Origin of the sequence: Algibacter sp. Ld11 (genome assembly GCF_045066735.1) — a bacterium.
Taxonomy (GTDB): Bacteria; Bacteroidota; Bacteroidia; order Flavobacteriales; family Flavobacteriaceae; genus Algibacter.
Genome location: NZ_JBISHH010000024.1, coordinates 519,045 through 634,387, shown reverse-complemented (window position 1 = coordinate 634,387; position 115,343 = coordinate 519,045). Strand labels below are relative to the sequence as shown.

Annotated in this window: 96 protein-coding genes and 1 tRNA gene (2 of these 97 cut by a window edge); 49 read left to right on the top strand and 48 right to left on the bottom strand. The window is 33.6% G+C overall.

Going from position 1 to position 115,343, the window contains the following annotated elements:
- The 4 genes from ACJJV4_RS13040 to ACJJV4_RS13025 form a co-directional block, all read left to right on the top strand.
- Positions 1-1,172: the end of an RND family transporter gene (locus tag ACJJV4_RS13040; RefSeq protein ID WP_405295103.1), read on the top strand. It extends 1,237 nt beyond the left edge of the window; only the last 1,172 of its 2,409 coding nucleotides appear in the window; its start codon lies beyond the left edge, outside the window; its stop codon occupies positions 1,170-1,172.
- A gap of 114 nt (positions 1,173-1,286) precedes the next feature.
- Complete coding sequence (gene asnS / locus ACJJV4_RS13035) at positions 1,287-2,720, top strand: asparagine--tRNA ligase (RefSeq protein ID WP_405295101.1); 1,434 nt, start codon at positions 1,287-1,289, stop codon at positions 2,718-2,720.
- Between the two features lie 143 nt (positions 2,721-2,863).
- Positions 2,864-4,321 (top strand): RNA polymerase factor sigma-54, encoded by a 1,458-nt coding sequence (gene rpoN / locus ACJJV4_RS13030; RefSeq protein ID WP_405295099.1) that lies wholly within the window; start codon positions 2,864-2,866, stop codon positions 4,319-4,321.
- On the top strand, positions 4,321-4,926 hold the full coding sequence (locus tag ACJJV4_RS13025; protein WP_405295097.1) for a hypothetical protein: 606 nt from the start codon (positions 4,321-4,323) through the stop codon (positions 4,924-4,926). Before rpoN ends, ACJJV4_RS13025 begins: the two co-directional genes overlap by 1 nt.
- A gap of 60 nt (positions 4,927-4,986) precedes the next feature.
- Here the strand turns inward: ACJJV4_RS13025 and ACJJV4_RS13020 are convergent, their stop codons facing one another.
- From ACJJV4_RS13020 to ACJJV4_RS12985, 8 genes are all read right to left on the bottom strand, one after another.
- Positions 4,987-5,691, bottom strand: coding sequence for a porin family protein (locus ACJJV4_RS13020; RefSeq protein WP_405295095.1), 705 nt, complete (start codon positions 5,689-5,691; stop codon positions 4,987-4,989).
- A 110-nt stretch (positions 5,692-5,801) separates the two neighbouring features.
- On the bottom strand, positions 5,802-6,275 hold the full coding sequence (locus ACJJV4_RS13015; protein ID WP_405295093.1) for an ExbD/TolR family protein: 474 nt from the start codon (positions 6,273-6,275) through the stop codon (positions 5,802-5,804).
- 17 nt (positions 6,276-6,292) lie between these two features.
- Positions 6,293-6,883, bottom strand: a complete 591-nt coding sequence (locus tag ACJJV4_RS13010) for an ExbD/TolR family protein (RefSeq protein ID WP_405295091.1) — start codon at positions 6,881-6,883, stop codon at positions 6,293-6,295.
- A 3-nt stretch (positions 6,884-6,886) separates the two neighbouring features.
- A complete protein-coding gene (locus tag ACJJV4_RS13005; protein WP_405295089.1) occupies positions 6,887-7,306 on the bottom strand; it encodes a hypothetical protein in 420 nt (139 codons plus the stop codon).
- A 21-nt stretch (positions 7,307-7,327) separates the two neighbouring features.
- Complete coding sequence (locus ACJJV4_RS13000) at positions 7,328-8,101, bottom strand: MotA/TolQ/ExbB proton channel family protein (protein WP_042496544.1); 774 nt, start codon at positions 8,099-8,101, stop codon at positions 7,328-7,330.
- A 75-nt stretch (positions 8,102-8,176) separates the two neighbouring features.
- Positions 8,177-8,264, bottom strand: a tRNA-Ser gene (locus ACJJV4_RS12995).
- A 75-nt stretch (positions 8,265-8,339) separates the two neighbouring features.
- Entirely contained in the window at positions 8,340-9,362 is a 1,023-nt protein-coding gene (locus ACJJV4_RS12990) for an asparaginase (protein WP_405295087.1), read from the bottom strand.
- Positions 9,363-9,366: 4 nt separating this feature from the next.
- Positions 9,367-10,134, bottom strand: coding sequence for a TatD family hydrolase (locus ACJJV4_RS12985; RefSeq protein WP_405295085.1), 768 nt, complete (start codon positions 10,132-10,134; stop codon positions 9,367-9,369).
- A gap of 404 nt (positions 10,135-10,538) precedes the next feature.
- On the opposite strand from ACJJV4_RS12985, the gene ACJJV4_RS12980 reads away from it, so the two are divergent.
- Together ACJJV4_RS12980 and ACJJV4_RS12975 are read left to right on the top strand one after the other, a co-directional pair.
- On the top strand, positions 10,539-10,982 hold the full coding sequence (locus tag ACJJV4_RS12980) for a TIGR02281 family clan AA aspartic protease (protein WP_405295083.1): 444 nt from the start codon (positions 10,539-10,541) through the stop codon (positions 10,980-10,982).
- A 49-nt stretch (positions 10,983-11,031) separates the two neighbouring features.
- Complete coding sequence (locus tag ACJJV4_RS12975) at positions 11,032-11,661, top strand: response regulator (RefSeq protein WP_405295081.1); 630 nt, start codon at positions 11,032-11,034, stop codon at positions 11,659-11,661.
- A gap of 501 nt (positions 11,662-12,162) precedes the next feature.
- Here ACJJV4_RS12975 and odhB read toward each other — a convergent pair.
- Positions 12,163-13,368, bottom strand: coding sequence for a 2-oxoglutarate dehydrogenase complex dihydrolipoyllysine-residue succinyltransferase (odhB, locus tag ACJJV4_RS12970; RefSeq protein ID WP_405295079.1), 1,206 nt, complete (start codon positions 13,366-13,368; stop codon positions 12,163-12,165).
- Between the two features lie 41 nt (positions 13,369-13,409).
- Positions 13,410-16,148 (bottom strand): 2-oxoglutarate dehydrogenase E1 component, encoded by a 2,739-nt coding sequence (locus ACJJV4_RS12965; RefSeq protein WP_405295077.1) that lies wholly within the window; start codon positions 16,146-16,148, stop codon positions 13,410-13,412.
- Positions 16,149-16,305: 157 nt separating this feature from the next.
- Between ACJJV4_RS12965 and ACJJV4_RS12960 the strand changes: the two genes are divergently transcribed.
- The 4 genes from ACJJV4_RS12960 (at position 16,306) to ACJJV4_RS12945 (ending at position 19,939) form a co-directional block, all read left to right on the top strand.
- Positions 16,306-16,836 carry an alpha-ketoglutarate decarboxylase gene (locus ACJJV4_RS12960; RefSeq protein ID WP_405295075.1) on the top strand — a complete coding sequence of 177 codons (531 nt, stop codon included), beginning with the start codon at positions 16,306-16,308 and terminating at the stop codon, positions 16,834-16,836.
- 153 nt (positions 16,837-16,989) lie between these two features.
- Positions 16,990-18,438: a copper-containing nitrite reductase gene (nirK, locus tag ACJJV4_RS12955; protein ID WP_405295073.1), complete on the top strand. Its 1,449-nt coding sequence runs from the start codon at positions 16,990-16,992 to the stop codon at positions 18,436-18,438.
- A gap of 11 nt (positions 18,439-18,449) precedes the next feature.
- A complete protein-coding gene (locus tag ACJJV4_RS12950; protein WP_405295071.1) occupies positions 18,450-19,217 on the top strand; it encodes a formylglycine-generating enzyme family protein in 768 nt (255 codons plus the stop codon).
- Between the two features lie 5 nt (positions 19,218-19,222).
- Positions 19,223-19,939, top strand: a complete 717-nt coding sequence (locus ACJJV4_RS12945; RefSeq protein ID WP_405295069.1) for an SCO family protein — start codon at positions 19,223-19,225, stop codon at positions 19,937-19,939.
- A gap of 44 nt (positions 19,940-19,983) precedes the next feature.
- Here ACJJV4_RS12945 and ACJJV4_RS12940 read toward each other — a convergent pair whose 3' ends face one another.
- The 6 genes from ACJJV4_RS12940 to ACJJV4_RS12915 all read right to left on the bottom strand — a co-directional run bounded on the left by ACJJV4_RS12940 (position 19,984) and on the right by ACJJV4_RS12915 (position 24,896).
- Positions 19,984-21,189, bottom strand: a complete 1,206-nt coding sequence (locus ACJJV4_RS12940; protein WP_405295067.1) for a hypothetical protein — start codon at positions 21,187-21,189, stop codon at positions 19,984-19,986.
- Positions 21,190-21,230: 41 nt separating this feature from the next.
- On the bottom strand, positions 21,231-22,052 hold the full coding sequence (locus ACJJV4_RS12935) for a universal stress protein (RefSeq protein WP_405295065.1): 822 nt from the start codon (positions 22,050-22,052) through the stop codon (positions 21,231-21,233).
- Positions 22,053-22,251: 199 nt separating this feature from the next.
- Positions 22,252-22,983, bottom strand: a complete 732-nt coding sequence (gene ric / locus ACJJV4_RS12930; RefSeq protein WP_405295063.1) for an iron-sulfur cluster repair di-iron protein — start codon at positions 22,981-22,983, stop codon at positions 22,252-22,254.
- A 48-nt stretch (positions 22,984-23,031) separates the two neighbouring features.
- Positions 23,032-23,466 (bottom strand): RrF2 family transcriptional regulator, encoded by a 435-nt coding sequence (locus ACJJV4_RS12925; protein ID WP_405295061.1) that lies wholly within the window; start codon positions 23,464-23,466, stop codon positions 23,032-23,034.
- Between the two features lie 68 nt (positions 23,467-23,534).
- On the bottom strand, positions 23,535-23,885 hold the full coding sequence (locus tag ACJJV4_RS12920; RefSeq protein ID WP_405295059.1) for a hypothetical protein: 351 nt from the start codon (positions 23,883-23,885) through the stop codon (positions 23,535-23,537).
- 36 nt (positions 23,886-23,921) lie between these two features.
- Positions 23,922-24,896, bottom strand: a complete 975-nt coding sequence (locus tag ACJJV4_RS12915; protein WP_405295057.1) for a polyprenyl synthetase family protein — start codon at positions 24,894-24,896, stop codon at positions 23,922-23,924.
- Positions 24,897-25,021: 125 nt separating this feature from the next.
- Here ACJJV4_RS12915 and ACJJV4_RS12910 point away from each other — a divergent pair, with 125 nt between their 5' ends.
- Genes ACJJV4_RS12910 through ACJJV4_RS12895 form a run of 4 tightly spaced genes read left to right on the top strand, consistent with a single transcriptional unit; the run spans position 25,022 to position 31,760 of the window.
- Positions 25,022-25,627, top strand: a complete 606-nt coding sequence (locus tag ACJJV4_RS12910) for a TetR/AcrR family transcriptional regulator (RefSeq protein ID WP_405295055.1) — start codon at positions 25,022-25,024, stop codon at positions 25,625-25,627.
- Between the two features lies 1 nt (position 25,628).
- The gene (locus ACJJV4_RS12905) at positions 25,629-26,969 is read left to right on the top strand and encodes a TolC family protein (RefSeq protein ID WP_405295053.1); all 1,341 of its coding nucleotides are present in this window, start codon (positions 25,629-25,631) and stop codon (positions 26,967-26,969) included.
- Positions 26,970-27,009: 40 nt separating this feature from the next.
- Positions 27,010-28,179: an efflux RND transporter periplasmic adaptor subunit gene (locus tag ACJJV4_RS12900; RefSeq protein ID WP_405295051.1), complete on the top strand. Its 1,170-nt coding sequence runs from the start codon at positions 27,010-27,012 to the stop codon at positions 28,177-28,179.
- A 53-nt stretch (positions 28,180-28,232) separates the two neighbouring features.
- Positions 28,233-31,760 (top strand): efflux RND transporter permease subunit, encoded by a 3,528-nt coding sequence (locus tag ACJJV4_RS12895; RefSeq protein WP_405295049.1) that lies wholly within the window; start codon positions 28,233-28,235, stop codon positions 31,758-31,760.
- Positions 31,761-32,000: 240 nt separating this feature from the next.
- On the opposite strand, the gene ACJJV4_RS12890 is transcribed toward ACJJV4_RS12895, so the two are convergent.
- Complete coding sequence (locus tag ACJJV4_RS12890; RefSeq protein WP_405295047.1) at positions 32,001-34,940, bottom strand: TonB-dependent receptor domain-containing protein; 2,940 nt, start codon at positions 34,938-34,940, stop codon at positions 32,001-32,003.
- A gap of 374 nt (positions 34,941-35,314) precedes the next feature.
- Positions 35,315-37,993, bottom strand: coding sequence for a TonB-dependent receptor (locus tag ACJJV4_RS12885; RefSeq protein ID WP_405295045.1), 2,679 nt, complete (start codon positions 37,991-37,993; stop codon positions 35,315-35,317).
- A gap of 384 nt (positions 37,994-38,377) precedes the next feature.
- On the opposite strand from ACJJV4_RS12885, the gene ACJJV4_RS12880 reads away from it, so the two are divergent.
- A complete protein-coding gene (locus tag ACJJV4_RS12880; protein WP_405295043.1) occupies positions 38,378-39,766 on the top strand; it encodes a hypothetical protein in 1,389 nt (462 codons plus the stop codon).
- 298 nt (positions 39,767-40,064) lie between these two features.
- Here ACJJV4_RS12880 and ACJJV4_RS12875 read toward each other — a convergent pair whose 3' ends face one another.
- The gene (locus ACJJV4_RS12875; protein ID WP_405295041.1) at positions 40,065-41,798 is read right to left on the bottom strand and encodes a T9SS type A sorting domain-containing protein; all 1,734 of its coding nucleotides are present in this window, start codon (positions 41,796-41,798) and stop codon (positions 40,065-40,067) included.
- Positions 41,799-42,180: 382 nt separating this feature from the next.
- Between ACJJV4_RS12875 and aspS the strand changes: the two genes are divergently transcribed.
- The 7 genes from aspS to ACJJV4_RS12840 all read left to right on the top strand — a co-directional run bounded on the left by aspS (position 42,181) and on the right by ACJJV4_RS12840 (position 51,540).
- Complete coding sequence (gene aspS / locus ACJJV4_RS12870; RefSeq protein WP_405295039.1) at positions 42,181-43,935, top strand: aspartate--tRNA ligase; 1,755 nt, start codon at positions 42,181-42,183, stop codon at positions 43,933-43,935.
- 44 nt (positions 43,936-43,979) lie between these two features.
- Positions 43,980-44,696, top strand: coding sequence for a DUF6503 family protein (locus ACJJV4_RS12865; protein ID WP_405295037.1), 717 nt, complete (start codon positions 43,980-43,982; stop codon positions 44,694-44,696).
- A 1-nt stretch (position 44,697) separates the two neighbouring features.
- Positions 44,698-46,491, top strand: a complete 1,794-nt coding sequence (locus ACJJV4_RS12860) for a chloride channel protein (protein ID WP_405295035.1) — start codon at positions 44,698-44,700, stop codon at positions 46,489-46,491.
- Positions 46,492-46,637: 146 nt separating this feature from the next.
- Positions 46,638-48,425, top strand: a complete 1,788-nt coding sequence (locus tag ACJJV4_RS12855) for a chloride channel protein (RefSeq protein WP_405295033.1) — start codon at positions 46,638-46,640, stop codon at positions 48,423-48,425.
- Between the two features lie 28 nt (positions 48,426-48,453).
- The gene (locus ACJJV4_RS12850; RefSeq protein WP_405295031.1) at positions 48,454-48,690 is read left to right on the top strand and encodes a hypothetical protein; all 237 of its coding nucleotides are present in this window, start codon (positions 48,454-48,456) and stop codon (positions 48,688-48,690) included.
- 140 nt (positions 48,691-48,830) lie between these two features.
- Positions 48,831-49,868, top strand: coding sequence for an aldo/keto reductase (locus ACJJV4_RS12845; RefSeq protein WP_405295029.1), 1,038 nt, complete (start codon positions 48,831-48,833; stop codon positions 49,866-49,868).
- 1,075 nt (positions 49,869-50,943) lie between these two features.
- Positions 50,944-51,540 carry a DUF6515 family protein gene (locus ACJJV4_RS12840; protein WP_405295027.1) on the top strand — a complete coding sequence of 199 codons (597 nt, stop codon included), beginning with the start codon at positions 50,944-50,946 and terminating at the stop codon, positions 51,538-51,540.
- A 6-nt stretch (positions 51,541-51,546) separates the two neighbouring features.
- On the opposite strand, the gene ACJJV4_RS12835 is transcribed toward ACJJV4_RS12840, so the two are convergent.
- The 3 genes from ACJJV4_RS12835 to ACJJV4_RS12825 form a co-directional block, all read right to left on the bottom strand.
- Complete coding sequence (locus ACJJV4_RS12835) at positions 51,547-51,933, bottom strand: hypothetical protein (protein WP_405295025.1); 387 nt, start codon at positions 51,931-51,933, stop codon at positions 51,547-51,549.
- A gap of 282 nt (positions 51,934-52,215) precedes the next feature.
- Positions 52,216-53,763, bottom strand: a complete 1,548-nt coding sequence (locus tag ACJJV4_RS12830) for an Rne/Rng family ribonuclease (protein ID WP_405295023.1) — start codon at positions 53,761-53,763, stop codon at positions 52,216-52,218.
- A gap of 356 nt (positions 53,764-54,119) precedes the next feature.
- Positions 54,120-54,410, bottom strand: coding sequence for an HU family DNA-binding protein (locus ACJJV4_RS12825; protein ID WP_042496479.1), 291 nt, complete (start codon positions 54,408-54,410; stop codon positions 54,120-54,122).
- 138 nt (positions 54,411-54,548) lie between these two features.
- Between ACJJV4_RS12825 and mutY the strand changes: the two genes are divergently transcribed.
- The 4 genes from mutY (at position 54,549) to gldD (ending at position 58,138) form a co-directional block, all read left to right on the top strand.
- On the top strand, positions 54,549-55,589 hold the full coding sequence (gene mutY / locus ACJJV4_RS12820; protein WP_405295020.1) for an A/G-specific adenine glycosylase: 1,041 nt from the start codon (positions 54,549-54,551) through the stop codon (positions 55,587-55,589).
- 156 nt (positions 55,590-55,745) lie between these two features.
- Positions 55,746-56,195, top strand: a complete 450-nt coding sequence (locus ACJJV4_RS12815; RefSeq protein ID WP_405295018.1) for a single-stranded DNA-binding protein — start codon at positions 55,746-55,748, stop codon at positions 56,193-56,195.
- A gap of 53 nt (positions 56,196-56,248) precedes the next feature.
- Positions 56,249-57,553, top strand: a complete 1,305-nt coding sequence (locus ACJJV4_RS12810) for a gliding motility-associated protein GldE (RefSeq protein ID WP_405295016.1) — start codon at positions 56,249-56,251, stop codon at positions 57,551-57,553.
- 3 nt (positions 57,554-57,556) lie between these two features.
- Positions 57,557-58,138 carry a gliding motility lipoprotein GldD gene (gldD, locus tag ACJJV4_RS12805; protein ID WP_405295014.1) on the top strand — a complete coding sequence of 194 codons (582 nt, stop codon included), beginning with the start codon at positions 57,557-57,559 and terminating at the stop codon, positions 58,136-58,138.
- A 56-nt stretch (positions 58,139-58,194) separates the two neighbouring features.
- On the opposite strand, the gene ACJJV4_RS12800 is transcribed toward gldD, so the two are convergent.
- On the bottom strand, positions 58,195-58,701 hold the full coding sequence (locus ACJJV4_RS12800) for a heavy-metal-associated domain-containing protein (protein ID WP_405295012.1): 507 nt from the start codon (positions 58,699-58,701) through the stop codon (positions 58,195-58,197).
- A gap of 189 nt (positions 58,702-58,890) precedes the next feature.
- Between ACJJV4_RS12800 and ACJJV4_RS12795 the strand changes: the two genes are divergently transcribed.
- The 5 genes from ACJJV4_RS12795 to ACJJV4_RS12775 all read left to right on the top strand — a co-directional run bounded on the left by ACJJV4_RS12795 (position 58,891) and on the right by ACJJV4_RS12775 (position 64,458).
- On the top strand, positions 58,891-59,343 hold the full coding sequence (locus tag ACJJV4_RS12795; protein ID WP_405295010.1) for a DUF4199 domain-containing protein: 453 nt from the start codon (positions 58,891-58,893) through the stop codon (positions 59,341-59,343).
- Between the two features lie 98 nt (positions 59,344-59,441).
- On the top strand, positions 59,442-60,077 hold the full coding sequence (gene rplU / locus ACJJV4_RS12790; RefSeq protein WP_405295007.1) for a 50S ribosomal protein L21: 636 nt from the start codon (positions 59,442-59,444) through the stop codon (positions 60,075-60,077).
- 41 nt (positions 60,078-60,118) lie between these two features.
- The gene (rpmA, locus tag ACJJV4_RS12785) at positions 60,119-60,379 is read left to right on the top strand and encodes a 50S ribosomal protein L27 (RefSeq protein WP_158846950.1); all 261 of its coding nucleotides are present in this window, start codon (positions 60,119-60,121) and stop codon (positions 60,377-60,379) included.
- A 216-nt stretch (positions 60,380-60,595) separates the two neighbouring features.
- Complete coding sequence (locus ACJJV4_RS12780) at positions 60,596-63,439, top strand: TonB-dependent receptor (RefSeq protein ID WP_405295005.1); 2,844 nt, start codon at positions 60,596-60,598, stop codon at positions 63,437-63,439.
- Between the two features lie 2 nt (positions 63,440-63,441).
- Positions 63,442-64,458 carry a phytase gene (locus tag ACJJV4_RS12775; RefSeq protein ID WP_405295003.1) on the top strand — a complete coding sequence of 339 codons (1,017 nt, stop codon included), beginning with the start codon at positions 63,442-63,444 and terminating at the stop codon, positions 64,456-64,458.
- Positions 64,459-64,516: 58 nt separating this feature from the next.
- On the opposite strand, the gene ACJJV4_RS12770 is transcribed toward ACJJV4_RS12775, so the two are convergent.
- On the bottom strand, positions 64,517-64,978 hold the full coding sequence (locus tag ACJJV4_RS12770) for a DUF1569 domain-containing protein (protein WP_405295001.1): 462 nt from the start codon (positions 64,976-64,978) through the stop codon (positions 64,517-64,519).
- 33 nt (positions 64,979-65,011) lie between these two features.
- Between ACJJV4_RS12770 and ACJJV4_RS12765 the strand changes: the two genes are divergently transcribed.
- On the top strand, positions 65,012-65,350 hold the full coding sequence (locus ACJJV4_RS12765; protein WP_405294999.1) for a hypothetical protein: 339 nt from the start codon (positions 65,012-65,014) through the stop codon (positions 65,348-65,350).
- A gap of 338 nt (positions 65,351-65,688) precedes the next feature.
- The gene (locus tag ACJJV4_RS12760) at positions 65,689-66,690 is read left to right on the top strand and encodes an NAD-dependent epimerase/dehydratase family protein (protein ID WP_405294997.1); all 1,002 of its coding nucleotides are present in this window, start codon (positions 65,689-65,691) and stop codon (positions 66,688-66,690) included.
- Here ACJJV4_RS12760 and ACJJV4_RS12755 read toward each other — a convergent pair.
- Genes ACJJV4_RS12755 through ACJJV4_RS12745 form a run of 3 tightly spaced genes read right to left on the bottom strand, consistent with a single transcriptional unit; the run spans position 66,656 to position 69,386 of the window.
- On the bottom strand, positions 66,656-67,312 hold the full coding sequence (locus ACJJV4_RS12755) for a DUF4296 domain-containing protein (RefSeq protein ID WP_405294995.1): 657 nt from the start codon (positions 67,310-67,312) through the stop codon (positions 66,656-66,658). The two genes, ACJJV4_RS12760 and ACJJV4_RS12755, sit on opposite strands and share 35 nt — an antisense overlap.
- Positions 67,309-68,655 carry a dihydroorotase gene (locus ACJJV4_RS12750; protein WP_405294993.1) on the bottom strand — a complete coding sequence of 449 codons (1,347 nt, stop codon included), beginning with the start codon at positions 68,653-68,655 and terminating at the stop codon, positions 67,309-67,311. Before ACJJV4_RS12750 ends, ACJJV4_RS12755 begins: the two co-directional genes overlap by 4 nt.
- A gap of 8 nt (positions 68,656-68,663) precedes the next feature.
- Positions 68,664-69,386 carry a polyprenol monophosphomannose synthase gene (locus ACJJV4_RS12745; protein WP_405295419.1) on the bottom strand — a complete coding sequence of 241 codons (723 nt, stop codon included), beginning with the start codon at positions 69,384-69,386 and terminating at the stop codon, positions 68,664-68,666.
- A 118-nt stretch (positions 69,387-69,504) separates the two neighbouring features.
- On the opposite strand from ACJJV4_RS12745, the gene ACJJV4_RS12740 reads away from it, so the two are divergent.
- Both ACJJV4_RS12740 and ACJJV4_RS12735 read left to right on the top strand, forming a co-directional pair.
- A complete protein-coding gene (locus ACJJV4_RS12740) occupies positions 69,505-70,152 on the top strand; it encodes a DUF4271 domain-containing protein (protein ID WP_405294992.1) in 648 nt (215 codons plus the stop codon).
- A 22-nt stretch (positions 70,153-70,174) separates the two neighbouring features.
- Positions 70,175-70,924, top strand: a complete 750-nt coding sequence (locus ACJJV4_RS12735) for a uroporphyrinogen-III synthase (RefSeq protein ID WP_042496453.1) — start codon at positions 70,175-70,177, stop codon at positions 70,922-70,924.
- Between the two features lie 79 nt (positions 70,925-71,003).
- Here ACJJV4_RS12735 and ACJJV4_RS12730 read toward each other — a convergent pair whose 3' ends face one another.
- The 3 genes from ACJJV4_RS12730 to ACJJV4_RS12720 form a co-directional block, all read right to left on the bottom strand.
- Positions 71,004-72,608, bottom strand: coding sequence for a S41 family peptidase (locus ACJJV4_RS12730; protein ID WP_405294989.1), 1,605 nt, complete (start codon positions 72,606-72,608; stop codon positions 71,004-71,006).
- Positions 72,605-73,039, bottom strand: coding sequence for a deoxycytidylate deaminase (locus ACJJV4_RS12725; protein WP_405294987.1), 435 nt, complete (start codon positions 73,037-73,039; stop codon positions 72,605-72,607). The genes ACJJV4_RS12730 and ACJJV4_RS12725 overlap by 4 nt, the downstream gene beginning before the upstream one ends.
- 244 nt (positions 73,040-73,283) lie before the next feature.
- Complete coding sequence (locus ACJJV4_RS12720) at positions 73,284-73,874, bottom strand: HupE/UreJ family protein (RefSeq protein WP_405294985.1); 591 nt, start codon at positions 73,872-73,874, stop codon at positions 73,284-73,286.
- A gap of 246 nt (positions 73,875-74,120) precedes the next feature.
- On the opposite strand from ACJJV4_RS12720, the gene ACJJV4_RS12715 reads away from it, so the two are divergent.
- Both ACJJV4_RS12715 and ACJJV4_RS12710 read left to right on the top strand, forming a co-directional pair.
- On the top strand, positions 74,121-74,639 hold the full coding sequence (locus ACJJV4_RS12715) for a hypothetical protein (protein ID WP_405294983.1): 519 nt from the start codon (positions 74,121-74,123) through the stop codon (positions 74,637-74,639).
- 127 nt (positions 74,640-74,766) lie between these two features.
- Entirely contained in the window at positions 74,767-76,854 is a 2,088-nt protein-coding gene (locus ACJJV4_RS12710; RefSeq protein WP_405294981.1) for a M13 family metallopeptidase, read from the top strand.
- 76 nt (positions 76,855-76,930) lie between these two features.
- On the opposite strand, the gene ACJJV4_RS12705 is transcribed toward ACJJV4_RS12710, so the two are convergent.
- On the bottom strand, positions 76,931-77,644 hold the full coding sequence (locus ACJJV4_RS12705) for a hypothetical protein (RefSeq protein WP_405294980.1): 714 nt from the start codon (positions 77,642-77,644) through the stop codon (positions 76,931-76,933).
- Positions 77,645-77,719: 75 nt separating this feature from the next.
- Positions 77,720-80,020, bottom strand: coding sequence for a M28 family peptidase (locus ACJJV4_RS12700; protein WP_405294978.1), 2,301 nt, complete (start codon positions 80,018-80,020; stop codon positions 77,720-77,722).
- Positions 80,021-80,152: 132 nt separating this feature from the next.
- Here ACJJV4_RS12700 and ACJJV4_RS12695 point away from each other — a divergent pair, with 132 nt between their 5' ends.
- A complete protein-coding gene (locus ACJJV4_RS12695; protein ID WP_405294976.1) occupies positions 80,153-80,620 on the top strand; it encodes a CBS domain-containing protein in 468 nt (155 codons plus the stop codon).
- Positions 80,621-80,625: 5 nt separating this feature from the next.
- Here the strand turns inward: ACJJV4_RS12695 and ACJJV4_RS12690 are convergent, their stop codons facing one another.
- From ACJJV4_RS12690 to ACJJV4_RS12665, 6 genes are all read right to left on the bottom strand, one after another.
- Positions 80,626-81,336: a hypothetical protein gene (locus tag ACJJV4_RS12690; protein ID WP_405294974.1), complete on the bottom strand. Its 711-nt coding sequence runs from the start codon at positions 81,334-81,336 to the stop codon at positions 80,626-80,628.
- A gap of 7 nt (positions 81,337-81,343) precedes the next feature.
- Positions 81,344-81,694 (bottom strand): hypothetical protein, encoded by a 351-nt coding sequence (locus ACJJV4_RS12685; protein WP_159018569.1) that lies wholly within the window; start codon positions 81,692-81,694, stop codon positions 81,344-81,346.
- 63 nt (positions 81,695-81,757) lie between these two features.
- On the bottom strand, positions 81,758-82,252 hold the full coding sequence (locus ACJJV4_RS12680) for a hypothetical protein (RefSeq protein ID WP_405294972.1): 495 nt from the start codon (positions 82,250-82,252) through the stop codon (positions 81,758-81,760).
- Positions 82,253-82,288: 36 nt separating this feature from the next.
- The gene (locus ACJJV4_RS12675) at positions 82,289-82,735 is read right to left on the bottom strand and encodes a GNAT family N-acetyltransferase (protein WP_405294970.1); all 447 of its coding nucleotides are present in this window, start codon (positions 82,733-82,735) and stop codon (positions 82,289-82,291) included.
- A gap of 144 nt (positions 82,736-82,879) precedes the next feature.
- Entirely contained in the window at positions 82,880-83,803 is a 924-nt protein-coding gene (locus ACJJV4_RS12670) for a septum formation inhibitor Maf (RefSeq protein ID WP_405294968.1), read from the bottom strand.
- Positions 83,804-83,879: 76 nt separating this feature from the next.
- Positions 83,880-84,257: a VOC family protein gene (locus tag ACJJV4_RS12665; protein ID WP_405294966.1), complete on the bottom strand. Its 378-nt coding sequence runs from the start codon at positions 84,255-84,257 to the stop codon at positions 83,880-83,882.
- 402 nt (positions 84,258-84,659) lie between these two features.
- Here ACJJV4_RS12665 and ACJJV4_RS12660 point away from each other — a divergent pair, with 402 nt between their 5' ends.
- Together ACJJV4_RS12660 and ACJJV4_RS12655 are read left to right on the top strand one after the other, a co-directional pair.
- Positions 84,660-84,992 (top strand): single-stranded DNA-binding protein, encoded by a 333-nt coding sequence (locus tag ACJJV4_RS12660; protein WP_159018578.1) that lies wholly within the window; start codon positions 84,660-84,662, stop codon positions 84,990-84,992.
- A 291-nt stretch (positions 84,993-85,283) separates the two neighbouring features.
- Entirely contained in the window at positions 85,284-87,650 is a 2,367-nt protein-coding gene (locus tag ACJJV4_RS12655) for a 7TM diverse intracellular signaling domain-containing protein (protein ID WP_405294964.1), read from the top strand.
- Positions 87,651-87,664: 14 nt separating this feature from the next.
- On the opposite strand, the gene nadB is transcribed toward ACJJV4_RS12655, so the two are convergent.
- The 3 genes from nadB to ACJJV4_RS12640 all read right to left on the bottom strand — a co-directional run bounded on the left by nadB (position 87,665) and on the right by ACJJV4_RS12640 (position 92,146).
- Entirely contained in the window at positions 87,665-89,221 is a 1,557-nt protein-coding gene (gene nadB, locus ACJJV4_RS12650; RefSeq protein ID WP_405294962.1) for an L-aspartate oxidase, read from the bottom strand.
- A 1-nt stretch (position 89,222) separates the two neighbouring features.
- Positions 89,223-90,149: a quinolinate synthase NadA gene (gene nadA, locus ACJJV4_RS12645; protein WP_405294960.1), complete on the bottom strand. Its 927-nt coding sequence runs from the start codon at positions 90,147-90,149 to the stop codon at positions 89,223-89,225.
- 188 nt (positions 90,150-90,337) lie between these two features.
- Positions 90,338-92,146 carry a hypothetical protein gene (locus ACJJV4_RS12640; protein ID WP_405294958.1) on the bottom strand — a complete coding sequence of 603 codons (1,809 nt, stop codon included), beginning with the start codon at positions 92,144-92,146 and terminating at the stop codon, positions 90,338-90,340.
- Positions 92,147-92,432: 286 nt separating this feature from the next.
- Here ACJJV4_RS12640 and ACJJV4_RS12635 point away from each other — a divergent pair, with 286 nt between their 5' ends.
- Positions 92,433-95,021 (top strand): phosphoenolpyruvate carboxylase, encoded by a 2,589-nt coding sequence (locus tag ACJJV4_RS12635; RefSeq protein ID WP_405294956.1) that lies wholly within the window; start codon positions 92,433-92,435, stop codon positions 95,019-95,021.
- Positions 95,022-95,387: 366 nt separating this feature from the next.
- Here the strand turns inward: ACJJV4_RS12635 and ACJJV4_RS12630 are convergent, their stop codons facing one another.
- The 4 genes from ACJJV4_RS12630 to ACJJV4_RS12615 all read right to left on the bottom strand — a co-directional run bounded on the left by ACJJV4_RS12630 (position 95,388) and on the right by ACJJV4_RS12615 (position 99,503).
- Positions 95,388-96,620: an ammonium transporter gene (locus tag ACJJV4_RS12630; protein WP_405294954.1), complete on the bottom strand. Its 1,233-nt coding sequence runs from the start codon at positions 96,618-96,620 to the stop codon at positions 95,388-95,390.
- A gap of 21 nt (positions 96,621-96,641) precedes the next feature.
- Positions 96,642-96,980 (bottom strand): P-II family nitrogen regulator, encoded by a 339-nt coding sequence (locus ACJJV4_RS12625; protein WP_405294952.1) that lies wholly within the window; start codon positions 96,978-96,980, stop codon positions 96,642-96,644.
- Between the two features lie 155 nt (positions 96,981-97,135).
- Positions 97,136-98,425: an ammonium transporter gene (locus ACJJV4_RS12620; RefSeq protein ID WP_405295417.1), complete on the bottom strand. Its 1,290-nt coding sequence runs from the start codon at positions 98,423-98,425 to the stop codon at positions 97,136-97,138.
- 79 nt (positions 98,426-98,504) lie between these two features.
- On the bottom strand, positions 98,505-99,503 hold the full coding sequence (locus ACJJV4_RS12615) for an outer membrane beta-barrel protein (RefSeq protein ID WP_405294950.1): 999 nt from the start codon (positions 99,501-99,503) through the stop codon (positions 98,505-98,507).
- A gap of 453 nt (positions 99,504-99,956) precedes the next feature.
- Between ACJJV4_RS12615 and gltB the strand changes: the two genes are divergently transcribed.
- A complete protein-coding gene (gltB, locus tag ACJJV4_RS12610; RefSeq protein ID WP_405294948.1) occupies positions 99,957-104,471 on the top strand; it encodes a glutamate synthase large subunit in 4,515 nt (1,504 codons plus the stop codon).
- A 3-nt stretch (positions 104,472-104,474) separates the two neighbouring features.
- Positions 104,475-105,938 carry a glutamate synthase subunit beta gene (locus tag ACJJV4_RS12605; RefSeq protein WP_405294946.1) on the top strand — a complete coding sequence of 488 codons (1,464 nt, stop codon included), beginning with the start codon at positions 104,475-104,477 and terminating at the stop codon, positions 105,936-105,938.
- Between the two features lie 54 nt (positions 105,939-105,992).
- On the opposite strand, the gene ACJJV4_RS12600 is transcribed toward ACJJV4_RS12605, so the two are convergent.
- On the bottom strand, positions 105,993-106,742 hold the full coding sequence (locus tag ACJJV4_RS12600) for a LytR/AlgR family response regulator transcription factor (protein WP_405294944.1): 750 nt from the start codon (positions 106,740-106,742) through the stop codon (positions 105,993-105,995).
- A gap of 1 nt (position 106,743) precedes the next feature.
- A complete protein-coding gene (locus ACJJV4_RS12595; protein WP_405294942.1) occupies positions 106,744-108,789 on the bottom strand; it encodes a tetratricopeptide repeat protein in 2,046 nt (681 codons plus the stop codon).
- Positions 108,790-108,977: 188 nt separating this feature from the next.
- Here ACJJV4_RS12595 and ACJJV4_RS12590 point away from each other — a divergent pair, with 188 nt between their 5' ends.
- The 6 genes from ACJJV4_RS12590 to ACJJV4_RS12565 all read left to right on the top strand — a co-directional run bounded on the left by ACJJV4_RS12590 (position 108,978) and on the right by ACJJV4_RS12565 (position 115,062).
- Positions 108,978-110,279, top strand: coding sequence for a hypothetical protein (locus ACJJV4_RS12590; RefSeq protein ID WP_405294940.1), 1,302 nt, complete (start codon positions 108,978-108,980; stop codon positions 110,277-110,279).
- A gap of 24 nt (positions 110,280-110,303) precedes the next feature.
- Positions 110,304-110,825, top strand: coding sequence for a hypothetical protein (locus ACJJV4_RS12585; protein ID WP_405294938.1), 522 nt, complete (start codon positions 110,304-110,306; stop codon positions 110,823-110,825).
- A 10-nt stretch (positions 110,826-110,835) separates the two neighbouring features.
- On the top strand, positions 110,836-111,798 hold the full coding sequence (locus tag ACJJV4_RS12580; protein ID WP_405294936.1) for a DUF6175 family protein: 963 nt from the start codon (positions 110,836-110,838) through the stop codon (positions 111,796-111,798).
- A gap of 16 nt (positions 111,799-111,814) precedes the next feature.
- Positions 111,815-112,750 carry a hypothetical protein gene (locus ACJJV4_RS12575; protein WP_405294934.1) on the top strand — a complete coding sequence of 312 codons (936 nt, stop codon included), beginning with the start codon at positions 111,815-111,817 and terminating at the stop codon, positions 112,748-112,750.
- An 82-nt stretch (positions 112,751-112,832) separates the two neighbouring features.
- Positions 112,833-113,858 carry a hypothetical protein gene (locus ACJJV4_RS12570; protein ID WP_405294932.1) on the top strand — a complete coding sequence of 342 codons (1,026 nt, stop codon included), beginning with the start codon at positions 112,833-112,835 and terminating at the stop codon, positions 113,856-113,858.
- A 1-nt stretch (position 113,859) separates the two neighbouring features.
- Complete coding sequence (locus ACJJV4_RS12565; protein ID WP_405294930.1) at positions 113,860-115,062, top strand: T9SS type A sorting domain-containing protein; 1,203 nt, start codon at positions 113,860-113,862, stop codon at positions 115,060-115,062.
- A gap of 77 nt (positions 115,063-115,139) precedes the next feature.
- Here ACJJV4_RS12565 and fbp read toward each other — a convergent pair whose 3' ends face one another.
- On the bottom strand, positions 115,140-115,343 hold the 3' portion of the coding sequence (fbp, locus tag ACJJV4_RS12560) for a class 1 fructose-bisphosphatase (RefSeq protein WP_405294928.1). 804 nt of this gene lie beyond the right edge of the window; only the last 204 of its 1,008 coding nucleotides appear in the window; its start codon lies off the right edge, out of view — the gene reads right to left on this strand; the stop codon is at positions 115,140-115,142.

Sequence of the window (115,343 nt, the reverse complement as noted above, 5' to 3'; positions counted from 1 at the left end):
GTATTGCAATTTATATTACGTCAATTATACTTCTTGCTCTAAGTATTATAGGTATTTACCAAATAAAGATTTCGGGTAGTTTAATTGAAGATATGCCTCAAGAATCGGAATTTGTTAACGATATCCGTTTTTTTGAAAGTGAGTTCAATGGTATTATGCCATTAGAAATAATGATAGATACAAAACGTAAAAAAGGCGTAATGAAACTATCTACTCTAAAACGCATGAACGAGCTGGAGGAACTTATTATAGAAACTCCAGAACTATCAAAACCAATATCGGTTGTTGGTTTAGTTAAATACTCTAAACAAGCTTACTATAATGGAAACACGAAGTTTTACCAATTACCAACTTCACAAGAAAATAGTTTTATTTTAAGTTACGCTAAAAACTCAACCTCCAGCACAAACTTATTAAACAACTTTGTAGACAGTACAGGCCAATATGCCAGAATCACGACCTTTATTAAAGATGTGGGCACGGATAGAATGGAGCGTATTCAGGAAAATCTTCAAGATAAAATAGATAAAGTTTTTGATAAAGATCGCTATAATGTCACCATGACGGGGAAAGCTTTGGTTTTTCAAAAAGGAACAAAATATTTGGTTAAAAACTTAGCCATTTCGTTATCCTTAGCTATTTTTCTTATTGCCTTATTTATGGCATATATGTTCCGTTCGGGAAAAATGATAATTATTTCCTTGATACCAAACCTACTACCTTTATTGATAACAGCAGGTTTAATGGGCTATTTAGGTGTACCAATAAAACCATCGACCATATTAGTATTTAGTATTGCCTTTGGTATCTCTGTAGACGATACTATTCACTTCTTAGCAAAATACCGTCAAGAATTACAAGCCAATAACTGGAAAATTAAAACTTCGGTTTATGGCGCTTTACGCGAAACTGGAGTTAGTATGTTTTACACGTCTATTGTGCTCTTTTTTGGGTTTTCAGTATTTACAATTTCAAGTTTTGGTGGTACCGTAGCGCTCGGTGCTTTGGTTTCTGCCACGCTCTTATTTGCTATGCTTTCAAACCTACTATTGTTACCGTCCTTATTACTTTCTTTAGAGCGCAGTATTGCTAACAAACAAGTATTACGTGAACCATCGATAAACATTATCCCTGAAGAGGACGAAAACACCGATGAAAAACAAGCGTTTTAATTACACTTTAAAACAACTTTTACCAATTAAATCAAAATTTTCATAATTTTTAGAATTTATTATTTGAATTTTAAGTACTGAAACCATTATATTTACAGTTCAAAACTAGTTTCTATGCAATCACCTACAGTTTCAGAATTATTATCGCAAAACACGGCTTTACTTGAAGTGGAAATAAAAGGCTGGGTTAGAACCTTTAGAGCAAATCGCTTTATTGCCTTAAATGATGGTTCCACAATAAATAATATTCAGTGTGTTGTAGATTTTGAAAACTTTGATGAAGCCCTTTTAAAACGTGTAACTACAGGTGCTGCTATACACATAAAAGGAGAACTAGTAGAAAGCCAAGGTAAAGGCCAAAGTGTTGAAATTCAAGTAAAACATTTAGAGGTTTTAGGAGATTCCGATCCGGAAACGTACCCAATTCAACCTAAAAAACACTCATTCGAGTTTTTAAGAGAAAATGCTCATTTACGTACAAGAACAAATACATTCAGTGCGGTTATGCGTTTACGCTCAGCATTATCTTTCGCCATACATAAGTATTTCAACGAGAACGGATTTTACTACATGCATGCGCCTATTATTACAGGAAGTGATGCAGAAGGTGCTGGTGAAATGTTTAAAGTATCTAGTTTAGACAATAAGAATTTACCTTTAACTGAAGAAGGAAAAGTAGATTATACTAAAGATTTCTTCGGAAAGGAAACCAATTTAACCGTTTCTGGACAATTAGAGGCTGAAACCTACGCCATGTCGTTAGGTAAAGTATATACTTTTGGACCAACTTTTAGAGCTGAAAACTCTAACACATCGAGACATTTAGCTGAATTCTGGATGATAGAACCTGAAGTAGCTTTTATGGATTTAGCCGGAAATATGGACCTTGCTGAAGATTTTATGAAATCGGTAATAACCCATGTTTTAGAGCATAACCGTGAAGATTTAGAGTTTTTAGAAAAACGTCTATTGGACGAAGAAAAAACTAAACCACAGGCTGAACGCAGTGATATGAGCTTAATTGAAAAATTAAATTTTGTCACAGAAAATAACTTCAAGCGTGTAAGCTATACCGAAGCTATCGATATTTTGAGAAATTCTAAACCTAATAAGAAGAAGAAATTCAAATATTTAGTTGAAGAATGGGGAATGGATTTACAAAGTGAGCATGAACGTTTTTTAGTTGAAAAACACTTTAAATGCCCTGTTATTTTGTTCGATTACCCAGCAGATATTAAGGCATTTTATATGCGTTTAAATGACGATGGTAAAACTGTACGTGCTATGGACATTCTTTTTCCTGGTATTGGCGAAATTGTGGGAGGTGCGCAGCGCGAAGAGCGTTTAGACATTTTAAAACAAAGAATGGCAGCCATAGATATCCCAGAAGAAGATCTTTGGTGGTATTTAGATTTACGTAAATACGGAACAGCTGTACACTCCGGTTTTGGTTTAGGTTTTGAGCGTTTAGTGATGTTTGCAACCGGTATGGGTAATATTAGAGATGTTATTCCTTTCCCTAGAACGCCTCAAAACGCAGAGTTTTAGTAAAATTTAACTTGATAATTCTGCTTATACTTGGCGATTATTCATGCTTTTATTTATCTTTGATTAGGACTAACTAATCTAAACTTTGATTTGTTTATTACTTATCATTATATTTAGTTGCCCATTCAATCTTAATAAAAATCATGCTTAAGCAATATTTACAATTTAAACTCTCGCAAAAACTGTCGCCGCAGCAAATTCAGTTAATGAAACTGATACAACTGCCTACACAAGCTTTTGAACAACGTTTAAAACAAGAATTAGAAGAAAACCCAGCACTAGAAGGCGGAAAAGAAGAAAATGATAGTGATTACGATTCTGACTTAGATAACTCTGACGATATTAACGATAATGATTCTATAAACGCTGAAGACATTAATGTTGATGAATACTTAAGTGACGACGAAATTCCTGATTACCGCACTCAAGCCAATAATTACAGTGCCGATGATGAAGAAAAAACGATGCCTTATGCAGCCGGAACTTCATTTACACAGCATTTAGTTAATCAATTAAACACTTATAGATTATCTGAAGAAGAGCGTGATATTGCAGAGTTTCTAGTAGGTAGTGTAGATGAAAGCGGCTATATACGTCGTGAATTAAGCGATATCATGGACGATTTAGCTTTCACCCAAAATGTATATACTGAAGAAGAAAACATTCAAAAGGTTTTAAAAATTGTACACCAATTAGACCCAGCGGGCGTTGGTGCTAGAAACCTTCAAGAATGTTTAAGCATTCAATTACACCGAAAAGATAAAACAGCCGATACAGAATTAGCTATAAATATTATAGACTCTGCTTTCGATCAATTTACTAAAAAGCATTATAAAAAATTACTTCAGAAGTTCAATATTACCGAAGAGCAATTAAAAGATGCCATTAAAGAAATTGAACATTTAAACCCGAAACCTGGCGGTTCATACGCCGGAAACAATCGTATTGTTGAACACGTTGTTCCAGATTTTGCCATTAAAATTGTTGATGGTGAATTGGAGCTAACCCTAAACGGACGTAATGCTCCAGAACTTCATGTTTCTCGGGAATACAACAATATGCTCAAAGGGTATAAAGAATCTAAAGACAAATCAAAATCTCAAAAAGATGCTGTTGTTTTTATTAAACAGAAATTAGATGCTGCTAAATGGTTTATTGAAGCTATAAAACAGCGACAACAGACCTTATTTGTAACTATGAGTTCTATTATGCATTACCAAAGCGAGTACTTTTTAACTGGTGATGAACGTAATTTAAAACCCATGATTTTAAAAGATATTGCCGACGAAATTTCTATGGATGTTTCTACGGTCTCTCGGGTTGCAAACAGCAAATACGTTGATACGCCGTATGGCACAAAGCTCATCAAAGAATTCTTTTCCGAATCTATGAAGAACGATCAAGGAGAAGATGTTTCAACTAGAGAAATAAAGAAAATTTTAGAAACGGTAATTGAAGAAGAGAATAAGAAAAAACCTTTAACAGATGAAACTTTAGCTTCAATATTAAAAGAAAAAGGGTACCCAATTGCCCGAAGAACTGTTGCTAAATATAGAGAACAACTGGACATTCCTGTAGCGCGATTACGTAAAAAAATATAATGGATAAACTACTTAGGAGTATTTCATATGTTTTTCATCCACTACTCATGCCCATTATTGGTGTGGCATTCTATTATTATATCTCGCCAAGTTTTATAGCCGAACAGGTTCTGCATGCCAAGTTAATTTCACTATTAATACTAACCATTATATTACCTATTTTAATGTTTTTTTTACTTAGAACATTGGGTAAGGCACAAACTATTCATTTAAAAACTACGCGTGAACGTGTATATCCATTAGCTCTAAATTGTTTTATCACAATTTTGGTTATTAAGCGCGTAATAACAGCAACACAATCTCTAGAATTATACTATTTCTTCGTTGGTATTTTAATTTCAAATATGGCCTGTTTAACGCTCGCTATATTTAAATTTAAAGCAAGTATACACATGATTGGTATTTCGGGCTTATTTATGTTCTTTATAGCGTTAGGTGTCCAATTCGGAATAAATATCACTGGTACGCTTGCTTTTGTTGCCGTGGCTATGGGCGCGGTGGCTACATCTCGACTACACCTTAATGCGCATACCTCGAAGGAATTGATATTTGGCTTTTTTGTTGGCTTAATACCCCAATTACTCCTAATTAATTTTTGGATGTAAATGAAATACAGGTTTTGCATAAGAACTGCAACTTCAAAGAAATACACCTATATCTATTATCTATAAAATATAAAACATTAAGCCCACTTTAATGGCGTGTATATCCATGCTAACACCATCAAGCTTAGCATTATTAGAAAAAACAGGACTTAAAGCATAGTATAAATGTAAATTCCAAGTATTGTAACCAGCACTCAATGTTAGACCGTACTCTAGCTTATTAAAATCCGCAATATCGTTGTATTTAAAGCTTCCTAAATCACCATCGTACTTTGCAGCATGTGATAGCATGTAACTAAACTTAAAGCCAGCGTAAATGCGCCAAAACTCATAATTAGTAGCAGTAGATGTTCGCCATCTAAACTCTAATGGTACTTCTATTAAATTAGTAGAAAATCTGTTTCTTGTAAATGTATCAGAATCGTCAATTACGCTATAGCTTACGAAACCGGCATCATCTTTTTGAATGAGTAAATTTTGGTTATAGGAGTTAGCCGATAGACCTATGCCCAAACCAATAGCTTTATTTCTTGCAGCATTTATTGGCATATCTTTTATAAAACCTAAATGAAACCCGGTAGAAAACCCACTTTGCTTTACATCTTCTGGTCTTAAACCAAGTAAGTTATAAGTAACACCAAAATAAAATTGATCTTCCTTATAGTTATTATCAACCTCTAAAGTAACCCCTTCTTCGTTTTGTGAAAAACACAACCAAGTATTACCACATAACAGCAATAGCATTGTTAATTTAATTCTTCTCATTGCGTAAAACATATATTATGGTAAGTTACCAATTGATATTCTTATAAAAAAGTAAAAGGCGTTTTGAGTATATCAAAACGCCTTTTACTATAAAATTAAGAGTGTAAAATTTATCTTCCAACAACACTACCCTTTTTAGTGGTGTAGTTTATTTTAAGAGCATTAACTTTACGTAGTTCTTGTTTAATGTCACCAATTAATCCCATATTAGCTTCACTATCAACTTTTAAAGCTGTAGTTAAGTATGGTACCAATTCCTCTCTTTTAGAGGCGCGTTCTGCATTAATAAACGCAGCGATCTCCTTAACATCTGCAAACTTATCATTCAATTGAATTCTTGATTCGTTTCCAAACTGTCTATAGTTCTCACTTGGTTTACCAGCATAAATGTACATTACCAAATCTTTCTTATCAAGTTTTTCAACTTGATCAGCGAATGGTAAATTATTTTCTATCATTAAAGTATTTTGCCTCATTACTGTGGCTACCATAAAAAAGAATAATAACATAAATACAATATCCGGTAAAGACGCCGTATTAACCGCAGGCATATCGCCACTTTTTTTCTTTTTAAATTTAGACATGTTTTATAAATGTTAAATTATTTCTGTACTTCTGATAGCTTTTGAGGATAATCAGCCTTAATCTGATCTATCTTCTTCTTTAAAGCATCTTTATTCCCTGGCCAGTTTACATCCTTTTGATTTGCTTCCATCTCAACGAATGACATACCGAATTGTGCCTGGGCTCTCGCGTTTCTTAAATCGTTATACGCCGCTACTAGTTCATTTTGTACAGCAATATAAGTTTTATAAGTAGTTTCTCTATCATTTGCTAATGAAATAATAGCCTTATCTGGGTTATCAGATGAATCAGGATCTCTAGATCCTTTACAATAATCACAAGATTTATCGCCACCATTATCTAAAAAAGCAATGGCTGCTTTACGTAAATCTTTAAGTTTCATAGGTTCATCTTCTACCAATAAATCATCATTCTTATTTACAATAACTGTAAAAATATTTTTCTGCTTAATAACAGGTGGATCTGTTTGTTCTTCCATTGGAGGCAGTTTTCTGTTAATACCAGAATCTGTTTCAATAGTAGTTGTTACTAAGAAAAATATTAATAATAAGAAAGCAATGTCGGCCATTGAGCCTGCATTAACTTCTGGTGCTGCTCTTTTTGCCATAATTTATTTATTTAATATTTTTTTTACACCACCAAATAGCATTGATCCAATTGCTACAACAGCTAAAACATAAAAAGCATACAAACCAGCTCCTACGTTTTTAGAAATACCTTCGGTGATACCTAAACCTTTGTCATTAAATGGTTGTAGGTCTAAATCTGTCCCAGATGATAAGCCATAACTTACCAAAATGATTGCTGCAAAGGCTCCTACAGACATCAAAGTTTTTTTGATATCTCCAGTTACTAAACCTTTTAAAACAAATATTACAACTAATGCTATTACTAATCCTAGTACAGCATAGGTAATATAGAGTATGTTATCAATCATAGCATCCGACCCAGTCATGATCATCAGCGCAAAGATAGAGCCAAGAATCGCGAGAGCAAAAGCTACGATTTTTATAATTTTGTGAGTATTCATAATTTTTTCAGTTTTAAATTATTACTTTTTGTGTCTAATCAATAGATCCATTAACGTGATAGAAGCATCTTCCATATCGTTAACAATACTATCAATTTTAGCAATAATGTAATTATAAAAAATTTGAAGAATAATTGCCACTACTAAACCAAATACTGTTGTTAAAAGTGCTACTTTAATACCACCTGCAACAAGAGAAGGTTGCATATCACCAGCAGCTTCAATTTTATCAAAGGCTTGAATCATACCAATTACCGTACCCATGAAACCAAGCATTGGTGCAAGAGCGATAAATAATGAAATCCAAGAAACGTTTTTCTCTAATTGTCCCATTTGAACACCACCGTAAGCTACAACAGCTTTTTCAGCAGCTTCAATACCTTCATCAGTTCTATCTAAACCTTGGTAGTAGATAGATGCGATAGGTCCTTTTGTATTTCTACAAACTTCTTTAGCAGCTTCAACACCACCAGATGCAAGTGCATCTTCTACAGATTGTGTTAATTTTTTAGTATTTGTAGATGATAAGTTTAAAAAGATAATTCTCTCGATAGCAATTGCTAATCCAAGAATTAAACATAATAGTACAATACCCATAAATCCTGGACCACCTTCAATAAAACGCTTTTTCAAATCTTGATGAAAACCAACGTCAGCTGCAGGAGCTTCGTCTTCTTGAGTTAATGTAGTAGTTACAGTCGTTACAGCTGTACTTGTGTTTGCAATGGTTGTTGCATTTGCAGTTCCGAATGCCACCATTACTGTAATGGCAAGGATAGAAAATAATCTTTTCATGTTCTAGATCTTAATTTTATTAGTTAAAGTGTTAAAGATATAAAAAAAAAGCAATTAAAAATAAAAAAATTTAAGCAGAGAGGAAGGGATTCGAACCCTCGATACCCTTTTGAGGTATACACACTTTCCAGGCGTGCGCCTTCGACCACTCGGCCACCTCTCTTTTTTTTTAACAGCTTTTATTCTGGGGATGAAATAACAAAAAAAACTTTGAACGCTAAAATTTTAACAGTTAATTTTAAGTCAATTCTCCAACTAAAGATGTTTCATAGGTGGTTTTGAAGCTTTTAGCCTCTATATTTTTTCCTAAAAGGTACATTAGTTTGGCTATTGCAGCCTCTGTTGTTATGTCTTTACCCGAGATTACACCTGCTTTTTTTAACATATCACTGGTCTCATAGTGCCCCATCATGACACTTCCGCCTGAACATTGCGTAATATTTATAATATGTATGCCTTTGGCAATGGTTTCTTTTAGCATATTAATAAACCACATTTTGGTCGTACAATTTCCAGAACCGTAGGTTTCTAATATAACGGCTTTCAAATTTGGGGTATTAAAAATATTTTTTAGCACCACTTTCGAAATACCTGGATAGAGTTTTATCAGCGCAATATTTTCATCTAATTTTTTATGAACCACTAATGCCTTACTTCCGTTAGGTTGATATAAATGCCTATGATTAATTTTTAAATGCACGCCAGATTCAGCAAGATCAGGATAATTGAATGATGCAAAAGCCTGAAAATGTTCTGCATTAATTTTCGTGGTTCTATTAGCTCGATATAATTTATATTCAAAATACAAACAAACTTCCTTTATTAAGGGGTACCCTTGCTCCTGCAAAGATGCTACCTGTATAGATGTAATTAAATTTTCTTTAGCATCGGTTCGTAAATCGCCAATTGGTAATTGCGAGCCTGTGAATATTACAGGTTTTGCCAGGTTTTCGAGCATAAAACTTAGCGCAGATGCGGTGTAACTCATAGTATCACTACCATGAAGCACAACAAAACCATCAAAATCATTATACTTTTCTTCTATAACTTCAACCATTTGAACCCAATATTCCGGATTCATATTACTAGAGTCAATAGGCTCTTCAAACGAAAACGTTTCAATATTACAGTCCAGCAGTTGTAATTCAGGAATATTTTTAATGATATTTTTGAAATTAAATACTTTTAGCGCACCCGTTTTAAAGTCTTTAACCATACCAATGGTACCACCTGTATATATAAGGAGTATGTTTGCTTTCATAAAATTAAACTTTAAATATAGATTTTGAATTTTCTGTGGTGATTTCGGCTAGCGTTTCTTCCGGCATTTGATATATGGCTGCAAGTTTTTCTAGCACCTTTATTATATAGGCACTTTCGTTACGTTTACCTCTAAATGGTGTTGGTGCTAAATACGGTGCATCGGTTTCTAAAACAATATGTTTTAAATCGATTTCATTTAAAAACTGATCTATTTTTCCGTTTTTGAAAGTTGAAACACCACCAATACCTAATTTCATATTATAAGAAATAGCTTGATGAGCCTGCTCTAAACTCCCAGTAAAACAATGGAATACACCAAATAAATCGTCGTCTTTTTCACGTTCTAAAACATCAAAAACCTCATCAAAAGCCTCTCTACAATGTATAACAATAGGTAACTTATATTGTTTTGCCAATTGTATTTGATACTTAAACGCTGCTTTTTGAATATCTAAAGTTGTTTTATCCCAATACAAATCGATACCAATTTCGCCTACTGCATAAAACTTGTGCGACGCTAGCATCTGCTCAATATGGTTTAACTCCTCTTTATAATTATCTTTTACATGTGTTGGATGTAAACCAGACATTAAAAACATATTTTCGGGATACTCTTTTTCTAACTCTAGCATCGCCTTAGTGTAGGTCGAATCTATAGCTGGTATAAAAAAGCGCGTTATACCTTGCTCAATAGCGCGGTTTATCATCTCACTTCTGTCTTCATCAAAAGCTTCACTATATAAATGGGTGTGGGTATCTGTAATAATCATTCGGTAAAAATAATGAAGTATTTAAATCTACAGAATTATTAACCTAATTGATTTACTTGAGCAAAAGTATTTTTTTGTGTGAAAACGAATTCTTTAAAATTAAAGGCACTCTCAATAACTTTAAATAAAACGCTATTTACCTTCATAGCTTATCATGTAGAGGGTTCTATAACTATTGAAATTTAAATAAGTTGATTTTGAGTACTGAATAAAATAAAAAATGGTTAACATTAAAACCGCACAAAATAAGACGATTGATAAAGGACAAAGCTTAATTATTGATGTATTTGTTTGTATTACAACCAATTTACAGATTCTATAATTACAAAACTCACCTATTTATATTTACATTGGTATATTTATTGTTTGGTTTATAGTACTTTTAGCATTGAAATTTAATATAAATGACAACAAACCTCCAAGAGTTTCTTTTAAATAAGGGTTATACGAAAGTAAAACTACATTTAACAAAAACGAATCATTTTGAAATAAAAGCCACTATTAATGGCAAAAAAGGCTTATTTATTTTAGACACAGGAGCATCGAGTTCCTGCGTTGGTTTCGAAGCAATTAAAACCTTTAACCTTGACGCTGAAGATTCTTTAATTAAGGCTGCAGGTGCTGGAGCGACGGATATGGATACCAAAATGTCTAAAAAAAATAGAGTCAAAATTGGTAAGTGGAGCCATAACAAAATTGTTTTGGTTTTATTCAACCTATCTCATGTAAATACAGCCCTTATCAACCATAATGCAAAGCCCGTGGATGGTATAATTGGAGCCGATATTTTAAAAAAAGCAAAAGGTATTATTGATTATGAAAAGAAATACTTGTATTTAAAGCTTTAATCGATTAATTTAGTCCAAATAGCAATTAATTCTCCCTAGCAGTTAAATAATGAACACAACTATTGTTATAGCAGATGACCACCCTTTAATGCTCCGCGGTCTCACCGATTTCTTGTCCTCAAAAGGATTTGATATAATTGGCAGCGCTGAAGATGGCAATGCGGCTTATAATTTAATTATAAAATTAGAGCCCGAAATTGCCATTCTAGATATTAGAATGCCGCACAAAACTGGTTTAGAAATTGCAGAAGCTTGCAAAAAACATAATTTACCAACAAAAATTATACTAATTACTTTTGATAAGGAGGAAGAAGTATACGACCAAGCCATTGAATCTGGTGTATACGGCTATATTTTAAAAGAATTTGCAGTTGAAGAAATAGAAACTTGCATTAAGAACGTATTAGAAGGTAAACGTTATTTTAGTGAAGAAATAGCATCTTATTTAAATCACAATAACCATACTAAACCAAAAAATTTAGATCTACTCACCAAATCGGAATTAAAAATAGTACGCCTAATATCTGAAAGTAAAACGAGCCATACAATTGCCGATGAACTTTCTATTTCGGTAAGAACCGTAGATAAACACCGCAGCAATATTGTTTCCAAATTAAATTTAGATAAAAAACCAACCTCGCTTGCCATCTGGGCTACCGTAAATAAAGATTTTTTATAAAAATAAGTAGAAGTGCGTATTTTTTCTTACGTAAATAAAGCATATCTTTACAGTGCTATTAATTAGTTCTTAGGGAGAATTAAAAAAAGGCTCTAAATTGTAATGATTTAGAGTCTTTTGCATTTTACTACTTTTTCATATACAGAAAACCGACTGCTCTGCAATAAATATAATCTACAACATAAAAATACGTACAATTGCGTATTTTTTTTTTAGAGCCTGTAACATACCTTTACGGTGCTATTAATTACCAACAAATCTAGCGCAAGTCAAACCCTTAAAATTCTAGACAAATGCTTAAAGATCAAATCATGGAAGAAAAGAGCAACCCTATAAATAAATTAGCACTCGCTATTGTTTTTATTTTGGCTGTCGTAATCGTATCGGTTAACTTATATATGTTGTTGTTTTAGTCTCTCTCAAATAAAACGACTGAAACAAAACAAAAAAAGGGAAGCATAATTATGCTTCCCTTTTTTTAGTATTTATATTTTATTACTATTAAAGCTCTAAAGCTTTTTTAATATCGTTATTCATTAATAACTCTGTTGGATTTTCCAAAGCCTCTTTAACTGCAACTAAGAACCCTACACTTTCTTTACCATCAATAATTCTGTGATCGTAAGATAAAGCTACGTACATTATTGGACGAATTACAACTTGACCATCGATTGCCACAGGGCGCTCAACAATATTGTGCATTCCTAAAATACCACTTTGTGGTGGGTTAATAATTGGCGTAGATAACATACTACCAAATACACCTCCATTAGTGATTGTAAATGTACCACCTGTCATTTCATCAACAGTAATTTGACCATCTCTTGCACGAAGTGCTAAACGTTTTACTTCAGACTCTACACCTCTAAAAGATAAGTTTTCAGCATTACGAATTACTGGCACCATTAATCCTTTTGGTCCTGATACAGCAATACTAATGTCGCAAAAATCGTATGATAACATTTCTTTACCATCCATCATTGAGTTTACTGCTGGATACATTTCTAAAGCCCTAACAACTGCTAAAGTAAAGAAACTCATAAACCCTAAACCAACACCATGCTTTGCTTTAAACGTTTCTTTATACTCAGAACGCAAAGCAAAAATAGGAGACATATCAACCTCGTTAAACGTGGTTAACATAGCTGTTGTGTTTTTCACCTCCACTAAACGCTCTGCTACTTTTCTGCGTAACATAGACATTTTACTTCTTGAAGTACCACGACTACCACCAGTTGGTGTTCCCATAGAAGGTACTGCTTTTACAGCGTCTTCTTTAGTTATACGTCCTGCTTTACCAGTACCAGAAACAGATGCCGCATCAATTCCTTTTTCAGCTAATACTTTTTTCGCAGCAGGACTTGCAGAACCTGTTGCATACGTTTTAGCTTCAGTAGCTTTTGGCGCTTCTACTTTAGGCGCTTCCACCTTAGCTTCAGCTTTTGGTGCTTCACCACCTGCTGGTTTTTCTGCACTTGTATCAATTAAACAAACTACAGCTCCAACTTCTACAGCGTCACCTTCTTCCGCTTTAAGCGTAATAATTCCGCTAACTTCTGCTGGTAATTCTAAGGTTGCTTTATCACTATCAACTTCTGCAATAGCTTGGTCTTTTTCAACGTAATCGCCGTCTTCAACTAACCAAGTCGCTATTTCTACTTCTGTGATAGATTCGCCTGGTGAAGGCACTTTCATTTCTAAAATCATTCTTTATAATTTTAATGGTATATGAATTTTATTCTTTTTATTTAATTTCCAAAAACCTCATCGATTACACGACGTTGTCTTCTTTTATCTCTAGTACTAGATCCTGGTGCCGGTACAGAATTAAATGGACGTGATGCTACTTCTAACTTCACTAAATCCATTCGTTGCGCCATGTGGCTCCAAGCTCCCATATTTTTTGGCTCTTCTTGTGCCCAAACATACTTTTCTACATTTGGATATCTATCTATTACACTTTGTATTTTTTCTAAATGAAGCGGGAATAATTGCTCTATTCTTACTAAAGCAACATCTTCATTTCCTAATTCTTCTCTTTCAGCTAATAAATCGTAATAGAATTTACCAGTACAAAACACTAATTTCTTAACATTTGTTGGGTTAATGGTATCGTCGATTACTTCTTGAAACTGCCCAGATGCTAAATCTGACAAGCTCGACACTGCTTTAGGATGACGTAATAAACTTTTTGGAGTGAAAACAATTAATGGTTTTCTGTAATTACGCTTCATTTGACGACGCAACAAGTGATACATATTACCTGGTGTTGTACAATCGGCTACAGTCATATTATCTATACCACACAATTGTAGGTAACGTTCTATTCTTGCAGAAGAATGCTCAGAACCTTGTCCTTCGTAACCATGCGGTAACAATACAACAATACCGTTTTGAGATTTCCATTTATCTTCAGCTGCCGATAAATATTGATCAAATATAATTTGTGCTCCATTACTAAAATCACCAAATTGAGCTTCCCAAATAGTTAATGTATTCGGGTTTGCCATGGCATAACCATAATCAAAACCTAAGACACCATATTCTGATAAAAAGGAATTATAAATATCCATTTTACCTTTATTTTCTGGGTTTGTATTTAGTAAATTAATACGTTCTTCAGAAATTTCGTCGCGCAAAATAGCATGACGATGGCTAAATGTACCACGCTCTACGTCTTGCCCAGAGATGCGAACATTAAACCCTTCTTCAAGTAAACTTCCATAAGCTAAAGTTTCTGCCATCCCCCAATCTAAGGTATCGGTTTCAAAAACCATTTTTTCACGTCCTGAAAGAATACGCTCTGCTTTACGTAAAAACTTAACTCCTTTCGGTACCGTTGAAACAATTTTAGAAATACTTTCTAACCTTTCTTTTGGATAGCTTGTGTTTTCAGAAATAAGCATAGACTCCTCTCCCTGACGTTCAAAATCTGTCCAACGCTCTTGCATAAACTCACGAACTATAGAAGATTTGGCTTCTTTAGCTTTAGAATACTCTGCTTCTAATGTTTCTTTAAAATCAGAAATTATACCATCAACATATGCTTGATCAATAGTTTTTTCAGCTATTAATTTATCTGCATATATTTTAAACGGGTTTGAGTGCTTTGCAATTTCTTTATATAATTTTGGTTGTGTAAATCTTGGCTCATCACCTTCATTATGGCCATATTTTCTGTACCCTAATAAATCGATATACACATCTTTTTTGTATCGCATTCTGTACTCTAATGCCATTTCTACAGCATGAACAACAGCTTCTGCGTCGTCAGCATTTACGTGTAAAACTGGAGATAATGTTACTTTAGCAACATCGGTACAGTAAGTACTAGAACGTGCGTCCAAATAATTGGTTGTAAACCCAATTTGATTGTTTACAACAATATGTACGGTTCCCCCTGTTTTGTAACCTGCTAATTGGCTCATTTGCGCTACCTCGTAAGCAATACCTTGCCCTGCAATAGCTGCATCACCATGCACTACAATTGGTAATATTTTAGAATCATCACCACCGTAATCTGTATCAATTTTTGCTCTTGTAATCCCTTCGGCTACTGGAGCAACAGTTTCCAAATGCGATGGATTTGGCACTAAATTCATCTTGATATCTTTCCCGTTTTGGTATGTTTTATCAAGTGTTAAACCTAAGTGATATTTTACATCACCATCGATATCCATATCTTCAAAATCTTTACCATCAAACTCACTAAAGAGTTCATGCAAAGGTTTTCTAAAAATATTTACAAGTGTATTTAAACGTCCACGGTGCGCCATACCTAACACACATTCTTTAACACCGTATTTTTTTACAGCATAAAAGAGTACATTACTAATAGCAGGGATTAGAGATTCTCCTCCTTCTAAAGAAAATCGTTTTTGCCCAACATATTTAGTTTGCAAAAAGTTCTCGAAAGTAACCGCTTGATTTAATTTTGAAAGAATATACTTCTTGGTTTCTGCGGAAAAATTAGGCTGATTATCGTTTTGATTAAGCTGTTCTTGCCACCAAGCAATAACTTCTGGATTACGCAAATACATATATTCTACACCTATGGAGCTACAATATATATTATCGAGGTGTTTAATAATTTCACGAAGTGTTCGAGTGCCAATACCTAAAATTTCACCAGCAGTGAAAACGGTATCTAAATCGTTTGCGCTAAGTCCGAAATTCGAGATTTCTAGAGTTGGCGAATAAGTACGACGATCGCGTACTGGATTTGTTTTAGTAAACAAATGCCCACGCATTCTGTAGCCATCAATAAGTCTTACAACTTGAAACTCTTTTTGAAGCTGTTCTGGCAATTCTGCAGAAACACCTTCTACGGTTTCAGCGTCTAAACTAGAGCTTTCGCTTCCAAAATCATAGCCTTGAAAAAAGGCTCTCCAACTCGGTTCGACCGAATCTGGGCTTTGTAAATATTGATCGTATAAGTCAGCAAAATATGCTGTGTGTGCTGTATTTAAAAATGAAAATTTATCCATTGCTATTTTTAATCCCTTGTAGGTTAGTCAAAATATTCCCCAAAAATACAACTTTTAGTAAAATTAGAGGTTTCTTTAACTATATTTATGCCAAATAATGTTCATTTAGCGAATATCGCAGTAAATACTGTTAAATTATTAATCATTTCTAATTCTTATGAAACTTTTTTTCCCAAATAACAAAGCCATTATTGTTTTTTTAATGTTTTTTACATCTCTGGTTAACCAATCTTACTCTCAAAATTACAAAAGCGATTTTTGGGAACATATAAGATATGGTGGTGGCATTGGTTTAAATTTTGGCGACGGCTTTTTTAGTGGCACATTAGCTCCAAATGCAGTTTATGAATTTAATAATTCTTTTTCATTAGGGCTAGGTGTAAATGGCACATACAACAGTCAAAAAAATGTTTACAAATCCACTATTTTAGGAGGAAGTGTTATTGGATTTTACAACCCGATAAACGAAATTCAATTATCTGCCGAATTCGAACACCTTAATGTAAACCGTCGATACAATGTAAACTTAAATATCCCAAACGATAACTATTGGATTCCCGCATTATATTTTGGAGCAGGTTATAGAAGTGGCAATGTTACTTTTGGTATTCGCTACGATGTGCTGTACGACGAAAATAAAAGTATATATTCCGAAGCTTGGGCACCATTTGTTAGGTTTTACTTCTAAAAACAAACCCATATGTTCTTAAAACAGGTGGTTTACATGTAAAACTGACTTTTGTCATATTTTATAATTAACCTTAGCATTATTTTTGATTCATAAATTAAGACAAAATTGTCCTAATTAAAAACAAATGAGAATCACTAAAAAATAATACTAATGAAACCTTCACACTTTTTAATTAGCTTAATATTTTTAAGCACACTACTCTTCACATCTTGCTTTAAAGATAAAGAGCAAGAATACCAAAACACTGCAGATATACCTGTAAGTAGAGAAATGATAGCAGAGCTAACATCGCCACCAAACGTACCTACTCCTGTTGGCAGACGAAAAGCAAAAAAACTAATTGTAAAGATGGAAATTCTTGAACAAGAAGGAGAAATAACAGATGGTGTAAAATACGTTTACTGGACATTTGGAGGTACTGTGCCTGGCAGTTTTATAAGAACTCGCGTTGGTGACGAGGTAGAATTCCATCTACAAAACCACCCAGATAACAAACTACCACACAATATAGATATGCATGCTGTAACTGGTCCTGGTGGTGGTGCAGAATCGTCATTTGTGGCTCCAGGTCACGAAAAAACTTTTAGTTTTAAAACATTGAACCCTGGTTTATATGTTTACCACTGTGCCACAGCTCCTGTTGGAATGCATATTGCGAATGGTATGTATGGTTTAATTTTAGTAGAACCAGAAGGAGGACTTCCTCCTGTAGATAAAGAATACTACATTATGCAAGGTGATTTTTATACTAAAGGTGCTAACGGCGAACGCGGTTTACAACCTTTTGATATGCAAAAAGCCGTTGACGAAAAGGCCGACTACGTTGTTTTTAACGGAAAAGTTGGCGCACTTACTGGCGACAATGCGCTAACGGCTAAAGTTGGCGAAACGGTTAGACTCTTTGTTGGCAATGGTGGTCCAGGGCTAGTATCTTCTTTTCATGTTATTGGTGAAATATTCGATAAAGTACATGTAGAAGGCGGCGACCTTATTAACGAAAATGTACAAACCACTTTAATTCCTGCCGGTGGTGCCGCCATGATGGAGTTTAAAGTTGAAGTACCTGGCACATTTATTTTAGTAGATCATTCTATTTTTAGGGCCTTTAACAAAGGGGCCTTAGGAATGCTCAAGGTTGAAGGTGAGAAAAACAAAACACTTTATTCTGGTGAAATACGTGATGACATTTACTTACCTGAAGGACCTGGAATACAGAACATGCCAACAACCGACGAAATTATAGCTTCGGAAATTCCAGCAAAATCTTTTGAAGAACAAATGGAATTTGGCAAACAAGCTTATATGCAAACTTGCTTTGCTTGCCACCAAGCTGAAGGCCAAGGAATCCCAAATGCCTTTCCTCCTTTAGCAAAATCTGATTATTTAAATAACGATGTAGATCGTGCCATAGGCATTGTTCTTCACGGTAAAACCGGCGAAATTACAGTTAATGGCCAAACCTATAATAGTGTTATGACCAGACAAATGCTTTCTTCAGACGAAATAGCAAACGTATTAACCTATGTGTACAACAGCTGGGGCAACTCTAAAAAGGTTATTACAAAAGCCATGGTAGACAAAGTGAAAAATAGTAAATAATTATTGATATTATGAAAAACCTAACCTTTAGATTGTTGTTTGTTTTGTTGGTTACCCAAACCTATAGCCAGTCTAAAGGTATGGTTTATATTAAAGGAAGTCGATATATTCCTTTATATGGTAGAGATTCTACGGTTGTAGAGGTTAAAGATTTTGAAATAGACATCTACCCAGTTACCAATGCAGACTTTATTATTTTTTTAAAAGAAAATCCGAAATGGCAAAAATCTAATATTCTTACATTATTTTCAGATAAAAGCTATTTAGCAAACTGGATGTCTAACTTAGAATTAAAATCTACAGAAAATCTCAATAGTCCCGCAACCTACATATCGTGGTATGCCGCCAAAACCTATTGTGAATGCCAAGGCAAACGCTTACCTACCGTAGATGAATGGGAATACATTGCTATGGCAGACGAAACCACAAAAGACGCAAGGGTTAAGCCATCGTTCAACAAAAAAATATTAGCTTGGTATGAAGCACCACACTCTAATGAAAATACTATTGGACTACATCCAAAAAATGCGTGGGGCGTTTACGACATGCATGGCTTAGTGTGGGAATGGACCTTAGACTTTAACTCCGTTTTAATTACGGGCGAATCGCGAAAAGATGTAGATAAAGATTCTAATTTATTCTGCGGAAGCGCTTCTTTAAACGCAACCGATTTAATGAACTATGCTGCCTTTATGCGTTACGCTATACGCGGAAGTTTAAAAGCGAAATACTCAATGAAAAACCTAGGTTTTCGTTGTGTAAAACCTATTAAAAATTAATAATCATGAAAGCATTAAAATTCATTCTTATACTATTTACTATAAACTTATCATTACAAAGTTGTAATTCTGATAAAAACAAAAACGCTCAAACACCTCAGGTTTTCCAATGCCCAATGGCATGTGAAGGAGATAAAACGTACAGCACTCTAGGAAATTGCGCTGTTTGCAAAATGGATTTAGTAGGCATTAATGAAACTTCAAAATCGCTGAAGGACGACGATAACATTTCCGAGGAATCGATATTTAACTTAACCTCCAAATGGCAAACAGAAGAAAACAAAACCGTTGAATTAAAACAACTAAACGGAAAAACCTTAGTAATGGTTATGATTTACACATCGTGTAAGGCTGCTTGTCCAAGACTAGTTGCTGATATGCGAAATATTGAAGCACAACTTCCTCCAAAAAAAATAAAGGACATTCAATTTGTTTTAATAAGCATAGACCCTTTAACTGATACCCCAGAGCGCTTAAAACAGTTTGCTATAGAAAATATTATGGATGGTGATCAATGGACATTTTTGCAAGGCACAGAAAGTGGAGTTCGCGAACTTGCTAATGTACTCTCCATGAAATACAAAGAAATTTCACCTATAGATTTCTCACACTCTAATATTATTAGCGTATTTAATCCCGCTGGAGAATTAATTCATCAACAAGAAGGTCTAGGTGTTGATAACAAAGAAACTATTGAAAGTATACTAAAAACGGTACATTAAGAAACTCAATAAATTTTAGTTTTTAAAACTAAAACAAAACTCCTTTAGTTTCGCTTTTTTCTTATTAAATTAAAGAGCATTAGAGCAATCCCAAAAGGCAATAAAATACTAAAACAAAAAAGCGATAAGTAATAGTTTGGCAGCAACCCACTACCTGTAAAAAATTTATAACCCTGAATGAGTAGTATTAATTCAGTTAACACAAACCCAACTAAAAAGCTATAAACGCCGAAGTAAGTTGTTTTAGAATAAGAAAGTAAATTGTTTTTCAAAATAAAAGAAAACAAAAAACCAGAAACAACACCAAGCATTAATAAATGGATAAAACCAATTACAAAACTGCGGTGACCATAAACCACATTAGTAAAAGCTGGAAAAATAGAAGATGCCTGAAAAATAGTTTTTAAAATAAAACACAGCACAGCAAAACGATACAAATTAATTACTACAAGATTATCTCCACTAGCCACTTTATTCTCCTTAAACTTAATAAGTTTTACAAATAAAACAATTAGAACTAATTGTAGCACAACGCCAACACCATTTATCCAAGGGAATACCATATGCGGTGCAAACCATTGCATAGGTAGAGCAAACGTTAATACAGTTGACACGATTAAAACCCAATAGAAAGCACTAAATAATTTAGAATTTTCTATTTTAAAAAGATGAAAAAACACAGCTAAAACACCAATTAAAAACCACCCATTAAACTGAAAATGCAAAAAGAATTGAATCGCTATTTGATAAAAAGCAGAGGCTTGCCCTAACATGGAAACTGCTGGTCCCAAGCACCAAACTCCAATGGTAGACGTTACCATAAAAACTAGCGCGGTTTTTAATAAACGACTAGTTACTACAGAGGCTGTTTCATGTTGTTTCCAAACCAAATAAACAAAATAATAACTACAAAAAATATGCAAGGTCGAAAAGGAAATAGAAACTGCAGCGTAACCCTGGAAAGGAAAACTTAAAACCATGCCCAAAACAGCAAACTCAGTAACCCAAAACAACTTAGTATAAATAGGCTTTTGTTCTGGAACAAAGTAATGCGCAATACACACATACAGCATTAAATATACCCACCCCAACATTGCCACATGAGAATGTGCATGAGTTAAAAACCTATAATTTACTTCTATAGAGCCTAAAAAAGAATACCGTAAAGCTAACCCCAATAAGGCCGCTATTAAAAAATTAAATAAACAAACTACTACTAACTTTTTAGGCATTATTATGGTTTCTGGCATACTAAATATAGTAAACCTTGTTATGGTAAATAAATATAAAACTAATTGTGCAACACGAGTATAGGTTTTGGTAATTTAGAAATATTAATTTTAGTATTTCCTTTTGAAAACAAATGCTCCAAAAAGCCTTCATGCCTTACAAACAACGCCATAAAATCTACAGTATTTGTTTGCAGATAACTTAATACAGCATAATCTATAGGTACCATGTTTACAACATTATATTTACAATTTAATATAGATAAGCTAGATCTATCTTGTTTTACTATGTCTAGATTTTCTTTATTTGGGTTAAGCCTTAAAACATTGAGATGTAATTGATAGGTCTCCATAAATTCTAACAAATCGGTAAATTGATTTCCCTCTATAACATCTCTAGGTCCTACAGATAAAAGTAACTCCTTAATAGGTGTAAACCTGTAACCTTCTGGAATAGCCAATATTTTACAATCCACTTTCCTTATAACATTAATGGCATTACTGCCTAATAAAATTTCTTTGGCACCAGTAGCACCATTGGTTCCCATAACAACAAAGTCTATATTTTTGCTTACTACAGCCTGATTAATAGCATCAATAAACACATCAAAATCAATATGAATTTCAAATTGATAATCGAAGTTTTTATAGGTATTCTCTAATTCTGCCTTTAGCACATAAAGCTTCCCTTTAGGCTCTCGCGTAATAGATTGATAAATACTTTCACTAGGAAAACGCATTAAATCATCGGAAGTGAAACTCCCCATTTTATGCACATTCATGAGATGAAATTTACATTTTTGATTCTTAAAAAAATGCATGGCGTAATGTATGGCATTTATGGAATTAGCCGAAAAATCCGAAAGCAAGAGTATATTTTTCATAATGTTGCCGATTAGTTCTTCAATTTATTTTAAAAAAATCAAAAAAAACATGATCAAAATCACATAAACATCAACAAAACAATTAGTTGCACACGTACACCTTAAAAAAACCAATACTTATAGACAAACAAAAACCCTAGAATATTATAAAATTAATACAGTAGGATTTTTAAATTAAAACAATGATTGCACGTTACTTTTAAACAAAGCGCTTCTCTAACTTTATAGCCTCTGGAAATAAAATATTATTTTCTAAATGTATGTGTAAATGTAAATCCTTTTCAAACTCATCGAGCATAGCGTAAGTTACTTTATACGTATTACAAGCATCTGCCGGTGGGTTATAGTTATTGGTAAGCTCAGCAATTTGTCTAAAACGTTCGCCTTCATTATCATGCTCATTCATCATCATGGTTATTGGATTTTCAACAGTCCCAAAATGTGGTGCTTGTACAGCGCTATGATCTAAAGTCGCTTTCACCATGTTTTTTACAAAAGGAAAAAGTACAAGTTCTTCTTTTTTAAGATGAGCCGATAATTCTCCAGCCGAAGCTGTGAACAATTCGTTCACTTTAAAAAGTTCGGGATGGCGCTCTCCATGCACTCTACAAAGCTTATCTAAAAACTGGCGTAACACAGGTATTTTTTCTTCCACATATCTATGGTGCGTTTTTTCAATATATTCTGCTAGCAAATCTAATGGCCAAGATTTATAATCTATAGATTTACTAGTATCGGTGCTTAGTACAGACTCCAATTCTTCTAACAACATATTACTATCTATCCCCTTTTTTTCGCAAGCAGCTTCCACAGATCGATTACCATTACAGCAAAAATCTATTTTATACTTAGAAAAAACTGCAGCAGTTCTAAAATCTTCTGCTACAAACTCTCCTATATGCTTTTGTGCATCTTTATGTAGTGTTTCCATAATTGTTTTATTTCGGATATTTTTATCCTATTTATATTTAAATTTTTTTTATGCTCTTAAAAATGCAGAACCAGATTTAATATTAAGCGCCAACTCCTCTAAAGTGGTGTTTTCTAGCATGTTTTGTAGCTCGCCTCTAACAACTTTAAATTTATCGTGCGCAGGACATGGATGATTTTCATCACATTTTTCCAAACCTAAACCACACCCCACGTAAATACTATCACCATCGATCGCTTTTACAATTTGGGCTAATTTAACCTGACTGATTCTATCTTTTTGAATTTCAAACCCTCCGTAAGCCCCTTTAACAGAACTCACAATATTATTACGAACTAAAGATTGTAATATTTTTGCAGTAAACGCCTGAGGTGAATTAATTTTCTCGGCGATCTCTTTTGGACTAACTCGCTTATCTTCATAGGACTTTATAGCAATAAAAATTGCTGCTTTAATTCCGTACTCACAAGCTTTAGAAAACATAATACTAATTTTACAATACAAATATATGAAGATATTTTTAAATGGGATAAAAATATCTTTATTAAAACTTAAGAATATTTATTTTTGAACCAAACCTTCTGCCATTCACGTTTTAAAATTAAAAACGTTACCTCTTCTGATAGCTTTAAAACATCATCTCCACTCAAAGCTTTTACATCTTTTTCAGGCACATCTATAATGTAAAGCAAATTTAGATATTCGTTAAATTTTTCTTGAATAAGCCTATAAACTGTTTCATGCAGTAATAATTTTAAGCTAGACGGTAAAACTTCTTCATGAAAATCTAAATCTACATTGGCCAACAAAAAATCTTTGTTAAGCTGTAAAATTAGTTTTTCGTACAAATTCAAAGCATTTGCTTCTTCAATTAAATGATCAAAACTAGTGGGTAACTGCATCTTGTAAATTTACACTTCCGTGGAAAAAATAAAAACTTAAACCGTTCGGTTCATTAAATTACTACCAAACGTTTTAAGCATGGCTTTTTTGTGCTCTGGAATGTTTAAAGATTCTAGTACTGCAAAGGCTTTTAACGTATAAGCTTCTATAGCCTTTTTAGTGGCTTCGGCCGATCCTGTTTTTACAAAATATTCTTTTGCCGTTTCTATTTTTGAAGTAGCATCTTCTGGATTAGAAGCAAACAACTGGCTTAACGCCTTGCTATCTTCCTTATTAGAAAACTCTAAAGCTTTTAAATAAAGATAGGTTTTTTTATTTTCAATAATATCGCCTCCAACCTGTTTACCAAAAGTTTTTGGATCTCCAAAAGCATCTAAATAATCGTCTTGTAATTGAAATGCAATACCCAAATAACGACCAAAACTATAAATATTATCTTGATCTTCTTTTGAAGCCTTTGCAACAATAGCACCCATTTTCATTGCAGCAGCAACTAAAACGGCTGTTTTATATTCAATCATTTTTAAATATTCCGGCACGCTAACATCACTTCTTGTTTCAAAATCAACATCATATTGTTGTCCTTCACAAACCTCCAAAGCTGTTTTACTAAACAATTTAGCAAGTTCTAAAAACACAGGAGCTTCGTAGTTTTCAAAAAGCTGATACGCCATAATAAGCATAGCATCTCCAGAAAGAATACCTGTATTTATATCCCACTTTTCATGAACTGTTTCATGCCCTCTACGCAAAGGAGCGTCGTCCATAATATCATCATGAACTAAAGAGAAGTTATGAAACACTTCAATACTTAAAGCAGCATTTAAAGCATTCTTATAATCGTCTGCAAATATATCGGCAGCCATTAAAGTTAAAATAGGCCGTAATCGCTTTCCTCCTAATTCTAAAATATATTGAATTGGTGCGTAAAGATTTTCAGGCTCTTTTACAGTAGAATACGTTTCTAAATATTCTATAAACTCGTGTTGGTATTTTTCTATTGCAAGCATCGCGCAAAAATAAAGGAATTCAACTTATTAAAAACCCTGAAAGTAAATTTAATATTAAAAAACCATTAAAACTCAGGAAACTATTTTTGTTTTTAAAGTTTCCTGTTGTACATTTGCCACGAATTATGAGACAAAAGATAATAATAAAAGCTACCGATCTATTTTTAAACCTAGGGTTTAAAAGTGTAACTATGGACGATATTGCTCACGAAATGGGTATATCGAAGAAAACCATTTATGTGCATTTCGCTAATAAAACAAAACTAGTAGAAGCGGTTTCATTTTCTGTTTTTGATAGTATTTGCGATGGCATTGATGGTATTTGCGACAAATCGATAAACCCAATTGAGGAACTGTACGACATAAAGATGTTTGTAATGAATAATTTAGAGAGTGAAAAATCATCTCCTCAATTTCAGCTTAAAAAATATTACCCTCAAATCTATGCCACGTTACATTTAAAACAATTTGAAAAAATGCACCATTCTGTAAGCGATAGTTTGCAAAAAGGTATCGACACTCAACTGTTTAGAGCCAACATAGATATCGATTTTATTTCTAGAATGTACTTTAATGGGATGACGGGTATTAAAGACGGCACCATTTTTTCTCCAGAATTATTCTCTATGGATTACTTAATGGAAAGCTACTTAGAATACCATTTACGAGCCATTGTAACACAAAAAGGATTTGAAATTTTAAATAAATTTATAACAAAAACTCAATCATAAAATGAAAAACAAACTAATTATATTTTTTAGTTTATTAGTTTCTATAACAGCTATTTCTCAAGAAGAAAACAATAGTTTTTCTTTAGATGCTGCTATAAATTTTGCCTTAGAAAATAATAGAACAGCAAAAAATGCCTCTAGAGATATAGACGCAGCTAAGGAACAAAAATGGGAAACTACTGCAGCAGGTTTGCCACAACTTAATGCAGCAGTAGATTACCAAAACAGTATAAAACAGCAACTGCAAGTTGTAGAAGCCTCTGCTTTTGGCGGTCCAGAAGGCGAGTACACAGCACTAGCCCTTGGTCTAGAACAAAGCTTAATAGGTTCTGCAACGTTAAGCCAGTTATTGTTTGATGGATCTTACATTGTTGGTTTACAATCGGCCAAAGTATATTTAGAAATCTCTAAAAATGCTAAAACTAAAACAGACTTGGAAGTTAGAAAAGCGGTAGTTAATGCATATGGCAATGTATTATTAACAGAAGAGAGTATTGCTATTTTAGAACGTAACAAAACGGCACTTCAAAAAAACCTAGATGAAATTACCAAAATTTACGAAAATGGTTTAGAGGAAGAAGAAAGTGTAGAGCAATTAAAAATTACTTTATCAAGTATTAAAAGCACACTAAACAATAGTATTAGACTTAAGAAAGTAGCTTACCAAATGCTAAATATTACTTTAGGTTTAGATATTGACAACAATACGATACTTACGGATAACCTAGAAACATTAACCGCTCAAAATATCGATTTAGAAATAATTGATAATCCATTTAATATCGAAAATACCATAGATTATAAAATTGCTGAAAATGATAAAACCTCTAAGGAACTGTTATTAAAATTAGAGAAATACAAAAACCTTCCAACACTTAGCGCTTTTTTAAGTGGAGGTTATACTGCCTACAGCCCTGAATTTACATTTTTAGATAGTGATCAAAAATACTACGGATATGCTATTTTTGGAGCCAAATTAAGTGTTCCTGTTTTTACTTCTGGAGCAACAAAATCTAAAATACAACGCGCAAAAATTAATTTAGAAAAGGCCGAAGATGATTTAACAGAAACAGAGCAACAATTAAAACTCCAAATTGCATCGGCTAAAAGTGATTATCAATTCGCTATTGAAGAGTACACCAATAAAAAAGAAAACTTAAACCTTGCCGAACGTATTGAAACTAAAAACCAAACCAAATTTTTTGAAGGTATTGCATCTAGTTTCGATCTAAGACAAGCACAAACACAACTTTACACGGCACAGCAAGAGTTTTTACAAGCTATGCTTAATGTAATAAACAATAAAGTGGCGTTAGAAACCATTACAAATCAAACAAACTAATTCATCATCAAAATAAAAAATTAATAAACTCAACAATACAATGAAACATATATATTCACTCTTAGCCATTGCACTAGTTCTTTCTTCTTGTGGTAGCGAAAAAAAACAATCTGTAGAAGATGTTATCGCAACCAATAATTTAGAATTAATTCACCAAAAGAAAGCCGAACTAGAAACTGTTGAACAAGAGCTTGCTGGGCAACTAAAACTTCTAGAAATAAAAATTAAAGAAATAGATCCTTTAGAAAAAATTCCGTTAATCACGACTTTCGAAGCTAAATACTCAGTTTTTCAACACTACGTGGAATTACAAGGTAACGTAGACACTAAACAAAACATTGTTATATACCCAGAATACACGGGTATTTTATCTCACGTTTATGTTAAAGAAGGTCAACGTGTTACTAAAGGGCAATCGCTTGCTAAAATTGACGATGGTGGCTTAAACCAGCAATTATCGCAATTAAAAATTCAAACAGCTTTAGCAAAAACAACTTTTGAACGTCAAGAACGCTTATGGAGCCAAAAAATAGGTAGTGAAATTCAATACTTACAAGCAAAAGCTTCTTACGACGCACAAGTACAGGCTGTAGGCCAATTGCAACAACAATTAAGTAAAACTATTGTTAGAGCGCCATTTACAGGTACTATTGACGATGTTATTACGGAACAAGGTAGTGTTGTTGGCCCAGCTCAATCACAACTTTTTCGTATTGTAAACCTTCAAGATATGTATATTGAAACCGATGTACCAGAACGTTATATTACCGAGTTAGCACCCGGAAAAGATGTAAAAGTAAACTTCCCAATACTTAACAAGCAAATAGATGCAAAAGTACGTCAGGCCGGAAACTTTATAAACCCTGCAAACCGAACATTTAAAATTGAAATTGGTATTGATAATAAGGATAGAACTATTAAGCCCAACTTAACGGCAAAGCTTAAAATTAACGATTACACTAACGATAAAGCCATACTTATTCCACAAAGTATTATTTCAGAAAATGCTGAAGGCAAACAATATGTTTACGCCATTAGTGATAAAGCCGACAACCAAGCTAAAGCAAAACGTGTTTTTATTGAAACAGGAAAAACGCAAGGCGATTACATAGAAATTCTTTCTGGACTAGAAAACGGAAGCGAAATTATAAACGAAGGAGCCAGAAGCGTAAAAGACGGACAAAGCGTTAAGATTTTAATTACTGAATAAAAATCAATCTAAATTCTAGACCATTAATACTAACGTCTAAAGATTAAATACTGATGAGTAAAAAGAAGAAAGAAGTAATAAAAGAATTTGGCTTAGCGTCTTGGGCAATAGACAATAAAACAACAATGTATGTTTTAATTGCGCTCATACTTTTTCTTGGAACGGGATCTTACTTTAGCATGCCTAGAGAGAACTTTCCAGAAATTAAAGAAACCAAAATTTATATTAGTTCCATTTACCCTGGTAATACTGCCGAGGATATTGAAAAACTAATAACCGACCCTATTGAGGATAAATTAAAAACACTAAGTAATGTAGTTGAAATCACCTCAACATCACAAGAAGATTACTCTATTGTCGTTGTAGAATTCGATGAAAAAATTACTGTTGAAGCTGCCAAACAAAAGGTTAAAGATGAAATAGATTCAGAATCTTCGGGAGAAGATTGGCCAACATTTAACGGCGCTAAGGTAGAACCCAATGTGTTCGATTTAAGTATGTCGGAAGAAATCCCGATTCTAAACATTAATATCTCTGGAGATTATCCTGTAGATAGACTTAAGGAATTTGGAGAATATCTTGAAGATGAAATTGAAAACCTTCAAGAAATTAAACAAGTTGATATTCGTGGTGCTCAAGAAAAAGAAGTTGAAGTTGCTGTAGACATCTACCAAATGATGGCTGCTCAAGTAAGTTTCGATGATATTCTAAATGCTATTGGAAGAGAAAACATGACCATGTCTGCCGGGAATTTAATTTCTAGTGGACAAAGACGTACTATTAGAATTTTAGGTGAAATTGAAGACCCAAAAGAGTTAGAAGGCTTTGTTGTAAAATCTGAAATGAACAACCCTATTTATTTAAAAGATGTTGCCAAAGTAAGTTTTAAAGACGAAGACAAAACAACTTACGCTAGAGAATTCGGGCACCAAGTGGTTATGCTAGACGTTAAAAAACGTGCCGGAAAAAACATGGTTGCGGCCGCCGAACAAATAGAAGTTATTGTTGCCGATGCTATCAAAAATGTATTTCCACCAGATCTTAAAGTTACTATTGCTAACGATCAATCGTCTAAAACCATTGGGCAAGTAGACGATTTAGTAAACAATATTATTTTTGGTATTATATTAGTTGTTACCGTTTTAATGTTCTTTTTAGGATTTAAAAACGCACTTTTTGTTGGTTTCGCCATTCCAATGTCTATGTTTATGTCTTTAATGATACTAGATTTATTGGGCTACACCATGAACACCATGATCCTTTTCGGACTTATTATGGGTCTTGGTATGCTAGTAGATAACGGTATTGTAGTGGTAGAAAATGTATATCGCCTTATGAGTGAAGAAGGCATGAGCCGTATTGAAGCTGCTAAAAAAGGTATTGGAGAAATTGCTTATCCTATTATTATATCTACCGCAACTACGGTTGCTGCCTTTATTCCTTTAGGGCTATGGCCAGGTGTTATGGGACAATTTATGAAGTATTTCCCAATTACGCTTTCGGTAGTTTTAGGGTCTTCACTATTTGTGGCTATATTTTTCAACTCTGTTTTAGTATCTAAATACATGACGGTTGAGGATAAAAACATGCCTTTAAAACAAATTGTTAGAATTTCGGCAATATTTGGAATTATCGGACTTTTAATTATGTTCTTTGGAGGTAGTTACAACGCCTTAGGAACACTAATGGTTTTTGTTGTTATCCTGCTTTGGATCTACCGCTTATTTCTTAGAAATTGGTCTAATAGTTTTCAAAATAAAGTATTACCACTTTGGGAGAAAGCTTACGAAAAATCATTACGCTACGCCTTAAGTGGCAAAAAACCAATACTTATTACTGTTGGTACTTTTATCTTGTTAATTGTTGCCTTTATGGGCTTTGGCGCATCGGTAGGAAGCCAGCGTACCAAAGTAGAGTTTTTCCCAGACAATAAACCAAATCAAATTATTGTATATATCGAATATCCAGAAGGTACAGATATTAAAAAAACGAATGCCATTACAAAAGATATTGAAGGTCGTGTTTACAAAATATTGAACGACGATATGTACATGAATGAAGGTTTTAACTTTTTAACCGAAAGTGCTGTATCTCAAGTTGGGGAAGGCGCCGGAAACCCACAAACGGATGGTGGTTCTGCTGCAGAAATGCCACACCGCGCAAAAATTACCGCAAGCATGCGCGAGTATAAATTTAGAGAAGGCGCAGATAGCCAAGAGCTTCTTAAAAAGGTACAAGCCGATTTAAAAGATATTTATCCAGGTATTGCTATTTCAGTTGAAAAAGATGCAAACGGTCCACCCGCGGGTTACCCTATTAATGTTGAATTAGAAGGAAATGATTATAGCGAGCTTATTGCTACGGCAGAAAGCATGCGTGATTTCATAAATTCTAAAAACGTACAAGGTATAGATGAATTAAAGATTGATGTAAACAAATCTAAACCATCCATGCAAGTTATTGTAGACAGAAAGAAAGCTGGAGAACTTGGAGTTTCTACAGGGCAAGTTGGTCAACAATTACGTAATGCAATCTTCGGATCTAAAGCTGGTATTTACAAAGAAGATGGTGACGATTACGACATCTATGTACGTTTCAATAAAGAAGACCGCTATAATACTAGTGCTATTTTCAATCAGAAAATGACATTTAGAGATATGGCTTCTGGGCAAGTTAAAGAGATTCCGGTTTCTGCAGTAGCCAAGCAAAGCAACACCTCTGGTTTTAGCGCCATAAAACATAAAGATGTAAAACGTGTTGTAACGCTTTACTCTGCTTTGGCTCCTGGTTATACCGATGCTGCTGCTATTGTTTCTAAAATACAGAACGAAATGAAAAGCTTTACACAAAAGCCCAATGATGTTACTATAGATTATACCGGACAAATTGAAGAACAGAATAAACAAATGGCCTTTTTAATGGGCGCCTTTTTTACAGGTTTAGGTTTAATTTTCTTCATACTAATATTCCAATTTAACTCGGTTTCAAAACCAGGAATCATCATGTTAGCTATCTTTTTAAGTTTAATTGGTGTATTTGGAGGTATTGTACTTACAGGAAGTTCTTTCGTTATTATGATGACCATGATGGGTATTATCTCACTTGCGGGAATTGTAGTAAACAACGGTGTGGTACTATTAGATTACACCCAACTTTTAATTGACAGAAGAAAGGCTAAGCACGATTTAGACGGCGATGAATATTTGCAAACTGCCGAATTGCTAGAGGCTATTATTAATGGAGGAAAAGCACGTTTGCGACCTGTATTATTAACGGCTATAACAACAATTCTAGGTTTAGTACCGTTAGCTATTGGATTAAACATTAATTTTTTCACCTTATTTAGCGAGTTTAATCCTCATATCTATATGGGTGGAGACAATGTTATTTTTTGGGGACCACTAGCATGGACTGTAATTTATGGTTTATTCATTGCAACCTTTTTAACGTTAATTGTTGTTCCTATTTTATTTTACCTTGTAACAAGATTAAAAATGAAAATCTATAGCAATCGTGTTACAGGATTAAAATCGATTGACGACAAACATGTTTTTAATACAAATAAAAGAATAGAAGACTAATTTAATTGTGTGACTAACTCGATTAATAGCGAAAACCCAGACTTTCTTAATTGAAAGGCCTGGGTTTTTTAATACTATATTGTTTTAAAGAACAACGTTAATATACCTAACAGCTCTTCTTATAAAACAAAAACGCATGACGTCCTGTGTATAATTAATAAATACATCTCCAATAAAGAAAAAGCCTCGCAAATCAAATGATTTACAAGGCTTTTAAAAAATTATAATTAATAGAGGTTATTATTTTAAATTGAACGTTAATCTACCGAAAACGTAACGTCCGTTATTACCAAATTGCGATACACGACGTGAGTACACAAATTGATTACTAGATGTTAAATAACCAGGTAATTCATCTGGATAAACATCTAATAAGTTGTTAGCTCCAACAGTTAATCTTAATGCATCACTAAAGTTGTAACCTACTGTTAAATCTGTTACTACATTAGATCCAATTTCAGGATGTCCACCTTCTGTTAATGTTCCCGTATCGAAAACACTACCAAAAAATGCATTTCTTAAGAAGAAATTCCAATCACCCATTTCTAAGTTGTGTGTTAAATTAGCTTTCACTCTTGGTACTGCAAGTTCTAAATACACTCTAGAACTCTCATCAAAATAAGTATCTAATAAACCTTGAGAAGTTAAAATATCACTTCCCTTAGTAGCGCCTACTTTTTTAGTTTTAGAATATGTAGCGGCTAAATTATTGGTTAACTTTCCTTTTCCAACATTAGCTTTATGTGTAATAACAACATCTAAACCTTTAGTTTCTGTATCAATAGCATTAGCAAAAAATGCTGCTTGACCAATACCCAAATTAGTAAAAATATTAGCAAGCTGAGACCCATCATTAGGGTTACCAAAGTTACCTGTGTATGTAATTCTATCATCAATAGCAATAAAATAACCATCTACGGTTAATGTTAAATTAGCATCAGGAATTTTAGTTGTAAAACCTAAACTAGCATTAAAAGATGTTTCTTCTTTTAACTCAGGAATTCCAAATAATTCTGCAGCTCGCGAGTTGTTTGTAAACGTTCCTACTTCCTCCGCTACACCTTGATCGTTAAATAAAGTATTCGATTTGCTATAAAACTGTTGGTGTAAAGATGGCGCTCTAAAGCCTGTACTTAACGCACCTCTAATATTTGTATTTCCGCTTACTTTATAACGCATTGCTAATTTACCGTTTAGAGTACTTCCAAAATCGCTAAAATCTTCAAAACGCACGGCTCCACTCAATAAAAATGCCTCAGTAATATCTGCCTCTACATCTGCGTAGAGCGCCATACTGTTTCTTTTTGCATCAATAGCGTTTCCTGGTGTAAAACCTGAAAACACTTGAGCTCCCGCTGAAGCTTGATTTCCAAAGAAATCAGTAACTTGTAATGTTGGATCATCTGCAGCAATTGCAGTTTCAACCTCAGCATTTACATCGTACTTAGCATAAGATGATTCTTCGCCTGCTTCAATAAAGAAATTTTCAACACGATATTCCGCACCAAATGCAACATTTAAACCCGACATAATATCTTCGTAAAACTTAGACATATCAAAATTAACAGTGTTTTGTTGAAAACCATTAAGACCTGCATCAAATTCTTTTGGAGATGATGCTTGTAAATAAAAGTTTGTTGTATTGGTAATGTTATAAGCAAAAGTATTTAAACCCCAAGTATGAGATAAATCGATGTTCCAATCGTCTATTTTTCCAGAGATTCCAAACCCTAAAGATTTATCAATAATATCAGACTCAATATCTGGAAGAAAACCGTTAATATAAGCTAAAGTATTTCCTCTACCAGAACTATGTCCTGGTGTTCTGTAAAAGCCTGAAGCATCACCATGACGATAAGATAAACCACCAAAAGCATATAGCTTAGCTTCATTCTCATCATCACCAAAAGGAATTTCCAAATTACCCATAAACTGACCTTGATCTAAAGCAGATTGACCAACACTCATGTTGTAATCACTACGCGTTTGCCCTCTTGCAGCAAGTTCTGCATCGGTAACATCTAAACCAGATAAAATACCAGTAGTTTGTGCTCCTGTTGTCTTGTTGTAACCAGAAAGCTCTTCTATACTAGAAGCTCCAGCTATTTGCCCTTGTAAAGCAGCATCGAAATAACCAACTTGAGATGCATAATTTTGAATTGCTCCCAAATCGTTTCTTAAATCACTTAAACTAAAACCATCTTGGTAAGCTTCCCATTCTATAGCATTATAAGCATGAAATATCTCACCACTATTAGCTCGTGCTCTTGAAGTACGCTTGCGAGTAGTTAAAGACCCTGTAAGATTAATAAACCCACCGTTTTCACCTAAAGGAATACCATAATTTAAATCTATCTGAGTTTTTTCTCCATCTGTTCCTCCATCATGATCATTAGCATTCTTAGACATGTTTACCCCAGACGTAACCGTGGCAGTTAATTCGTTTACATTGTTCTTTAATACAATATTAATAACACCAGCAATAGCATCAGACCCGTATTGTGCAGCTGCACCATCACGTAACACTTCAATTCTTTTAATTGAAGCAGCAGGAATGGAGTTTAAATCTGTACCAACAGAACCACGACCTGGTGTACCATTTACATTTACTAAAGAGGATGTATGTCGTCTTTTTCCATTAACCAAAACCAAAACCTGGTCTGGACCTAAACCTCTTAATTGAGCAGGATCGATATGATCCGTACCATCTGCAACAGTTTGCGTGTTTGATGAAAACGAGGGTGCCACGTAATTTAATATTTGTGTTACTGAAACCTGTGGGCCAGCAGTTGTTAAATCTGCCATATCAATAACATCTACAGGAACAGCTGTATCCACCGCTGTTCTACTTGGGTTTCTAGAACCAACTAAAACCACCTCATTAAGTGCTACTCCAGATTGCATAGTAATGTTCACAACAGCTCCTTTAGCTGTCTTTTCTTGTGTTTCGTAACCTACGTACGAAAACACTAAAACAGCACCATTACTAGCGCTAATACTATACTTGCCATCAAAATCTGTTGTTGTACCTGTTGTAGTACCTTTAACAATTACGGAAACTCCTGGTAAAGCACCAGAATCATCCTTTACAGTTCCTGAAATTTCTTGACCAATGGCCGTTCCTGATAAACCTATAAAAAATAGAAACATCAGACATTTTAAATGTAGAATTTTAATCATAGTTATTATTTATTTGAATTAGTTCTAGCTAAGATATGCATATTATCTTCTAAATTAAACACTTAACAGAAAAACATTCGGGCTAAAACTCATTTTTAACAGTAAAAACCTACAATTAAAAACATCGAGCATAAGCCGCTATTTCACTAACTAAAAAACCATAAACAAATGAATTTCAACATTATAAAACAACAAAACATAAACTACTAATAAAAAATAAAACGTACTAAAAACGCTTTATTGGCATCTCAAAAAAAAAAATCAAATAATAATAAACCTAAAAGAAAACCCCAGATTTAGAAGAAAAATCCAAATCTGGGGTCTATTAAATAGAAAAGCTTTTAAGCATTTCATCTATTGTTAAAACACGTACTCTAAAATTTAAATGCTATACTCGCGTTTAAAACAGTTCCGTTAAAGCCGAATTGATTTACCTCCCAAGGGTATTTAAAACGACCTCCAAGATCGGTAACAAAATCGCCTTTAGTATCAATTTCATCTGGATAAACATTTAGTAAATTATTTACCGAAATGTTAGCCGAAACCTTTTCGCTAAACTCATACCCAATAATTAAATCTGTAATAACTTTACCTGCAAAAGTTTGATCGTAAGCAGCATCATCTAAAGGCAATGGACCATTTCCTAAATCTGCTCCATTTAACCCATTGTTAGCATGTTGCCAGCTAACTTCTCCAAAATATGTGTTATTTAAATTAAAATTCCATTTTTTTATGCCGTAATCTAAACCTAATAAAACTTTAGACTTAGGGCGAGACGAGGTAATTCTCGATTGTTCCTTTCTATTAAAAATATCATATCCATTTGCTTCTAATAAAGCAGGTGTGTCAATTTCTCCTTCAATTGTAGTTTCGTTAAAATTAGCAGCTAAAGTAGCGTTCAAAATACCATTACCTAAATCGATGTTGCTGTAGTTAACCACTAAATCAACACCTGTAGTATTTGTGTTTACCGCATTTACAAAAAACTTTAAACTCGTAATAGAGTTAGCAATCAAAATACTCTCTACAGGATTTATTGACGAATCGTCTCCATCAAAGCCTATTTCTCCCGTAAATAAAACACGATCGTCTACTTTTACGTTATAAAAATCTGCTGAAACAGATAAATTAGGCTTAATTTTATAAGTAATCCCTGCCGAAATATTTTTTGAAGTTTCTGCTGAAAGTTGTGGCACTCCCAAATCTTCTCTAATAATAGGGTCTTCATTATTAAACGTACCTTGGTTAGATATGGTTCCGCCAGAGACCAAAGTTTGTACATTACTTAAATAAATTTGATGTAATGATGGCGCTCTAAAACCAGTACTATAAGAAGCTCTTAAAGCACCTTTATCTCCTAAAGAATAACGTCCACTTACTTTCCATGACACGTTATCACCAAAATCACTAAAATCTTCATAACGTATTGCTCCACCAATCAATAAAGCATCAGTTGGTTCCCATTCCAAATCTCCATAAACACCATAATTATGTCTATCGGCACGCACAGCATTAGCAGGCTGCAAACCTGGAAAAGATTGGGCATTACCATTTCCTGTAGGGTTAAAATAAGAAGCCGCATCTCCCGCTCTAGCCGAAAACATTTCTTGCTTTATTTCTGCTCCAAAAGCAACATTAACCTGACCTAAACTTCTTGAAAAATCTAAATTCGCTAAGCTATTACTAAACGTATAGCCACCAACAGCAAATTCAGTTGGGCTGTTTGCTCCTAAATCTGGATTTAACGTGTTGTTCACATCGTAATCAATTCTATTTCTTCCGTAAGTTCCACTAAAATCAACATCGAAATTAAATAATTTCCATTTTACACCAGCTGTTAAGTTGTTATCCATAACATCGGTTTCAAAAGTGGGCTGAAACCCATTATAATCAGAACCCGCTTCGTGTAATAAGTTATAAGGATCTCCCACCCAATAAGGTCCTCTGTATAAAGCAAAACTCTTACCTTGCCTAGAGGTTATACCTCCAAAAGTATAAAATTCACCAGAATCATTTTTAAAAGGAATTCCTGCGTTAAAAAATAAATCGAGTTTTTGTAATTCCGGCTGACCAACAGTCATTCCTAATTCTGGATTATCTGCTAACCATGCTCCCCATGTTGGATCATCGGCGCCAACACCTATTAAAACATCTGTTCCAGGACTTCCAGGTCTATTTGTTTTTTCTTGTTCGTAATAACCCGCAGTAATATTTAAATAACTTCCGTTTTCGTTAGATAAACCTGTGTTTAAATCAACTCCAAAATTGAATCCATCCCCCTCTGTAGTAACACCCGAAGATACATTTACAGTAGTATATTCTACATTCTTTTTTAATACCATATTGATTACACCCGCAATGGCATCCGATCCGTATTGTGCCGAAGCTCCATCACGCAAAACCTCGATACGCTCTATTGCAGCTGCAGGAATACTTTTTAAATCTACACCTACTTCACCTTTTCCTGGTGTATCATTTATATATACCAAAGCACTTTGGTTTTTACGCTTACCGTTTACTAAAACCAATGTTCTACTTGGTCCTAATCCACGTAAATCTGCAGGATCAAAATGTGCCGTTGCATCAGATATCGCTTGAGTTGTTGAGTTAAAAGAAGGCACTTTATAAGTTAACATTTTATCTATTGTTGGTTGCCCTGTACTACGCATTTCATCTAAACCTATATTATCTATAGGTACAGGCGAATCTAGTATTGTTCTTGGCTTTGCTCTATTTCCTGTTAAAACCACGGCATCTAACGCTACGCCCGACTCCATAGTGACATTCATTTTATTCCCAGTAACAGTATTTTCTTGTGATTCGTACCCCACATAAGAAAACACTAAAACATCACCATTACTAGCATTAATAGTATACTTGCCATCAAAATCTGTTGTAGTGCCTTTAGAAGTTCCTTGCACAATTACAGACACACCGGGCAATGCACCAGAATCGTCTTTAACCACACCTGAGACTTGCTGGGCTAATAGAAAACCTGGTGTTCCTATAAAAAACAGGAACATCAACCATTTTGTCTTTAAAAATTTACTCATAATTTATTTTATTTAAAAGTTAGTTAGTACTAAGATATACATATTATCATTACACGAACAAATTTTTTGTAAAACAATACAGACAAGCGCTACTATTTTATCAAAAAAACAAATAAAAAAATACGGCATCCACAATTTAAATCACAAAAAACTACTGATAATGAATATAATAATAGCAACACAAATTTAAAAGACCTCTTGAAAATCTGCACTTTCAAAAAAAACCAAGAAATAACTTAAACCGTAACATTATAAAGGCTCTTTATAAATGATATATTATAGTTAAACCCCTTAAAAAACACTGTTTCACATAAATTAAACGGATTTATTTACATTTAAACGGTATTTTTTAATATGTTTGTTTCTTTAATTAACCTCCTATTTATGAAAAGATTAATAGTATTTTCTCTTTTACTTTTATCCCATGCGTTGGTTTTTGGACAAGTTGGAATTAATAACACCGACCCAAAATCACAATTAGACATTAGTTCAACAAGTACAACTACTCCGCTAAGCACCGACGGCATTTTAATTCCTAGAATTGATACTTTTCCAGCAACAAACCCTACAGCAGATCAACACAGCATGTTGGTGTTTCTATCAAACACCGTTGGAACTAACTCTCCTGGATTCTATTATTGGGACAATAGTATTCCTGCATGGATTGGATTAAACTTAAAGACAAGTTGGGAATTAACTGGTAATGCTGGAACAACACCAGGAACCAATTTTTTAGGAACCACTGATGCTGCAGATTTAGATATTGTTACAAATAACACTGTAAAATTAAAGATTACCCAAAAAGGACAACTAGAGGTTTACAATACAGGCGACTCTGTTTTTATAGGTGAAGGCGCTGGTGAGAATGATAATTTAAGCTATAATGCCAACGTTTTTATTGGATATAACAGTGGCTTTAGTAATACAAGCGGAAATTCTAACGTAGCTATTGGATATAGCGCACTTAGCTCAGGTGTTGACGGATACTCTAATATAGCTCTGGGATCGTCTACATTAGTAAATAACACATCAGGCAGTGGAAACATAGCTCTTGGTGCTACGGCCTTAACAAGTAATATTACAGGAAGCAATAATATTGGTTTTGGTATAGATGCTTTACGTTCGAATACGACCGGATCGCAAAATTTTGCTTTGGGAAACAATACATTACCAAATAATACAACAGGTGTATCTAATATTGGAATAGGATTTCAAACTATTTATGATAATCAAACTGGAGACCATAATATAGGTATTGGGTTCGAAGTAATGGCTAGAAATACAGTGTCTTCTCATAACATTGCTTTAGGATATCAAGCATTATACAACAATAATAATGGAGACGACAATATTGTTTTAGGTAGAAATTCTTTTTTAGATTTATTATCAGGTAGTAACAACATTATATTAGGTCAGGACGCTATGGGTAATGTGACTTCAGGAAATAATAACATCGCTATAGGCGATACATCGGGAGGAGATTTAACAAGTGGTAGTAATAACATTTACATAGGAAACAATACAGATATGCCGGGTTCAACTGGTTCTAATAAATTAAATATAGGTAATGCTATTTACGGTAATTTGTCTACAGGTAATATAGGAGTAGGGATTACTAATCCAACTGAAAAACTACATATTAACGGGACTATTAAAGCAGTAGATATCAATTTTTCTGGTATAACAGATTATGCTACTGATGCTGCAGCAGACGCAGCACTATCTTCTGGAGACGTATATAGAATTGGGCGCACCCTGAAAATTAAACCATAATAACTTAAACTAAGTTATACAAACCACTAAGAAATAAGTCTTGGTGGTTTTTTACTTTTTAAAACAGAAGCATTTATTATAATATACCTGCATTTACATAACAACATTTTACATAAGACTCTTGCATAAACAAATCTCTTTTTAAAGTTAAAATTCCAACATAAAATTATATCTTATTTTACATGTTTTGAGATTCATTTCTCTAATCAACCAAAAGTATGACGGCAATTTCTAACAAAAACGCAAAAAAACCACTTTAATAAAAGTGGTTTTTAATATTTAAAAAGATAATGAGAAATTATTCCTTAATCACCCTAGTGGTATACTGACTGCCATTTGCTTCCAGCTTGATAACGTACAAACCAGATTTTAAACTAGAAAAATCTATAGTTTTATTGTTGTTAATAGCTCCTGTTTTCACACTTTGTCCAAGCATTGTATACACGTGGTAGTTTGAATTCACAAATGTATTAGGTACAAGAACGATATCTGTTGTAGGGTTTGGATAGACCTCTATTTGCAAAGCACTGTATTCTTTATTTGATAACGTACCATAATACTCGTCTGCACCGCAATCTATAGTACCGCTATTTATTCTATTTTCATTATCCATATCCTTTTCATTGTTTCCAACCATATAAGTAGGGTCTCCAGCATCAATTGCAGGAGAGTTACTTAATAAATGAAAATCTTGATTAGTAGCATCCAAAAACAAAGGATCTGCAAAGGTTGAGTTTAAATCAGTTCCTGTTTGGCTTTTGTACCAGTCAAAAGATCCATAACCCTCTCCATTAAAAGAGAACAAGCAATCGGTGGCTCCTGTTGGTGTATTAAAAACATTATAATTAAATGTGTTACCTGCACCATTATTATCGGCGTAGTAAAACAAAACTTTGTTTATATTATCTGCATAGAAAATATTATTTCTAACCGTAAGGTTTTCAACATAATTCACCCATAATTCACCAACCCAATTGTTTCCTGTATCATTTTTATAACACGTATTTCCGTAAATTTCGCTATTGGTAACTTTACCAGATACTGTTGGATAATCGTAACCGCCAATTTCTATTCCTGTTTCGGTATTATTATAAGTAATATTATTTCTAACAATAATATTATCCGCAGTTTTCCCAGGATTTTCACATCCTACAGCTATACCAACTTGACCGTCGTAAACCGTATTGTTTTCAATAATAGTGTTTTTTCCTCCATCTACATAGATAGAGCCAGCTATTGCAACATTTGAAGCACAGTTATGTAAAACGTTTCCTCTTACAGTTCCATTTCTGGCTTGATCAAAAGCAGGGTCAGAACATGCTCCAAAATGGCCAGCAATATCAATTCCAATATTTGCAACATCATGTATGTAATTATTCTCTAATAAGAACCCATCAACATTTCCGTTTAGCGTCATACTTTCACTATAACCTGTTCTGCAATTATAAATCTCGTTATTACTAAAAACCACATTAGTAACAGGGTTGGCGGGATCTGTAGAATACACTAGAAGCGGACTCGCATTTTCACTATATTCAACACTTTCATTTGGATCATTAGAAAAGTGAACTTCTCTAATTGTATTATTGGTAATGGTAATATTGTTACAGTTTTTATTAATTATCAATCCTTTTACCCAAAGGTTAATAATATTTTGAAAAACAAAACCATCTATTATAATATTATCGACATCTGTAATCGACCAAAGTGCATCGCCAGAGTTTGCGTTAGTACCTTTTCCGTCAATAAGAACAACATCATTATTATAATTTTTAAAATGAATAGGATTTGTGATTGTACCTGAATTAGAGTTCATAATAATGTTTTCTATATATGTTCCAGCCATAACATATACTGTAGCTCCAGCAGAAGCAACATTAACCGATTTTTGAATGGTTTTAAAAGGTAAACTTAAAGTTCCTGGGTTTGAATTATTTCCAGTGGTATTATTTACATAATAAGTTGTTTGTGCAAAAGACACATAAGAAAACGCACATAAAAAAATAGCTAAAAGTAATCTTTTAGAGTTCATAGAGTTGGGGTTAGTTTTTTAATTTAAAGGTACTGCTTTAGCCCATTTACGATACAATAATATGAAAAATATCTTATAAAATACCGTTAATCGTTAAATTAATACTTTTAAACGATTTTTATTTACCGAATAGACTTTTTTAACATCAACTTATTTTGAACGTCACTATTCTAAGATACTCATAGAGCGTTGCATGCTATAAGTTAGGTAAAATAAACATCGCGTTTTATTTCAAAATTAGTTAGCACAGTTATTCAAATTATCCTTATACTATTGTTTTTGCAAAACAATACAAGCAAGCCGTATTATTTCATCAAAAAAACAATTATAAAAATTTATACTCCGCGGTATTTCATTAAATTTGCACCTCAATTTTACAACAATGTATAGAAGTCATAATTGTGGAGAATTAACAGCCACACATATTAATACAGAAGTAACCCTATCTGGTTGGGTTCAAAAATCTAGAGACAAAGGTTTTATAGTTTGGGTCGATTTACGCGACCGCTACGGCATTACACAACTTGTTTTTGATGAAGAGCGTACCAGTAAAGATTTAATAGAGCAAGCCCAAAACTTAGGTCGTGAATTTGTAATTCAGGTGAAAGGAACGGTAATTGAACGTGCTTCAAAAAACACAAATATCCCAACAGGAGATATCGAGATTTTAGTTTCAGATTTAAAGATCTTGAACAAATCAATACTTCCTCCATTTACTATTGAAGATAAAACGGATGGTGGTGAAGACATTAGAATGAAATATCGTTATTTAGATATTCGTCGTAATCCAGTAAAAAACAGCTTAATTTTTAGATCGAAGGTTTCTCAAGAAGTTAGAAACTATCTATCAAAAGAAGGTTTTATTGAAGTAGAAACACCATATTTAATAAAATCTACACCAGAAGGCGCAAGAGATTTTGTGGTACCATCCCGCATGAATGCAGGTGAATTTTACGCGCTTCCACAATCACCTCAAACCTTTAAGCAATTGCTTATGGTAGGTGGTATGGATAAGTATTTTCAAATTGTAAAATGCTTTAGAGATGAAGATTTACGTGCCGACCGTCAGCCAGAATTCACACAAATTGATTGTGAAATGGCATTTGTTGAACAAGAAGATATTTTAAACGTTTTTGAAGGTTTAACCCGTCATTTATTAAAAGAAGTGAATGGTGTTGAGGTTGAAAAATTCCCTAGAATGCTTTACGACGATGCTATGCGTTTATACGGAAATGATAAACCAGACATCCGTTTTGGAATGGAATTTGGCGAATTAAACGCTGTAACACAACATAAAGAATTTGGTGTTTTTAATAATGCAGAATTAGTTGTTGGTATTGCTGTACCAGGCGGAAATAACTATACAAGAAAAGAAATTGATAAATTAATAGATTGGGTTAAGCGTCCACAAGTTGGTGCTTTAGGCATGATTTACTCACGTTGTAATGATGATGGAACCTTTAAATCTTCAGTAGATAAATTTTACGATCAAGACGATTTAGCGAAATGGGCAGATGTTACCGGTGCTAAGGCAGGCGATTTAGTTTGTGTGCTTTCTGGCGATAAAAATAAAGTACGCGCACAATTAAGTGCTTTACGTATGGAATTAGCAGAACGTTTAGGTTTACGTGACCCGAAAGTATTTGCTCCATTATGGGTTATCGATTTTCCGTTATTAGAACTTGACGAAGAAACTGGACATTACCACGCCATGCACCACCCCTTTACATCACCAAAACCTGGTCAGCTAGAATTACTAGACACTAACCCAGGCGATGTAAAAGCAAATGCATACGATTTAGTTTTAAACGGAAACGAAATTGGTGGAGGATCTATTCGTATTCACGATAAAGAAACACAAGCCACAATGTTTAAACATTTAGGTTTTTCTGAAGAAGAAGCGAAAGCACAATTTGGTTTCTTAATGGATGCCTTTCAATACGGAGCACCACCACATGGTGGTTTAGCTTTTGGACTAGATAGATTGGTTGCCATTTTAGGTGGTCAAGAAACCATTCGAGATTTTATCGCTTTCCCAAAAAACAATTCAGGACGCGATGTAATGATTGATGCACCTGCTCCAATTGATGATGATCAATTAACAGAATTGAGTTTAAAACTTAATTTAAAATCATAATATTAAAATCCTGCTTTTGCAGGATTTTTTAGTAAACTGAATATATGAAAAACTTAACCTTCTTTCTATTAGTTTTCGCTTCAACAATATCCCTAGCTCAAACTATAACAGGCTCAGAATTATTAAAAAAATCGATCCAATTTCACGATCCAAATAGTAATTGGGAAACTTTCGATGGTAACTTTATGGTAAACATGAAAATGCCAAACAAGCCCGAACGACAAAGTAATATTACAATAAGCTTACCTACAGAATATTTTTCTTTACGAACCGAAAAAGATAGTCTAGTAATAGAATCTGTTATTAATAAATCAGATTGTACACTATCTATAAATGGAAGTACGGATTTATCTGATGCGATTAAGAAGGAGCATAACCTAAATTGTAAACGCGCCAATTTACTTAAAGATTACTACACTTATCTGTATGGTTTACCAATGAAATTAAATGATGAAGGCACTATAATACACCCAAACGTAACTCAAAAAACATTTAAAGGAAAAGACTATTTAGTTCTAAAAGCAACATACTCCAAAGGCGTAGGTAAAGATACTTGGTATTTCTATTTTAATCCCAAAACCTATGCCATGGAGGTTTATCAGTTTTTTAAAAATGAAACTCAAAACGATGGCGAATACATTTTGCTAACCGATTTAGAGATTATAAACGGAATTAAAATGCCAAAAAACAGAGCTTGGTATTACAACAAAAACGATAAATATTTAGCTACCGATATTTTATCGAAAAACCTATCAAACTAAAATGCCTAAACAAACCGTTTTAAAACAAATACTAATTTGGAGAGCTAAACATATTTCCAAAAAGCAATTTGTATACCTATTAAGTATTATTATAGGTTTCACCGCAGGTATGGGAGCGGTAGTTTTAAAGAATTTAACCCACTTTATTCAACATTTATTAGAGGCTAAACTAATAAAAAATTACCATCACGCCTTTTATTTCCTTTTTCCTATTTTAGGTTTAACCTTGGTGTATTTAGGCATAAAATATATTATAAGAAACAAGGTAAGCCATGGTATACCTTCTACGCTTTATGCTATTTCAAAACGTAAGGCCATCATGAAACCGTTCCAAATGTTTGGTTCTATTTTAACAGCTCCATTAACCGTTGGTTTTGGTGGGTCGGTTGGGCTAGAAGGCCCAACTGTTGCAACAGGTGCTGCATTAGGCTCAAACATTGCCAGAATGTTCCACATGAACCAAACCACAAGAACACTACTTGTAGGTTGTGCTGCCGCTGGCGCCATGAGTTCTATTTTTAAAGCGCCCATTGCTGCTATTATTTTTGCCATAGAAGTATTTAGTTTAGATTTAACTATTGCTTCAATGTTACCTTTATTATTAGCATCACTTTCAGCAATTTTAACTTCTCAATTTTTCTTTGGGGACGATGTTATTTTACCTTTTAGAATTGAAGATAAATTCTACCTCTCCGATGCGCCATTTTACATTCTTTTAGGTGTTATAGCTGCCTTTATTTCTATTTACTTCACCGAAGTTTACGATCGTATCCAAAAGCTTTTTGATTCTTTAAAATCACCTATTAAAAAATTAATTGTTGGTGGTACCGGAATTGGTTTGTTGGTTTATTTAATACCTCCATTATATGGTGAAGGGTTCGATGTTATCAATAACTTAATTGTGGGAAATCCAGAAAAAGCATTAGAAAACAACATTTTCGGGTTAGACTTATCAAACATTTGGAATGTTGTTTTACTGCTTATAGCACTTATGCTTTTTAAAATTGTTGCTAGTGCGCTTACTTTTGGTGCAGGTGGTGTTGGTGGTATTTTTGCGCCAACTTTATTTATGGGGAGTATCATGGGATTTTGCTTATCAAAAATTATTAACCATAGCGGCATATTAAGCACACCGCTTTCAGAAAGTAATTTTACCTTAGTTGGCATGTCTGGGCTTTTAGCAGGGGTATTACACGCCCCACTTACAGCTATATTTTTAATTGCAGAACTTACAGGAGGCTATGAGCTTTTTGTACCGCTAATGTTAACGTCAACCATTTCTTTTAGTATTACAAAATACTTCAAACCTCATTCCGTTTACAACATGGAATTAGGTCGAAAGGGAGAATTAATAACACACGATAAAGATCATGCGGTTTTAACATTAATGGATATTGATAGAGTTATTGAAACTAATTTTATAGTTCTCTATCCAAAAATGACCTTAGAAGAAATTATTCAAAAAGCGGTAAAAAAATCAAAACGAAATATTTACCCCGTTATCGATAAAGAAAGTAAAAAATTAGAAGGTATTATTTTATTAGACGATTTACGCTCTATCATGTTCGATCAATCACTTTACAAAGAGGTTACAGCATCAGATTTAATGCAAAAACCACCAAAAGTAATTAATTTAGATAAAGATAAAATGACCGATATTATGAAAAAATTTCAAGACAGCAGCGCTTGGAATTTACCTGTAAAAAAAGACGGAAAGTATTATGGTTTCATTACAAAATCCAAACTTTTAACATCCTATAGGCGCCAATTAATAAATTTGCAAGCCGAATCCTAAACCTAAAAAACTGAGTAAAACTTAAAATTTATTGAATAATACCATATAATGCGAAAAAAAATATTGAAATTCGTGTATTGGCGCCAAAGTATGCAAATGCGAGCCATTATCAGTAAGTGATAAAGACCTTTTAGTAATTTTAAACCATGCCTTCAACTAGTAAAAAAAGACTACGTAAATTTTTAATTTGGAAATACAAAAATATTTCCGAAACTCAATTTGTTTATGTTCTTAGTATTTTAGCCGGTTTTTTAGCCGGAATGGGCACCGTGGTACTCAAAAACTTAACGCATTACATCCGCTTACTTTTTGAGTACGAAACATTTAAAAATCACCATCACGCGCTTTATTTTATTTTTCCTATCATTGGCTTACTGCTTGTTTATATTATTAAACAAACGTGGCTAAAAAAGCACATTGGGCATGGTATATCTTCAACGTTACATGCTATTTCGAAATTAAACGGCATTATACCAAGATACAATATTTACGCATCACTAATAACAGCACCATTAACAGCTGGTTTTGGTGGTTCTGTAGGTTTGCAAGGCCCTGCAGTTAGCGTAGGTTCAGCTTTAGGATCAAATGCAGCACGCTTGTTTCATATGAGCAGTAAAACAAGGCTACTATTAATAGGCTGCGCAGCAACAGGAGCCATGGCATCTATGTTTAAAGCACCAATTGCCGCTATAGTTTTTGCTGTAGAAATTTTTAGCTTAGATATTGCTTTCACCTCTTTAGTACCTTTATTACTAGCCTCAGTATCTGCTGTGTTAACATCGTACATGTTTTTAGGAACTGATGTTTTATTACGTTTTGAATTAACCGATAAATTTGAAATTAAAGATATTGGTTTCTATGTACTTCTAGGTTTAGTAACCGCAGTGGCGTCTGTCTATTTTTCTAAAGTTTTTTTCGCGATAACCAACTTCTTTAAACAATTTGAAAGCCGCGCAGTTCGCCTTATTATTGGTGGTCTAGCCATCGGTACCATGCTATATTTTATTCCACCTTTATACGGTGAGGGTTACGGCTTAATGAATAACTTATTAAAAGGTGACCATTTAGCTGCAATTGGCAAAACACCCTTCGATTTAGACCTCTCGAATATCTGGATTGTTATCGCCCTACTTATTGGTATTTCTATATTTAAAGCCGTTGCCATGACTACAACGTTCGGTGCTGGTGGTGTTGGTGGTGTATTCATTCCAACACTTGTAATGGGAAGTGCTTTAGGTAATGCTTTTGCCAAAATTATTAATAATATCGGGCTCGGATTTCATGTTTCAGAATCTAATTTCACACTTATTGGGATGACAGGTTTAATGGCCGGTGTACTGCATGCTCCACTTACCGCCATTTTCTTGATAGCCGAAATTACCAGTGGCTACGAACTTTTCGTGCCGTTAATGCTCGTTTCAGCCATATCATTTAGCTTTACAAAATATTTTATTTCGCACTCTATTTACACTTTAAAATTAGCGGAACGCGGCGAGTTAATGACTCACGATAAAGACCAAAATGTGCTTATGGTTCTAGATATCGATCAAGTTATTGAAACCAACTTTATAACGCTTAAGCCAGAAATGAAACTGGGAGACATACTAAATAATGCCGTTGCAAAATCTTCTAGAAACCATTTTCCTGTGGTTAATGATGAATATGAATTTCTTGGTGTAATTCGCTTAGACGATGTAAGGCATATTATGTTCAATTCCGATCTATATGAAACCGTAACTGCCGAAAGCCTCATGCATGCCGATGCTGGAATTATAGATTACGACGCCGACAATATGAACACCATAATGGAAAAATTTAAAACCAGCGGCGCATGGAATTTACCAGTAATTAAAAAAGGCAAGTACTTTGGTTACATTTCAAAATCCAAACTATTAACAGCATACAGACAGCAACTTATAAAATTCACAAAATAATTTACTGCATATCATAGAATAAAACACCATGAGATACCTTATTATAATATTAGCCATAGCGGCATTTACCAGCATACTTCTCGGATTCTTTTTAGAAGTAGATTATGCCCAGAAACTTATAGGTTTTGGTGTTACCGGGCTCTTTTTAGTGGTTTTCCCTATATTTTCTTACTACCGTTGGAAAGATAAAGACCCAAAAGATTATATGCTAACGAAAGAGAATTTAGACAAAATGAAAGCGTCACAACAAGATAACAAACGCTAAAATTTGGGCGTTACCACAAGGGTCGGGCTTTCATTACTCGCTCCCTCCTAAGGTCGGGGAGCTCAAACAAGCCATTCAATCCCTAACGCATAAAAATCGTTATAATTTTAGATTCTCTATCTTTCAATTCAAACAAAAACATGAAATACACAACCCTTCCAAATACCGATATAAAAGTTAGTAAAATATGCTTAGGCTCCATGACATGGGGAAAGCAAAATAGTGAAACCGAAGGACACTCACAACTAAATTACGCACTAGAACAAGGCGTAAACTTTATTGATACTGCAGAACTATACCCTACTCCTGCAACAGCCGAAACACAAGGTAGCACCAGTAAAATTATTGGTACCTGGCTAAAAAAAACCGGCAACAGAGATCAGGTTGTTATAGCTTCTAAAATTGCTGGTAACGGCGATTATACAGCACACATACGCACAACAGGTTTTAGTCCAGAATCTATCCACGATGCCGTTAACAACGAATTAAAACGCCTACAAACCGATTATATAGACTTGTTCCAATTGCATTGGCCAGAGAGACAAACCAATTACTTTGGCGTACGCGACTACAAACACAACCCAAATGATGCTTGGGAAGATAATTTTAATTCCGTTTTAAACACCTTAGATACTATAATTAAATCCGGGAAAATTCGCCATATAGGGATGTCCAACGAAAAAGCTTGGGGAGCCATGCGCTACCTAGCCGAATCTACAACTAACAACCTACCTAAAATGGCAACCATTCAAAACCCATATTCCCTTCTAAATAGATTATTTGAAGGCGATATGGCAGAAGTTTCAATACGTGAAAACTTAGGACTACTAGCCTATTCACCTATGGCATTTGGTGTACTATCTGGCAAATACATAAAAGGAACCGAGGGTAAAAACTCTAGGTTAAATTTGTTCCCTAGATTTGCTAGATATAGCAATACACAAGCTACAGAAGCAGCCAAGCGCTACTTAAAAATTGCCGAAGACAACAATATGTCGCTTGCTGAAATGTCGCTTGCTTTTGTTAACCAACAACCTTTCCTTACAAGCAACATTATTGGCGCGACCAATTTGGATCAATTAAAAGAAAATATAAACAGCATTAACATCACTTTAGACGACGCTATTTTAGAACAAATAAATGCCGTACAAGCAGAAATACCTAATCCAGCTCCATAAATTTAAAAAGACAACCAATCTACGCAAACAACTAACTAGATAAATGGATATTATATTTATTTAAAATGAATATAAAAAACTAATTTTATCAATAATTACTTAGTGTTTAATGCTTATTTCTAATAAATTAACCACTTATTAAACATAGCACTAGATTTAACGTTAGCCAATGCGTTCGAACATTAAAACACTACTTACAGTTTCCTTTATTCTACTTGCAGTAAGTACTTATTCAATTTATAATGAATATCTCGAAACTAGCAGAATACTTAGGCTTACAACATCTACATGCTTGTTTATCTTATTTCTTGTAAATAAAGGGTATAAATACTACAAATTACTTTTTACTTTTGTATGCTTTGTGCTATCAGATGTGTTTATGTTGTTTTACGAAAACATTATACTGAACAAACTCACTTCACTAACAACCATTTTAGGCTACGCAACACTAATTAGCTACCTAATTAAAAAAGTACAGATAAAAAACTTAAATAAAGTTATTATTAGCTTTTTCATTCTTTTAATTCTTTTTAATGTTTATAAACTGCATGACATTATCACTACTATTAAATATGTGCTATTAGATGTTATTCAAGAAACGCTACTTTACATGTATGGTGTAGCGCTCATAGGTATGTGTGCACTATCTGTCAATTACAATTTTAAAGAAAACACAAAGCGGTCTATGTACTTCATGCTCGCTATATTTAGTTTAACACTATCAGACTTATGCGCTTTTACGGGCTATTATCATAAAATTTATTCAGTTTACTACGCAGATCGGTTCTTTTATATCTTAGCGCTATATTTTATTGTCCGACACACTTATCAACTCTCACAAAAAGAAGACAAACCTCTGTTTTTTGAATAATTTCCGATTGTTCGCACTATTACATCCATTAAAAACACAAAGCAACAAAATACTTTTAATTCACTAACGCACAGATTAATAATCCATAAAACCGACTAATATCCTAGTATGCATAAGTTATAAATAAATGTTAAAGCACGTTTCTAGATTAAACACTACAGATTTAACACGGTCTAAGAAGTAGTAATAACATAAAAAAAACATATGAAAACTATATTAAAAACAACAATCGCCCTTTTATTATTAGTTGGCTTTTCTACAACTAGCGTTGCTCAAAACAATAATAAAAAAAACAACACTAAACGAACAACCGTTACTAAAACAGTAACAAAAACAACAACCAAGGCGAAACCTATTTCTAGAAGTAAAGTGACCTATAAGACACCTACGAGAAAAGTAGTTTCAGTAAGAAGTATTCCAAAATCTTCTGTGGCCATAAAGCATAATGGTGTTTCTATATACTATACAAACAATAGCTTTTTTAGATTAAATGGAGGTCGTTACTTACCAGTTGTGCCAAGTGCAGGTTTTCAAATTAGAACACTTCCGGTTGGCTATAAAAGAATTAATTTTAACAACAGAAGCTACTATTCACATAATGGAATTTACTTTGCAAAGGTTAATAACTACTATCAAGTGATTAACCCAGAGATTGGCACCATAGTTTACGAATTACCTCAAGATGTAGAGAAGGTAGTTATTGACGGAGCTAGATATTACGAATTTAACAATGTGCTATATGAAAAAATTCAAATAGATGGCACTAGAGCTTATGAAGTTATTGGCTTTATAGAAAACTAAATTGTCTTACTCTGCCAAAAACTCGAAACCTTGTAACCAACTTATCGCAGCCTCGTGAGTAGAAAATACTTTGTATTTATATTTTTTATTTCTCGCTATTGCGCCATAAAGTGTACTTATAGCTGCAGTTGCTGGACTATTGATTACAACAGCACTAACTACAATAGTATATTGTTTTAAGGATTCCGTTTTAGCTTTATTAAACGACTTTAACGCCTTGTAAGAAAACGAAAAAGTAGCATCTCTAGCATCTATAAGTGTTCTTAATTGTCTTGGGTAACTTGTTTTATCTTTAAATGCCAACAAGTAATCTACAATATCGTGCATGCTTACTTCCTCCTTAAATTGAGTTTCTACAATATTTAGCTCTTTATTATATGCGGAATGTATCATGCGTAGGTTAAGTTAATGAAATTTATTTTTTTGGATTGCAAATTTACGGATTCTATGCTGTTATATTCAATATACTTATCGTAAAGTGCTAAAAATAAAGGAGAAACATAAAAATTAGTCGATAAACGACGTTAAGGATTAAAGCCTGGTTAAAACTCTTTTTTTGTTGTTGTAACTATGCAATACACAAAAGCGACTGCGGAAAGCCCAAACCTTTAAAAGTAAAACTCAAATTTACTCCATAAAAAAACCCTTACTAAATATTAGTAAGGGTCTTTTTTATTATTTAATTTGATTACCATCTTTATCAAAAAAATGATATTCTAGATACGTGTAAGCATCTCTTGGTAAAATTTTAACCCACTTTTTGTGTTCAAAAAACCATTTTGAACGCATAGATGGAAAGCCTTTGGTAATAAAGGCCGCTATAAAAGGATGTGTGTTTAAAGTCAACTTCTTATAGTCTTTTTTCAATAATTTTTCTAGGTCGTGCGTAATTTTTTCTACGATACCTATTGGTGCTTCTACCTCGGAACCATTAATTATTACATCGGGATTTTCTTCTCGTGTTTTAATGTTCATCTCTGGTCGAACGCGTTGTCTCGTTATTTGTATGAGTCCAAATTTACTTGGTGGCAAAATTTTGTGTTTTGCTCTGTCATCCTTCATTTCGTCACGTAAGTGATTGAAGAGTTTTTGCCTATTCTCAGCACTGGTCATGTCTATAAAATCGACTACAATTATACCTCCCATATCGCGTAAACGCAATTGGCGAGCCATTTCGGTAGCTGCGATTAAGTTAACCTCTAGCGCTGTGTCTTCTTGACTGTTGGCTTTATTGGATCGGTTTCCGCTGTTTACATCTATTACATGCAGGGCTTCGGTATGTTCTATAACCAAATAGGCGCCTTTTGCCATAGATACGGTTTTACCAAACGAGGTTTTAATTTGTCGTTCGATACCGAATTTTTCGAAAATCGGGGTTTTGGACTGGTGCAATTTAACGATAGATTCTTTTTTAGGTGCAATTTCTTGCAAATAGTCTTTAATTTGATCGAAAAGCACTTCATCATCCACGGTAATTCCTGTAAAGGTGTCGTTGAATATATCTCGTAAAATTGATGAGGCTTTATTCATTTCGCCCAATACTTTACTGGGATGTTGTGCTTTCGGTAATTTTTTACACATTGCGGTCCAACGACCTAACAATGTTTGTAAATCTTTATCCAGTTCGGCTACTTTTTTGCCTTGCGCTACTGTACGTACAATAATACCAAAACCCGCAGGGGTTATGCTTTTTACCAAGCGTTTTAATCGATCTTTTTCTTCACGATCTTCTATTTTTTGAGAAATAGATATACGGTTTGAAAAAGGAACTAAAACAATGTACCTACCAGCAATAGAAAGCTCGGAGCTTATTCTAGGGCCTTTTGTAGATATTGGTTCTTTTACTATTTGTACTAATAGCGATTGGTTTGATTTTAAGGCATCGACAATTTTACCGTCTTTATCGATGTCTTTTTCAAATGGGAAATTTTTTAAAGAAAACTCTTTAAGTTTACCTGTGCTTACACGTTTTGTGAATTTTAAAAGTGAAGGTAGCTTTGGCCCTAAATCGTGATAATGCAAAAATGCATCTTTCTCGTAACCTACATTAACAAATGAGGCATTTAGACCAGGAACAGTTTTTCTTATTTTGGCAATAAACACATCGCCAACCGAAAAATTGTTACCATCTTCGTCTTTCTGTAATTCAATAAGTTTTCCATCTTTTAATAAGGCAAAATCAACATGCTCGGAACTAGATCGAATAATCAATTCTTTATCCATTTTGTTAATTTTTATCCACCTCGAAAAATCGAGACAGATGGATTATACAATATTTTGGTTTAGTAAATTGCTTTACCAAACTCACAGGATTTTTTAATAAATCTGTGGAGTTCATTATTTTTAATTGAATGAACTCATTTCAAAGAACTTTGTTTGTTTTTTAAAACCAAAAAAAGTAGCTAATCTAACTACTTTTTTGATTTATTTTTTCTTCTTGTGACGGTTAGCGCGTCTACGTTTTTTACGTTTGTGCGTTGCTACCTTATGTCTCTTACGTTTTTTACCACTTGGCATAAATAGAGTGTTTTAAAAATTAATAATTCTGTAATACTGAAGCGATTCCAGTACTTGTGTTTTTATTTTACGTCTACATTTGTTTTAACGCCTTCTACAAATACTTTTGCAGGCTTAAATGCAGGGATGTTGTGTGCAGGTATTTTAATGGTAGTATTTTTTGAAATATTTCTACCCGTTTTTTCTGCTCTAGTCTTTATAATAAAGCTACCAAAACCTCTTAAATATACGTTATCTCCACCTTCTAAAGAAGTTTTTACCTCTTCCATAAATGTCTCAACAGTTGCTTGAACATCTCCTTTTTCAATTCCTAACTTCTCAGAAATTTTTGCTACTATATCAGCCTTTGTCATTATTGCTATTATTTTTAATGTTTCTATAAATTCTAAAAGGGATGCAAATATAGGAATTATATTTTCAATATTTCAAACCTAATTCATTAAAATTTAAGATTATAAACGTTTATTTTTGCAACCGGTATAAATTCAATTATGATATTCTCAAAAATTTTAATTAACTGGTATTCAATAAACAAGCGAGAATTACCATGGCGAAAAACCACTAACCCGTTTTACATTTGGCTGTCGGAAATAATTTTGCAGCAAACTCAAGTTAAGCAAGGGTTACCATATTATGACGCTTTTACAGCTAAATACCCCACCGTTTTCGATTTAGCAAATGCAAATGAAGACGATGTTTTAAAACTTTGGCAAGGTCTAGGTTACTACTCTCGTGCGAGAAATTTACATGCAACTGCAAAGCATGTGGCAACCAATTTGAATGGCCACTTCCCCAACACCTATAAAGAACTCTTAAAATTAAAAGGTGTTGGCGATTATACCGCAAGCGCTATAGCTTCTATTTGCTTTGAGGAAGTGACTGCAGTAGTAGATGGTAATGTTTACAGAGTACTATCTCGCTATTTTGGAATTTCCACACCTATAAACTCTAGTAAAGGTGCAAAAGAATTTAAATTACTTGCCCAAAAGTTAATAGACAAAAAACAGCCCGCAGAATTCAACCAAGCTATTATGGAGTTTGGTGCTACACAATGCAAACCAAAAAGCCCAGATTGTAGCTTATGTCCTTTTAGTAAAGGTTGTATTGCTTTTAATAAACATTTAATAGGCGAATTACCTGTAAAAATTAAATCGGCCAAGGCTAAAAAAAAACATTTTAATTTTCTAGTTTTTATTTCAGAAAACGAACACACCATTTTACAGCAACGCCAAGGCAAAGGTATCTGGCAAAACCTGTATCAATTCCCTTTAGTAGAAACCGAAAATATTATAGACTCTAAAAGCTTTAAAACTTTAATAAAAAACCACGAGCTACTAGCCAATAAAGCTTTTGAATTATCCCTATATAATAAGGAGCCCATTGTGCACAAATTATCTCACCAACATCTTTACACGCAATTCTGGATTATTAACATAGAAAAACTTCCTGTCAAAGGTGTTGCTGTTGAAAACGTTCGGGATTTTGCCGTACCTATTTTAATTGGCGATTTTATAGAAGCTTTTAATTTTTAACCATTTAATTCCTGCAAACAATATTTTTTTATTAATTTTAGAAAAAGGAATACAAAACATTTTTTTTGCCAAAATAGTAATCCACTTCGGTTAATTTAAAATAAAGATTAATAGGAATTATTTATCTATTTTTGCATTCTCTTAAAACACAAAATTATGTCTGGAACATTAAATAAAGTTATGCTAATTGGGCATTTAGGCGACGAAGTTAAAATGCACTACTTTGAAGGAGGTGGGTGTGTTGGTCGTTTCCCTTTAGCTACAAACGAAACATATGTTAGCAAACAAACCAATGAACGTGTTACAAACACCGATTGGCATAATATTGTAGTAAGAAATAAAGGAGCCGAAATTTGCGAAAAATATTTAAGTAAAGGCGATAAAGTTTATATCGAAGGTCGATTGAAAACCAGAAAATGGCAAGACGAAAAGGGTAACGATAGATACTCTACAGAAATACAATGCAGTGATTTTACTTTTCTTTCTACTAAAAAAGAAAGTGAAAGCAATGCTAACAACACAGCAACACAACAAAAACCTGCTGCAGCTAGTCCACAACCAGCAAGCAAACCCATTGAAGACGCCGATGACGACTTACCATTTTAATATTATTCTCGATCTTTTTTCGAGAACCCTGTGTTTAACTAAAACTCAAGCTCTTGGATCCTGACCCCACAAGTTTAATCAGTTTATTTGTTGCAATAGATTTTTCTGTTGCCTTAGGTTACTTACTATTATTTTTACTTTTATTTTGCTCGGCACTCATATCTGGAGCCGAAGTCGCTTTATTTTCATTATCTAAATCTGATATAGAAGCCGATCTAGAAGCAAAATCTAAGCGTATTCAAATTATTCTACAACTTTTAGAGCGTCCAAAAAAGTTATTAGCCACTATATTGGTTGCTAACAATTTTATAAATATTGCTGTTGTAATCTTATTTGCCTACCTCAGCACTAGTTTATTTGAAGGTATTACAAACCCTATTCTAAAATTCACTTTAGACGTTATTATTGTAACGTTCTTAATTTTATTATTTGGCGAAATTTTACCTAAAATTTACGCTAGCCGAAACAACCTAAAATTCGCTAGCTTTATGGCTTACCCTCTAAAGGTTTTAGACGTTTTGCTTTCTCCTATTAGTTTACCTATGCGCAGTGTAACATTAGCGATACACAGCAAACTAGGAAGGCAAAAATCAAATTTAAGCATCGATCAATTATCGCAAGCCTTAGAACTTACAAGCGAAGAAGATACTACAAAAGAAGAACAACGTATTCTACAAGGCATTGTATCTTTTGGAAATACAGATACTAAACAAGCCATGCGACCTAGAATAGATATTTTCGCTCTAAATATCGAGCAAAAATACATGGATATCATGCCGGAAATTGTAGAAAACGGCTACTCTAGAATCCCAGTTTACCAAGATAACATAGACAACATAAAAGGCATACTATATGTTAAAGATTTACTCCCTTTTATTGACAGAAAACAATTTGATTGGGCGACTTTAATTCGCGAACCATTTTTTGTTCCAGAAAACAAAAAGCTAGATGATTTAATGGCAGAATTTCAAGAGAAAAAAGTTCATTTAGCCGTTGTTGTAGATGAATACGGAGGTACATCGGGTTTAATTTCATTAGAAGATATTATTGAGGAAATAGTTGGCGATATTAGTGATGAATTTGACGATGAAGATTTAAAATACTCCAAGCTAGATGACAATAATTACGTTTTTGAAGGTAAAACTGCTTTAAAAGATTTTTATAAAATTATTAAAATTGAAGATGAAACAGTTTTTGAAGACCACAAAGGTGAAGCTGAAACTGTTGCAGGCTTTGTTTTAGAAATTTCCAGAAGCTTCCCAAAACTTAATAGTAAAATAAATTTCAAAAATTACGTTTTTACTATTGAGGCCTTAGATAAAAAAAGAATAAGACTCGTTAAGTTTACAATAACATAATCTATGAAGAAGTTATACGTGTTTTTAATGGCAGCAGCCTGCTTATCATGTAATGAAGATTACATCCCTAAACCAAAGGCATTTTTAAGCTTAGAATATCCAGAACCAAACTATTCTAACACTCAATTAGAAACACTCCCTTTCACTTTTGAAACAAATGGATTAGCTGAACAAATTAAAATAAAACCTTTAAGAGCATCAACAGAAAGCTATGGTTTAAACATAGAATATTCAACATTAAAAGGCACTATTTTTTTAACCTACAAAGCTATTGAAAAGGATAAAAAAAACTTAAGCGATTTTATTGAAGACGCACAAAAACTAACATTAGAGCACACCAAAAAAGCAGACGAGATACCTGCATATCCATACGAAAACAAAGCCCGTAGCGTCTATGGGTTATTTTCTGAAGTAAAAGGAAACGTTGCCTCTCCTGCACAATTTTATATCACAGATAGTGTAAACCACTTTTTAACCGCTTCGTTATATTTTAAAACAAAACCAAATTACGACTCTATACTGCCTGCAGCACACTATTTACAAAATGACATGAAGCGCATTATGGAAAGTATAAAATGGAAATAAAAAAAACGCTTCAGTTAAAAAACTAAAGCGTTCAAATATATTCTTGAGTAAAAGTATTACGCTTTTTTAGCACAACAAGCCTCTTTACAATCGGCAGTACAACTCATTTTTTCACCTTCTTTTGCACCTGCTGTACAACAAGATTTTTCACATCCTGGCTCACATGTTTTTGCAGTTTCTTTTCCATTTGAAAAAGCATCTACGGTTTTCATATCTTTTACGCTATATATATCCGCAACACTTGCCACGGTTTTTGTAAGTGACTCTGGAGAAACCTTAGCCTCATCATATTCAACCATGGCTAATTTTTTATCAAAATCTACTTTAGAAGATTTTACACCTTCCATTTTAGCTATCTTTTTTTCTATGGTTGCAGCACACCCCATCGCACACGTCATTCCTTCAATAGTAAACTCCGCTTTAGCATAAGTTGCATTTGGATCTAGTTTAGCCACAGCTTCACTTACTGCATGCTCAACTGTTTTAACTTCAGCTTTAGCGTCATTTTTACAACTAAACGCAACTATTGCAACAATAGCCAACATTAAAATATTCTTTATCATTTTCATAACTCGTTTTTTAAGTTCTTAGAACAACAAAATTACTAAATACTTGCTATTTAGAGCATAAAATTGGTGTTTTTTATGATTCTTATAACAGAGAAAACACAATAATTAAGACCAAAAAGCATTTAAATATTATGATAAATCATAAATTTTCACGAAATTGAAAGGAACTAAACTAAATAAACCATGAAAAAAATATCGCTACCCCTTAGATTTGGGCTCGTTACAAGTGCCGTATTAATTGCTTATTTCTTGGTTCTTGGCTTATTCGATTTACATAAAAACCCGCTATTCAGTTTATTTAATTCTGTAATTACTGGTTTTGGCATTTACGAAGCTATACGCTTACGTAAACTACAAGACATTAACACCTTTAGTTATGGCGAAGGGTTTAAGACAGGGATTTTTACGGGCTTTATTGCAACTTTAATTTTTTCAATCTTTTTTTTAATTTATTCCACAGAAATAGACCTAGATTATTTACCAACGCTCACCAATTCAATGAACGGAAGCTTCAATATTAACGCAGGTTTAATAACCTTTATAGTAACCGTAATGGGTTTAGCTACAACACTAGTTTCTGCCTTTGTAATCATGCAACGCTTTAAAATAAGCCAAAATATACCTAAAAACGAATAAATCGTTTGTAAATTAATTAATTAGCAGTATATTTGCACCCGCTTATGGACAAAATAAGCAGATTTTATAAACAAATTAATTAATAAAAACGTTACGCTATGTACGCAATTGTAGAGATAGCAGGGCATCAATTTAAAGTTGAAAAAGACCAAAGAGTTTTTGTTAACCGTTTAGCAACAGAAGAAGGTAAGAAAGTTTCTTTCGATAATGTACTTCTAGTTGGTGATGGTGACAATGTAACTGTAGGCGCCCCAGCTATAGATGGAGCACAAGTAAGTGCAAAAATCTTAAGACACCTTAAAGGCAATAAAGTTATTGTTTTCAAAAAGAAAAGACGTAAAGGTTACCGTGTAAAAAATGGTCACCGTCAATCTTTAACTGAAATCGTAATTGAAGGTATTGCTACTTCTGGAGCTAAAAAAGCTGCACCAGTAAAAAAGGCAGAACCAAAAACCGAAGCTAAGCCAGCTGCTAAAAAAGCAACAAGTAAAGCAGACGACTTGAAAAAAGTTGAAGGTATTGGACCAAAAATCGCTGAAACTTTAGTTGCTGCAGGAATTACAACTTTTGCTGAATTAGCAAAAACTGAAGCTTCAAAAATTTCTGAAATCATCACTGATGTTCGTGGAAACCACGTAACTGACACATGGCCAGCACAAGCTCAATTAGCTGCCGATGGCAAATGGGATGAGTTAAAAAAATGGCAAGACGAATTAGATGGTGGTAAAGCATAATTGCTAAATCACTTAAGTATAACAATATAAAACCTTAGATCATGGCTCATAAAAAAGGAGTTGGTAGTTCGAAGAATGGTAGAGAATCAGAATCAAAACGTTTAGGCGTTAAGATATTTGGTGGACAAGCTGCTATTGCTGGAAATATCATTTTAAGACAACGTGGTAACACGCATCACCCAGGTGAAAACGTATACCAAGGAAAAGATCATACATTACATGCATATGTTGATGGTCTTGTAAAATTTACTAAGAAAAAAGATAACAAATCTTACGTTTCTATCGAGCCTTTCGAAGCTTAGAAATTAACGTTCTTAATAAAATTAAAACCCTTTCTGTTTCCAGAAAGGGTTTTTGCGTTGACAAAAATTAATATGTACTAAATGTTCTTTTAATGTTAACTACAGATTAAAAAACACAGTTTTCTTCTACACAGTTAACGTTAACTTAAAAAAGACATAATCCAATTTCATTCTCATTTTTATTATTTCGTCGAGACAAAATAACTAACCATAATCATGAGAAAAAACAATGTAATTTTAATAATAACACTACTACTTTCGTTGATAGGAATATCACAAGAAGGTAATATTCAAGGTGTTATTACAGATAGCGATGGGTTAAAAGTACCTTTCAGTAATATTATAATCGAATCTTTGAAAAAGGGAACAATTTCCGATGTTGATGGAAACTTTACACTTATTGGAGTTCCTGCTGGTAACCAAACCGTAACAGTAAAATATATTGGCTATGATGATAGTAGCGCAAACATTTTAGTAAAAGCAAACGCGACTTCAACTTTAAACTTCACTATTACTCCTAAAGCATTAGAACTAGATGGCATAACGATTACAAGCTATATAGGCGGACAGGCCAAAGCACTTAATGCTCAAAAAAATAAACAAAACATCACCAATGTAGTCTCTACAGATCAAATTGGTAAGTTTCCAGATGCCAACATTGGCGATGCCATAAAGCGCATACCAGGCATCACGATGCAAGTAGACCAAGGTGAAGCTAGAAACATTATTGTTCGTGGTTTAGCACCTCAATTAAACTCAGTAACTTTAAATGGTAGCCGTATACCATCAGCCGAAGGAGATAACCGTAATGTACAAATGGATTTAATCCCTGCAGACATGATACAGCTTATTGAAGTGAGCAAAGCGGTAACCCCAGATATGGATGCCGATGCTCTAGGTGGCTCGGTAAACTTAGTAACAAGAACTGCTCCAGAAGGTTTCCGGGTATCAGCCACAGCCGGCTCAGGTATCAACTACATTTCTAACAAAAAAATATTAAATGGTTCCTTTTTAGTTGGTAACAGAAGTGATAATGGTAAATTTGGATGGATGGTTTCTGCATCGGTAAACGATAACGATTTTGGAAGCCATAATTTTGAAGCCGAGTGGGAAGATGAATTTGAATTTAACGCAAATGATGACGAAGATAATTTAGAAGAAGTAACCGTTAACCCTTACGCAAAAACCTTTGAAATTAGAGACTATATAGTACAACGTACTAGACGTAGTTTTTCGGCTAATTTAGATTACAAACTAGATCAAAACAATAGTATTTACTTTAAGTCTATTTACAACTGGAGAGACGATCGTGAAAATAGATTTAGATTAGAACATGAAATCTTAGACGGTGAAAACATCGAAGGTACCGATTTTACTATAGACTCAAATGGAGACCTAACTATGTTTCCTGTAGAAGCTAAACGCCAAACTAAAGGTGGTATTGATAATTCTAGAAACAAAAATACAAGACTAGAAGACCAACGTATGCAAAATTATAATGTTGGTGGTAAGCATTTGGTCAATAAATTACAAATAGACTGGATGGCCGTTTATTCGAAAGCCTCGGAAGAACGCTTAAGCGAGCGCTATTTAGAATATGAAAGTGAATACACAATTAACTATAACAACGACTCTAGACACCCTTTATTTACTCCTGTTAATGCTAACGACGCTTTATATAATAATTTTGAATTTGGAGAATTAACTGAAGAAAACCAATACACTGAAGAAAAAGATTTTAATGCTTTAGCAAATTTTAAATTACCTCTGAATTTATTTGATGACAATAACGGATTTATAAAATTTGGTATAAAAACTAGGTTGAAAAATAAAAACAGAACGAACGATTTTACGGAATACAGCCCAGAAGATTCTAACTTTGATTTATTAGGCGGAATTCCGACTAGAAATTACAGCAACCCCGATTTTTTAGCCGGAAGTGAATATGCCGTTGGATCTTTTGCCACAACCGAATTTTTAGGGCAATTAAATCTTAACGATGCCACTTTATTTGAAGCTGAAAATTTACCAGAAGAATATTTAACAGCAAATTTTGATGTCGACGAAAACGTGTTTTCTAGTTATGCAATGATAAGTCAACAAGTAACCGATAAATTAAATATTTTATTAGGGGTTAGATTAGAACATACTAACATAAACAGCACAGGTAACGAAATAATTTTTAATGAAGACGGCGATTTTGCAGGAAGCAATAGTATTACCGATAAAAACTCGTATACAAATATTTTACCTGGCTTACACTTAAAATACGATTTAACTAAACAAACTGTTTTACGTTTTGCTTGGACCAATACATTAGCAAGACCAAACTATATAGACCTTGTTCCTTTTAGAGAAATTAACAATGAAGATGAAGAGATTAAATTGGGTAACTCAGAACTAGACCCTACAACTTCCATGAATTTCGATGTTATGGCAGAGCACTATTTTAAATCTGTTGGTATTATTTCTGGAGGCATTTTCTATAAAGACATTCAAGATTTTATCTATGTTTTTCAATATGAAGATGAAAATGACTTTGAAGTTTACCAGCCATTTAATGGCGACCAAGCTTCTATTTTGGGTTTTGAATTCGCTTTCCAACGTCAGTTAGATTTCTTACCAAATTTTGCTAAAAACCTAAGTATTTACTTAAATTACACACATTTATCCTCTAGTGCCGATGGTATTAGGAATGAAGATGGTGAAGAACGTACCGATTTAGATTTACCAAACACCGCACCAAATATGTTCAACAGCTCATTAGCTTATGCCGATAAAAAATTCAACGCGAGACTTTCGGCTAATTTTTCGGGTGCTTATGTAGATGAAATTGGCGGTCGTGCTTTTGAAGACCGCTATTACGACAAACAATTTTTCTTAGATTTTAACGCTGGTTATAAATTCAATAAAAACTTAAGTATTTATGCGAGTTTGAACAATATAACGGATCAGCCTTTACGTTATTATCAAGGTGAAAAATCGAGAACAATGCAGTCTGAGTCTTATGGACAACGTTTAACCTTTGGTCTAAAATACGATCTATTTAAAAGAAACTAAACATGACATTCTATACTAAAATAATACTCTTTGCAACTCTATTATCTCTAATAGGATGTGGAAATAGGTTTCCAAAAATTGCGCCCGATGTTATTACAGAAACCACATTGCACGATACCGATGATCCGGCTATTTGGGTAAACCCAAAAAATGCTTCCAACAGCATTATTTTTGGAACCGATAAAGAAACCGACGGTGCCATTTATGCCTTTGATTTAGACGGAAAAATTATAGAGAATAAAACTATTAGAAATATAAAACGGCCTAACAACATCGATTTAGAATATGGTTTTAAACTTAGCGATTCTACCCAAACTGATATTATAGCCTTTACAGAAAGAGAGAGTAAAACCATTCGTTTGTATTCCGTACCCGACATGCAACCGTTAGACAAAGGCGGTTTTCCGGTTTTTGAAAATGAAACTACACCAGAATTTGATGCTCCAATGGGTATTGCACTTTTTAAATCACCAAAAACAAACGATGTCTATGCTATTGTTGGCCGTAAAAATGGACCAAAAGAAGGCTATTTACACCAATACTTATTAACATCTGATAGTTTAGGCGTACACTCTAAATTAGTTAGAACTTTTGGAGCTTTTAGCGGTAAAAAAGAAATAGAAGCTATTGCTGTAGATAACGAAAACGCAATTGTATATTATTCCGATGAGATGCACGGCATTCGAAAGTATCACGCAGAACCTTCTAAAGGTGACAAAGAAATTTATACTTTTGGAGGTGAATATTTCAAACGTGATATTGAAGGTATTGCTATTGCAAAATACGCAGACAAATCGTTTTTAATCGTTTCAAATCAACAAGCACATACATTTTGTGTTTTCGATTTAAAAACAAATGCGTTTATTAAGGAATTAAATTTAGGCACTTTAGAAACCGATGGTTGCGATGTAACAACAACTGCTTTAGGTAATAAATTTCCTAATGGTGTTTTTGTTTCTATGAATGATGAAAAGAATTTTTATTTTCACGATTTAGCGAAGCTAAAATTGTTAGAATAAAACATCCTATATTTTTAATATAAAAAGGTTCTTTGAAAAGATTTTCGAAGAACCTTTTTTATGCGTTTATAATATCTATTATAATTTTTAAATGATGGTTAGTATGTATTTCTAAAAAACGAAGCGTTTGTTTTTTATTTAGCATACCAAACATATGATGTTTGAAATAAGACTTCGCAGGCACTTTTTCTAGTTTTAAAATATTAGTTCTAGCATGTTGTAATTGGCTAAATATATCAGTCTCTAAAATAATTTCTGGAGGCCTAACTATCTTGGGAGCTCTTGCTTTTCCTCTTGGAAAGAAACCCAACTTAAATAATACCAAACGCATAACACTAAAACTAGGTTTGTACATTTCAGGGTTAGAATTTATAGTCTGTTCACTTACTGCATTAAAAACTTTTGACGCATGATCGAGCTGCCAACCTACTGAAGCTTTAGAAATTTTATTATTAACTTTATTTTTAGAGGAAACGTGCTCTTCTATTTTAAATAACATTTCTGTTAAAATTTCACTCATTTACTGTTAATTTAATAATTTTAATGAAAGATATTGAATAAATTATTAACTTTAGAGTATTGCACTTACAATTACTTAATGTTTAACTTAATACTTACGCCTATGCTACCGTTTAGATCTGAAATTAGAAATTCCCCGAGCCATCAAGCTATCAAGATTTTTTTGAGTGACGAATCGTTAGATGCGAGAATTAAAAAACACTTAGAACACTTTAATGAAATTGATACTATTGAAATTACCGAAAGTATTGGACAAAACAGAGTAAGCGAAAACATTACTGTATTTTTAAAGGATGATGCCGATATTACTAAAATGAAATCTTCTATAGATTCTAGCTTGTGGTGGTATTTTGAAGAAGACCATGTGGATTAACCCATATTGATTCAAAGAAAACATTTAAAATTTAGTATTCTCCTTTTGAATAGTGTAATGAGTTTTATTTTCACCTAAAAACTTAGTTTTTTATTAATTCTTAATAGGTAATTATTGCAATAGCGATTGTAGCGGCATCCTTTTTGGTGCGGCCTACTCCAGCTTAAAAAGCATAATTTACAAGGTTTAAAAACGCTTTATTAATCTATATAAACTTTTATGCACCTAAAAGATATAGCGGAAAGCGCGGTTTATTTTGGCCATTAAAAGCCAAAATAAAATTGCCCAAATTAGTCTAAAACAACGGCTATGGCTTAAATATTTATTACTTTAGTTGCATGATTTTAGTTACTGGTGGTACGGGTTTAGTTGGTGCGCATTTACTGTATAAATTAGCGAACCAAAAAGAAAAAGTTAGAGCAATTTACAGGAGTGAGCACAAATTGCAATTGGTTAAAAATGTGTTTGCATCGCTTGATGCTGATTTTGAAATGCTTTTCGCTTCTATTGAATGGGTTAAGGCAGATATTTTAGATATTCCAGCACTTTTAGAAGCTTTTTTAGGCGTTAAATATGTTTACCATAGTGCTGCTTTTGTTTCTTTTGAGCCCAATAAATACCATCTTTTACGACGCACAAATATTGACGGGACTGCCAATGTTGTTAATTTATGTTTATCCGAAAACGTTGAAAAACTTTGCTACGTAAGCTCTATTGCTACGTTAGGAAGCGAATTGAACAATAAACCTGTAAACGAAGAAACTATTTGGGATCCGGAAGCAGATAATAATGCTTATGCCATTACAAAATACGGTGCCGAAATGGAAGTTTGGCGTGGTACTCAGGAGGGTTTAGACGCTGTAATTGTTAATCCTGGTGTTATTTTAGGTGCTGGTTTTTGGGATAACGGTACTGGAAATTTATTTAAGAAAGCAAAAAAAGGATTTCCATTTTACACATCGGGAACTATTGCTCTAGTAACTGTTGATGATGTAGTGAAAGTCATGATTGATTTAATGCAAAGCGACATTAAGAACGAGCGTTTTGTTTTGGTAGCCGAGCATTGGACCTATAAAAAGTTCTTAGAGGCTGTGGCGACCGCTGTTAACGGGAAACCGCCTAAAAAACTAGCTCCAAACTGGCTACTAAATATAGGCTGGCAATTAGATTGGTTTAAAACAAAACTTACAGGTATGCGTAGGCAATTAACAAGGAATTTGGTGCGAACACTATCCACCGATACGCAGTATAGTAGCGATAAAATAAAAACAGCTTTAAACTTTAAATTTAAAGCTGTTGATGATGTTATTTGCGAGACCGGACGTCTTTATCTGAAATAGAAATAGGCTTGAGTAATTTCGATGGCATTTTTGAAAGCTCTTTGTGGTCTACACGTTCGAGTTTTTCTAAGGCATCATCGCTAATTGTTTTATTTTCTTTTATAATTTTATCCAACTTCTTTTTTAACAATGTCGTATCTAATAAAACTTCTTTTTTTAATCGTGTTTTAATAGAGTCATGAAGCTTTAATTTAGAAATAGAATCTTTTAACGTCGTTAACATTTGTAAAGAATCTAGCCTTCTTTTTTCAACAATTTCTGCGGCTTCTTTTTTCTCTAAATCTTTATAAAAAACTTTTAAAGCTTCTAAGCTATCTTTAACTTTTTGGTAAATTTCATCGTATTCCTTAATATTAAATGTGTAATATTCGTTGCTTTCGGCAAACTGTAAACTATCTATATTATGTTTTTCAAACACATAGGTTTCTAAATCCACACCATGGCTTTCCATAATGCGTTTATTAGCCATATTGGCCGAACCTATAATTTTAGCATCGATTAAAATACTAACCATTTTTTCCTTAGAAATTAAATTCCCAGGTTTTTTAGGTTCTTTAAATTGAAAACAAGCTGTTGCCAATAAAATGATGCTTAAATATGTTACAAATCGGTTTAAAATCATCTATCGAAAGTTAATCGTTTTGCTGCTTTTACATCATTAAACTTACCATTTTGATATACTAAGGCTCCGTTCAAAAACGTATGTGTTATTCTAGATTTAAAGGTAGCACCTTCAAATGGAGACCATCCACATTTATATAAAATATTATCTTTTTTAACCGTCCATGGGTTGTTTAAATCTACTAAAACTAAATCAGCAAAATAGCCTTCTTTTACATAACCACGTTTTTCTACTTGAAATAAAATAGCCGGATTATGACACATTTTTTCGACTACCTTTTCAATAGAAATTTTGCCTTTATGGTACATTTCTAACATTGCAGGTATGGCGTGTTGCACTAATGGTCCGCCTGATGGTGCTTTTGTATAAACGTTATTTTTTTCGTCTATAGTATGTGGTGCATGGTCTGTAGCTATAACATCGATACGATCGTCGAGTAAAGCCTCCCAAAGTTGATCGCGATCTTCTTTAGTTTTTACAGCAGGATTCCATTTTATTAATGTTCCTTTTTTATCGTAATCTTCATCACTAAACCAAAGGTGATGTATACATACTTCGGCTGTAATCTTTTTATCTTTTAAAGGAATTTTGTTAGTAAACAAACTTGTTTCTTTTCCTGTAGATAAATGAAATACATGTAGTCTAGCACCTGTTTTTTTTGCTAATTCTATAGCTCTCGATGATGAAATATAACAAGCCTCTTCACTACGGATAATTGGGTGATATTTTAATGGAATATCGTCACCAAACTTATCGATGTGTTCTTGCAAATTCTTTTTTATGGTAGCCTCATCTTCACAATGTACAGAAATTACCATATCGGTACTTTTAAAAATATTTTCTAAAACCGCTGGATCATCTACCAACATATTCCCGGTAGAAGAACCTAAAAATAGTTTTAAACCAGCCACCGCTTTTGGATCAACCTTTAAAATTTCTTCCAAATTATCGTTAGTACCACCAAACATAAACGAGTAATTAGCATAAGATGTTTTCTCGGCTATTTCAAACTTTTCTTCCAGTTTCTCTACGGTTGTTGTTTGTGGATTGGTATTTGGCATTTCTATAAATGACGTAATACCTCCTGCAATAGCTGCTCTAGATTCAGTTTCAATATTTGCCTTTTGCGTTAAACCTGGCTCTCTAAAATGCACCTGATCGTCAATAGCACCTGGTAAAACATATTTTCCTTCAGCGTCAAGCACATGCACATCGGCAGATTTTGCACTTATAGAGTCGCTAATTTCTTTTATGTAATTGCCTTCAATTAATATATCGCCTTTTACCGTTTTTCCATCGGTAACAATGTGTGCGTTTTTAATAAGTGTAGTTCTTAATGTCATAATCTTTCCTACTTTTTAAATAGACTTTTTAATTTCATTGTAATTACTCCAAAAATAGCTTCGGAAATAATACCTCCGCTTAATTTAGAAACTCCTCTTGTTCTATCTGTAAAAATCACAGGGACTTCAATAATTTTAAATTGCTTTAAATAAGCTTTAAATTTCATTTCAATTTGAAAAGCGTAACCAATAAATTTAATAGTACTTAAGTCTATAGCCTCTAATACTTCTCGCTTGTAACAAACAAAACCTGCCGTAGTATCATGAATTTGCATTCCGGTGATAACACGCACATATTTTGACGCTCCGTAAGACATTAGCACGCGATTCATTGGCCAATTTACGACATTTACCCCAGTTTTGTATCGTGAACCAATGGATACTCCTGCGCCTTCGAGCGCACAAGCGTTGTATAATTTTATTAAATCGGTTGGATTATGTGAAAAATCGGCATCCATTTCAAAAATATAGTCATATTTTTTATCAATTGCCCATTTAAAACCGTGAATATAAGCGGTACCAAGGCCCGATTTTTCTTTTCTAACTTCCAAAAATAATCGATTAGTAAATATATCCTGAAGTTCCTTAACTTTTAAAGGTGTTAAATCTGGCGAGTTATCATCAACAACAAGTACATGAATGTCATCAGATTGAGCAAACACCGCCTTGATAATAGCTTCTATATTTTCTATTTCGTTATATGTTGGAATAATTACAACACTACCCTTCATCATTCTCCTTTTGAAAGCCTACAATTTTTTAGCAAATGTACATTTTTTAAAATACGGGTTCTTTAAAAATTCCTTAATATTTTAGTTGTTTTACTAATAATTATAATAATTTTATACCGTGATTAGAGCTATTCCTTCAAATGAACTATTTACCATTCTACTAATAATAGGTATGGCCGTTATTGCTATAGCAAAACTCACTGCGCCTAAACGTTTTACAGACTTCACTTTTGTTGTAATAAACTCAAAGTATCTTAATATTTATGCTAGAGACCAAAAATTTTTCGACAAGTTTGATGCCCTATTATTTGGAAACTTAATTCTATCGGCATCTGTGTTTGGCTATATCGTTTATAGACATGTTTACGACATCACAAATGTCTCGGCCAATTTAATGTTTAAAATAGCTGTAGGCATATCTGTTTTTGTGCTAATTAAAGTACTTTTTGAACGTCTTTTAGGTAGCATCTTTTCTATAGATGAACTTATTGACCAATATGTTTTTCAAAAAATTAGCTACAAAAATTTTTTAGGCGTTGTTTTACTCCCTATAAATGCCCTTCTGCTCTTTACTTTTTCGCCAACAACGCAAGTAATATATGGCTTTATCGGCCTGCTTGTTTTAGTGAATTTAATCGGGCTAATAACCTCATTTAAAAGACATCTAAATTTAATAAAAAACAACTTGTTTTATTTTATTTTGTATCTTTGCGCACTTGAAATCGCACCTTACCTGTTTTTATATAAGGTTTTGGCTTCAAAATAACAGAATAAAACTGATTGCTCTTATGAAAGTGAAAACCATTTTAGTATCTCAACCAGAACCTAAAATAGAAAACTCACCTTACTTCGATTTAGAAGAAAAACAAAAGGTGAAAATAGATTTCCGTCCTTTTATTCATGTTGAAGGAGTTTCTGCAAAGGAGATTAGACATCAAAAAATAGATTTAGGCCAGTACACAGCCATTATATTAACAAGTAGAAATGCAGTAGATCACTTTTTTAGAGTGGCCGATGAAATGCGTTTCAAAGTTCCGGATAGTCTTAAATACTTCTGTCAATCAGAAGCTGTTGCTTACTATTTGCAAAAATATGTGGTTTATAGAAAACGTAAAATTTATGTTGGTAAACGTACATTTGCTGAACTTTCGCCACTTATAAAAAAATATAAAGACGAAAAATTCTTATTACCAACTACCGATAAAGTTAAACCAGAAGTACCAGATACTTTAGATGCGTTAGGTGTACAATGGAAACAAGCTACTTTTTACAAAACTGTGGTTAGTGATTTAACAGATTTAGCTGATGTACTTTACGACATACTTGTGTTTTTCAGTCCATCGGGAATAGAGTCTTTATTTCAAAACTTTCCAGATTTCAAACAAAACGATACGCGTATCGCTGTATTCGGAAACACGACAATTAAAGCAGTAGAAGAAAAAGGGTTACGTGTAGATATTGCTGCGCCAACACCAGAAACACCTTCTATGACCATGGCTTTACAGAAATATATTGATAAAGTAAATAAAGGTAAATAAACAACCTTTTTTAGATAATAACAAAAACGCCCGATTTAATTAAATCGGGCGTTTTTGTTATTATAAGTTATATAAATCGTTACTCTTTATTTGCAAAACCTTCATCACTGAGCTTAATCACCTCATCAATCATGGTATCACTCTGATTAAAAATCTCATCAAAAGCACCATCTCCAAATAGTTGATCTCCCAAAGTAGCCTTTATAAATTGTTTTATTTCTTGTTGATAGGCCACAAAAGTAATCGCGGTATCTGTTCTTAAATTTAAATAATCTTGAAAGGCAAAAACCATATCATCGCTCACTTCAAAAGAATCTATAAAATCCCGACGCGAAATCTCATCATATTTATGACGATCCTTCTCCAATTCTTCAAACACAAAATACCCCATAAAACCACGACGTTGTAAAAACGTTAATGTTTCATTTTGCATACTTGTATCTATAGGCACAAAAACATCTGGAATAATACCGCCACCGCCATAAACCACCTTTCCTCCTGGCGTTGTAAACTTTAAGGAATCGGCAACTTCTATTTTATCAGAATCTAATAATTCACCGCTTTCTAGGCGTGTAAAGTAATCATCATAATAATCCTTATTTCCATTTTTATAAGGCCTCTGGATAGAACGCCCCGTTGGCGTGTAGTATCTAGATACCGTTAAACGCACGGCACTGCCATCTCCCAATTCCATTTCACGTTGTACCAACCCTTTACCATAAGAGCGACGTCCTACAATGGTGCCTTTGTCGTTATCTTGTATGGCCCCAGCAACAATTTCACTAGCCGAAGCTGAGTTCTCATCTATTAAAACATAAATTTTGCCGTCTTCAAAATCACCTTCATCGGTAGCAAAACTCTCGTTTATTTGGCCTCTTCTATTTTTAGTAAACAATATAAGTTTGTCCTCTTCTAAAAACTCATCTACAATTTTATTAGCAGTATCGAGAAAACCACCAGGGTTATCGCGTAAATCCAAAGCAATTTCAGTTGCTCCCAAATCTATTAATTTATCTAGACCTGTTTTAAACTCATCGTAAGTGGTTTCCGCAAACCGATTCACCTTAATATAACCTAGTTTTTTGGTTAACATATAAGCCGCATCTACACTTTTAATTGGAATAAGATCACGCTTTACGGTAATATCCAAAAGTTCTGGTTCACCTTTTCTAAAAACCTTAAGTTTTACATCGGTATCAATACGACCTTTTAGTTTTTTAACCATATCGTTTTCACGCAATTTAGTTCCATAAAGCGTGTCGCCATCGGCCATCACAATTCTATCACCTCCTTTAATACCAGCTTTTTCACTTGGGCCGCCTTCAATAGATCGAATAACGGCAATAGAATCTTTATACGGATAAAAACTAACACCAATACCCACAAAATCACCTTTCATATTCTCGGCAACACCTTCCATTTCTTCCTTAGGAATATACACTGAATGCGGATCTAAGTTTTCCAAAATCCCGTTAACAGTCACATCTACAATACTATCTGTATTAATATCATCCACATAGTCGTAATCGATATAATCAATAAGCCTATTAAGCTTTTCCTTTTTACTGTTTTTAGTAAAAGTTCGATCCGAAGACCCCGAAAAACTCAACTTCCCTCCAATAAATATTCCCGCAGCAATAGCTACACCTAAAATTAATGGCAAATATTTTTTTTGATAAGTCATTCTGCTGTTAAATCAACTATTTGTTCAAGCTCAATCCCTGCTTTTTCAAGAAACCTTAAACCCGAATCATCTTTATAAGAATTATGATAAACCACCTTTACAATGCCGGCTTGGTGTATTAACTTACTACACTCCTTACAAGGCGATAAAGTAATATACAATGTTGCCCCTTTACACGATTGAGTAGAAGCTGCAACCTTTAAAATAGCATTGGCCTCGGCATGCAATACATACCATTTTGTATAACCTTCATCATCTTCACAAAAATTTTCAAAACCCGATGGCGTTCCATTGTATCCGTCCGAAATAATCATACGGTCTTTTACAATTATCGCCCCAACTTGTCGGCGTTTACAATACGATAATTTACCCCATTCTTTCGCTATGCGCAAATAGGCCTTATCATACTTTTGTTGTTTATTTATTGGCATCAATTCGTTTTAATTATGGCGTTACCCTCATTTTAAATCTCAGGCATTAATCTAGATACACTAGGCTTATTCGGGTCGGGCTTTCCGCTATATCTTTTTCTATAAATACTCCTCCTTAGGCAGTCGAATTTATAAAAAAAGGATGCCGCATCAATCCCTAACGCAAACCAGCCTGTTCGATTAAACGAATATAGTTCGATTGTATTTTAATTACAACCTCTGTAAGTTAAAGTTTTAGTAAAAATTAAGATAAAAAGTCGCTATTCAATATCATCGGAATAACTAAACCAACAACAATAGACGAAATAACCATAACCCAGTCGCGCTTAGAAAACCTAAAAATGGTTTGCACCAAATAACCCAAAAACAGTACAATAAATACAATAATTATTTGAGCCAACTCGATACCTAAAGCAAATTCTAATAGTAGTAAAATTTTGTTATCGTTACTCCCTAAAAGCATTTTAAACTCGCGCGCAAAGCCCAAACCATGTATTAAACCAAAGAAAAGTGTTGTTAAAAACAAGACACCTACTTTTTCTTTTTGCGCTCCTTTTCCAGCGGTGAACACATTAAAAAGTGCCGCAATCAAAATGGTAACAGGTATTAAAAACTCAACAACCGCTCCGTTTACAGTAACCACACCATAGGCTGCCATAACCAAAGAGAGGGTATGCCCTAGAGTGAACATGGTAACTAACAGTAGTACACGTTTCCAATCTTTAAACAAATAAGGCACTGTTAAAACAATTAAAAATAAAACATGATCGTAGGCATTTATATCTAGTACGTGATTTACACCATACTCCACGTTAAACCAAAAATTTTCTAACATATTAATTTCTTTTTAGGGATTATACCAAATTTAACAAGCGTTCTATTCTTTAAAACACATTTGGTATTGCATCAAAGATACAATTAATTACATTTATTTTAAAAACGCTTATTTTTTTACAAATCAAGTATTTATCGCTAGTGCAATACTTTAACACAACAAAATATAGCGCCATTTCGTTCTACTTATTACCAAACACATTACAGATTAGTATATATTTGTAGTCTACCTTTTAATTGAATTGCAATGACGTGTAAAATTTTGATTACTCTAAGCATTTTACTTTCATTTTCGGCATGTAAAAAAACACAAGATGCTGAAGCCGAAACTAAAACTGAAGAAACAATCTCTCAAAATCTTTCAGAAAAAAGTATTACTGAACTTAAGTATGTGGAGTATGCCTTGGATGCTAAAACAGAAAAAGCTATAGCCGAATGGCAAGAATACTTTCAACTAGAAACCGTTATAAACAATGTAAAAAAAGCCGATCTTACTTTTTTTTACGACAACGACAAAAACATAAAAACACTTTTACGTGATTTAAAAAAAGACATTCCAAAAGAAGTTAACAGCGATGCTACACTGGCTAGAATTTCTGCCTTAGAAACTCATCTTTACAAGCTAAAAAGCCTATCTAATTTAGAGTCTACAAATAAAAACGAACTGCTTTCAACTATAAAAGACTTCTTAATATCGTTTTCTAACTTCAACTTTCAAATGAATCAAAAAATTGAAGCTGACAACATTAACATCGTTAAACCTTAACTATTCTTTTTCAACTTCATTTTTCATTTTTAAACTAATCTGCTTCTATAAAGTGGAATTTATATGTATTTTAGCGTACAAGATTACATGTTAAAACAATAACTTACTACAAACCTAAAAATTGAAAATGAAACCGAATTATTTATCACTCTTAAGTGGGTTCGCTTTTTTATCCGTTGTCGCTTGTAAAACCGACAACAAAGAAGCCATAGCTCAAGTTGAACCTACACCAGGAATTAACATAGAATTCATGGATACGGATGCCAAACCTAACGACGATTTTTTTAGATACGTTAACGGAAAATGGCTAGACAACAATGAAATCCCATCAGACAGAACCCGTTGGGGAAGTTTTGACGAGCTTAGACAAAAAACAGACGACGATGCACTTACTATTTTAAAAGCAGCAATTTCTACTGATAAGGATTTAAAGAAAACGGAAATTATAGCCGGTTCCGACCAAGATAAAGCTGTAAAGTTATACCAAACAATCATGGATACCATTGCTAGAGATAAGCAAGGTATAGACCCACTAAAACCATATTTAGCAAAAATTGATGCTATAAAAAACATAGAAGACTTACAAGATTACATTATAGAAGTGGAGTCTCAAAGTGGTTCAGGGTTTGTTGGTTTCTACGTAGGCGCCCACCCTAAAGACAGTAACAAAAATGTTGGTTATATTGGCGGTGGTAGCTTAGGCTTACCAGATCGTGACTACTACATTAACGATGATGAAAACTCTAAAGAAATTAGAACCAAGTATATAGCACACATTGCTAAAATGTTACAATATTTAGGAGAATCTGAAGAAAAAGCAAACTCCGAAGCCTTACAAATTTTAGATTTTGAAACACGCTTAGCCATCCCTAAAATGGATAAAGTTGAACGTCGTGATGCTCGTAAACGCTACAACCCAAGATCTATTGCCGATTTACAAAACATGGTGCCAGCAATAAACTGGGATGCTTACTTTAAAGGTATTGGCGTAAAATCTATTGATACCGTAATCGTTGGCGAAGTAAAGTATTTTGATGCTTTACAAGGTATTTTAAAAGAAAACAACGTAGCAGACTGGAAAGCTTATTTACGCTGGAACAGCTTTAATGATGCTGCTGGATTATTAAGCACAGATTTAGCTAAAGCGAACTGGGAATTTTATAGTAAAGAACTTCGTGGTGCTAAGGCTCAAAAACCTTTAAACGAACGCGCTTTAGGAACTGTAAATAATACTGTTGGTGAAGCTTTAGGGAAGTTGTATGTAGAAAATTACTTTCCACCTGAAGCTAAAGCAAAGGCAGAACGTATGATAAAAAATGTTATTCTAGCTTTTCAAAATAGAATTTCGAATGTATCATGGATGACGGAAGAAACGAAACAAAAAGCTATTGAAAAACTTTTAGCTCTAAAAGTAAAAATTGCTTATCCCGATCAATGGACAGATTACGCAGAATTGCAAATTGAAGGTCCAGGAGAAAACGGATCGTACTTACAAAACATACTTAACGTTAGAGCTTGGAATCACAAAAAAACCATTGCAGACTTATCTAAACCTGTGGATAAAAGCGAATGGGGTATGGCACCGCAAGTAGTGAATGCTTACTTTAACCCACCTTACAACGAAATTGTTTTTCCTGCTGCTATTTTACAACCACCATTTTACAATTTCACTGCAGATGATGCTGTAAACTACGGAGGTATTGGTGCTGTAATTGGTCATGAAATTTCACATTGTTTTGATGATTCTGGATCTCGTTACGATAAAAACGGAAACTTAAACAATTGGTGGACTGATGAAGATTTAAAACAATTTGAAGCTTTAGGAAAAAATTTAGCCGATCAATATAGTGCTATTGAAGTTTTACCTGATGTACATATTAACGGTGCTTTTACACTTGGTGAAAACATTGGTGATTTAGGTGGTGTAAATGCTGCTTATGATGCTTTACAAATGGATTTGGAAGCTAACGGAAGACCAGAGCCTATTGATGGTTTTACACCAGAACAACGCTTTTTTATGAGTTGGGCAACCGTTTGGAGAAGCAAGATGAGAGACGATGCTTTAAAGACAAGAATAAAAACAGATCCACATTCTCCTGGAATGAACAGGGCTGTACAACCTTTACTCAATATAGATGCGTTCTATGCTGCTTTTGACATTAAAGCCGGAGACAACATGTATATTGAACCAGAAAATCGTGTGAAAATCTGGTAATAACATATAATTAATAAAAACAAAAAAAGGCGTTTTCTACAATTAGAAAACGCCTTTTTTAATACTATAACTATTCTTATTTTTTATCCTGAGCAGCCTGCGCTTGCATCACTTGTTTTTGTCTTAACAATTCTGTTTTGGTAAGTTGTACTAAATTAAAGTTAGGCGCTTCTTTTAAAATAGCATCCAAAATATCTACTGAAGCATCAATATTTGCTGTTTTATCTTTATTATAAGTTGCCAAAGCATTTAAATACATAAAGGCCGATTTCAAGGGCACCTCATAAGGCGATTGTGTTTCGTAAAAAGCCTTTTTCATGTCTGCTTCCGAATTGGCAATACCATAATCAATATGCTTTTGAGCCTCTGCCTGCATATTAGTTTGCATATTTAATTCTGCCAACTCATAAGCTACTAATGGATTTTGTTCTCTTTTAAACATTTCGTTAAAATGCTCAATGGCCAATTTTGGTCGCTTTACTGCTTTTAAAGACACGGCTTTTACCTCAACTGCAATATCAGAATCGGTAGACATCTTTACCACACCTATTGTATTTAAAGCCTGTACATATTTACCTTCACTCATATAAATGTAAGCCAATGTATCTTGGCGTGCTTCCGATGGAGACAAAACATTTAAGTGCGTCATGGCATTTATAATACCTTGCACATCGCCTTGCAGTCTCATTTGCTTATAATACCCTTCGTAATGTTTTAATAAATCTGAATTTGTTTGAGCTTGCATTTGAAAACCGCATGCAACAATAGCAAGTAATAAAATCTTTTTCATCTATCTAGTTTAATTTAAAACGCTAAAACTATAAAAAATAAACACTTAAACTGTTAAAAGATTACCAATATTTAACTATTCAATAGTAATAGATTTTTTAATAATAACAGCATCATTCAAAACAAAAGGTTTCGGAATCATATCATCAGCTCTATTGGGAACATTGAAATTTTTATCTTCTAACAAATCAAAAGAGGTTTCATAAATAACAAAGGATGTTTTTTGTTCCTTCGGAAGTACTAATTGTATATCCAAAGGATCTTCATCTGAAATATAATAGCTAAACAACCTATTAGTTTTACGCTTATTAAACACCAAGCCTATTTTTTCGTTATCGCTAATAGCAACACCATTTAATTTGGCCGCTTTAAAAACATTTTTCGAATCGGAAAACACCTCAATTCTGTTTGCTTTGCGTTGCGGCGTAATACAAAGTTCTACTTGTCTAAATTCGCCAATAATAGTATCATGTCCAATAACAATTTGTGGCGCCTTCAATGTTTTTATTGGAGCTTCTGTAGCATAAGTAAAACTAGTACCGTACTTACTTGCAATGGTATATTTTTTTATAGCCTTGGCCTGCATAGGATGCTCTCCTAAAAAAGGAATCGTCCAAGAATCTAAAACATCATCATAAGTGGCCCAAACGGCTTTATTTTCATCCATATCTAAAATATAACACAAACTGTTTGGCTTTGGGTTTTCTGGTGAAAAACCTGAACTTATATGAGCTGAAACCATAAAATAAACTGCAGCAAAAAGAAAACCATAAGACCATCTTTTTTTATGTTTGAAAGTAGAGAAAACCGGAGTCAAAAGTCCGAATATTAAAACAACCAAAACCATTGAAGACACCATCATTTTAAGACCTAAACCCACGGGAAACATTTGCACAAAATTAGCCAGTAATAAAAGTACCGGCAAAGCTAAAATAGCATGACTGATAATACCTGGCTTCCTTTTTCGAATTAATATAAATAAACTCAACAAACCGAAAAATAAAGGTAAGATCAAAAAACTCGCTCCTTTTAATAAAAAAGCAACCGCAACCGAGATAATTAACCACAAAAATAAAGGCGCGATAAGTAAACTCGCTGCATTTCCTTCTTTATGGATTTTACTGTAAACAAAGAAACAGATTGCTACAGATAAACAGGTGAAAGCCGCAATATAAGTATGCCCGTTATAACTAAACCCTTGAAGAATTTCGCCATATTGTGGATATATTAATTTTAAAGTCGGCCAAGCATACAAACCAATTACAGCCGAGACGATAATCGACACAACAAATGCAAAAAAACCTTTAGCAACATCGGCTCTTTTAAAAACACGTGTTCTGCCACCGTAAATTAAAAGTCCTATAAACATAACAACCGCTAGAACAACCATAGGTATTATCCATGAAAATGGGTATTTAACCATTTTTAAAACAGGCACATTAAAATACACAAAGTCTTCGTCACTTTTTAAAGCACTTAAATTAGCTTCACTAAAATAATTAAGCATTGGCATTAAATAAGAACCTTGATGTTCTAAAGTCTTTCTATCTAACCGCTCGTAAGTATCCATAGCGGTATGATAATCGAAATGATCGTCTACAAAAGCGAAATTAAAACCATCGATATCGGCATCTTTACGAAACCGCGTTAAATCGGTATCATTAGGCAACATTTTATAGATGCTATAAAACAACGAATTCCCAACAGGGTATTGCGGATTCGCATTTACAAAGCCTTCTATTAAACCCGCATTACCTTGGTTAGTTTCAACAAGCATAATACTTGGACCACCACTTCCGCGAGCTTCAAAATTTAACACCAAGCCTACATCTTTTGCCCATTCGTGTTGGTTAACAAAAATATCGGCACCATTTAAACCTAATTCTTCCGCATCAGAAATAAGAATGATAATATCATTTTTAGGCGTTTCATTTTTACTTAAAAAAGCTCGCACACCTTCTAAAATAGCTACAACACCAGAACCTGCATCACTAGCACCTATTGATGAATGTGGGTTACTGTCGTAATGCGTTAACAACAAAAGTGCTTTACCTTTTTCACGCCCTTTAATTCGGGCTATTATATTTTTAGGCTTTGCTAAATTGCCCCAATCGCGAATGGAATAGGCTTCTTGAATTTGAGTTTCTAAACCTAATTTCTGCAATTGTGCTTCAATATAATTACGTACCTCGAAATGCGCTTCACTTCCTAAAAAATGAGGTGCTTTTGAAATTTCCTTAAGGTGAACCAAAGCACGTTGTGTAGAAAAATTTTGGTTTACCTCATCTAAACTAGATATATTTTGAGGTAGCAGAGCCAAAAAACTCCAGTAAGTTCCACCAATAATAATGAGCAAAGCCACAGCTTTTTTTATCATAATAAGAGCATATAAATTTTTATATCTAAATATACAATTTTTATAAATGCCACGAATAGAGTGGGTGTTATTTTAGGAAAATTGAAATAAATTTCCTATATTTAGAATTACTTTAATTAAAACTAAACAACTATGGGGATAAAAAGTTTTCAAGGCGCGCGAAAGCAGCAAGCTAACGTAGTCGATAGCACACCACTAAAGGTAAGTGACTATATGACAAGAGATTTAATAACATTTACGCCAAACCAAACTATAGAAAGCGTTATGCAAAAACTAATTGCCCACCGCATTTCTGGAGGACCTGTTGTTAATGAGAAAAACGAATTGATTGGAGTAATTTCTGAAGGTGACTGTATTAAACAAATTAGCGAAAGTCGCTATTACAACATGCCTATGCAGGATAAAACTATTGAAAATCACATTACCATGAATGTGGATACTATTGATGGCAACATGAATATTTTTGATGCTGCTAATAAATTTTTATCAGCTAAACGTCGTAGATTCCCTATTGTAGAAAACGGCAAATTAGTTGGGCAAATTAGTCAAAAAGATGTTCTTAAAGCAGCTATGACTTTAAAAGGACAAAACTGGAAATAACCACATTATAATACATTTACACGTAACAAAGCTTTTGGTTCATCTGTAACTAAAAGCTTTTGTTTTTTTGTACCCGTTAGTGTTAGTATTTTAGAATAAGAATATCCTTCTATAGGCTCATTTAAACTTTTCCACTCGGCAATACCTTTTACAGCAATATTTTCATCGAGCTCAATAACACCCTCTTTATATCGCATTTGTTTATTAATACCAAATAGCCCAGTACTCTTTTTACTATGTTTTCTTAAATAAGCTTCCAACTGCTCGGGAGCATCGTTTCTAAATCCTGAGTTTTTGCTAAAATCTTTTACTAAATGAATGTATTTAGAATCTGCTCTTAAATTAGAAGTTTTTAACATGACCATTTCACTAGATGTAGCAACAAAAAAATCTTGACTTTTAACATCGTTAATAATTTTACGCCAACTCTTATCGCCTTTAACCTCAACTACAACATGATAATACACGCATTTTCTGCCGCTTAAAGGCGCAACTAAAGGCTCGCCAACATGCTTGGCCTTACCTATAATTTTTGCGTACTCGTTTCTTTTTATACTGTTTATGCTTTTTTTACGGGTCTTTTTAAACTCCCGAAGCATTCTGTTTTTTTTACTGAAAAAATACGACAACAAACCTATTAGGATGATAGTCGAAAACATAAAAACAGGAATTAAAAAGTGCTTATTCTCTTGAAAAAGCGATAAAACATTATCCATAATTTAATTAACTTTCTCGTTTTACTAATGCGTAATAATCGCCTTCAAGTTCTAAATATCCTTGATCGTAAACAAAATAATATACCGTTTGTGCTTTAGTGGTATAAATACTAGTAAAGTAATTAAAATCAAAACCATGCTCTATTAATTTAGCGCGCGAAGTCCTCGTTTTTTTATCTGGATTTAATGTTTCTAAAATGCGATAATTTTTCCGAAGTCTATTATTGGTGTTTCTAATTAAGTTTTTACTATCCTTATTTACCCGATTGTTATAGGCATTTCTGCAACCATCAGAACAGAATTTTTTATCAATTCTGCCAACAATTTTATCGCCACACTCTGGACATTCCTTTTGCATAGTGGTTTATGTTTATTATATTCTCGAAAGTTTTAAGCATTTTCAGGTTAAAACTCAGCTTATCTATTCTAGTTTTTCGAATTCAAATTCAATTTGCATTTCACCTCCAGATACTATGGCATACATATGATCTCCGTGTTTCCAATATTTTATTTTGTTAGGAAAATCGATTATATTGTTTTCACATGTAAACTCATCTGCAGCATGAGCCACACCTTTAAATGTAACCGACTGCATTTCTTCGGGAACTTTCACTACTAAATTCCAATGCTTACCAACTTTAACTAAACCTATGTTTTCTTGCTTAATGGTATCTGCGTTTTGCATGGTAAAACCAATGCCAGAGTATTCGGTTTCACTAATTTTTTCCCAATTCTCAAAAGTCGCTTTCCCCTCCTCTTCGTTTAAACGTTTCCATTTCCCTAATAACCAATCGAAATTCTTAAATTCTTTATTAATAATTGTAGGTTTTAAATCTGCTTGTACGTTTTCCTTCTTAGTTTCATTACAAGACAGAAACAAAATTGCAATACACAACACCCATACTTTTCTTATCATCGTTAAGTTTTATTGAAGTTTATACTTCCTGAAAATTTATATTATTTTTTTAAAACACTTACTATCTTCAACTCCCAAATATTGCCCGTAATTAGATATTGAATGATAGCCGTTTTTTTCATACAAGCCAATAGCTTCTGGTTGCTTTATTCCTGTTTCCAAAATACATTGCTTAAACCCGAGTTCTTTGGCCCATTGCTCTAACTCCGCAAGCATCATTGAAGCAATACCTTTTCCTCTACTTTCCTTAGAGGTATACATGCGTTTAATTTCCATGGTGTCTTGGCTAAATTCTTTTATAGCACCGCAGCCAAGTGGTTTTTTATTTTCTAAGGCTACAACCACATATTTAATACTATCTACCTTATTAAATTGAGCGTAAAAGGCGTGGTCTTCACCGTCTCTTATCGCCAAATCTTTATCTAGCAGTTTTACCAACTCAATAAATTCCAGATTTTCAGAGTTTGTTCTTAGTATTTTCATTTTAAATTGAATTGCCTGCAACACACACCAAGCTTGTTTACTTGCCTAATTTAGCAAATAAAATCCAAATTTTGTTCTTCTATTAATAATGTTACTTTGAAGATGAGCTCTAAAACAGTTGTTTTACCGCAATTTATAAAGCCTTTATTCTCCTAATTGTAGTTCAGCTCTTTTAGCTTCGTCAGACAACTTCTTTTGACTCCAATAAGGCTCTTGTATACTTTTTTTCAATCGTGCCTCCGTTACTAATCCGTCGCCATTATCTTCTGTCCATGATAGTATTTTATATGGAAAGTTTTTCTCTACTTCAATAGAAACCTTTCTATCGTAACTTAGATAGGCAATGTTATAACGTATTGTACTGTCTTGTTCTGTTTTAGTAATTTCGGCCTTTGTAGCTTCTAAATCTTTATAAGCAAAACGACTGTATATCGTTGAAAAAATGATATCGACTTCTCCTAAAGGCAACTGACCTTTATTTAAACGAATACGCGTCATAAGCTCTTCTTCCAGCATAGCTACTGGAATTGTTTTCTCTGTATCTCCATCGGCTTCAAAATAAGAAAACTGTTTAAAATCGTAATTACTCCCACCTAAGTTAAGCTGCGTAAACGTATGTCCGCACCATTCCTGGATGCTTGTATTTAGCTTTAATGTATTGGGATGTTTTTGAAAATCTACTGGTGTAAAAGAAGAGGTTACAATAGAATAATCGTAAATACCTGTAGTGAATTTTCGAACATGGTTTAATTTCATAACCGAAACTAAATCATCTCCAGCCTGTTTCGGGTTATCCAACTTCACTTGCTTGCTTAACGAAAAAGGCTCGGTTACAAAAACTAAAACAACTTCACCTTCGCGAATTTCTCCATATCGTGACTGTTTTAATGTGTAACTATTTAATTCTGCTGTACCGCTATACCAATACTCATTAAACTCACTGCTTCGCTGCATGGTTTTCTGTTCTTTTACAGGCGTAGTTTCCGTTGTGGCCGACTTTTTATCGGATTGACAAGCCAAGCAAGAAGAAATTGTAAGGAAACAGATTAATTTTAATAGTGAGTTCATATTTTTTTTGAGTTATAATAGTCTTATATATGACGCTTTTTGATGAAATAAATTACAAGAAAAACGCTTTAATTTATCAAATATCATCATTTACTTCAACCCAATATCCGTTAGGATCTTGAAAATAAACTTGCCTAATACCATCTTGGCGTATATAATATTTGTTTGGTACATCTAACCAATCGGAATAATCAATTTTTAATTCATTTAGACATGCTATAAACTCATCAAAATTCGTTGTTGTTAAAGCAAAATGAACAGCCTTGTTTATTTTTATTTCAGCATCTGGAAGCGGAATAAGATGAAGTTGTTTCCCTTCACCTAAAGACAACCATCGAGTTTTAGAATTAGAAGCTGTATTTTCAATTTCTTTAAGCTGAAAAAGCTTTTGATAAAATACTATAGACTGATCAACATTTTTTACAGAAAGCGCTATATGATTAAATAAAAACATGCCCATGGATAAAGTTTATGATACTCAAATATCGTAATTATTATTTTGAGATGAAAAAACAATTTTAATTTTTGAGATAGCTTAAATTTCATATAACAACCTTTTAAACGGTTACCCTTCTTTGCCAAAGCCAGTACAACTAATAAGCACAATCAAAAATAATTATCTCACATTTTTTTACAAAGAGGTTAACCACAATTTCACTCTATTATATTAAAGAATACTATAGTTTTTATTCGTTTACAAACGACTACAAACATTTACAAACGATTTTAAGCAATTAATTACCGAATAAAATTTGAAAGCTGTTTGATATTTGCAGTGTTGAAACCATTGAGGTTCAATAGTATTAACTGTTTAACGAGCTTACCATAGACGGTAGGCATAAAAAAAATTAAATTTATGAACGCACTTAGAAACAAAGTACAGTTGATTGGTAGATTAGGGCAAGACCCAGAAATTGTAAACTTTACCGATGGTAATAAAATGGCGAAATTTTCGCTGGCTACCGACGATAGCTACAAAGACAAAAACGGCAACAAAGTAGAGCGCGCTTACTGGCACAATATTGTTGTGAGAGGAGGCCTTGTAAAAGTTGTAGAAAATTACGTTACAAAAGGAAAAGAAATTGCCATAGAAGGTAAATTAACAAACCGCAGTTACGATGATAAAGACGGCACTAAACGCTACGTTACCGAAATTGTTTGTAACGAACTTCTCATGTTAGGAAAATAATACTTAACCCAAAATATTTTGTAAAAAGCAGCTTCTAATTGAGGGATTAGTTGCTGCTTTCTTTAATAACGCATTTGAATAGAAAAAAAGCTGTCTATAATAGACAGCTTTTTTTAAATAACCATAAAATTGAACTACCTAAAGCAACTAGAAATACCCATATTGAAAGAATTTACACCTACATAAACATCGTTGAAATACATTTTTATTAGTTAAAATACACGTTTTTTGTTAATAAAATTTAATTACAAACATTTATTACTTATGTTTGGCGTGTTTAATGCCCCCTACATGAAACAGTTTTTAGCTTTAATCTACATATTAAGTCTTTGCCTATACGCTCAAGACGATGTTTACTTTCCTGAAAAGAGTAAAGGCGAATTATATGAATACGCCCAATTTGCCAACGCAGGAAGTTTAAACCTTCATTTTAAAGATGTCATTCAAAGTCCATTACTCGATTTTAAACAGTTAGAATCGAACAACCAAAGTGTTGGCTTTACATCGGATAGTTATTGGATTCGTTTTAAACTTGAAAATAATCAATTAGAATCTAAAACCTATTATTTAGAAACAGGAAGGCCAGTAACAGATTATGCCGAACTTTACCAAATTTCTAAAGCAGAAACTAAAATTTTTAAAAGTGGAGATCAAATAGATTTTAAAGAAAAACAAGTTAAGCATAGATCGACCATATTTAAAATTAATCTCCCACCAAACCAAACACAGCAAATCTATATTCATCTAAAAAGTGATGGAGAAACAATCAACCTACCTTTAAACTTATATAACGAAGCTTCTTTTTGGCGCACAAACTACTTACAACAGTTATTTTTAGGCCTATTCTACGGCTTACTGCTTTTAGCTGGAATTATTTATTTGTTTTTTTACAGCACGATAAAAGAAAAAGCATTCTTGTATTATGGCATTTATGTATTTTCCATATGTTTTTTACAGGCAGCTTTAGATGGCTTAATACACGAATATATTTTTACAAGCAGCAGCTATATAAACAGTAGAATAGTACTAATAACGGCCTTATTTTCCAATTTCTATCTACTTAAATATTGCGAATATTTTTTACAGGTCAACACCCATTTAAAATCTTATAAAACAGCATATTACGTTGCCTACGGCATTATTGGCTTAGTTTTTATGTTGCTATTTATAAATTCAAAATCTTTAGAAATTGCATATCCAATAAGTAATTTAAATGGCCTATTCAGCTTAATATTAATTTTATCAAGTGTATTTGCCCTACGCTACAAACGTATTCAAATAGACCCCTACTTTTCCTTCGGAATTTTGTTTTTAGTTATTGGCCTTTTAGGTTTTGTAATGAACAACTTAAGTATACTTCCCAATAACTTCTTTACATTGAATAGCTCAAAATTTGGATCTGGATTGGAGGTGATTTTCTTATCACTTTCCATGACGAATTTAATTAAATATATGCGCATTCAAAAAGAAAAATTACAAAAGGAAGCCTTAATAAAATCGGAAGAAATAGGTGAACTAAAAACCTATTTCATGTCTAATATGAGTCACGAACTTAGAACACCTATTAATGCCATTATGGGTATTGCTGAAATTGAATTGGGTCGACAAAAAAATAAAAAAACAAACGAATCTTTCGAAATTATAAAAAACGCATCGTTAAGCCTACTTAGTAATGTTAACGATATTATAGATTTTGAAAAAATTGAAAATGACAAACTAAACCTTAGTCCTACTGTATTTAACCCTGCCATTAAACTACAAGAAATTAGTGATAATTGGAAAATTGAAGCTGAGAAAAAAGGATTAGCCTATAAGTTTGATTTGGATAACCGAATCCCTGAAAAAATATTGGCCGATTCTACAAGGTTTGTCCAAATTATAAATAACGTTTTAGCTAATGCTCTAAAGTTTACCGATAAAGGTAACATTTATTTTAAGCTAATTTGTAATGAAATAAACACCGATACTTGTCAGTTTTCAATTCAAATTTCAGATACAGGTATTGGCATAGAAGAAAGCTCCATAAAAAATGTGTTTGAAAGCTTTAGCCAAATGCGTTTAAACCACAAACGTGAATTTGGAGGTATTGGCCTTGGCCTAACCATTGTTTATCATATTGTAAAATTATTTGATGGTGAAATAAAAATTGTTAGCAAAATAAATAAAGGCACAAGTGTATTTATCAATTTAAACTTACGCTACATATCCGAAGAGCAAAAATCAGTTAAAAGCATTATAAACACTCATAAAAACAAACCTTTGAAAATATTAATAGCAGAAGATAATAAGATAAACCAAATGGTATTATCTCGAATTTTAAAAACACAAAAAAACATTTCGTTTATAATAACCAATAACGGCAAAGAAGCCATAGAACAACTTAAAACAGAAACGTTTGATATTATTCTAATGGATTTACAAATGCCAATAATGGATGGTTATGAAGCCACTTCAATTATTAAAAACGGAAGTTTAGGTTCTGTGATTGCGGGCATACCTATAATTGCAATTACAGCAGATGCCATAGACGAAACTAAAACGCACGTTTTAAAGCTTGGCATGTGCGATTACATTACCAAACCATTAAATCAAGATTTACTATTTGAAAGAATATACACGCATTGCTTCCCAGATGATAATATTTTAAAAATTGCTTAGTTTAAATTTAGGATTTAAACATTATCAATATTAAAATACCCGCCTTTGTTTTCCTTGCGATCTATAGATTGGTTTACAATTAAATGAGCTACGTTTAGCATATTACGCAACTCACAAAGCGACGTTGTTATTTTAGATTTTTTATAAAAAGCCTCTACTTCATCGTAAATTAAATCCAAACGTTTAATAGCACTCTTAAGTCTATCGTCACTTCTAACAATACCAACATAGTCACGCATTATAGCTTGCAATTGTTTTAAATTATGCTGAATAATAATATGTTCTTTAGCAATAGTTGTTCCTTTATCGTCCCAATCAGGAATCTCCAACTCCAAACTCTCCAAAGTATTTTTGCTATGGTATTTAAAAATATTATGTGCATAAACCATAGCCTCTAATAGAGAGTTAGACGCTAACCTATTTGCACCATGCAACCCCGTTTTAGTGCATTCACCACATGAAAACAGGTTTTTAATAGACGTTTTTCCGTCCATATCGACATCAATACCCCCACATAAATAGTGCGAAGCTGGAACCACAGGTATCCAATCGGATTTTATATCAATATGGTTATCTAAACATTTTTGATAAATATTAGGAAAGTGTGTTTTAAAACCCTCTATATCTAAATGGGAACAATCTAAAAACACGTGAGTTTCTCCAGATTTTTTAAGTTCACTATCAATACTTTGAGATACAATATCTCGCGACGCCAATTCAGCACGGTCATCATAATCCGGCATAAACCGATGTCCATTTTTATCTCGTAAATATGCTCCAAAACCACGTACAGCTTCGGATATTAAAAAGGAAGATTGATTTCCACGCACATCGTACAAAGCCGTAGGATGAAATTGAACAAACTCCATGTCGGAAATTTTAGTTTTAGCACGATATGCCATAGCAATACCATCTCCAGTAGCAATAACGGGGTTAGTAGTATGTCCGTAAACACGACCAATTCCACCAGAAGCTAATAACGTACTTTTGGCTTTTATGGTAAAAATTTCTCCAGATTTTTGATTTAACACATAAGCCCCGTAACACCCTTTGCCTTTTGGCTTATTTATCTTTATATGGTGGTTGGTAATTAAATCTATAGCAAAATGATGTGGTAATAATTTGATATTTGGTAATTGATGTACACGCTTTAACAAAGCCATCTCAATTTCAAAACCGGTAATATCCTTATGGTGTACAATACGGAATTCTGAGTGTCCGCCTTCTTTACCTAAATCTAAATTTCCGCTAGCATCTTCATCAAAATTCGCACCCCATTCTAGTAGTTCTTTTAATCTATCTGGCCCTTCATTTACAACCATTTCCACAACGTCTTTATTACAAAGTCCGTCGCCCGCAATCAAAGTATCGTCTACATGTTTTTTAAAAGAATCTTTCTCATGGTTTAAAACAATAGCGACTCCGCCTTGCGCATATTTAGTATTAGATTCTTCCTCGGAAGCTTTTGTTACAATAACAACATCTCTTTCGGGGAATTTCTCGGCAATTTTAACCGAAAATGTTAATCCTGCAATTCCTGAACCAATTACTAAATAGTCTGCTTTTACCATATTATTTTGAAAGTTCTAACATACGCTCTATTGGCAATAATGCACGCTCTCGGATTTTCTCGTCAACATCAATCTTTGGCGACTCGTTAAGTAAACAATCATATAATTTCTGCATGGTATTCATTTTCATGAAATGACATTCACTACAAGCACATGTATTATCTTCCTTTGCTGGCGCAGGAATTAATTCCGTATTTGGCATTTCTTCTTGCATTTTGTGCAAAATTCCTGCTTCTGTAGCTACAATAAATTTCTCATTAGCATGTTCTCTAACAAAATTTATCATTCCTGAAGTAGAACCAATATAGGCGGCCGTATCTAAAATATGCGTTTCAGATTCTGGATGCGCTATAATTTTATGATCTGGGTATTTTTTATGCAACTCGATTAACTTATCGATTGAAAATGCTTCGTGCACAATACAACTACCATCCCAAAGTAGCATATCTCTACCTGTTTCGTTAATTATATATTGACCTAAATTTCTATCTGGAGCAAAAATAATTGGTGTTTCTTTAGGTATAGATTGCACTATTTTCAATGCATTAGAAGATGTACAAACAATATCACTTAGCGCCTTAATTTCCGCAGAGCAGTTTACATAAGTAATCACTACGTGGTTAGGATGTTTTTTAGTAAAAGCTGCAAAATCTTCTGGCGGACAAGAATCGGCCAAAGAACAACCAGCATTTAAATCTGGTAAAACAACCGTTTTAGATGGATTTAAAATTTTTGCTGTTTCGGCCATAAAATGCACTCCAGCAAATACAATAATATCAGCATCAGTTTCCGCTGCTTTTTGAGACAAACCTAAACTATCACCTACATAATCGGCAATATCTTGTATTTCTGGCACCTGATAATAGTGCGCCAAAATAACGGCGTTTTTCTCTTTCTTTAAGCGTTGTATTTCTTTCACTAAATCCATAGTAATCCTCGTTTAACTGCAAATATCTTAATTAAAATGCGTATTAAATTCAGAATTGCTTAAAAAAAACTTGGGAATAAAAAACCGGCATTCTTTTTATAAAATCATTAAATTATTGTTAAGCAAACTCTTAAATAAATAACAAAAAACAAAAAGCGTTTTGCTAAAAAACACAAAACGCTTTAAAATTAGGCTTTAATCGTCAGGCTTTCTATTTCTAACTGAATCTCGTTTAAGGTTAATTCTCCGTTAAAAAGCTCAGATAAAACTGAGGTTTTAGTATCCAAAAATTCACTTTTCATATCATTAAAAAGTGTTTGATAATAAGCAACTCCGGCTTTCATGTTTTTTGTAAAATTAAGCAGGTATTTCTCCTCTTTTTTATTCATTGAAATTCGAGCATCGGCTAATTTATTTTTTAAGAAATCGATATAAATATGAAGTTCTTTAACAAACAGATTAGGTCTATCTGCACGTGATACCATATTATCGCGTCCGTAGATATGATCGGTCATATTTTTTAAACTCATAACTTTGGAGTAATACGCCATATTAGGACCAGGACAAACAGAAACACCTTCTCCTTCCGTTTTGGTATCTAATCCATAAGCCAAAAGTGCAGACGTCCCTAAACCTACACAAGTACAAGATTTTTCAATAATTTTATTGTATTGATTTTGATAATCTTCAGGAGATAATTCTTGAGCTTTTAAAGCTTTTATTTTAAAGTGTTGATATTCTCTAGAAGCCGTACAAACACCTGTTTCCTTAAACTCTTTGTTCATGGCCACAAATTTCTTTGGACATGAACTACCAGGCCTTCCTTTATCTATTCGTGCTTGTTTTTCTGCATCCTTCGTGTTATCTTTTAAATTATTAAAAGGCACACCTAATGGAGAAATATCACTTAAATACAAGTCGCTTTCTTCAGCTTTAGCTAACTTACTCAGCGTATCTTTATCTACAGTTGTAGCTTCGGGAACTAACAAAAACGGACTCCCCCAACCTACTGAATCTAAATTATAATGATGCATTAAAAACTCATGTTCTTCAGAAGTACCAACCCCGCCTTGTGCTGTAATTTCGAAACTTAATTCGTTGTCAGGAATGGTTTTACCTTGATTTATTAATTCTTGACTTAAAACCGTGTAAATAGCATTTTGAAGCTCATCTCTATGCGCTTTAAATTCCGCTAAAACAGGCCCTAAAAGATAGCCTTCTGTAGCAAAAGCATGACCGCCACAATTTAAACCAGATTCTATTCTATATTCCGAAACCCATAAGCCTTTTTTAGCTAAAAACTTCCCTTGTATTAACGCCGATCTGTAATCGCTAACCTTTAAAATAATACGCTTTTTAAACGCACCGTTTTCATCTGGAAAGAAATCATTAAACTGTGACATGTATGCATATAACCTCGGGTTCATTCCTGCAGACAACACCACAGATGAGCTTAGTTTGCTATTCGCAAAACCACGCAATGCCGCGTGTGCATCGTTATATTCTACAGCTAATTTTTCATCTTTTATATAATTATCCTTATCAACTTTGGTCATGATGTTTACATCTATAGCACCCATTGACACATTATTAGCCACCCAATTTTTAACCTTAGAAAAATCGATTTCCTTTGATGTTAGTTTTTTAAACTCCATCTTCATTTTAGAGCTATCAGGCAACATACTTATGTAGTTAAAAAGTTCTTCACTTTTATCTACCGAAACATTTTTTAATTCCTCAAACTTCTTGTTTGCTAAATCGCTAATTAAGTCTAAATATGAGGTAATTCTCTTTGCTCTAAAATCTTCTATTTTATCTGTAATTTCGTGATAAGGCACCTCAAACTTTTCGCTGTACATTTTTCTTAATTTTTCAAGCAGAATATCATCTACCAGAGAAATTACAGAATCCATACCATATTGAGCAACTTTTAAAGGCGTATCTATTGTAAATCCTATTCCCATAACAGGAATATGAAATGAATGTGTGTTTTTCATATTAATTGAATTAATCAACAAATGTAGACCACGAATAATTCGATAAACATGATAAATATCATACTATAAGACCACGTAATTTTTTTGTTTTCTAATTTGCTCGTCAAAAAAAGGTAATGAAATACCGATCATTATTATAAACAATATGCCTTTATTAACTTTTTTTTTAATTATTCATAATAAGAAATCTACAAACGATAAAAATTGATAAAACTTCCAACAGCCTTCGCTCTTTAAGATTAGCTTTAGTACTTTTATGTTTTAATTTTAGAATAGAAAGAAAAACATGTCTGTAGAGCCAAAATTAACACGATTCAATCAAAGTGTGTTGTCTAAATACCGAATTTACAACAGTATTTTTATGACATTACCGTTTGATACTATTACAAAAACGGGAGTATTGTTGCCGTTGTTTCACGAAACTTGCGAAAAAGGATTTGCACAAGGAGACAATCCAACAACCATTGTAGATACATTTTTTAAAAAATACCAAGGTCGTAGATCTGAAGAAAGTCAAATAAACTTATTATTTCGTTTTATTCAATATATAGAACGTCAAGTTGTTTTGTTTGATGCTGTAGAAGATGCCGCTTTTCCTATTGTAAATAATATGGAAGGTATTGGAACACTTAGAAATCTTAAAGAAAAGGCAACTTCAGAGAATCAATTAGAAGCTTTACAACAATATTTAGAAGAATTTAAAGTGCGTATTGTTTTAACAGCGCACCCTACACAATTTTACCCCGGTTCTGTTTTAGGTATTATTACAGATTTATCGAAAGCTGTAAAAGAAAACAACCTAAATGGCATCAACGATTTATTTGCTCAATTAGGTAAAACACCTTTCTTTAAACGCGAAAAACCAACACCATACCACGAAGCAAAAAGCTTAATTTGGTATTTAGAAAATGTATTTTATCAATCGTTTGGAGATATTTACAATTACATCCAAACTAACATTTACGACGATACTAAAAAGCATAATGAAATAATAAATATTGGCTTTTGGCCAGGTGGAGATAGAGACGGAAATCCGTTTGTAAAACCAAACACAACAGTAAAGGTCGCTAACAAACTAAAACAAGCCATACTTAAAAAGTATTATGCAGATTTAAAAAACCTGAGACGTAAACTTACGTTTAGAGGTGTAGAAGAACGCATTATTAAGCTTGAAACTATTTTATACAATTACAGTATAAACCTAAAAACTGAAAAGACCATTACAGCTAAACAATTACTTAATGAATTATTAAGCATTAGAGAAGTTATCGAAACCGATCACCAATCGCTTTACATTAACGAAATTAATAGCTTAATTAATAAAATTAATCTTTTTGGTTTCAATTTTGCAACATTAGATATTAGGCAAGACAGTCGTATTCATCATTCGGTGTTTACTACAGTAATCGATAATTTAATTGAAAACAATCACCCATCGTTCCCAAAAAATTATCATGATTTATCAGATGATGAGCAGGTTAAAATCTTATCAGAAGTAAGTGGAGATAAAATTGATATTGATGTTTTTGAAGACGAAATGGTAAGCAACACGCTTAAAACCATTAAAGCCATCAAAAAAATACAAAAATCCAATGGTGAGCGCGGTGCTAACCGTTACATTATTAGTAACAACCAAACCGCATTAAACGTTATGCAACTTTTTGCTATGCTAAAACTAGTAGCATTTCAAGACGATTTAACGGTAGATGTTGGACCTCTTTTTGAAACTATTCCAGATTTGGAAAACGCACCAGGTGTAATGGAACAGCTTTACAGCAACCCTACTTACCGTGCACATTTAGAAAAAAGAGGCAATAAGCAAACTATTATGCTTGGCTTCTCCGATGGTACAAAAGATGGTGGATACCTTATGGCAAACTGGGGAATTTACAAAGCAAAAGAGCGCTTAACAGCCATATCTAGAGAATACGGTATTACAGCCATTTTCTTTGATGGTCGTGGTGGACCTCCTGCACGTGGTGGAGGAAAAACACATCAATTCTACTCATCTTTAGGCCCAACAATAGAGGATAAAGAAGTACAATTAACTATACAAGGACAAACTATTAGTTCTAATTTCGGAACTTTAGATTCATCTCAATACAATTTAGAACAATTAATAAGTTCTGGTATTTCTAACCGCATTGGCAAAAACAACGAAGCCATGAGTGAAGAAGATAAAATTGTAATGAATGACTTAGCAGAAACAAGCTACACTGCTTACAAAGACTTTAAAGGTCACCCAATGTTTATACCGTATTTAGAACGCATGAGTACTTTAAAATACTATGCAAAAACAAATATTGGTTCTCGCCCGTCAAAACGTGGCACATCAGATAAATTAGTATTTTCAGACTTAAGAGCCATTCCTTTTGTAGGTTCTTGGAGTCAGTTAAAACAAAACGTTCCAGGATTCTTTGGTGTTGGTAAAGCATTAAAAGCATACGAAGATCGTGGCGAATTCCATAAAGTAGAGCAACTTTATAATAACTCAAAATTCTTTAAAACACTGTTAGAAAACAGTATGATGTCTTTAACAAAATCGTTTTTCGATTTAACAAAATACATGTCTAAAGACGAAGAGTTTGGTGCATTTTGGGATATTATTTATAACGAATACCTATCAACAAAATCTCTACTTTTAAAACTAACCGGTTATAAAGAACTTATGGAAAACGAGCCAGCAGGCCGTGCCTCTATTCAAGTTCGTGAATCTATTGTGTTACCATTGTTAACCATACAACAATACGCACTTAAAAAGATTCAAGAATTAGAAAAAGCCGAAGTTAGAGACGAAGAACAAATTAAAATATTTGAAAAAATTGTTACCCGTTCATTATTCGGAAACATTAATGCAAGTAGAAACTCTGCATAATAAAACATTCAAATTAAATATAAAAAGCCTCCAACTATGGGGGCTTTTTTACGTTAAAACATCTTCTATTATTTTTATTAGGGCGCAACCCAAAAAGGGTCGGGCTATTCGCTACAAGTCCTCGCTGCATCAATTACCATTGTTGCAGCTGTGGGCTTTTCACTACTATCCCTTGCGCACTTATTGCAGCGGCAGTACAGCTAACAAGACGACCTTTTAATGGCATTAATAAGCATCTAAACACCGCAAAAACACTACCCTCTACAACTTCAATTTAATTAAAAATTATTATAAAAAAAAGGTGTTTTGCATAAAGCAAAACACCTTTTTAACAATATATAAACTGATTAGTTAAATAGTTCTATTCTAGTGATCGTTAGATCTAAAATCTGGATAAGCTTCCATACCATGCTCATGCGCATCTAAACCTTCTAGCTCTTCCTTTTCAGAAACTCGAATTCCAACAACCTTTTTCAATGTAAATATAATAATAAAAGAGGTTACTAAACAAAAACCAGCATAACAAGCTACACCTATTAATTGAGCCATAAATGTATGCTCTGAGTTTGTAGAAAATATACCTACCGCTAAAGTTCCCCAAATACCACAAATTAAATGTACAGCAATAGCACCAACAGGATCATCAAGTTTTAAAGCATCCACACAACTTACAGCTAAAACGATAAGCACACCTGCAACAGCACCAATAATAATAGCACTAGTAGGTGTCATCACGTCTGCACCCGCAGTAATACCAACTAAACCACCTAAAATACCATTTAAAAACATAGTTAAATCTAGATTTTTGTATTTAATTAAAGTTACCATAGCAGCAACAACTCCACCAGCTGCAGCAGCTAAACATGTTGTAACCAAAGTTAAAGATGTTAACTCAGGATCTGCAGAAAGCACAGAACCACCATTAAAACCAAACCACCCTAACCAAAGTATTAAAACACCAGCAGTTGCTAATGGTATATTGTGACCAGGAATAGCCTGAGGCTCTCCATTTTTAAATTTACCAATACGCGGGCCTAATAAGAAAACAGCAACTAAAGCTGCCCAACCACCTACAGAGTGCACTAAGGTAGAACCTGCGAAATCGTAAAAACCTAATTGATCTAAAAATCCACCACCCCATTTCCATGAGCCAGCAATTGGGTAAACAAACCCAACGTAGATTATAGTAAACATCATAAAAGGCCCAATTTTCATACGCTCAGCAACGGCTCCAGAAACAATAGTTGCCGCTGTTGCAGCAAACATGCCTTGAAACAAAAAGTCCGTCCAATATGTATAACCTTCATTATAAGCTAAATCTAAAGCACCTTCCGCAGTTACCGGAGCCTCTAAACCGAAGCCCGCAAAGCCAAAAATACCAGCAGAACCTTCAGCAAAATCAGGATACATTAAGTTAAAGCCTACTAAACAATATAGAAGCAAGCCTATTGTAATGATAAAAATATTTTTAAATAATATATTTAATGTGTTTTTCTGTCTAGTTAGTCCAATTTCTAAAAATGCAAAACCTGTATGCATAAAGAAAACTAAGGCTGTACAGACCATCATCCATACATTATTTATTGTAAGTAATTCCATGTTATTAGTTTAATTGAGTTATTATTTTAATGTGTCACTACCTTTCTCTCCAGTTCTAATTCTATAACACTCCTGTACATCGGATACAAATATTTTACCATCACCAACTTCTCCCGTTCCAGCAGAGTTAATAATTGTTTTCACTGTAACATCAGCAAAATCATCGTTTACAACAATAGAAAGATACCTACGCTGTATATCACTAGTACTATAACTAACGCCACGATAAACATGCCCCTCTTTTTCATTTCCAAGACCAGTTACGTCCCAGTAAGAGAAAAATATTACACCAACCTCATGTAACGCTTCTTTCACTACACGGTATTTGGATTTTCTAATAATGGCTTCAATTTTTTTCATAATTTCATTTCTTAAATATGTTTAGTTTGTTAAGGTAAAAATTATTTGAATTCTATAAAACTAGAACATCAAAAGGTTTTTTTGAATTGTGATAAACGTTTAAAAAGATGCCCTTTTGAGACATCTTTCTAAACATTTATAGTAAATAATAATTTTTATTCTTCTTCAATTTCTCTTTGTCTCTTACCATGGTAAGCGATAGATCCATGCTCTGTCCAGTCAAGACCAGCAATTTCTTCTTTTTCTGTAACTCTTAATCCAATAGTTTTCTTCATGATAAATAGGAAAACAAAAGATAAAACGATAGCCCAAGCAGCATATGCTAAAACCCCAATAGCTTGTGCTCCTAATTGAGCAGCACCTCCACCATTAAGAATTCCAATTCCAGCATCACCATCGATACCCCAAAGACCTATTACTAAAGTTCCCCAAGCACCACAAATACCGTGTACTGAAATTGCACCTACAGCATCATCAATTTTTAATGTTTTTTCTACAAAACCAATTGAGAATACTACAAGAATACCACCAACAAGACCAGCTAATACAGCACCACCTTCGCTCATGTTTCCACAACCAGCAGTAATACTTACTAAACCAGCAAGTGCACCATTTAAAGTCATACTTAAGTTTGGTTTTCCATTTTTAATCCAAGTTAAAAGTAAAGCACCTAATGCTCCAGCAGAAGCAGCTAAGTTTGTTACTAAAACCACTTGAGAAGCTGCAGTAGCATCATCACCACCCCAAGCTAATTGAGAACCTCCATTAAAACCGAACCATCCTAACCAAAGAATAAATACACCTAAAGTAGCATACATTTGGTTGTGACCGTGCATTTCAACAGGCTTACCATCTAAGAATTTCCCAATTCTAGGACCTACCATCCAAGCAGCAACAAGTGCAGCCCATCCACCAACAGAGTGAACAATAGACGATCCAGCAAAATCGATAAATTCAGCAGGCATAATACCATCAGTGTTGTTTAACCAACCACCATTCCATTCCCAACCACCAGCGATAGGGTAAATAAAAGCAGTTAAAACAATACTAAAAATTGCATAAGTTGTATATTTTGTTCTTCCGGCTACAGCACCAGAAACAATAGTTGCAGCAGTTGCAGCAAATACAGTTTGAAAGAATAAATCGGCAGCACCTTGAGAGAATGTGAAACCTCCCCAATGGAAAAATCCACCACCTTGGTCTGCTCCGTACATTAAAGAGTATCCTATAAACCAGAAAGCTAAAGAACCTACTGCGATATCTAGGAAATTTTTCATGGCAATGTTTACAGCATTCTTAGAATCTGTCATTCCTGACTCCACTAAGAAAAAACCTGCTTGCATGAAGAAAACAAGAATACCAGAGATTAGCATCCACATCATTCCCATATCGCCTTCGATAGCAGCGGTATCCTGAATTAATAAAGGTAAATTTAATATTGACATCATATTATATTTTTTGGTTAGTTAATAATAGCACTATTAAATCCCCGTTTAAAAAACGGGGATTTGTAATATTTTAATCTTAGAAAGTGTAAATCGCAGCTAAAGTAAATGCAGCTAAGTTATCGCTAGCCATTCCATCGTTATCTACAAATGGCTCATCATTACTCCATGAATCTAATCTAATTTCTGGCTTAATAATTAAGTTATCTACAGTATAGCTACCTGTTAAAGTTGTAGCGAAAACACTTGGTAAATCATCACCATCACCATGGTATCCAAAATACTCACCTCTTAACCCTAAAGAAAAACTATCAGAAGTAGCTACTTGAGGATATAAAGCTGCTCCGTAGAAACCAGCACCATCATTATCATTATACGCTGCATTGATTCCCATAAAGAAAGTCTCAGATAAATCAAAACCACCTGTATAATCAACCTCAAAACCTAAACCATCGTTAGACCCACTATCGTAGTATAAATTTAAGAATTGACCTTTATATCCTAATTGAGCACCTAATGCATATTCTCCAGTCATTGAAGTATCATTAACATCCCATGGATTAGTAATTGCTAACATTAAGCTAAAATCATCAGATAGAGCAAAATCAGCTTTTATACCCATGTGAGAAAAAGGCCCACTAGAAAATAAGTAAGATGTACTGTAGTTAAAGTTTGCAGCAGGAGAAATTACTTCGTACCCTAAAAACGTATTAAATCTACCAAAAGTTAATGTTGTTCCTTCTGAAACATTCCAGTAAACATATGCTTGATTTACAATACCATCTACAATATCACTATTGAAAGTAGCACCTGCACCTCTTGGCCCAGTAACTAAATCAAGTACTGCTCCTGCTTTTTCACCTTCGTAACTCGCTATAAGATTACCCATACCTAAAGCAAATCCTGATTGTCCTGCAAACGCAGTTCCAAAACCAGCACCTACATTATCCGGAGCTGTTAAATATGTTTGGTAATAAGCATCTACACTACCGCTAATAGATAATTTTGGTTTTTCATCTTCTTGAGCAAAGCCTATTGCAGCAACAAAAAGCAGTGAAAGTTTAAAAAAGTTTTTCATAATTGTGTTTATTTTAAAGTTAATAGTTATTGGTTTATTCGTTAAGAACAAGCCAAAACTAGGTCAAAATATTTTAACCCCCATAAAAAACAGGGGTAATTCACCCACTTTTATCAATTACACAATTTTATCCCCGATTTTTTAGGGGTATTCTTGTAAATATTTTTATTTTTTGATTTTTCAACAAATACATTGTTTGAATTATTGTTAGTCTTTTATAAAATTTTATAGCATTCCTGCTATTAAATCAACCAAATATTAGCATTAATTCATATTTCTATAATATTGACTAAAAAAACCGAATTGAATATTTATTAAAAAACTGTCATATTATTGATATATACCTATTTTAATCTTCGCTTCTCCTAAAAAATCGAAATAATGAATTAGCCCCTATTGTATTTCAAATACTAGTGCATATCTTTACAATTCAACTCAAGTTTTTAAACGATTATGCTGAAGAAACAAGGACTCTATTTACCGGAATTTGAACACGAAAACTGTGGCGCTGGTTTTATTTGTAATCTTAAAGGAGAAAAAACAAATCAAATTATTCACGACGCGTTAGAAATTCTAGTAAAATTAGAACACCGTGGTGGCGTTAGTGCCGACGGAAAAACCGGTGATGGTGCTGGTTTATTAATTGATATTCCACACGATTATTTTAAACGCGTATGCGATTTTAATATCCCAGAACAACGAGAATATGCCGTTGGTATGGTGTTTTTGCCAAAGGTGAAAAACCAATATAATTTTTGCAAAACCACTTTCGAAAACGAAGTTAAAACGCAAGGTCTTTCTATTTTAGGATGGCGTGAAGTTCCTGTAGATTCTTCTCAATTAGGCCCTATCGCTTTAGCATCTGAACCGAATATTGAGCAGTTGTTTGTTGGTAAAACAGAAGATATTACTGATGCCGATTTTAAAGCTAAATTATACGCTGCAAGAAAAATAACAGAGCACACTATTAGTCAATCTAAAATTTCTGAAAGCAACTACTTCTACGTACCTAGTTTCTCAACGAGCACTCTAATATATAAAGGTATTATCATGCCTGAAGATATCGGGCCATATTATACAGATTTACAACAAATAGATTTAGTAACTCGTTTAGCGCTTGTTCACCAACGTTTCTCTACGAATACTATGCCAACTTGGGAATTAGCACAACCGTTTAGATACATGTGCCAGAATGGTGAAATTAACACCCTTCGTGGAAATGTAAGTAGAATGCGTGTTCGTGAAGAAATCATGAAATCTGATGTTTTCGGACCGCAAATAGATAAATTATTCCCAATTATCCTTCCAGGAAAATCCGATTCGGCTTCTATGGATATGGTTGTAGAATTATTAACACACACTGGCCGCTCGTTACCAGAAATCATGATGATGATGATTCCTGAAGCATGGGAGAAACATGCTACCATGTCTGACGAACGTAAAGCATTTTACGAATACAATGCTTGTATCATGGAGCCTTGGGATGGCCCAGCATCTGTACCCTTTACAGATGGTGATTATGTTGGTGCTTTATTAGATAGAAATGGTTTAAGACCATCTAGATATACAGTAACTAAAAGCGGTAAATTAATCATGTCGTCAGAGATTGGCGTGGTTGATATTGCCCCTGAAGATGTTGAAAGACATGGACGTTTAGAACCAGGAAAAATGTTCTTGGTAGACATGAACAAAGGTCGTATTATCGAAGATGAAGAAATTAAAAGTAAAATTGTTTCAGAAAGACCATATAAAGAATGGTTAGATAATACAAGACTACACTTAAAGGACGTTCCTTATAATAACGAAACCTGTTCGATAGAAACTATTGATATCAAAACAAGACAACGTTTATTTAACTACACGTTTGAAGATATTCAAGAAGTAATTACACCAATGGCTATTGTTGGAAAAGAAGCTTTGGGCTCTATGGGTATCGACACCCCTTTAGCCGTTTTATCCGATAGACCTCAACTTATTTCGAACTATTTTAAGCAATTATTTGCACAAGTAACAAACCCACCTTTAGATGGTATTCGTGAAGAAATTGTAACAGATATTAGTTTAAACCTTGGTAAAGACAGAAATATTTTCAGTATTACCGATAGACAGTGTAGAAAACTTAAAATTCAAAATCCGGTAATTTCTAATCCCGATTTAGAAAAAATAAGAAATATCTCAATTGAAGGCTTTAAGGCTGAAACTATCCAAATGCTATATCCAAAAAATCAAGGACTAAATGGTCTAGAAGATGCTTTGGAAGATATTATAATGCAAATAGAAAAAGCGTTGGATCGCAAAACAAACATCATTATCCTTTCAGATAGAGGTGTAAATCAAGAATTTGCTCCAATTCCATGCTTATTGGCTTGCTCTTATGTAAACCACCAATTAAACCGTTTACGTAAGCGTTCTTATTTCGATATTATTATCGAATCTGCAGAACCACGTGAACCACATCATTTCGCAACTTTATTTGGTTATGGCGCTAGTGCTGTAAACCCTTATATGGTAAACGAAATTATCAGAATGCAAGTTAAAGAAGGCTTTATTACTGATATGGATGAGCAAAAAGCTGTTGATAATTTCAATAAAGCGATTGGAAAAGGTATTTTAAAAGTCATGAACAAAATTGGAATCTCGACATTACACTCGTATAGAGGTTCTCAAATTTTCGAAATTGTTGGTTTCAACTCTCAATTTGTTGAAAAATATTTCCCATATACAGCTTCTAGAATTGAAGGTATTGGTTTATATGAAATTGAAAAAGAAATTAACGAACGTTATAAACAAGCCTACCCAGATAATACTATTGATAAAAACTTAGGTTTAAATATTGGTGGAGATTACCGCTGGAGAAGAAATGGCGAACGTCACTTATTTAACCCAACAACCGTTGCTAAATTGCAACAAGCCGTTCGATTAAGTGATCAAGCGAGTTACGATGTTTATGCAAAAGCAATAAACGAACAATCTGAAAATTTAATGACCATTCGTGGTTTATTTGAATTTGATAATTTAGATCCTATTCCATTAGAAGAAGTAGAACCATGGACTGAAATCGTTAAACGATTTAAAACCGGTGCTATGTCTTACGGGTCTATTTCTCGTGAAGCGCATGAAAACTTAGCGATTGCCATGAACCGTATTGGAGGAAAATCTAATTCTGGTGAAGGAGGAGAAGATCGTAAACGTTTCCAAAAAGATAGTAATGGCGACAGTAGAAACTCTGCAATAAAGCAAGTAGCCTCTGGTCGTTTTGGAGTAACTTCTCACTATTTAACAAGTGCGAAGGAAATTCAAATAAAAATGGCTCAAGGTGCAAAACCTGGAGAAGGTGGACAGTTACCAGGACACAAAGTATTGCCTTGGATTGCTGAAACAAGAAACTCAACACCTTTTGTTGGTTTAATTTCGCCACCACCACATCACGATATTTATTCTATTGAAGATTTAGCACAACTTATCTACGATTTAAAAAATGCAAATCGTGAAGCAAGAATTAATGTAAAATTAGTTTCAGAAGTTGGTGTAGGGACTATTGCGGCTGGTGTTTCCAAAGCAAAAGCCGATGTTGTTCTTATTTCGGGTTACGATGGTGGTACGGGAGCATCTCCTTTAACATCATTAAAGCACGCCGGTTTACCTTGGGAACTTGGTTTAGCAGAAGCACAACAAACTTTAGTGCTAAACAACCTTAGAAGCCGTATTGTTGTAGAATGTGATGGCCAATTAAAAACAGGTCGTGATGTTGCAATAGCAGCTTTATTAGGAGCTGAAGAATTTGGATTCGCAACAGCCCCATTAGTAGCCTCTGGATGTATCATGATGCGTAAATGCCATTTAAACACATGCCCAGTTGGTATTGCAACTCAAGATAAAGAGTTACGTAAAAACTTTAAAGGCACACCAGAACACGTGATTAACTTCTTCTACTACATCGCAGAAGAATTAAGAGCCATTATGGCGCAATTAGGTTTTAGAACTTTAAGCGAAATGGTTGGGCAAACACATAAAATTAATTCTAATAAAGCCATAAACCATTACAAAGCAAAAGGATTAGATTTATCGGCTATTTTACACAGGCCAGAGGCATATAAGCACATGTCTGTTAAAAATACCGAACAACAAGATCATAATTTAGATAACGTAATAGATTTTAGAATTCTTAAAGATTCACATCGTGCACTTTATAGAAAAGAAAAAATGAACTTATCATACCCTATAAAAAACACAGACCGTTCGGTTGGGGCTATTGTAAGTAACGAAATTTCTAAAATTTACGGACATCTTGGTTTACCAGAAGACACTCTAAATATTAAGTTTACAGGTTCTGCCGGTCAAAGTTTTGGAGCTTTTGGTGCACACGGTTTAACATTTATGGTCGATGGAAATACCAACGATTATTTAGGTAAAGGTTTATCTGGAGCAAAATTAATTGTGAAAAAACCAGAAAAAGCAGACTTCTTGGCTGAAAAAAATATTATAGTTGGTAACGTTTGTTTATTTGGAGCCGTACAAGGTGAAGCTTATATTAACGGTATTGCCGGAGAACGTTTTGCGGTAAGAAACTCTGGAGCAACTGCGGTTGTAGAAGGTGTAGGAGATCACTGTTGTGAGTACATGACGGGTGGTAAAGTAATTGTTCTTGGTTCTACAGGAAGAAACTTTGCTGCAGGTATGAGTGGTGGTATTGCTTATGTTTACGATCCAGAAAATAAGTTTGTAAACGGACTTTGTAATACTGAAACTATAGATTTTGAAGATATTACAGAAGAAGATGCAGCTGATTTAAGAGCAACTATCCAAAATCATGTAACATATACCGAAAGTAAATTAGGTAAACGATTACTAGAAGATTGGGATACAAGCTTAAGCAATTTTGTTCGCGTTATGCCAACAGAATACAAAAGCGCTTTAATACGCTTAGCAACTGAAGAACCAATGGTAGAAGAATTAACAATAGGATAGGCAATGGGAAAAGTAACAGGATTTAAAGAATTTGAAAGACAAGATGAAACTTACACGCCCGTATCAGATCGTGTTAAAGATTATAAAGAATTTACCGTTCCATTAAAAGAAGAAGAGATTACCAAACAAGGTTCTCGTTGTATGGATTGTGGTATTCCATTTTGCCATAGTGGTTGCCCACTTGGTAATTTAATACCAGATTTTAACCATATGGTACACCAAGGCGAATGGAAAAAAGCTTCTTGGTTACTACACTCAACAAACAATTTCCCGGAGTTTACAGGTCGTTTATGCCCTGCTCCTTGTGAAAAATCGTGTGTATTAGGTATTATTGAAGACCCTGTATCTATTGAAAATATTGAAAAAAATATTGTAGAGCGCGCCTTTAAAGAAGGTTGGATTAAACCACAACCACCAAAAACTAGAACAGGAAAAACTGTAGCCGTTGTAGGTTCTGGTCCTGCTGGTTTAGCCGCTGCTCAACAATTAAATAGAGCCGGACACACCGTTACTGTTTTTGAACGTGATGATGAAGTAGGTGGGTTATTACGCTACGGAATTCCTAATTTCAAAATGGAAAAAGGAATTATCGATCGTCGTGTAAAAATATTAGAAGCTGAAGGTATCACCTTTAAAACTAGTGTAAACGTTGGAGTAAACTATGATGTTAAAGACTTAAAAGCTTTTGACTCTGTAGTATTATGTGGTGGAGCAACGGAAAGAAGAGGCTTACCAACACCTGGTGCAGATGCAGATGGCGTTGTACAAGCTATGGATTTCTTAACACAACAAACTAAAGTTGTATTAGGTAAAGAAGTTAAAGACCAAGTATTAGCAACTGGCAAAAACGTTATTGTTATTGGCGGTGGTGATACAGGATCGGATTGTGTTGGAACATCTAACCGTCATGGTGCAACATCGGTAGTTAATTTTGAAATTATGCCTAAACCGCCAGGACACCGTTCACCAACTACGCCTTGGCCTTTCTGGCCATTGCAGTTAAAAACATCATCTTCTCATCAAGAAGGTGTAGAACGTAACTGGTTAATTAACACCAAAGAATTCATAAAAGATGAAAGTGGTAAACTAACGGCTTTAAAAACAGTAAATGTGGAATGGAAAATGGTTCCTGGAGAACGCCCACAACTTATTGAAATTGCAGGCACAGAAAAAACATGGCCATGTGATTTAGCTTTATTAGCTTTAGGTTTTACGGGACCCGAAAGTACGTTAGCAGATAAATTAGGTATTAAAAAAGATGCTCGTTCTAACTATAAAGCAGAATATGGTAAATACCAAACCAATGTGCCAAATATATTTGCTGCTGGAGATATGCGTCGTGGACAATCTTTAATTGTTTGGGCTATTTCCGAAGGCCGTGAAGCCGCAAGACAAGTTGATATTTATTTAATGGGTAAATCTAACTTACCTTCTAAAGATGTTACTGGCGATTTAGTAGCTATGTAATATTGATAATAATATTGTGTATAAAAAATGCGAGCATTAGAGCTCGCATTTTTTTTATGATAATTTTATAAACTTCTTCATAAATTCATCTTTACGCCTTATGGAGACATCAATATTGGTGTTATCCTTCATGGTTACATAACCACCTTTACCTTTGGTATATTTTTTAACGTAAAAGAGATTAACTAAAAAAGAGTTATGCACTCTATAAAAGTGATTGTTAAGAAGTAATTTCTCAAACGTTTTTAAGGTTTTTGAAGTTGTTATCTTATCACCCAATTTAGTAAAAATATGAGTATAATTAATATCTGCCTTACAGTATAAAATATCTGATACTTCAATAAAAACGTAGCCATCTGGTGTGGCAACACTAATACGTTTTAAAGCATTTTCAACTTTTAAATTATGAAGCAATACGTCTATTTTGTTTTTTAATATAGAGGTTTCCACAACATTTTTAAGTTTTAAAACCGTTTCATGAAAATCATCTTTATCAATCGGTTTTAATAAATAATCTAAGGCACTAAACCTAAAAGCTTCAACCGCATAAGTCTCAAAAGCGGTAGTAAAAATAACATTGAAGTTTATAGTATCTACTTTCTTTAAAAAATCGAACCCGGTTTGGTTATTAATTTTAATATCCAAAAACACAAGGTCGGGTTGCCACTTTTTAACACCTGCAAGCCCAGCATGTACGGTGTTAAAAGTTTCTACAACACTAAAAACATCCTCGTACTTACTAATTAATCTTAACAAACTATCTATACAGTGCTGCTCGTCGTCTATTATTATAGTTTTAATCATATTAATACGCCAAATTTAAGGGTAGTTTCACTTCAACTCTTACACCTTTTGCTTTATCTATTATCTTCATACTTCCTTTCGTTTTCCTTTGAGCATTTAAAATATCAATTCTGTTTTTTGTTAATCTCACACCTATAGATTTAGTCTCCTTATCTTTTATTTGAGACTGACTTCTTCCCAAACCGTTATCATCTACGGCGCAAAACAACATATCATCATCCTTTTTAAACTCTAATTTAATATGGCCATCGCGCTCCATTTTCGATATACCATGCCAAATGCTATTTTCTATAAAGGGTTGCAGAATTAAAGGCGGTATTAAGGTGTTGTTTACATCAATATCCTCTTGAATTTCTATGCTATAGGTAAAACTATTATCTAATCGCTTTTGTTCTATATCGAGGTAATTTTTTAAAATCTCAATATCGTCTCTTAAAATCACTTCTTTTTCTGAAGAACTCTCTAAAGTTTTACGAATTAGTCGAGCAAACTTGGTTAAATAATTTGTTGCTGCTTCAGTATCGTTTTTAATAATATAACTATTAATAGAGTTTAAAGAATTAAACAAGAAGTGAGGATCCATTTGAGCTCGAAGCGCCTTAAGCTCCGTATCTGCAACCTTTAAATTAAAATCAATTTCACGTTTTTTACGATAGAAAAACATACCTCCAACAACTAATAAAAACAAACTGCCACCACCAAAAATAGCCAAGTCAATGATATGCTCTTGATGCTCTACTTTTTCTTTTGCAGTAAGCCGTTCTCTTTCAAACTGACTTTCTAGAATTGTTTTTTCATTTTGATACTTATATTTTTCTTCTAATCTTGCTAATTCTTCTTTCTTTTCAACAGAATTAAAACTATCCTTTAACACTAAAGCTTCATCTATTAAATTATAAGCTTTTTTATAGTTACCCAACTTGTAATGTGTTTGAGTTAAACTTTCTAAAGCATTCACTTGCAAATTTAAACTCGACGCTTTTTTTGCATAAACTAAAGATGTTTCAAAATTCTTTTTGGCTTCAATTAAATTTTTATCTAAATTCAAATAGCAAATCCCCATATGGTCGTGAACAATAGCCAAATTATTACTATTGTTTAAAGCTTCATAAATAGGCTTAGATTGCTTAAAATAATTTAAAGCTGTTGTGTAATCTTTTAAAGCAATATTAGCAATCCCTATATTGGTTATAGCACTTGCCATACCGTAGTTATTACCCAAAGCACTCATTATTTTATAGGCCTTATTGTAATTAGTAATAGCCTTTTGCGGCTTATTTAAATAATCGTAAGCATTACCGATATTTGTTAAACAATTTGCGAGACCATATTGGTATTTAGTAGTTTCATAAATTTCGAGTGCTATTTTATTGTACTCAATAGCTTTATCAAATTTTTCAAGTCGAGTATATTGTAAACCTATATTTGCATTCACGGCTGCAAACCCATTACTTACAGTATCATTTAAACGTCTATGTATAATTAATGCTTCAAAATATTTAGATAATGCCGAAGGATAATCGGAGAGATACATATAGTTAAGCGCTATACTATTAAGCATTTTAGCCATTAATACACTGTCGCTAACTTCTTTAAATGCTAAATAAGCTTCTTTAGTATTGGAGATAGCATTTTTATAATCTGATTGATTAAAATAAACTAAACCTTTATTATAAATAGCTCGAGCTTTACGACCTTTTAGTCCTAAATCATCATAAATGCTAATGGCCTGATTGTACATTTGCATAGCCAAAGAATCGAGCCCTTTACTCGAGTAACGATGTCCTTTATATTGATAGGCCCGGGCTAAGCGCTTTTTATTACCCAAGTTTTTGGCGAGTAATATAGCATCATCAAAAACAGGTAAACTTTTATCCGAATTAGACAAATAATAATTATAACCTAACTCTATTAACACATTTAAACGTAAACTATCCTGCTCCTTATTTGTAGTAACAAGCAAGTGCTCTAAAGAATCTATTTCTCGTTCTTGCGCAAACAAATTCGCACAAATAAAAAGTACAACATAGTGTAGACTTTTTTTCATGAAGAACTAAAAGTTATCGGGTTAATAGCTTCGACTAAAATACAAATTACGAAAGAATATTCCATATCTATTTGTAATTAAATTAGTTACAGAAAATAACAAAACTCCTACGAATAATAATTTAGACTAGTAACACCATTAAATTACAAGTACTTTTATCTAGCTATTAATATTCTAATCCCTCAAAAATGAAAAGTCTAAACCAACTAGTGCTTTTGCTAGCATTATTATGCTCTTTTTTAATATTCTCCCAAAACGACGTTGTTGATATTAAATATAAAAGAAGTTCGCTGCACACCTTTATGGTTAGTAATCCTGACCAAGAATATAGCGATACCATACAAAATATATTTATTGATGCACCTGTAATAGATAAATTTAACAACCACATTATTGAAGCAAGACTGGTTACAAAAACAAACCCAGCTTACGCTTATGATGCTCCTCTAAACGAAGCACCAAAGAAAAAAGGACTTATGTCTAAGTTTTCTAAGAAAACAGATAATGCACAAGCTAATAATGATAAAGAATTTCAACATCTAGCCATACTAAACTACCTCAACACAAACCATATTGCCAAAAAATTAGTATCAAAATGGTTTAACCGCAGTGAAACAGGAAGCTTTAATATGGATTTAATTGCCGAACGTGGTTTCTACAATGCTTCCGATTTAGATGTTAAAATTGCAAATAACACAGAACGTGGTTCGGCACAACTTGCCGATGCCGGAGAAGCCCTTATAAAAAACACCTTTGTTATTGTAAACGATTTTAAATACACAAATAAAGAAGAAATAGCAACTAAAGCTAAAGGCCTTTTAAATGGTGTATCAAAAGCAGCATCACTTTTAGGCAAAGGCAATCTATCTACAACGGCAAGCTTAACATCTAAGGGAGCAGAAATTGCAGGAAAAGGCTATATTATTAAAACCAAAGCCTACCTCTACAAGTTGGTTTGGAATGATGAAGTTGCCACTACATTTTACACCAACTTTTGGACCGATGATTCCGATTTAAATCCGGATAAAATTAAAGCTTTTAACGATACCGATATTTTTAAACTTGAATATATAGGTACAGAAACGTCTTGGGCAGATATACAAAGTACTTCGTACACACAAAAAAGCAATCTCGATTTAATTAGTGTAGCAACTGTAAGAGCTATAGACAATGTTATTTCAAAATTACAACGAGAGTTTGAAGTTTTCAGAACCAAAACACCTTTAATAAGCAGCGATCCCTTGGCTGCAAAAATTGGTTTAAAAGAAGGTATAGAACCTGGTGATAAATACGAAGTATTAGAGCAGGTTCTTACAGATAAAGGTACTACGGAATACAAACGCTTGGGTGTAATAAAAGTAGAAAAAGATCTTATTTGGGATAATCGCTATAATGCCAACCAAGAAAACAGAACAAACTTAGAATACACATCTTTTAGCGGCCAAAAAAACAAATATTTCGCAGGCATGCTTATCAGACAAATAAATTAATCAACTCTTATAAACCTCAATAGCATGAAACTTAAAACAATTTTAATAATCGTTTTTCTTATAGCAGCAGGAACTAGCGCTAATGCCCAATGGAAAAATGAAAAAGCAAATAAAGACACTAGAATTTGGCGGTACGATATAGAATGCGAAGGCATAGCTAAACTAGGATCCAAACTTGTAAAAGTATGGTCTTACTCAAAAAACCCAAAACATGCCATTTCTCACGCCATGAAAAACGCCGTACACGGCATTATTTTTAAAGGATATGCCGGTGGTGGACAAGGATGCACCTCATTCAGCCCACTTGTTAAAAATGCAGAAACCGAAGGTAAATTTAAAGAGTTTTTTGATGCTTTTTTTGCCGATGGTGGTGAATATCTAAAATACGTCTCGGCAGCAACCGACGGAAACATTGCTCCTGGCGATCGTTTAAAAATTAGCAAGCGCGAATACAAAATTGGCGCTATAGTAAATGTACAGGTCGACCAATTAAGAAAGCGATTAGAAAGCAAAGAGATTATTAGAAGTTTAACCTCTGGATTTTAAATACATTATTATGAAAACATATACTCAAAAAATACTAACTATTTGTTTTTTTCTTATCGGAATTTTAGCATTTAGTCAAGCAAAAAAACCAACATTAATGGTTGTTCCCAGCGATGTTTGGTGCATTCAAAATGGTTACGTTTTAAATTTTGACGATCAAGGCACTATGGTGCAAATACCAGATTATCAAAAAGCCTTTCAACAAGACACCGATGTGCTTTTAGTTATCAGTCAGATTAACGGCATGATGGCCGATCGTGGTTTTCCCTTAAAAAACATGGAATCTGCCATTAAAACTTTAAAATCAAATTCGGCGGAAGACAATATGAGATCATCCAAAGACTCAGGAAGCTCGGTAAGCGAAAGCCCTATAGATGCTTTAAAAAAAGTAGCAAAAGCTGATATTATTATGCAATTAACTTGGGTGGTTAATAAAACCGGACCTAAAAAGTCAATTACATTCAACCTACAAGGTTTAGATGCCTATACCGATAAACAAATTGCCACAGCGGCAGGTACAGGAGCGCCTTCTTTTGCAGCAGAAACTCCAGTGTTGCTTTCTGAAGCTGTTCTAGCACATATGGATAAATTTACCGAACGCCTGCAAGCTCATTTTGATGATATGTTTGCCAACGGAAGAGAAATAATAGTTAAAATCCAAAAATGGGACGATTGGGATGGTGATTTAGAAACTGAATACGGTGATGACGATGAAGAACTAGGCTACATTATAGAAGATTGGTTGGCTGATAATACTGTAAAAGGAAGATTTAGCACAACAGACATGACAGAAAGTATGGCATTGTTTGAACAAGTAAGAATTCCGCTTTACAACGATAAAAACCGTGCTATAGATGCTAGACGTTATACCAACGAACTAAGCAAATTCTTAAAAGGTGAACCTTATAACATCCCGAACAAACTGGTAATGAAAGGTCTTGGAAGAGCCACAATAATCTTAGGCGGAAAATAATTAAACACAACAAATCATGAAAAACTTATTATACAGTTTACTCTTTATTAGCTCGCTACCTTTATCTGCGCAAGAGATAAACTACGATGGCATATTCATTGGATCTTATGTTCCTTCTCAAATTGAAAACATACCGCAATCGGCAAAAAAAATGCTCGCCAATAAATTAAAACAAATTGTTACAGCAAAAGGCATTAGTGATAACAGCTATAATTCACGCTTTATAATTACTCCAAACATTTCAGTATTAAGTAAAGATGTTGTACCAAGCGCACCACCCAAGGTCGCTTTAAACCTCGAGGTTACATTATATATTGGCGACGGAATAGATGGCATTTTATATACCAGTGAAACTATTTCTACTAAAGGTGTTGGCACCAACGAAAACAAAGCATACATATCCGCAGTTAGGCAAATAAAACCGAAAAGCCCCATACTCCAAGACTTCGTTAAAAATGGAAAAAAACGTGTTATCGAATATTACAATACAAACTGTAATTTAGTTCTAAAAAAAGTAGATGGTTTAAGTGCGCAAACTAAATATGAAGAAGCCTTGGCCCTTCTTGCAAGTGTGCCAGAAGCTAGCTCTTGTTTCGATCAGGTAAAAAACAAAATAAACACAACCTATGTGCAAGCTATAAATGTAAGTTGTAAACGAAAACTTAATGAAGCCAGCAGTATTTGGTCTGCCAATCAAGATTTAAATGCAGCCAACGAAGCTGGAGCTATTCTAGCAACCATAGAACCGGAAGCTACATGTTTTGAAGATGTAAAAACGCTGTACCAAAATATAGCAGAACGTGTAAAAACTAAAGAGCTTACCGATAGAGATTGGCAATACAAACTAAAAGAGCTTGATGTTGAAAAATCTCGTATTAAAGCAGCAAGAGATATTGGTGTTGCCGAAGGTTTAAACCAACAACCTACTTATAATATTAGAGGTTGGTATTAACAAATAAAGTAAACTGTTTTTATAATTCTCTTTTAAGCACTCATTTGACAAGTATTTTATTAATCCATTAAATCCATAACAAATGAAAACAAAATTATCCCTCTTAGTAACAGCTTTACTTTTTGTATATCAAGTAAATGCTCAAAACATCTTAACAGTAGACAACTCTGAAGGTGCTAATGCCCAATACAGCAGCTTACAAGGTGCAATATCTGCAGCAAGTGACGGAGACACTATTTACGTGCATGCTTCTATAACAAACTACGGTGAAATTGTTATTAATAAAAAACTCACTTTAATAGGTTTTGGACATAGTGATCCTGACAAGCGTACCTACATTACTAATGCCAATTTTAGCTCAAACTCATCAAACTCTAAACTATCAGGGTTTTATGTTACATCTAACGTGTTTTCGAGCAGCCCAAATCAATTATCAAATCTCAGTATTGAAAATAATTTTATAAGTTCCATTTTATATTTTGGTAATGCAGGCGCCGACAATGTCATTATTAGAGGCAACATCATCAATGCAATTGGCACCACAAACAACTCGAACAACGCTTATACAAACACTATTATTTCGAATAACATTTTTACAGGCGCTCTCTACGTTTACAATCACGATAGTATTACTATTAAAAATAATATCTTTTCAAACACCACAGGAAGTAGACAAATTGTAAACAATAATAGTGATACGGGAAATTTAACGGTACAAAACAACATCATATACCGAAGTTATTACAGTACATTAAATGTTAATAGTGCAGGAGTTATTTACGAATATTGCTTAGCATATAATAGAAGTTCAGGAAATCTTACAGATTTAGATGGAACCAATAATTTAAACAACCAAAACCCTCTTTTTGTTGAAGATAACGATAATGCCACCTTTACCCGTAATGATGATTTTCATCTCCAAGAAGGTTCTCCAGCTATCGGTGCAGGAACCGATGGCATCGATATTGGTTTATACGATGGCACACCATTTATATTTAACAACTACGGCTATTCTAACGGTATTCCAATTGTAAAAATCACTAGCATTACCGACCGTGTGGCCTCAGGACAAGAGCTAAGCGTTACCATAAACACTAACGCTAATTAACATGAAAAAGTTTTTACTCTTAGTTTTTACTCTGTGTAGCTTTACTGCCATATCACAAAGTATAACTTCTGCCGAATACTTTTTTAATACCGATCCCGGTGTGGGTAATGGCAATTTACTCACTACCGATAGTAACACGGGAGCGCTTGCTCAAACCTTCAACATTCCTACAGTAGATCTTAATGACGGCTTTAACCATTTATATATAAGAACAAAAAATAACGATAACACATGGAGCTTGTACGACAGAACAACATTTTATGTAAAAGGCTTAACGCAATATAATATTACCGCAGCCGAATATTTTTACGAAATAGATCCTGGCGTTGGAAATGGAACACCCCTTACTGTAAATAGTGATGCTGAAATTTTAAGCCAAACCTTTTCTATTCCAACTGGCGACTTATCAAACGGTTTTCATTCGTTGTATATTAGAACACGTAATAATGATAATGCATGGAGCTTATATGATAGAGAAACGTTTTATATTGCAAATTTTGAATTGTTCACAATTACCGCAGCCGAATATTTTTTTGATGAAGATGAAGGTGTAGGCAACGGAACAGCCTTAACTGTAGATGGTAACTCTGGGCAGTTAACTCAGGTTTTTTCAATACCAACAAATACTTTATCCAATGGTTTTCATAGTTTCTATTTAAGAACTCAAGACAACGCAGGACATTGGAGTTTGTACGACAGAAGAACAATCTACATTAAAGATTTTGATTTTACTCCTGACGATATAACCAATGCCGAGTATTTTATAGATGAAGACCCAGGAATTGGCAGTGGCACACCTGTTACTTTTAACGATGCCTCCGAAACATCTCAAATACTCAACATAGACACAGCAGACATTGAAGTTGGCGATCATTTGTTTTATATACGCGTTCAAGACTCTAATGGAGATTGGTCCATTTATGATGTAGCAGAATTTACAGTAGAAATAAGTTTAAGTCTAAACAATACTTTATTCAAAACAACAACAATTTACCCGAACCCTTTTGAAAATGAGATCGCTATTAAAATCAATGATAACGTTATACTTTCCGAAGTTAAAATCTATAATAATATTGGTCAAGAGGTATATTCGAGCTCTAAAAACAAAGAAACTTTAAATTTATCTGCGCTGAAAAGCGGCTTGTATCTTTTAAATTTAAAAACCAACACCGGTAAAGCTTCATTCAAAATTATAAAAAAATAGTAGTTCTTTTGTTTCTAGCATAAAAAAATGCGAGCCAAAAAGCTCGCATTTTTTTTAAACAACTGTATTACTAAGTATTATTTGGCATTTTTCATAAACTCTTCACACTTCTCCACCATGTTTTTACTACCACAAATAAATGGCACACGTTGGTGAAGTTCCGTTGGTTCTACATCCATGGTTCTAGTATAACCATCACTAGCAAAACCATTAGCTTGTTCTGCTAAAAAAGCCATTGGGTTACATTCGTAAAGCAAACGTAATTTTCCATCTGGATTTTT

Coding starts and splice junctions, on each gene's coding strand:
- ACJJV4_RS12825 (WP_042496479.1), bottom strand. CDS start 54,410: ATGACAAAGGCTGATATAGTAGCAAAAATTTCTGAGAAGTTAGGAATT.
- ACJJV4_RS12690 (WP_405294974.1), bottom strand. CDS start 81,336: ATGGATAATGTTTTATCGCTTTTTCAAGAGAATAAGCACTTTTTAATT.
- ACJJV4_RS12780 (WP_405295005.1), top strand. CDS start 60,596: ATGAGAAAAAACAATGTAATTTTAATAATAACACTACTACTTTCGTTG.
- ACJJV4_RS12760 (WP_405294997.1), top strand. CDS start 65,689: ATGATTTTAGTTACTGGTGGTACGGGTTTAGTTGGTGCGCATTTACTG.
- ACJJV4_RS12600 (WP_405294944.1), bottom strand. CDS start 106,742: ATGATTAAAACTATAATAATAGACGACGAGCAGCACTGTATAGATAGT.
- ACJJV4_RS12975 (WP_405295081.1), top strand. CDS start 11,032: ATGAACACAACTATTGTTATAGCAGATGACCACCCTTTAATGCTCCGC.
- ACJJV4_RS12750 (WP_405294993.1), bottom strand. CDS start 68,655: ATGACATTAAGAACTACACTTATTAAAAACGCACACATTGTTACCGAT.
- ACJJV4_RS12605 (WP_405294946.1), top strand. CDS start 104,475: ATGGGAAAAGTAACAGGATTTAAAGAATTTGAAAGACAAGATGAAACT.
- ACJJV4_RS12565 (WP_405294930.1), top strand. CDS start 113,860: ATGAAAAAGTTTTTACTCTTAGTTTTTACTCTGTGTAGCTTTACTGCC.
- ACJJV4_RS12590 (WP_405294940.1), top strand. CDS start 108,978: ATGAAAAGTCTAAACCAACTAGTGCTTTTGCTAGCATTATTATGCTCT.
- ACJJV4_RS12855 (WP_405295033.1), top strand. CDS start 46,638: ATGCCTTCAACTAGTAAAAAAAGACTACGTAAATTTTTAATTTGGAAA.
- ACJJV4_RS12570 (WP_405294932.1), top strand. CDS start 112,833: ATGAAAACAAAATTATCCCTCTTAGTAACAGCTTTACTTTTTGTATAT.
- ACJJV4_RS12895 (WP_405295049.1), top strand. CDS start 28,233: ATGAGTAAAAAGAAGAAAGAAGTAATAAAAGAATTTGGCTTAGCGTCT.
- ACJJV4_RS12770 (WP_405295001.1), bottom strand. CDS start 64,978: ATGAGTGAAATTTTAACAGAAATGTTATTTAAAATAGAAGAGCACGTT.
- ACJJV4_RS12620 (WP_405295417.1), bottom strand. CDS start 98,425: ATGTCAATATTAAATTTACCTTTATTAATTCAGGATACCGCTGCTATC.
- ACJJV4_RS12630 (WP_405294954.1), bottom strand. CDS start 96,620: ATGGAATTACTTACAATAAATAATGTATGGATGATGGTCTGTACAGCC.
- ACJJV4_RS12595 (WP_405294942.1), bottom strand. CDS start 108,789: ATGAAAAAAAGTCTACACTATGTTGTACTTTTTATTTGTGCGAATTTG.
- ACJJV4_RS12865 (WP_405295037.1), top strand. CDS start 43,980: ATGAAAAACTTAACCTTCTTTCTATTAGTTTTCGCTTCAACAATATCC.
- ACJJV4_RS12615 (WP_405294950.1), bottom strand. CDS start 99,503: ATGAAAAACTTTTTTAAACTTTCACTGCTTTTTGTTGCTGCAATAGGC.
- ACJJV4_RS12710 (WP_405294981.1), top strand. CDS start 74,767: ATGAAACCGAATTATTTATCACTCTTAAGTGGGTTCGCTTTTTTATCC.
- gldD (WP_405295014.1), top strand. CDS start 57,557: ATGAAGAAGTTATACGTGTTTTTAATGGCAGCAGCCTGCTTATCATGT.
- ACJJV4_RS12880 (WP_405295043.1), top strand. CDS start 38,378: ATGAAAAGATTAATAGTATTTTCTCTTTTACTTTTATCCCATGCGTTG.
- ACJJV4_RS12660 (WP_159018578.1), top strand. CDS start 84,660: ATGAACGCACTTAGAAACAAAGTACAGTTGATTGGTAGATTAGGGCAA.
- asnS (WP_405295101.1), top strand. CDS start 1,287: ATGCAATCACCTACAGTTTCAGAATTATTATCGCAAAACACGGCTTTA.
- nadB (WP_405294962.1), bottom strand. CDS start 89,221: ATGGTAAAAGCAGACTATTTAGTAATTGGTTCAGGAATTGCAGGATTA.
- ACJJV4_RS12675 (WP_405294970.1), bottom strand. CDS start 82,735: ATGAAAATACTAAGAACAAACTCTGAAAATCTGGAATTTATTGAGTTG.
- ACJJV4_RS12985 (WP_405295085.1), bottom strand. CDS start 10,134: ATGATTATTACAGATACCCACACCCATTTATATAGTGAAGCTTTTGAT.
- ACJJV4_RS12890 (WP_405295047.1), bottom strand. CDS start 34,940: ATGATTAAAATTCTACATTTAAAATGTCTGATGTTTCTATTTTTTATA.
- ACJJV4_RS12800 (WP_405295012.1), bottom strand. CDS start 58,701: ATGATAAAGAATATTTTAATGTTGGCTATTGTTGCAATAGTTGCGTTT.
- ACJJV4_RS12840 (WP_405295027.1), top strand. CDS start 50,944: ATGAAAACTATATTAAAAACAACAATCGCCCTTTTATTATTAGTTGGC.
- ACJJV4_RS12705 (WP_405294980.1), bottom strand. CDS start 77,644: ATGAAAAAGATTTTATTACTTGCTATTGTTGCATGCGGTTTTCAAATG.
- ACJJV4_RS12965 (WP_405295077.1), bottom strand. CDS start 16,148: ATGGATAAATTTTCATTTTTAAATACAGCACACACAGCATATTTTGCT.
- ACJJV4_RS13025 (WP_405295097.1), top strand. CDS start 4,321: ATGGATAAACTACTTAGGAGTATTTCATATGTTTTTCATCCACTACTC.
- ACJJV4_RS12745 (WP_405295419.1), bottom strand. CDS start 69,386: ATGAAGGGTAGTGTTGTAATTATTCCAACATATAACGAAATAGAAAAT.
- nirK (WP_405295073.1), top strand. CDS start 16,990: ATGAAACCTTCACACTTTTTAATTAGCTTAATATTTTTAAGCACACTA.
- ACJJV4_RS12735 (WP_042496453.1), top strand. CDS start 70,175: ATGAAAGTGAAAACCATTTTAGTATCTCAACCAGAACCTAAAATAGAA.
- ACJJV4_RS12665 (WP_405294966.1), bottom strand. CDS start 84,257: ATGTTTTTATTTAATCATATAGCGCTTTCTGTAAAAAATGTTGATCAG.
- ACJJV4_RS12815 (WP_405295018.1), top strand. CDS start 55,746: ATGTCTGGAACATTAAATAAAGTTATGCTAATTGGGCATTTAGGCGAC.
- ACJJV4_RS12945 (WP_405295069.1), top strand. CDS start 19,223: ATGAAAGCATTAAAATTCATTCTTATACTATTTACTATAAACTTATCA.
- gltB (WP_405294948.1), top strand. CDS start 99,957: ATGCTGAAGAAACAAGGACTCTATTTACCGGAATTTGAACACGAAAAC.
- ACJJV4_RS12835 (WP_405295025.1), bottom strand. CDS start 51,933: ATGATACATTCCGCATATAATAAAGAGCTAAATATTGTAGAAACTCAA.
- ACJJV4_RS12905 (WP_405295053.1), top strand. CDS start 25,629: ATGAAAAACAAACTAATTATATTTTTTAGTTTATTAGTTTCTATAACA.
- ACJJV4_RS12640 (WP_405294958.1), bottom strand. CDS start 92,146: ATGAAAAACACACATTCATTTCATATTCCTGTTATGGGAATAGGATTT.
- ACJJV4_RS12635 (WP_405294956.1), top strand. CDS start 92,433: ATGTCTGTAGAGCCAAAATTAACACGATTCAATCAAAGTGTGTTGTCT.
- ACJJV4_RS12925 (WP_405295061.1), bottom strand. CDS start 23,466: ATGTTTTCTAAAGCTTGTGAGTACGGAATTAAAGCAGCAATTTTTATT.
- ACJJV4_RS13020 (WP_405295095.1), bottom strand. CDS start 5,691: ATGAGAAGAATTAAATTAACAATGCTATTGCTGTTATGTGGTAATACT.
- ACJJV4_RS12915 (WP_405295057.1), bottom strand. CDS start 24,896: ATGCTTGCAATAGAAAAATACCAACACGAGTTTATAGAATATTTAGAA.
- ACJJV4_RS12830 (WP_405295023.1), bottom strand. CDS start 53,763: ATGGATAAAGAATTGATTATTCGATCTAGTTCCGAGCATGTTGATTTT.
- ACJJV4_RS12685 (WP_159018569.1), bottom strand. CDS start 81,694: ATGCAAAAGGAATGTCCAGAGTGTGGCGATAAAATTGTTGGCAGAATT.
- ACJJV4_RS12860 (WP_405295035.1), top strand. CDS start 44,698: ATGCCTAAACAAACCGTTTTAAAACAAATACTAATTTGGAGAGCTAAA.
- ACJJV4_RS12655 (WP_405294964.1), top strand. CDS start 85,284: ATGAAACAGTTTTTAGCTTTAATCTACATATTAAGTCTTTGCCTATAC.
- ACJJV4_RS12900 (WP_405295051.1), top strand. CDS start 27,010: ATGAAACATATATATTCACTCTTAGCCATTGCACTAGTTCTTTCTTCT.
- ACJJV4_RS12680 (WP_405294972.1), bottom strand. CDS start 82,252: ATGATAAGAAAAGTATGGGTGTTGTGTATTGCAATTTTGTTTCTGTCT.
- rplU (WP_405295007.1), top strand. CDS start 59,442: ATGTACGCAATTGTAGAGATAGCAGGGCATCAATTTAAAGTTGAAAAA.
- ACJJV4_RS12885 (WP_405295045.1), bottom strand. CDS start 37,993: ATGAGTAAATTTTTAAAGACAAAATGGTTGATGTTCCTGTTTTTTATA.
- ACJJV4_RS12875 (WP_405295041.1), bottom strand. CDS start 41,798: ATGAACTCTAAAAGATTACTTTTAGCTATTTTTTTATGTGCGTTTTCT.
- ACJJV4_RS12755 (WP_405294995.1), bottom strand. CDS start 67,312: ATGATTTTAAACCGATTTGTAACATATTTAAGCATCATTTTATTGGCA.
- ACJJV4_RS12725 (WP_405294987.1), bottom strand. CDS start 73,039: ATGCCAATAAATAAACAACAAAAGTATGATAAGGCCTATTTGCGCATA.
- ACJJV4_RS13005 (WP_405295089.1), bottom strand. CDS start 7,306: ATGAATACTCACAAAATTATAAAAATCGTAGCTTTTGCTCTCGCGATT.
- ACJJV4_RS12850 (WP_405295031.1), top strand. CDS start 48,454: ATGAGATACCTTATTATAATATTAGCCATAGCGGCATTTACCAGCATA.
- ACJJV4_RS12935 (WP_405295065.1), bottom strand. CDS start 22,052: ATGAAAAATATACTCTTGCTTTCGGATTTTTCGGCTAATTCCATAAAT.
- ACJJV4_RS12990 (WP_405295087.1), bottom strand. CDS start 9,362: ATGAAAGCAAACATACTCCTTATATATACAGGTGGTACCATTGGTATG.
- ACJJV4_RS12795 (WP_405295010.1), top strand. CDS start 58,891: ATGAAAAAAATATCGCTACCCCTTAGATTTGGGCTCGTTACAAGTGCC.
- ACJJV4_RS12575 (WP_405294934.1), top strand. CDS start 111,815: ATGAAAAACTTATTATACAGTTTACTCTTTATTAGCTCGCTACCTTTA.
- rpmA (WP_158846950.1), top strand. CDS start 60,119: ATGGCTCATAAAAAAGGAGTTGGTAGTTCGAAGAATGGTAGAGAATCA.
- mutY (WP_405295020.1), top strand. CDS start 54,549: ATGATATTCTCAAAAATTTTAATTAACTGGTATTCAATAAACAAGCGA.
- ACJJV4_RS12580 (WP_405294936.1), top strand. CDS start 110,836: ATGAAAACATATACTCAAAAAATACTAACTATTTGTTTTTTTCTTATC.
- ACJJV4_RS12720 (WP_405294985.1), bottom strand. CDS start 73,874: ATGTTAGAAAATTTTTGGTTTAACGTGGAGTATGGTGTAAATCACGTA.
- ACJJV4_RS12625 (WP_405294952.1), bottom strand. CDS start 96,980: ATGAAAAAAATTGAAGCCATTATTAGAAAATCCAAATACCGTGTAGTG.
- ACJJV4_RS13010 (WP_405295091.1), bottom strand. CDS start 6,883: ATGGCAAAAAGAGCAGCACCAGAAGTTAATGCAGGCTCAATGGCCGAC.
- ACJJV4_RS12910 (WP_405295055.1), top strand. CDS start 25,022: ATGAGACAAAAGATAATAATAAAAGCTACCGATCTATTTTTAAACCTA.
- ACJJV4_RS12775 (WP_405295003.1), top strand. CDS start 63,442: ATGACATTCTATACTAAAATAATACTCTTTGCAACTCTATTATCTCTA.
- ACJJV4_RS12715 (WP_405294983.1), top strand. CDS start 74,121: ATGACGTGTAAAATTTTGATTACTCTAAGCATTTTACTTTCATTTTCG.
- odhB (WP_405295079.1), bottom strand. CDS start 13,368: ATGATTTTAGAAATGAAAGTGCCTTCACCAGGCGAATCTATCACAGAA.
- nadA (WP_405294960.1), bottom strand. CDS start 90,149: ATGGATTTAGTGAAAGAAATACAACGCTTAAAGAAAGAGAAAAACGCC.
- ACJJV4_RS13000 (WP_042496544.1), bottom strand. CDS start 8,101: ATGAAAAGATTATTTTCTATCCTTGCCATTACAGTAATGGTGGCATTC.
- ACJJV4_RS12980 (WP_405295083.1), top strand. CDS start 10,539: ATGACAACAAACCTCCAAGAGTTTCTTTTAAATAAGGGTTATACGAAA.
- ACJJV4_RS12700 (WP_405294978.1), bottom strand. CDS start 80,020: ATGATAAAAAAAGCTGTGGCTTTGCTCATTATTATTGGTGGAACTTAC.
- ACJJV4_RS12950 (WP_405295071.1), top strand. CDS start 18,450: ATGAAAAACCTAACCTTTAGATTGTTGTTTGTTTTGTTGGTTACCCAA.
- ACJJV4_RS12695 (WP_405294976.1), top strand. CDS start 80,153: ATGGGGATAAAAAGTTTTCAAGGCGCGCGAAAGCAGCAAGCTAACGTA.
- ACJJV4_RS12845 (WP_405295029.1), top strand. CDS start 48,831: ATGAAATACACAACCCTTCCAAATACCGATATAAAAGTTAGTAAAATA.
- ACJJV4_RS12940 (WP_405295067.1), bottom strand. CDS start 21,189: ATGCCAGAAACCATAATAATGCCTAAAAAGTTAGTAGTAGTTTGTTTA.
- ACJJV4_RS12920 (WP_405295059.1), bottom strand. CDS start 23,885: ATGCAGTTACCCACTAGTTTTGATCATTTAATTGAAGAAGCAAATGCT.
- ACJJV4_RS12585 (WP_405294938.1), top strand. CDS start 110,304: ATGAAACTTAAAACAATTTTAATAATCGTTTTTCTTATAGCAGCAGGA.
- ric (WP_405295063.1), bottom strand. CDS start 22,983: ATGGAAACACTACATAAAGATGCACAAAAGCATATAGGAGAGTTTGTA.
- ACJJV4_RS13015 (WP_405295093.1), bottom strand. CDS start 6,275: ATGTCTAAATTTAAAAAGAAAAAAAGTGGCGATATGCCTGCGGTTAAT.
- rpoN (WP_405295099.1), top strand. CDS start 2,864: ATGCTTAAGCAATATTTACAATTTAAACTCTCGCAAAAACTGTCGCCG.
- aspS (WP_405295039.1), top strand. CDS start 42,181: ATGTATAGAAGTCATAATTGTGGAGAATTAACAGCCACACATATTAAT.
- ACJJV4_RS12730 (WP_405294989.1), bottom strand. CDS start 72,608: ATGACTTATCAAAAAAAATATTTGCCATTAATTTTAGGTGTAGCTATT.
- ACJJV4_RS12960 (WP_405295075.1), top strand. CDS start 16,306: ATGAAACTTTTTTTCCCAAATAACAAAGCCATTATTGTTTTTTTAATG.
- ACJJV4_RS12670 (WP_405294968.1), bottom strand. CDS start 83,803: ATGAACTCACTATTAAAATTAATCTGTTTCCTTACAATTTCTTCTTGC.